This is a genomic window from Vibrio sp. 10N.222.47.A9, assembly GCF_963872585.1.
GTDB lineage: Bacteria > Pseudomonadota > Gammaproteobacteria > Enterobacterales > Vibrionaceae > Vibrio > Vibrio splendidus.
The window spans coordinates 1-115,343 of the sequence record NZ_CAWNBB010000046.1; the positions used below are offsets into that span (position 1 = coordinate 1).

At 43.7% G+C, this 115,343-nt stretch carries 105 protein-coding genes and 2 tRNA genes (1 of these 107 running past the window's edge); 55 read left to right on the top strand and 52 right to left on the bottom strand.

What is annotated here, in order from left to right; genetic code table 11:
• Window positions 1–583 precede the first annotated feature (583 nt).
• From AACT19_RS13850 to AACT19_RS13895, 10 genes are all read left to right on the top strand, one after another.
• On the top strand, window positions 584–1,108 hold the full coding sequence (locus AACT19_RS13850) for a hypothetical protein (RefSeq protein ID WP_181360074.1): 525 nt from the start codon (window positions 584–586) through the stop codon (window positions 1,106–1,108).
• Between the two features lie 77 nt (window positions 1,109–1,185).
• Window positions 1,186–1,683, top strand: a complete 498-nt coding sequence (locus tag AACT19_RS13855; protein WP_017080976.1) for a hypothetical protein — start codon at window positions 1,186–1,188, stop codon at window positions 1,681–1,683.
• Between the two features lie 89 nt (window positions 1,684–1,772).
• Window positions 1,773–2,498, top strand: a complete 726-nt coding sequence (locus AACT19_RS13860; RefSeq protein ID WP_029222589.1) for a molecular chaperone — start codon at window positions 1,773–1,775, stop codon at window positions 2,496–2,498.
• 2 nt (window positions 2,499–2,500) lie between these two features.
• Window positions 2,501–3,187 carry a hypothetical protein gene (locus tag AACT19_RS13865; protein ID WP_076646774.1) on the top strand — a complete coding sequence of 229 codons (687 nt, stop codon included), beginning with the start codon at window positions 2,501–2,503 and terminating at the stop codon, window positions 3,185–3,187.
• A 91-nt stretch (window positions 3,188–3,278) separates the two neighbouring features.
• Window positions 3,279–5,663 (top strand): fimbria/pilus outer membrane usher protein, encoded by a 2,385-nt coding sequence (locus AACT19_RS13870; protein ID WP_076646944.1) that lies wholly within the window; start codon window positions 3,279–3,281, stop codon window positions 5,661–5,663.
• The gene (locus AACT19_RS13875; protein WP_076646776.1) at window positions 5,653–6,534 is read left to right on the top strand and encodes a hypothetical protein; all 882 of its coding nucleotides are present in this window, start codon (window positions 5,653–5,655) and stop codon (window positions 6,532–6,534) included. Before AACT19_RS13870 ends, AACT19_RS13875 begins: the two co-directional genes overlap by 11 nt.
• 94 nt (window positions 6,535–6,628) lie before the next feature.
• A complete protein-coding gene (locus AACT19_RS13880; protein WP_004731200.1) occupies window positions 6,629–7,312 on the top strand; it encodes a response regulator transcription factor in 684 nt (227 codons plus the stop codon).
• Window positions 7,313–7,686: 374 nt separating this feature from the next.
• Entirely contained in the window at window positions 7,687–8,001 is a 315-nt protein-coding gene (locus tag AACT19_RS13885; protein WP_017086873.1) for a c-type cytochrome, read from the top strand.
• Between the two features lie 167 nt (window positions 8,002–8,168).
• Complete coding sequence (gene ylqF / locus AACT19_RS13890) at window positions 8,169–9,104, top strand: ribosome biogenesis GTPase YlqF (RefSeq protein WP_004731276.1); 936 nt, start codon at window positions 8,169–8,171, stop codon at window positions 9,102–9,104.
• A gap of 284 nt (window positions 9,105–9,388) precedes the next feature.
• Complete coding sequence (locus AACT19_RS13895) at window positions 9,389–10,414, top strand: GGDEF domain-containing protein (protein ID WP_076646778.1); 1,026 nt, start codon at window positions 9,389–9,391, stop codon at window positions 10,412–10,414.
• A 169-nt stretch (window positions 10,415–10,583) separates the two neighbouring features.
• Here AACT19_RS13895 and AACT19_RS13900 read toward each other — a convergent pair whose 3' ends face one another.
• Window positions 10,584–11,129 (bottom strand): GNAT family N-acetyltransferase, encoded by a 546-nt coding sequence (locus AACT19_RS13900; RefSeq protein WP_004731280.1) that lies wholly within the window; start codon window positions 11,127–11,129, stop codon window positions 10,584–10,586.
• Between the two features lie 166 nt (window positions 11,130–11,295).
• On the opposite strand from AACT19_RS13900, the gene AACT19_RS13905 reads away from it, so the two are divergent.
• Both AACT19_RS13905 and AACT19_RS13910 read left to right on the top strand, forming a co-directional pair.
• A complete protein-coding gene (locus AACT19_RS13905) occupies window positions 11,296–12,438 on the top strand; it encodes an acyl-CoA desaturase (RefSeq protein WP_076646780.1) in 1,143 nt (380 codons plus the stop codon).
• 237 nt (window positions 12,439–12,675) lie between these two features.
• Window positions 12,676–12,966 (top strand): putative quinol monooxygenase, encoded by a 291-nt coding sequence (locus AACT19_RS13910; protein WP_076646782.1) that lies wholly within the window; start codon window positions 12,676–12,678, stop codon window positions 12,964–12,966.
• 391 nt (window positions 12,967–13,357) lie between these two features.
• Here the strand turns inward: AACT19_RS13910 and manA are convergent, their stop codons facing one another.
• The 4 genes from manA to mngA all read right to left on the bottom strand — a co-directional run bounded on the left by manA (window position 13,358) and on the right by mngA (window position 20,600).
• A complete protein-coding gene (manA, locus tag AACT19_RS13915; RefSeq protein WP_076646784.1) occupies window positions 13,358–14,545 on the bottom strand; it encodes a mannose-6-phosphate isomerase, class I in 1,188 nt (395 codons plus the stop codon).
• A 2-nt stretch (window positions 14,546–14,547) separates the two neighbouring features.
• On the bottom strand, window positions 14,548–15,714 hold the full coding sequence (locus AACT19_RS13920) for a glycerate kinase (protein ID WP_076646786.1): 1,167 nt from the start codon (window positions 15,712–15,714) through the stop codon (window positions 14,548–14,550).
• Window positions 15,715–15,759: 45 nt separating this feature from the next.
• The gene (gene mngB, locus AACT19_RS13925; RefSeq protein WP_076646788.1) at window positions 15,760–18,429 is read right to left on the bottom strand and encodes a mannosylglycerate hydrolase; all 2,670 of its coding nucleotides are present in this window, start codon (window positions 18,427–18,429) and stop codon (window positions 15,760–15,762) included.
• Between the two features lie 236 nt (window positions 18,430–18,665).
• The gene (gene mngA / locus AACT19_RS13930; RefSeq protein ID WP_076646790.1) at window positions 18,666–20,600 is read right to left on the bottom strand and encodes a PTS 2-O-a-mannosyl-D-glycerate transporter subunit IIABC; all 1,935 of its coding nucleotides are present in this window, start codon (window positions 20,598–20,600) and stop codon (window positions 18,666–18,668) included.
• A 317-nt stretch (window positions 20,601–20,917) separates the two neighbouring features.
• Between mngA and AACT19_RS13935 the strand changes: the two genes are divergently transcribed.
• From AACT19_RS13935 to AACT19_RS13950, 4 genes are all read left to right on the top strand, one after another.
• Window positions 20,918–21,634 carry a GntR family transcriptional regulator gene (locus tag AACT19_RS13935; RefSeq protein WP_076646792.1) on the top strand — a complete coding sequence of 239 codons (717 nt, stop codon included), beginning with the start codon at window positions 20,918–20,920 and terminating at the stop codon, window positions 21,632–21,634.
• 232 nt (window positions 21,635–21,866) lie between these two features.
• Window positions 21,867–22,763, top strand: a complete 897-nt coding sequence (locus AACT19_RS13940; RefSeq protein ID WP_076646794.1) for a hypothetical protein — start codon at window positions 21,867–21,869, stop codon at window positions 22,761–22,763.
• A gap of 215 nt (window positions 22,764–22,978) precedes the next feature.
• The gene (locus AACT19_RS13945; RefSeq protein ID WP_076646796.1) at window positions 22,979–23,731 is read left to right on the top strand and encodes a DUF481 domain-containing protein; all 753 of its coding nucleotides are present in this window, start codon (window positions 22,979–22,981) and stop codon (window positions 23,729–23,731) included.
• Between the two features lie 235 nt (window positions 23,732–23,966).
• Window positions 23,967–24,878 (top strand): 2OG-Fe(II) oxygenase, encoded by a 912-nt coding sequence (locus AACT19_RS13950; protein WP_076646798.1) that lies wholly within the window; start codon window positions 23,967–23,969, stop codon window positions 24,876–24,878.
• Between the two features lie 162 nt (window positions 24,879–25,040).
• On the opposite strand, the gene AACT19_RS13955 is transcribed toward AACT19_RS13950, so the two are convergent.
• From AACT19_RS13955 to AACT19_RS13970, 4 genes are all read right to left on the bottom strand, one after another.
• A complete protein-coding gene (locus AACT19_RS13955) occupies window positions 25,041–28,118 on the bottom strand; it encodes an efflux RND transporter permease subunit (RefSeq protein WP_076646800.1) in 3,078 nt (1,025 codons plus the stop codon).
• Complete coding sequence (locus AACT19_RS13960) at window positions 28,105–29,457, bottom strand: efflux RND transporter periplasmic adaptor subunit (RefSeq protein WP_076646802.1); 1,353 nt, start codon at window positions 29,455–29,457, stop codon at window positions 28,105–28,107. Before AACT19_RS13960 ends, AACT19_RS13955 begins: the two co-directional genes overlap by 14 nt.
• 195 nt (window positions 29,458–29,652) lie before the next feature.
• On the bottom strand, window positions 29,653–30,846 hold the full coding sequence (locus AACT19_RS13965) for an outer membrane protein transport protein (RefSeq protein ID WP_076646804.1): 1,194 nt from the start codon (window positions 30,844–30,846) through the stop codon (window positions 29,653–29,655).
• Window positions 30,836–33,067 carry a lipase gene (locus tag AACT19_RS13970; RefSeq protein WP_076646806.1) on the bottom strand — a complete coding sequence of 744 codons (2,232 nt, stop codon included), beginning with the start codon at window positions 33,065–33,067 and terminating at the stop codon, window positions 30,836–30,838. Before AACT19_RS13970 ends, AACT19_RS13965 begins: the two co-directional genes overlap by 11 nt.
• A 357-nt stretch (window positions 33,068–33,424) precedes the next feature.
• Between AACT19_RS13970 and AACT19_RS13975 the strand changes: the two genes are divergently transcribed.
• The 3 genes from AACT19_RS13975 to dcuC all read left to right on the top strand — a co-directional run bounded on the left by AACT19_RS13975 (window position 33,425) and on the right by dcuC (window position 36,472).
• On the top strand, window positions 33,425–34,144 hold the full coding sequence (locus AACT19_RS13975) for a winged helix-turn-helix domain-containing protein (protein WP_065682454.1): 720 nt from the start codon (window positions 33,425–33,427) through the stop codon (window positions 34,142–34,144).
• Window positions 34,137–34,643, top strand: coding sequence for a hypothetical protein (locus AACT19_RS13980; protein WP_076646808.1), 507 nt, complete (start codon window positions 34,137–34,139; stop codon window positions 34,641–34,643). The genes AACT19_RS13975 and AACT19_RS13980 overlap by 8 nt, the downstream gene beginning before the upstream one ends.
• Window positions 34,644–35,104: 461 nt before the next feature.
• Window positions 35,105–36,472, top strand: a complete 1,368-nt coding sequence (gene dcuC, locus AACT19_RS13985) for an anaerobic C4-dicarboxylate transporter DcuC (protein ID WP_016785306.1) — start codon at window positions 35,105–35,107, stop codon at window positions 36,470–36,472.
• A 232-nt stretch (window positions 36,473–36,704) separates the two neighbouring features.
• On the opposite strand, the gene AACT19_RS13990 is transcribed toward dcuC, so the two are convergent.
• Together AACT19_RS13990 and narQ are read right to left on the bottom strand one after the other, a co-directional pair.
• Window positions 36,705–37,337, bottom strand: coding sequence for a response regulator (locus AACT19_RS13990; RefSeq protein WP_004731316.1), 633 nt, complete (start codon window positions 37,335–37,337; stop codon window positions 36,705–36,707).
• Window positions 37,324–39,054, bottom strand: coding sequence for a nitrate/nitrite two-component system sensor histidine kinase NarQ (gene narQ / locus AACT19_RS13995; RefSeq protein WP_017082100.1), 1,731 nt, complete (start codon window positions 39,052–39,054; stop codon window positions 37,324–37,326). Before narQ ends, AACT19_RS13990 begins: the two co-directional genes overlap by 14 nt.
• 253 nt (window positions 39,055–39,307) lie before the next feature.
• Between narQ and napF the strand changes: the two genes are divergently transcribed.
• The 6 genes from napF to AACT19_RS14025 all read left to right on the top strand — a co-directional run bounded on the left by napF (window position 39,308) and on the right by AACT19_RS14025 (window position 43,949).
• Complete coding sequence (napF, locus tag AACT19_RS14000; protein ID WP_017078318.1) at window positions 39,308–39,787, top strand: ferredoxin-type protein NapF; 480 nt, start codon at window positions 39,308–39,310, stop codon at window positions 39,785–39,787.
• 23 nt (window positions 39,788–39,810) lie between these two features.
• Window positions 39,811–40,116, top strand: coding sequence for a chaperone NapD (locus AACT19_RS14005; protein ID WP_004731320.1), 306 nt, complete (start codon window positions 39,811–39,813; stop codon window positions 40,114–40,116).
• Window positions 40,113–42,602 carry a periplasmic nitrate reductase subunit alpha gene (gene napA / locus AACT19_RS14010; protein ID WP_076646810.1) on the top strand — a complete coding sequence of 830 codons (2,490 nt, stop codon included), beginning with the start codon at window positions 40,113–40,115 and terminating at the stop codon, window positions 42,600–42,602. Before AACT19_RS14005 ends, napA begins: the two co-directional genes overlap by 4 nt.
• 125 nt (window positions 42,603–42,727) lie before the next feature.
• A complete protein-coding gene (locus AACT19_RS14015; protein WP_004731324.1) occupies window positions 42,728–43,189 on the top strand; it encodes a nitrate reductase cytochrome c-type subunit in 462 nt (153 codons plus the stop codon).
• Window positions 43,190–43,218: 29 nt separating this feature from the next.
• A complete protein-coding gene (locus tag AACT19_RS14020) occupies window positions 43,219–43,800 on the top strand; it encodes a NapC/NirT family cytochrome c (RefSeq protein WP_004731326.1) in 582 nt (193 codons plus the stop codon).
• Window positions 43,801–43,811: 11 nt separating this feature from the next.
• Window positions 43,812–43,949 (top strand): TIGR02808 family protein, encoded by a 138-nt coding sequence (locus tag AACT19_RS14025; protein ID WP_004731329.1) that lies wholly within the window; start codon window positions 43,812–43,814, stop codon window positions 43,947–43,949.
• A gap of 436 nt (window positions 43,950–44,385) precedes the next feature.
• Here the strand turns inward: AACT19_RS14025 and AACT19_RS14030 are convergent, their stop codons facing one another.
• On the bottom strand, window positions 44,386–45,063 hold the full coding sequence (locus AACT19_RS14030; RefSeq protein WP_065682765.1) for an SH3 domain-containing protein: 678 nt from the start codon (window positions 45,061–45,063) through the stop codon (window positions 44,386–44,388).
• Between the two features lie 96 nt (window positions 45,064–45,159).
• Between AACT19_RS14030 and AACT19_RS14035 the strand changes: the two genes are divergently transcribed.
• Entirely contained in the window at window positions 45,160–45,735 is a 576-nt protein-coding gene (locus AACT19_RS14035) for a hypothetical protein (protein ID WP_076646812.1), read from the top strand.
• Between the two features lie 269 nt (window positions 45,736–46,004).
• Complete coding sequence (locus tag AACT19_RS14040) at window positions 46,005–46,247, top strand: hypothetical protein (RefSeq protein WP_017062621.1); 243 nt, start codon at window positions 46,005–46,007, stop codon at window positions 46,245–46,247.
• Window positions 46,248–46,415: 168 nt separating this feature from the next.
• Here the strand turns inward: AACT19_RS14040 and AACT19_RS14045 are convergent, their stop codons facing one another.
• Window positions 46,416–46,874, bottom strand: a complete 459-nt coding sequence (locus tag AACT19_RS14045; RefSeq protein ID WP_017078313.1) for an Lrp/AsnC family transcriptional regulator — start codon at window positions 46,872–46,874, stop codon at window positions 46,416–46,418.
• A 149-nt stretch (window positions 46,875–47,023) separates the two neighbouring features.
• On the opposite strand from AACT19_RS14045, the gene AACT19_RS14050 reads away from it, so the two are divergent.
• Window positions 47,024–47,953 carry a DMT family transporter gene (locus tag AACT19_RS14050; RefSeq protein ID WP_076646814.1) on the top strand — a complete coding sequence of 310 codons (930 nt, stop codon included), beginning with the start codon at window positions 47,024–47,026 and terminating at the stop codon, window positions 47,951–47,953.
• A gap of 158 nt (window positions 47,954–48,111) precedes the next feature.
• Window positions 48,112–48,594 (top strand): exoribonuclease R, encoded by a 483-nt coding sequence (locus AACT19_RS14055; protein ID WP_076646816.1) that lies wholly within the window; start codon window positions 48,112–48,114, stop codon window positions 48,592–48,594.
• A 144-nt stretch (window positions 48,595–48,738) separates the two neighbouring features.
• On the opposite strand, the gene AACT19_RS14060 is transcribed toward AACT19_RS14055, so the two are convergent.
• The 5 genes from AACT19_RS14060 to AACT19_RS14080 form a co-directional block, all read right to left on the bottom strand.
• Window positions 48,739–50,112, bottom strand: coding sequence for a sensor histidine kinase (locus AACT19_RS14060; RefSeq protein WP_076646818.1), 1,374 nt, complete (start codon window positions 50,110–50,112; stop codon window positions 48,739–48,741).
• A gap of 66 nt (window positions 50,113–50,178) precedes the next feature.
• Window positions 50,179–50,910 (bottom strand): response regulator transcription factor, encoded by a 732-nt coding sequence (locus AACT19_RS14065; RefSeq protein ID WP_076646820.1) that lies wholly within the window; start codon window positions 50,908–50,910, stop codon window positions 50,179–50,181.
• Window positions 50,911–50,992: 82 nt separating this feature from the next.
• Complete coding sequence (locus AACT19_RS14070) at window positions 50,993–51,673, bottom strand: spondin domain-containing protein (RefSeq protein WP_076646822.1); 681 nt, start codon at window positions 51,671–51,673, stop codon at window positions 50,993–50,995.
• Window positions 51,674–51,682: 9 nt separating this feature from the next.
• On the bottom strand, window positions 51,683–52,366 hold the full coding sequence (locus tag AACT19_RS14075) for a spondin domain-containing protein (RefSeq protein WP_017078307.1): 684 nt from the start codon (window positions 52,364–52,366) through the stop codon (window positions 51,683–51,685).
• A gap of 387 nt (window positions 52,367–52,753) precedes the next feature.
• Entirely contained in the window at window positions 52,754–53,095 is a 342-nt protein-coding gene (locus AACT19_RS14080; RefSeq protein WP_004731398.1) for a YggL 50S ribosome-binding family protein, read from the bottom strand.
• 254 nt (window positions 53,096–53,349) lie between these two features.
• On the opposite strand from AACT19_RS14080, the gene AACT19_RS14085 reads away from it, so the two are divergent.
• Window positions 53,350–55,377 (top strand): PhoX family protein, encoded by a 2,028-nt coding sequence (locus AACT19_RS14085; RefSeq protein WP_076646826.1) that lies wholly within the window; start codon window positions 53,350–53,352, stop codon window positions 55,375–55,377.
• Window positions 55,378–55,639: 262 nt separating this feature from the next.
• On the opposite strand, the gene AACT19_RS14090 is transcribed toward AACT19_RS14085, so the two are convergent.
• From AACT19_RS14090 to AACT19_RS14100, 3 genes are all read right to left on the bottom strand, one after another.
• A complete protein-coding gene (locus tag AACT19_RS14090) occupies window positions 55,640–56,260 on the bottom strand; it encodes a LysE family translocator (RefSeq protein ID WP_004731394.1) in 621 nt (206 codons plus the stop codon).
• A 164-nt stretch (window positions 56,261–56,424) separates the two neighbouring features.
• Window positions 56,425–57,711, bottom strand: a complete 1,287-nt coding sequence (locus AACT19_RS14095) for a DEAD/DEAH box helicase (RefSeq protein WP_017078304.1) — start codon at window positions 57,709–57,711, stop codon at window positions 56,425–56,427.
• A 182-nt stretch (window positions 57,712–57,893) separates the two neighbouring features.
• On the bottom strand, window positions 57,894–58,877 hold the full coding sequence (locus AACT19_RS14100) for a CobW family GTP-binding protein (RefSeq protein ID WP_017082085.1): 984 nt from the start codon (window positions 58,875–58,877) through the stop codon (window positions 57,894–57,896).
• 540 nt (window positions 58,878–59,417) lie between these two features.
• On the opposite strand from AACT19_RS14100, the gene clcA reads away from it, so the two are divergent.
• Window positions 59,418–60,824, top strand: a complete 1,407-nt coding sequence (gene clcA / locus AACT19_RS14105) for a H(+)/Cl(-) exchange transporter ClcA (protein ID WP_076646828.1) — start codon at window positions 59,418–59,420, stop codon at window positions 60,822–60,824.
• Window positions 60,825–61,176: 352 nt separating this feature from the next.
• Window positions 61,177–62,157, top strand: coding sequence for a TDT family transporter (locus AACT19_RS14110; RefSeq protein WP_207551966.1), 981 nt, complete (start codon window positions 61,177–61,179; stop codon window positions 62,155–62,157).
• Between the two features lie 157 nt (window positions 62,158–62,314).
• On the opposite strand, the gene hmpA is transcribed toward AACT19_RS14110, so the two are convergent.
• The gene (gene hmpA / locus AACT19_RS14115) at window positions 62,315–63,511 is read right to left on the bottom strand and encodes an NO-inducible flavohemoprotein (RefSeq protein ID WP_076646832.1); all 1,197 of its coding nucleotides are present in this window, start codon (window positions 63,509–63,511) and stop codon (window positions 62,315–62,317) included.
• Between the two features lie 349 nt (window positions 63,512–63,860).
• On the opposite strand from hmpA, the gene norR reads away from it, so the two are divergent.
• Window positions 63,861–65,453 carry a nitric oxide reductase transcriptional regulator NorR gene (gene norR, locus AACT19_RS14120; protein ID WP_004731373.1) on the top strand — a complete coding sequence of 531 codons (1,593 nt, stop codon included), beginning with the start codon at window positions 63,861–63,863 and terminating at the stop codon, window positions 65,451–65,453.
• Window positions 65,454–65,542: 89 nt separating this feature from the next.
• A complete protein-coding gene (locus AACT19_RS14125) occupies window positions 65,543–65,902 on the top strand; it encodes a glutaredoxin family protein (protein ID WP_004731371.1) in 360 nt (119 codons plus the stop codon).
• 112 nt (window positions 65,903–66,014) lie between these two features.
• On the opposite strand, the gene AACT19_RS14130 is transcribed toward AACT19_RS14125, so the two are convergent.
• Complete coding sequence (locus AACT19_RS14130) at window positions 66,015–66,650, bottom strand: OmpA family protein (protein WP_029222001.1); 636 nt, start codon at window positions 66,648–66,650, stop codon at window positions 66,015–66,017.
• 271 nt (window positions 66,651–66,921) lie between these two features.
• On the opposite strand from AACT19_RS14130, the gene AACT19_RS14135 reads away from it, so the two are divergent.
• The 6 genes from AACT19_RS14135 (at window position 66,922) to AACT19_RS14160 (ending at window position 72,545) form a co-directional block, all read left to right on the top strand.
• Window positions 66,922–67,548: a thioredoxin domain-containing protein gene (locus AACT19_RS14135; protein WP_004731367.1), complete on the top strand. Its 627-nt coding sequence runs from the start codon at window positions 66,922–66,924 to the stop codon at window positions 67,546–67,548.
• Between the two features lie 114 nt (window positions 67,549–67,662).
• Window positions 67,663–68,136, top strand: a complete 474-nt coding sequence (locus AACT19_RS14140; protein ID WP_004731366.1) for an FKBP-type peptidyl-prolyl cis-trans isomerase — start codon at window positions 67,663–67,665, stop codon at window positions 68,134–68,136.
• 155 nt (window positions 68,137–68,291) lie between these two features.
• Window positions 68,292–68,882: a TetR/AcrR family transcriptional regulator gene (locus tag AACT19_RS14145; protein WP_065605159.1), complete on the top strand. Its 591-nt coding sequence runs from the start codon at window positions 68,292–68,294 to the stop codon at window positions 68,880–68,882.
• Window positions 68,883–69,020: 138 nt separating this feature from the next.
• Entirely contained in the window at window positions 69,021–70,052 is a 1,032-nt protein-coding gene (locus AACT19_RS14150) for an NADP-dependent oxidoreductase (protein ID WP_076646834.1), read from the top strand.
• 38 nt (window positions 70,053–70,090) lie between these two features.
• Entirely contained in the window at window positions 70,091–70,711 is a 621-nt protein-coding gene (locus AACT19_RS14155) for a glutathione S-transferase family protein (protein ID WP_076646836.1), read from the top strand.
• Window positions 70,712–70,862: 151 nt separating this feature from the next.
• Window positions 70,863–72,545 carry an RluA family pseudouridine synthase gene (locus tag AACT19_RS14160; protein ID WP_076646838.1) on the top strand — a complete coding sequence of 561 codons (1,683 nt, stop codon included), beginning with the start codon at window positions 70,863–70,865 and terminating at the stop codon, window positions 72,543–72,545.
• 267 nt (window positions 72,546–72,812) lie between these two features.
• On the opposite strand, the gene AACT19_RS14165 is transcribed toward AACT19_RS14160, so the two are convergent.
• The 3 genes from AACT19_RS14165 to AACT19_RS14175 all read right to left on the bottom strand — a co-directional run bounded on the left by AACT19_RS14165 (window position 72,813) and on the right by AACT19_RS14175 (window position 75,227).
• Window positions 72,813–73,106, bottom strand: coding sequence for a YkgJ family cysteine cluster protein (locus AACT19_RS14165; protein WP_017076090.1), 294 nt, complete (start codon window positions 73,104–73,106; stop codon window positions 72,813–72,815).
• 167 nt (window positions 73,107–73,273) lie between these two features.
• Entirely contained in the window at window positions 73,274–74,458 is a 1,185-nt protein-coding gene (locus AACT19_RS14170) for a D-alanyl-D-alanine carboxypeptidase family protein (RefSeq protein WP_076646839.1), read from the bottom strand.
• A 178-nt stretch (window positions 74,459–74,636) separates the two neighbouring features.
• Entirely contained in the window at window positions 74,637–75,227 is a 591-nt protein-coding gene (locus tag AACT19_RS14175) for a DUF4136 domain-containing protein (protein ID WP_076646841.1), read from the bottom strand.
• A 268-nt stretch (window positions 75,228–75,495) separates the two neighbouring features.
• Here AACT19_RS14175 and AACT19_RS14180 point away from each other — a divergent pair, with 268 nt between their 5' ends.
• Window positions 75,496–75,750 carry a YgjV family protein gene (locus AACT19_RS14180; RefSeq protein WP_010430226.1) on the top strand — a complete coding sequence of 85 codons (255 nt, stop codon included), beginning with the start codon at window positions 75,496–75,498 and terminating at the stop codon, window positions 75,748–75,750.
• Window positions 75,751–75,885: 135 nt separating this feature from the next.
• Here the strand turns inward: AACT19_RS14180 and AACT19_RS14185 are convergent, their stop codons facing one another.
• Together AACT19_RS14185 and AACT19_RS14190 are read right to left on the bottom strand one after the other, a co-directional pair.
• Window positions 75,886–77,349, bottom strand: coding sequence for a sensor domain-containing diguanylate cyclase (locus tag AACT19_RS14185; protein ID WP_076646843.1), 1,464 nt, complete (start codon window positions 77,347–77,349; stop codon window positions 75,886–75,888).
• Window positions 77,350–77,644: 295 nt separating this feature from the next.
• Window positions 77,645–80,812 (bottom strand): chitinase C-terminal domain-containing protein, encoded by a 3,168-nt coding sequence (locus tag AACT19_RS14190; protein WP_076646845.1) that lies wholly within the window; start codon window positions 80,810–80,812, stop codon window positions 77,645–77,647.
• Window positions 80,813–80,855: 43 nt separating this feature from the next.
• Between AACT19_RS14190 and AACT19_RS14195 the strand changes: the two genes are divergently transcribed.
• Together AACT19_RS14195 and AACT19_RS14200 are read left to right on the top strand one after the other, a co-directional pair.
• Window positions 80,856–81,263, top strand: coding sequence for a hypothetical protein (locus tag AACT19_RS14195; protein WP_076646847.1), 408 nt, complete (start codon window positions 80,856–80,858; stop codon window positions 81,261–81,263).
• Window positions 81,263–82,849 (top strand): BCCT family transporter, encoded by a 1,587-nt coding sequence (locus tag AACT19_RS14200; RefSeq protein ID WP_017091848.1) that lies wholly within the window; start codon window positions 81,263–81,265, stop codon window positions 82,847–82,849. Before AACT19_RS14195 ends, AACT19_RS14200 begins: the two co-directional genes overlap by 1 nt.
• A gap of 150 nt (window positions 82,850–82,999) precedes the next feature.
• Here the strand turns inward: AACT19_RS14200 and AACT19_RS14205 are convergent, their stop codons facing one another.
• A complete protein-coding gene (locus AACT19_RS14205; RefSeq protein WP_004731436.1) occupies window positions 83,000–83,362 on the bottom strand; it encodes a RidA family protein in 363 nt (120 codons plus the stop codon).
• 267 nt (window positions 83,363–83,629) lie between these two features.
• Here AACT19_RS14205 and AACT19_RS14210 point away from each other — a divergent pair, with 267 nt between their 5' ends.
• Window positions 83,630–84,076, top strand: coding sequence for a DUF417 family protein (locus AACT19_RS14210; protein WP_076646849.1), 447 nt, complete (start codon window positions 83,630–83,632; stop codon window positions 84,074–84,076).
• Window positions 84,077–84,252: 176 nt separating this feature from the next.
• Here the strand turns inward: AACT19_RS14210 and AACT19_RS14215 are convergent, their stop codons facing one another.
• The 11 genes from AACT19_RS14215 to AACT19_RS14270 form a co-directional block, all read right to left on the bottom strand.
• Window positions 84,253–84,537, bottom strand: coding sequence for a YciI family protein (locus tag AACT19_RS14215; protein WP_076646851.1), 285 nt, complete (start codon window positions 84,535–84,537; stop codon window positions 84,253–84,255).
• A gap of 39 nt (window positions 84,538–84,576) precedes the next feature.
• Complete coding sequence (locus tag AACT19_RS14220; RefSeq protein ID WP_076646853.1) at window positions 84,577–85,095, bottom strand: GNAT family N-acetyltransferase; 519 nt, start codon at window positions 85,093–85,095, stop codon at window positions 84,577–84,579.
• 69 nt (window positions 85,096–85,164) lie between these two features.
• On the bottom strand, window positions 85,165–85,629 hold the full coding sequence (locus AACT19_RS14225; protein ID WP_076646855.1) for an acyltransferase: 465 nt from the start codon (window positions 85,627–85,629) through the stop codon (window positions 85,165–85,167).
• A gap of 120 nt (window positions 85,630–85,749) precedes the next feature.
• On the bottom strand, window positions 85,750–85,899 hold the full coding sequence (locus AACT19_RS14230) for a hypothetical protein (RefSeq protein ID WP_004731446.1): 150 nt from the start codon (window positions 85,897–85,899) through the stop codon (window positions 85,750–85,752).
• 145 nt (window positions 85,900–86,044) lie between these two features.
• On the bottom strand, window positions 86,045–86,560 hold the full coding sequence (locus AACT19_RS14235; RefSeq protein WP_017081515.1) for a GNAT family N-acetyltransferase: 516 nt from the start codon (window positions 86,558–86,560) through the stop codon (window positions 86,045–86,047).
• A 31-nt stretch (window positions 86,561–86,591) separates the two neighbouring features.
• Window positions 86,592–86,948, bottom strand: a complete 357-nt coding sequence (locus tag AACT19_RS14240; RefSeq protein WP_076646857.1) for a hypothetical protein — start codon at window positions 86,946–86,948, stop codon at window positions 86,592–86,594.
• Window positions 86,949–87,004: 56 nt separating this feature from the next.
• Window positions 87,005–87,658, bottom strand: a complete 654-nt coding sequence (locus tag AACT19_RS14245) for a DJ-1/PfpI family protein (RefSeq protein ID WP_017093709.1) — start codon at window positions 87,656–87,658, stop codon at window positions 87,005–87,007.
• A 360-nt stretch (window positions 87,659–88,018) separates the two neighbouring features.
• Window positions 88,019–89,266 carry a RidA family protein gene (locus tag AACT19_RS14255; protein ID WP_076646859.1) on the bottom strand — a complete coding sequence of 416 codons (1,248 nt, stop codon included), beginning with the start codon at window positions 89,264–89,266 and terminating at the stop codon, window positions 88,019–88,021.
• Window positions 89,267–89,843: 577 nt separating this feature from the next.
• Window positions 89,844–90,305: a GNAT family N-acetyltransferase gene (locus AACT19_RS14260; protein WP_241904821.1), complete on the bottom strand. Its 462-nt coding sequence runs from the start codon at window positions 90,303–90,305 to the stop codon at window positions 89,844–89,846.
• Between the two features lie 78 nt (window positions 90,306–90,383).
• On the bottom strand, window positions 90,384–90,734 hold the full coding sequence (locus AACT19_RS14265) for a hypothetical protein (RefSeq protein ID WP_076646863.1): 351 nt from the start codon (window positions 90,732–90,734) through the stop codon (window positions 90,384–90,386).
• Between the two features lie 165 nt (window positions 90,735–90,899).
• Complete coding sequence (locus AACT19_RS14270; RefSeq protein WP_076646865.1) at window positions 90,900–91,784, bottom strand: AraC family transcriptional regulator; 885 nt, start codon at window positions 91,782–91,784, stop codon at window positions 90,900–90,902.
• Window positions 91,785–91,977: 193 nt separating this feature from the next.
• Here AACT19_RS14270 and AACT19_RS14275 point away from each other — a divergent pair, with 193 nt between their 5' ends.
• From AACT19_RS14275 to AACT19_RS14300, 6 genes are all read left to right on the top strand, one after another.
• Window positions 91,978–93,126, top strand: a complete 1,149-nt coding sequence (locus AACT19_RS14275) for an iron-containing alcohol dehydrogenase (RefSeq protein WP_004731461.1) — start codon at window positions 91,978–91,980, stop codon at window positions 93,124–93,126.
• Between the two features lie 225 nt (window positions 93,127–93,351).
• A complete protein-coding gene (locus tag AACT19_RS14280) occupies window positions 93,352–94,098 on the top strand; it encodes an amino acid ABC transporter ATP-binding protein (RefSeq protein WP_017078274.1) in 747 nt (248 codons plus the stop codon).
• Window positions 94,098–94,895 (top strand): amino acid ABC transporter permease, encoded by a 798-nt coding sequence (locus tag AACT19_RS14285; RefSeq protein ID WP_009845515.1) that lies wholly within the window; start codon window positions 94,098–94,100, stop codon window positions 94,893–94,895. The genes AACT19_RS14280 and AACT19_RS14285 overlap by 1 nt, the downstream gene beginning before the upstream one ends.
• Before the next feature lie 12 nt (window positions 94,896–94,907).
• Window positions 94,908–95,717: a transporter substrate-binding domain-containing protein gene (locus AACT19_RS14290; RefSeq protein WP_012600468.1), complete on the top strand. Its 810-nt coding sequence runs from the start codon at window positions 94,908–94,910 to the stop codon at window positions 95,715–95,717.
• Window positions 95,718–95,850: 133 nt separating this feature from the next.
• Complete coding sequence (locus tag AACT19_RS14295; RefSeq protein ID WP_076646868.1) at window positions 95,851–96,777, top strand: amino acid ABC transporter permease; 927 nt, start codon at window positions 95,851–95,853, stop codon at window positions 96,775–96,777.
• Between the two features lie 192 nt (window positions 96,778–96,969).
• Window positions 96,970–97,914, top strand: a complete 945-nt coding sequence (locus tag AACT19_RS14300) for an ADP-ribosylglycohydrolase family protein (protein WP_076646869.1) — start codon at window positions 96,970–96,972, stop codon at window positions 97,912–97,914.
• A gap of 237 nt (window positions 97,915–98,151) precedes the next feature.
• Here the strand turns inward: AACT19_RS14300 and AACT19_RS14305 are convergent, their stop codons facing one another.
• Window positions 98,152–100,158, bottom strand: a complete 2,007-nt coding sequence (locus AACT19_RS14305) for a TonB-dependent siderophore receptor (protein WP_076646871.1) — start codon at window positions 100,156–100,158, stop codon at window positions 98,152–98,154.
• A gap of 20 nt (window positions 100,159–100,178) precedes the next feature.
• On the opposite strand from AACT19_RS14305, the gene AACT19_RS14310 reads away from it, so the two are divergent.
• Window positions 100,179–101,402: an AraC family transcriptional regulator gene (locus tag AACT19_RS14310; RefSeq protein ID WP_076646873.1), complete on the top strand. Its 1,224-nt coding sequence runs from the start codon at window positions 100,179–100,181 to the stop codon at window positions 101,400–101,402.
• A gap of 46 nt (window positions 101,403–101,448) precedes the next feature.
• Here the strand turns inward: AACT19_RS14310 and AACT19_RS14315 are convergent, their stop codons facing one another.
• Window positions 101,449–102,333, bottom strand: a complete 885-nt coding sequence (locus AACT19_RS14315; RefSeq protein ID WP_076646875.1) for a LysR family transcriptional regulator — start codon at window positions 102,331–102,333, stop codon at window positions 101,449–101,451.
• A 102-nt stretch (window positions 102,334–102,435) separates the two neighbouring features.
• On the opposite strand from AACT19_RS14315, the gene AACT19_RS14320 reads away from it, so the two are divergent.
• On the top strand, window positions 102,436–103,047 hold the full coding sequence (locus AACT19_RS14320; protein ID WP_076646876.1) for a LysE family translocator: 612 nt from the start codon (window positions 102,436–102,438) through the stop codon (window positions 103,045–103,047).
• 69 nt (window positions 103,048–103,116) lie between these two features.
• Here AACT19_RS14320 and AACT19_RS14325 read toward each other — a convergent pair whose 3' ends face one another.
• From AACT19_RS14325 to AACT19_RS14345, 5 genes are all read right to left on the bottom strand, one after another.
• Window positions 103,117–103,548, bottom strand: coding sequence for a GNAT family N-acetyltransferase (locus tag AACT19_RS14325; RefSeq protein WP_076646878.1), 432 nt, complete (start codon window positions 103,546–103,548; stop codon window positions 103,117–103,119).
• 93 nt (window positions 103,549–103,641) lie between these two features.
• A complete protein-coding gene (locus tag AACT19_RS14330) occupies window positions 103,642–104,136 on the bottom strand; it encodes a GNAT family N-acetyltransferase (protein WP_076646880.1) in 495 nt (164 codons plus the stop codon).
• Between the two features lie 47 nt (window positions 104,137–104,183).
• A complete protein-coding gene (locus AACT19_RS14335) occupies window positions 104,184–104,606 on the bottom strand; it encodes an N-acetyltransferase (protein WP_076646882.1) in 423 nt (140 codons plus the stop codon).
• 100 nt (window positions 104,607–104,706) lie between these two features.
• Window positions 104,707–105,045: a zinc ribbon domain-containing protein YjdM gene (locus AACT19_RS14340; protein ID WP_076646884.1), complete on the bottom strand. Its 339-nt coding sequence runs from the start codon at window positions 105,043–105,045 to the stop codon at window positions 104,707–104,709.
• A gap of 175 nt (window positions 105,046–105,220) precedes the next feature.
• Window positions 105,221–106,384 carry a threonine/serine exporter family protein gene (locus tag AACT19_RS14345; RefSeq protein WP_017058966.1) on the bottom strand — a complete coding sequence of 388 codons (1,164 nt, stop codon included), beginning with the start codon at window positions 106,382–106,384 and terminating at the stop codon, window positions 105,221–105,223.
• Window positions 106,385–106,908: 524 nt separating this feature from the next.
• Here AACT19_RS14345 and AACT19_RS14350 point away from each other — a divergent pair.
• The 3 genes from AACT19_RS14350 (at window position 106,909) to AACT19_RS14360 (ending at window position 107,678) form a co-directional block, all read left to right on the top strand.
• Window positions 106,909–106,983: transfer RNA gene (locus AACT19_RS14350), tRNA-Gly, on the top strand.
• A 38-nt stretch (window positions 106,984–107,021) separates the two neighbouring features.
• A tRNA-Gly gene (locus tag AACT19_RS14355) sits at window positions 107,022–107,096 on the top strand.
• A gap of 324 nt (window positions 107,097–107,420) precedes the next feature.
• On the top strand, window positions 107,421–107,678 hold the full coding sequence (locus AACT19_RS14360) for a hypothetical protein (protein WP_017078262.1): 258 nt from the start codon (window positions 107,421–107,423) through the stop codon (window positions 107,676–107,678).
• Window positions 107,679–107,839: 161 nt separating this feature from the next.
• Here AACT19_RS14360 and AACT19_RS14365 read toward each other — a convergent pair whose 3' ends face one another.
• The 5 genes from AACT19_RS14365 to AACT19_RS14385 all read right to left on the bottom strand — a co-directional run.
• The gene (locus AACT19_RS14365; RefSeq protein ID WP_076646886.1) at window positions 107,840–108,325 is read right to left on the bottom strand and encodes a hypothetical protein; all 486 of its coding nucleotides are present in this window, start codon (window positions 108,323–108,325) and stop codon (window positions 107,840–107,842) included.
• A 112-nt stretch (window positions 108,326–108,437) separates the two neighbouring features.
• Complete coding sequence (gene copI / locus AACT19_RS14370) at window positions 108,438–109,022, bottom strand: copper-resistant cuproprotein CopI (protein WP_076646888.1); 585 nt, start codon at window positions 109,020–109,022, stop codon at window positions 108,438–108,440.
• A gap of 106 nt (window positions 109,023–109,128) precedes the next feature.
• The gene (locus tag AACT19_RS14375; RefSeq protein WP_076646889.1) at window positions 109,129–112,272 is read right to left on the bottom strand and encodes an efflux RND transporter permease subunit; all 3,144 of its coding nucleotides are present in this window, start codon (window positions 112,270–112,272) and stop codon (window positions 109,129–109,131) included.
• Window positions 112,269–114,011 carry an efflux RND transporter periplasmic adaptor subunit gene (locus tag AACT19_RS14380; RefSeq protein ID WP_076646891.1) on the bottom strand — a complete coding sequence of 581 codons (1,743 nt, stop codon included), beginning with the start codon at window positions 114,009–114,011 and terminating at the stop codon, window positions 112,269–112,271. Before AACT19_RS14380 ends, AACT19_RS14375 begins: the two co-directional genes overlap by 4 nt.
• An 11-nt stretch (window positions 114,012–114,022) precedes the next feature.
• Window positions 114,023–115,343 carry the 3' portion of a TolC family protein gene (locus tag AACT19_RS14385; protein WP_076646893.1) on the bottom strand. The gene runs 122 nt beyond the window's last position, so 1,321 of the gene's 1,443 nt are visible here — the last part of the coding sequence; its start codon lies off the right edge, out of view; it ends in the stop codon at window positions 114,023–114,025.

Below are 115,343 nucleotides of genomic sequence, written 5' to 3' on the forward strand. Positions count from 1 at the left end.
AATTACGCAACAAAGCCCATTTATACATTAAATTATTGTTTAAGCTGGAGTTACATTAATGGCTTATCAGCACTGTGTTGTCACTAAAGGAAAATGACTTAGTCATAATAGATTCAAGTTTTTAATCACCACACATACGATAATTAAAACTAGAACAAATGAATTCTAATAGATTCTTGTAAAGAACTAATTTCAATAAAGAAATAATAGATAGTCGCTCTCCATTATTAAAATTCAGAATCGATACAATCAACTTGTAAATTAAATAATCAAATTAGTATTTTCGTTAATAATGCTGTCACATTCATGATGACAGTAACCCATCAAAACCCCAAAACACACGTGTAGACCATAGTCCTATTTTAATCAATTAAATAAAAAATCTCCGCCAATATTAGTATTGAGAAAAACCAACCTATCTAATTGAATATTAAATTATTCTCTAATAATTTCGCTTCTACCTCTCAGCTTAAAATCATACTAAAACTCATACTTCTCCTAAATAATAAACTTTTTTTACTACTTCACCATTTTTTAAAGCACTTATAGTTTTGAAAGTTAAGCAACAAGTTACATTCAATCAGTGAGAGGTGGAATTATGGTTAGAGTATTTCGGATTCTTCATAACTTCATCGTCTCCGTGTTAATTTTTAGTATGTCACTTTCATTCTATGCTAGCGCTAACAACTTAACGTTAGGAATTAGTGGTCAGATCAAAGATCGATGCGAAATAAACTTTTTCTCTGGCAACATTATGAATTTTACGGAACACCGTGATGTGCAATCGCTGCCTTTTAATATGTATTGTAACCGTCCGTTGGGTATAACGATCAACTCAAAATATGGAGGCTTAAAATATCAACACCAAGGGGTTGATATTATTGAGAGTTACAATTTGTCATTACAAATAGACGAAATTCGTCTTTATGAAAGTAGGCACAGCAGCCAACTTACTTCGCCGGTAATGATAAACAGTTCTGGTGTTATTCCTTTCGCTCAACATGGGAGCCTTAGGGTAGCACTCGAAAATAGCTTGCGTTTCGCAGGTTATTATCAAGACGTTATTGAGATCGAAGTTTACCCTTCGATTCATAGCGTGACAAAGTGAAAACTCTGCAATGTATCTGCAGAACAACAAACGCTCAGCAGTATTCGAGCCAATCATTTAAGATAAAGGAATTTCTAATGAAAAAGCTAACACTCTACGCAGCAACAGTCACTGCTATTTTTGGTGCTCAAGTCCAAGCCGCTCCTGGTGATGTCCAGTTAGTTGGTTTTGTTTCACCTGTATGTGAAGTTACTGGTCTTTCAACGCAACTGATGGACTTTGGTAACGTCTCTCAAATTCAAAACCTTTCTGTTAGTGGTCTTAACATGAAGTGTAATGACGTCGATGGTGCAACTGTGACACTGACAAGTGCTGAAGGTGGTCTAGAGTCAGACGATAGCGAAGACTACGCTCTTACCTACGATGCAACATTTAATCCTTCAGGTTTAGCTCCTTTCACGCTTAATGCACCAGGGGGCCCAGGTCTAAATGACGTTTCAGTCAGTAATTCTTATGGCGGTTCTGGAGCATTAGCGACAGGTGTTGCCGCATCTATTGATATTGTGACGACAGAAACCTCCCCATGGGCAGGTGGCTACTCAGATACATTAACCGTAAATATCACCTCAAATTAGAGGTTAATAAGTCGGGGGCTATTATTTGGCCTCCAACTTAATCTCGATATCAATATCAACGACATAAGTTTAATTTGGAGCTCTTCGCTATGTATAAATGGATCATGCATAAATGGATCGTTCTTTTCCTATTGTCATTCACTTGTCTGTCCGCTCATGCGTTCAAAGTCGAACCGATGTCTATGGAAATGACACCGCTTGGCAAAAGAGCTCAAATGACCATGAGGGTTGAAAATTCTTCAACCGAACCACTCACGGTTGAATTGTCTCCAGTATTTATGACCATGAACGAATATGGAAAAGAGACCACGACGCCTGCAGATGACGAGCTATTAGTGATACCGGTGACCGCAATAATAGAACCTGGACGATCGCAATCCATTATGGTGCGGTATTTGGGCGATCCTTCCATCACAGAATCTAAAGCGTATCGCATTGCTGTTAAGCAAGTAAAAGTTCAAAGAGCGAGCAGTAATCAAGGGCAAGTAAGTCTTTTACTTCAGTTTAATACGCTTATCAACGTACGACCTCAGAACACAGCTTCCCAGCTAGAAATTAAAAGCATCGAGCAAAATGACAAAAAGAACAAATGGGTTCTGGAAGTACTTAACAGTGGTAATAGTTATGGTCGATTAACCAATACAACATGGAAGATATCTGATGGTAAAAATTCAACCTATTTAAAAGGCGTAGAAATCGCTAAACGTATTCCGGGTACTTTGGTCCTTCCCTACTCCACTCGCTTTTTCGAAATGCAGCCTCTTAAAAATTATGACGTGAACACCCTGTCGATTGAAATAGAGCAGGATCAATAGCAATGAGACGTTATATCTTGGGTGGGCTCATTTATTGCTTTCTGTGTGCACAAACGTTTGGCATAACATTGTTTCCAACCGTCATCGAGCTCAACACAGATCACCGGGCAACATCGCAACTGGTCGTAACTAACAATTCAACACAAGCTCTCCCACTCGAAGCTAACGTTCGTCGTTTGAACTTCTTATCTGATGGCACGTTCCAAACATCAGATCTATCGAGTGAAGAGATGTTTGTGTTTCCACCAGCCGCAATCTTGGCACCCGGTACACGCCAAGTATTCCGCATACAGTGGTTGGGAGACCGATCACTCGAAACCTCCCAGAGTTACTTCGTTCGCTTCAGTACCGTGAATATTGGCCAGAACAACGCGAGAATAGACAAACCCATCGGCTTAACAACCGGTATCAATTTACAAGTTCACTACAATGCGTTGTTACACATTCACTCATCCTCTTTAGAGCCTGACGTGAAATTACACATAGATGAACAAGGTAAACTGACACTCACTAATTCTGGGTCGCGATTTACCTATACATCGTTACTTCATTTTACGGGGCTCGAATCTCAGAGCCAAAAAGTACATGCGGCTTTAGGTGAGCAGTTTATTCCACCACGCTCCACTATTACTTTCCCTTCTTCTTTAAATTACTTACCAATGGGCACTTACCATGGGCATGAAAACTGAAACCCATCACAAGATGTGGCAAGTTTTGTATGTCTTGGGATTAGTACTTTTTTATTGTGCCGCCTTAAGCCCTGCAGCTTGGGGTCAAGAAATGGTCTTGAACCCGACAGGACGAGATATTCAACTTACCTCTTTGTTAAGGATAAGTGACACCATACTTGGGGAAGCGGACATTATCATTACTGCAAACAATGAAATCTTGTTACCGAAGGAAAGTACGCTTTCTCTCCTTTCGTCCGTCGTAACTCAAGAAGGTATTGGGAAACTCACTGACACAACAGACGATAAGATGCTGTCCCAGCACCATTTTGAGAGCGTAGGACTGGGCCTTAGTTTCGATTTCTCTTCATTAGAATGCATCGTGACGGTACCGCCTGAATTTAGCTTAACCCAGCAATTGTCTATGAACGGTGCAGATGATTTTTATAACTATGCCGAGCCAAGTTTGCTTAGTGGATACGTTAACTTTGCCCTTTCGGCTAATGAGAGCCAATATGTCGATCAGAATTCGTCAAGGCAGGACCTCTATCGCAGTCAGTTTGACTCAGCACTTAACATTGGTTTTCTAAACTTTGAATATGAATCCTATTTAGAAAACAGTTCATCACAAGATTCGCGATACGTAAGAGAAGGATCTCGTCTTAATGTTGACTTTGCAGAACAAGGCACACGACTTGTACTCGGCGATATGTACAACAGTGGTCAATCTTTTCAGGACAGCACCGACATACTTGGTATTGGCTTAACTCGAGATTTCACACTCATTCCAACCAGAAATGCACGACCACGGGCCAATCAATCATTCACACTTCAAAGAGCTTCAAATGTCGATGTCTATATAGATGGGATTGCAGTTCAGCGATTAACGCTAGGCGCCGGTAGCTATAACCTTAGTGACATACCTCTAGCGCAAGGTAGCAATGATATTGTACTCGTCATCACCGACCGCTCCGGGAATGAAGAACGCATCGAGTTCTCTGTTGCGACCGGGAACGACTTGCTCAATAGCGGTGAGTTTGAATATAGCGTCATGTATGGAGCGCCTTCTGAATTACAAAATGGACAACTAGAATACCTAACCAACGAGCGTATTTTCCATGGTTATGTCGATGTGGGTATTAATCCTTGGTTAACGTTAGGTACCAACTTCCAAACCCGTGAAGATCTTTACCAATATGGTGCTACCGCGTTATTCGCTTCTACATGGGGCGTCACTGAACTCAATGCTTCGCGTAGCGAACACCCTACATTTGGAACTGGCGACGCTTACAAACTTGCGTTCGATGCGGAATTTTCCAATACGAATACGCTGTCCCCACAGCTGAGTGTGAGCTATGAATATCTGACCAACAATTTTGCTGGGGTCTCAGGGTTTGATGCTTCCGATATCGATATCAACTTAACCACCCATTATGTATCTGCATTCAGCTCTATTTACCTTGGTCAGTCTTTACGTGCAGCCATGACCCTCAATTATCGCTCGGGAGTAGACAAAGAAAGCGATTATTGGCTGATTAGCCCGAGTTTATCGGACGGACTGTTTGATACCCCCGCCACCTGGAGTGCACGCGTTAACTATCGGCATAACGCAACCGAAGACGATGATATCAGCACTACTGTCACCATAAGCTGGCCTCTTAGTCGACAAACTCGTGTTGTCGGTCGTTACACCACAGAGCTTAATGAAGCCGCCTTAGATTACAGCTATCAGAATAATATTGGTAACACAGGGGGGATGTCGGCGTTTGCGAGTGTCATTACTAACGAAGAAACGGATGCCGATATGGATGCTGGGATTAACTACACGGCTAACCGTTATGAATTAAACGCGACCCACGCTTCGCGGCTTGAAGACATTAGTGGTGAAACACGAAATCACAGTACTGATGTGACGATAAGTAGTGCCCTTGCTTTTGCAGGTTCATCTGTGACGCTCGGCAGACCAGTGCGCGAAGCATTTGCTATTGTTAGCAAGCACGAAAGCCTCGCAAAAAATGACGTGGCTGTCGACCCAACAAAAGATGGTGAGTACGCACGCGTTTACCTTAAAGGAGATGCAAGTGCCATGGTTCCTGACCTTGTTGCTTATAATGGCCAAGTAGTCGGTTACGAGGTCGATAACTTGCCACCAGGGTATGACTTAGGCGATGGTGCTTTTTGGATTAAGCCTGGTTATAAACGGGGATTCCAGCTACAGATCGGATCTGATGCTGTATTAACTGTTATTGGCAAGCTATTCGATCGTCAAAGTAACAACCCTATTTCACTTGTCGCTGGTGTAGCACATTACCTTGGTGAGGCAAAACAGTTGCCGATTGACTTCTTTACCAATCGTAACGGCATATTCGCAATCTCTGGATTAAAGCCGGGAAAATATCAATTGGTACTCGACACTAAAGAACAAGAATCAGTCATCATTACCCTCAGTGAACGCAGTGACAACTTGATAAGACTAGGAGATGTTTATGTGGAATAAACAAGTTCTTTGGGGAGCCTTGATCCTCATCGCCATAAGCCATGTACCTTCGGCATTGGCGTGTGAAGCCAGTGCCTTGGCGATTCAACCCGTCTCATCGAAATCACAATATGATGTTTTCAGCGCAGGAACGTTCGCAACAATAAACACTTACCGTATAGATGCGATCATAATAGGTGAACCCTGCAAATTATACTTAATTTTACAACTTAACGATACCAGTCGATCGTTAAAAGGGGTAAACCAAGCAAAACTCGACTTTGAATGGAGTGGGCAGATTGGTATATCAGTGGCTAATCAATGGCACTTATCATTAACCGAAAACCAACCTTCGGCAACGATACAAATGCGTTTCCCAAGTAAACAATGGTTAGCGTCAGGAACCTATCGAGGCTTATTGGAAGTCTCGCCTTCTTATACCTCAGATAGTAAACAAATAGAAATTAGCCCTAGTTCACTCCCGGTATCTGTTAACGTTCCGCCTGCTGCAAAAATTCATTTTTATGGATTGACCCAACAACATTATGACCTTGATCTAGGGACTTTATATTCCAACAAGGTTATTCGTTCCGCACCTAACCTATGGGTTCAAAGCAACACAGCTTATACCATCGTATTGGAATCATCCCATCAAGGAATGCTACGTCATGAATCTAATGAGGCAAAATGGGACATTCCATACCAACTTTCCCTCGAAAACGACAGAGTAAACCTTGAACAACTTGACGCAAGAATTCAACGTCTTTCCGCTACGATTGGTCAGCCTATTCCTTTGAGTTTTGTCATCGGTGAAACAGAGAACAAACCAGGAGGACAATATGACGATACATTACAAATTTCTATCGAACCCCAACTTTCACAACAACCATAATTATGTAATTATATAAAAAGTGAGATATGCAACTCAATTATATAAAATCCATCATCATACAATCAAACGTGATTTTTCAGTTTCGGAGTAAATTATGTATGAAAATAAAAATAATTTAAAGCACATACTCCTGGTAGGTGACAACGGTATTAACAACCAGTTTATTCAACGAGAAATAGGGAAATACAGTGATTTTTCTTTTAGCAGAGAATGTATTTTAAGCATTGAGCGCTCTCGTAATCATAAAACGTTCGATGTCGTTCTCATTAGCTACTTACTCTTGGAAAATATCGAAGATATCAACATCATCTTATCAAAAATAGAGTCCAGTAAATGGGTAGTCTATGACGTTCCCTCAGATATTACCGGACAGAGTATTACCGTAATGCAGCTATTCAACCTGTTTAATATAAAGGGGATGATTTATCAAGATGCTCCTATTGAACACCTTACACGTTGTTTAAAAACAGTATGTGATGACGATCTATGGTTACCTAGAAAGTTAATGTCACATATTTTATCCAATGCGTGCTCTTATACTTTCAAGTCTCAGGTAATACTGTCTAATCTGACGAAAAGAGAGGCTCAGATATTTAAACGAGTTGTCAGAGGAGATTCAAATCTAGAGATATCAAGCGAACTATTTATTTCAGAAAGTACGGTAAAAACGCACGTATACAACATATACAAAAAAATAAATGTCACTAATAGAAAAGAAGCGATAAGAAAAGCACATTTTATCAATAGTTTAGAGACTATTATACAACCAGACATATAGTTGAAATTATGAACATAAATATAAAAATTCCGATTGCAGTTCTTTTTCAAACAGACGTATTAGAATTTAAGCCCTTGAAAGGTGACCTGATATTATTCAGTTCCTCATAGAATCACTGTCAGGGCAATAAACGAAGTTTAAATCGAATCGTCTGTAGTTTAATCACACTTTAAAAAGTAGAAAAACATCCCGCCCTCTAAAATACGAGTCGAACTTGTCAACTCTCGGAAACACCACTTCTGCAGCCCCTCTACTTACCTATCAGAGCAAAAAGTACGCTTTAACTGTTAACACCATTAGCATCTATAGCAATTCAGACTTGAGCTTCCCCTTAGGGTAAGCCTTATTGTTATGTTTTTAACTGGAGTAAAAACATGACTTATCAATCCTTCGCTTTACTATTACTCACTCTTTCCCCTAGCCTTCATGCCTCTGATTTTGGCGATCCTGAACTGGGTAAAATGAAATCACCAAGTTGCGTTTTCTGTCATAGCCCCACGGGTGAAACAAGTAACACTGATTACCCCAAACTTTCGGGTCAAGATTCAACTTACCTCTATAACACGATGAAAGCTTACCAAAGCGGAGATAGACAAGGCGCTTACGCAGAAATGATGCGAGCTCAGCTCAGTAAGCTCGATGATCAAGACTTGAGAGATATAGCGGCTTTTTATGCTTCGCAACATTAGCGGCTCCCACTTTTATTAGAGCAATCATCAACTGAATAAACATCACCACTTCGCCTATACTTCAAGCAAACTCAATGAACTCATTGAAGGTCGGGATAGATATACCTTTACACGTATCATCCAACCCTTACAATGTGCAGCAAATATATTTATCAAGGTTTATCTCTATGTCTATTCAATGGTTTCCGGGTCACATGCATAAAGCCCGCAAAGAAATCGAAGAAGTTATCCCACAGGTTGATGTGATCATCGAAGTACTGGACGCTCGTATCCCGTTCAGTAGTGAAAACCCAATGATCTCTTCACTGCGCGGCGATAAGCCTTGTGTAAAAGTGTTGAACAAGCGCGACCTTGCTGATCCTGAGCTTACTGAACGTTGGATTGAGCACTTCGAGAAAGAGCAAGGCGTTAAAGCGATTGCCATTACCACCAGCGTAAAAGAAGAAGTTAACCACGTGATGGAGCTAGTACGTAAACTGGCACCGCACCGTGAGCAAATGGGCAAGAATATTCGAACAATGATTATGGGTATCCCTAACGTGGGTAAATCGACCATTATCAACTGTTTGGCTGGACGTACGATTGCGGTAACGGGCAACCAACCTGCGGTAACTCGTCGCCAACAACGTATCAACCTGCAAAACGGCGTGATCCTTTCAGATACTCCTGGGATCCTTTGGCCTAAAGTAGAAAACCCACACAGCGGCTTCCGTTTAGCTGCGACTGGTGCGGTAAAAGATACAGCAATGGAATACGACGAAGTGGCATTCTACACAGTAGAATACCTAGCAAAGCAGTACCCTCACCTACTGCAGGAACGCTACCAAATTGAAGAGCTGCCAGAGTCTGACATCGAATTGATGGAAGCGATTGGTCGTAAGCGTGGTGCACTTCGTGCAGGTGGTCATATAGACATTCACAAATGTTCGGAAATCCTTCTTCATGAACTTCGCAGTGGTACTTTAGGTAAAGTAACGCTAGAACTACCAGAGATGATCACCAAAGAGTTGGTTGAAGTAGAAGAAGCGGCTGCACTGAAAGCTGAACAACAGATTAAGAAGAAAGAAGAACGTCGTAAGCGTTACTTAAAGAACAAGCGCTAATCGCTATGAGTTTTTGTTAATCTCCATTAGTTTCTGTTAACCACTCTTACACCAGTCTCTAAGATATTCACGTTCTACCGATAATAGAGCGTGAATATTGCCTTGTACCGTTTGTTGATCTAGCCAACATACTGACAAATCTATAGAAATGGTCATTTACAATCCCAAAGGCTGTGACATACTACGCAAATTATTGTGTATTCATTTCGGCTAGTTTCTCAATGCGCTCTTATTCTGGGTTCAAGAATCAAAGATTTAAAACCTATTTCGATAATGAAATTTATTTGCCGTACATAAATTTTATCTACATCCCGATCTCAATATTCTGTGCTTTCATTGTTACCGACTACATTCACTTTGGTACAGAGTGTGTAACACCTATCATTTTCCGAGTCTTACTTTTTCTATTGATGATGGCTGTCGCCAGATACTGCATTACAAATAAACCCAACGCTTTAGAACTCATAGAAAGTACCTTCCTTGTAATTAGCGCGCTTTTCTTGGTCTATGTCGGCCGACTCGCTATCGATCTGAGTAATTTCGATTACCAAGGCGGCATCATTCTCGTCATGATCTACATCGGAACCTTTTCAAGACTGTCTGTTAAATACAGCATCTCTACGCTGTCATTTATCTTTTTGGCTTATCTCATTGGCCTTGCCCCTCAGCTTTATGAAGCAGAGCCTAGTCACGAAATAGAAACCATTTCCGTATACGCTTCAGCTTATATTCTTATTGCAGCTTCTTGTTTAAGACGAGATTTCGAAGTGCATAAACGCTTCACTCAATCCGAACAGCTTCGTAAACAAGCAATACAACTCCGCAAGCAATCTAATATGTTTGAAGCCCTTTCTTATCAAGATGCGCTAACGGGTTGCTACAACCGCCTTTATCTTCATCAGGTGATCGAACCAAGCATAGACCGTCAGTTATCCATTACATCGATCATGATAGATATTGATCATTTCAAATCGATTAACGACACCTACGGCCACCAAATGGGTGATATGGTGATCAAAGAACTGGCCGATGAGATTCAAAAAAGACTACCAACCAGTAGTAACTGCTTTCGATACGGCGGTGAAGAGTTTTTGGTGATGGTCCAAGGAGAAACTGAGGCTTCAATTGAATCGCTAGTTAACTCCCTATTAGAATCTCCTTCTCTCCTTCGGTTAGAAGTAACGATTTCAATCGGTGTGAAACATGCGTCACAGGCTCTCGGCTCTGTCGAACAACTTATCGACGATGCCGATCAAGCACTCTATATTTCGAAGAAGAGCGGTAGAAATAAGATCACATGGAGTGATTAATCGCCCAGTATTTTACGCGCCTTAGCGATTCATTATAACGACCATTAATCCAATCAAAAAAGCCCCGAACAATTGAATGCTCGGGGCTTTTGTCTTTGTTCTTGTGCTTTAAAATAGCTTCGTTAAGAACCTGCTACTCAGCAAACAACCAGTACTCAACAAGAATCTACTAAGAATACACAACGCTCGCTGTTTTCTGTTCAAGTTCAACGGGAGAGCTCCAAGAAATCACTTTTTCATTCACTTGGCTGCCACATGGTGCGTTCCAAACTTGCTCTAGTTCTTCTTTGCCACCAATCGCCTGATAAAAAGCAATCGCTTGGTGGTTCTCAGACATCACCTCTAGGTAAAGCCCCGAATCAGAATAGTATTGCTGCAACCACTTTGACAATTCAGACAATAGACGCTTGCCAACACCACGACCGTGGTAATTATTGTCTACGTGTAACGCATCAATGAACGTACCACGTTCAAAGTTGTGATTACCAAACGCGCAGACGAAACCAACCAGTAAACCGCCTTCTTCAAGCAATAAAACATGTTGGTTGAAAGGAGGATTAATCAAACGAGTCTGCCAAATAACAGATCTGTCCTCCAAAACATCATTTTCTAGGTAATCATCAGCAAGAATGCCACGGTAATATAGCTTCCAGCTATCCGCGTGTAATTGGGCAATCCGCTCATAATCTTTATATTCAGCTACCTTAATTTCCATTTATTAGCCCTTAGTACTTCCATTTATGACTTGCTACTACATTTCACACTACCTTTATACAATATTTAAGCAAAACATACTAATACACGTTTACACTTTCAATATTGACTTACACGTGTACGCTGATATTCTAGCGAACAGATGTAAGCTCAATGGAAATTTACTAATGAATAGTGCCGAAAAACCATCAACAAAAAAGCCACCACTAATCTGGCTCAATATTTTTGTATTCTCTTTTAGCATGCTGTTAGCTGTTGTCGCGGCTCCCGTTTATGGCTACTTTTTTGGCTATGGTATGGAGCACTGGATATGGCTAGCGATCTGTTTTACGTTCTGTAACCTTTCTATCACGACGGGTTATCACCGCTTATGGTCACACAAAGCATTTGAAGCGCATTCAAGCCTAAGATTTCTATTTGCATTAGGTGGCGCATTTGCTCTACAAAACAGCGCGCTACACTGGTCTTCTGATCACCGTGTGCACCACAAGCATGTCGATAACAACGACAAAGACCCATACTCAGCAAAGCGTGGCTTTTGGTATTCGCACATCGGCTGGATGATTCGTAATTACAACACTGCAATGTACACAGATTACGAAAATTGTCGCGACCTGAAAAAAGATAAGATTGTTATGTGGCAGCACAAGCATTACGTTTTATTGGCACTACTTATGAACTTCGGTGTTCCAATCGCATTAGGTGTAATTTACGGTGACGTGCTTGGCATGTTGTTAATTGTGGGTGCAGTTCGTTTGGTCCTCAACCACCACACCACATTCTTCATTAACTCTCTTGCTCACATCTGGGGTAGCCAACCTTTTACCGATAAAAATACAGCGCGTGACAACGGTGTGCTAGCGGTACTAACTTTTGGCGAAGGCTACCACAACTTCCACCACATCTTTGAGAACGACTACCGTAACGGCATCTACTGGTGGCAATACGATCCAACAAAATGGTTGATTAAGAGTGCTTCTTTAATGGGCTTAGCAAGCAAGCTTAAGAAAACACCACAAGCTCGTATTGAAAAGGCCGAAGCATCAATGTTATTAAAGCGCACGCAGCAAAAAATCATGCACCGTGCCGATAAGCAACAAATCGCGGAAAAACTTCAACAAGAGTTCGATGCGCTTGTATCAAACATGAACGAATACTACGAAGTCAAAAAGCAGCTAATTGAAAGTAAACGCGAAGACGTTGTGAAAAAGTACGAACACTCAGTACTTAAGGTTCGTTACCAACAAATCAAAATGAATTTTGAACAGCAGAAGAAAAATTGGGCGATGACAGTGGAACGATATGCTTAAAGTAAAGCAATACGCTTAACACCCCAATAACAACACTGTTTGATTTTTAGACGAAAGCCTTCATTTTGCTATGGGGGGCTTTTTTATGAGCGTAACTTACTCGCCACCAGCTTTAGGCTTTCAACTTGAATTGTGGATACCAAGAACCATAGTTATTGGATCCCATAACTCTTTTTTCTATCTGAATTTATACTTATATTACTTGCACTTATTGAGTGGAACTCCGAGGAATAAAGAATGAGCAAGCTAACTATTATTGCAACAATCGTCTCTAAAGAAGATAAGATTGAGTTAGTTAAATCAGAGATGATTAAATTGATCGATAAAACCCGTGTTGAAGATGGTTGTATAAATTACGATCTGCACCAAGATAACAGTAACCCTGCTCACTTCGTTTTTCATGAGAACTGGGAGTCTGAAGCTCATCTAGAGAAACACTTAGCGAGCCAACACATCGCCGAGTACATGGCTGCGACTGAAAACTGTATTGAAACCTTTGTGCTTAATAAAATGACGCACATTGCCTAACCAGTCACTCAGTACTGATTCAATAAAAAAAACTGCTCTCAACGCAGGGTTTGTCTTTTCTACAGGCTTATATTTGCTCATTCTAATAATGAAAAAACCCGCCAGAGTGCGGGTATGGTCAATAATCATGACTGTCAAAGACAGATAGATAATACCAATCGTAGTAAATAACTGTCAGCCTAGCTGGTTCAAAAACTCGATAACTGCGTTAGAATTTTTGATTGTAGAATAACTACTTATCGAAAAATTCTGCCTTGTTCTCAAGTCTTTTTCCTGCGCTATTTCTGATCACTTACTTACTGTGATTGGTATAACAACCATCAATCCAATATTGAGTGCCTCTTTACAGTGGCACTCTGACATTTCTTTTGCTTTAACTAGCACGGGGGCACTAGTTAAAAGCACGAGCCAAAATGCCATTCCCTTGATATTGGTAAACACTTGAATTACTGCTTACAAAGACCGATTCGCCGGGTTTAAGAGAAACTGACCGTCCTTCTGAAGTCACGCTAGCCTCACCTTCCACGCAGAACAAGATCTCTGCGCTACGTAAATACTGTGACTTGCTCTCATCAGTCGCAGACAAGATATCAAAGCCAAAGTCATCCACTGGAATCGGATAGCTCATCTTGCCCTCTTTCAATACAGGCTTAAGGCGAATATCTTCTGGCTTAATCGGCTCAAAGATCGTGTTATCGATAAGCTCAGGAACGTCTATGTACTTGGGGGTGAGACCGGCACGAAGCACATTGTCAGAGTTTGCCATAATCTCTAAACCCGTCCCTTGAACATAAGCATGTGGGGTTTCTGCGAATAGGAACATCGCTTCACCCGGTGCCAGTTCAACCGTGTTAAGCATCAATGGGGCAAACAAACCAATATCACCCGGATAGTGCTGTTTGAATTCAATGCTGTATTGCAGAGCTTCACGCCCCATAACCGTTTTGGCTGGTCGCGCATGTGCAGCATAAAGCTCATCAAGTGCGGCTTCTTTACGTTCACCTTCAAGAGACATAATTGCGCTAAAAAAAGACTTCAGAGAATCACTGTCGGCATTGGCTTTAAGTACATTAAGCTCAATCGCTAACGAAGGAATATCCGCTTCTTCGAACAAGGCAATAATATCGTCGATTGGACGAAAGCCATTCATCGCTTTGTAAAAGGTCAACGCATAAACCAACTCAGGCTTATGGTTTGGATCTTTGTAGTTTCGATTGGACGCATTCAAAGGGATGCCAAGTGCATTCTCTCGCTCAAAACCTAATTCTGATTTGCGCTTGTTGGGATGAACCTGAATCGATAACGGTGTTTCAGCGGCTAACACCTTAAACAGGAAAGGTAATTCACCGAAACGTGCCGCCGTGTACCCGCCTAAGACATCGATTCTATTTTCATCAATCATGTGAGAAAGCGGCTCACCGGTATCGCCTACTTTGGAGCAACCATTAGGATGAGCACCCATCCAAATTTCTGCTTGAGGTTCTTGGTTTGGGTTCACAATACCAAAAAGTTGGTTAATGGAGTCTTTGCTTCCCCATGCGTAGTTTTGAATAACGTTGTCGAGTTTAAATAGAGACATAATTACTTCTCATTAAAAATCTGGCTGCCAAGCTTGAGCGTGGCGGCGATATTACGGGCAGTACGAGTCAGGTTTTGATTCGCTTCTGATAAAACTTGGTCTAAAGACTGAGGTGAACGTACGGTTCCAAATAAGCTAGACATTGAACCGTAAAGCTTTTCAACGTCTTGCCCCAAAGAGCCCGCTATTCCAATGGTTGGAATACTCAGCTTTTGAGCTCTCTGAGCGATACCGAAAGGTGTTTTACCTTGCAGGGTTTGGTTGTCCATCTGCCCCTCTCCGGTCACGACCAGTGAAGCACCTTCAAGAACCTTATCTGCATCCAAAGCATCTAATACCATCTCAATACCCGCTTTAATTTGGATATTGAATGCAAGACTTAACCCCAGAGGTGTACCACCAGCCGCACCAAAACCAGCTGTGTCACGATGATTAGTACCCGTATGTGCTTGAGCGATATCGGCAAAGTGACCGATCGCAATATCAAGTTGTTCAACTTGAACTTTTGATGCTCCCTTCTGTGGACCAAACACGGCACTGGCTCCGCTTTCACCACACAGTGGATTATTCACATCACATGCGACCACGAACGTCACTTCTTTACATCTCGGATGTAACCCATCAAGATCGATGTTTGCTAGTTGACTTAATTCGGCGCCGCCACCAGATAACTCGTTGCCTTGCTTGTCTAATAGCTTGCCTCCCAACGCTTGTAAAATGCCAGCACCTGCATCGTTGGTTGCGCTGCCGCCCAGACCAATGATGATTTGTTCCACGCCTTTATCTAGCGCATCTCGAATCAGCAACCCTGTGCCGTAAGACGATGCTTTGAGAGGTGATCTTTCTTCTACGGTTAATCGGTCTAAACCCGACGCTTGGGCAAACTCTACCAAGGCAGCGTTTACGCTTTTTCCATCAACCTGTTGTACAAGTGAAGCCCAGTAAGCCGTGCATTCACGTCCGATTGGATCCGTCGTTTGCAGCCCTTGCTTCTTACCATTGAGCGCGTCTAACAACACGTCTACCGTGCCTTCTCCGCCATCGGCGAGTGGCATTTTCACAAACTCTGCATGAGGGAAAACGTCAGCAAATCCACGCTCAATACAAGACGCAACTTGATGAGCGTCGAGTGATTCTTTAAATGAATCGGGGGCAATTACAATTTTCATTGTCGTTCACCATTCCCGCCCATCAAGGTGAGCGGGTGATTGAAATTAGAATTTGATTTGGAATGTTTTCGCTTGGCAAGATGCCAATTCACCAAAAGATAAGTCGCCAAAAGACAACTCACCAAAGGTTTCAGTTGCTACATCACCTTCACGAACGCGCTCGTCCATGCTCGTCTCTTTCCAGCTTGAAACCGCTTGAGTGAAAGAGATTGAATCCGATACTGAACCCGTTTCTGCTGGGTTGTAGACCCGCATGACCAACGCATCTTCATCTTCCGCTTTCTTCAGCACACTCAGCACAGCGCCTGATTGTTGCTTAGACAAAAGGCTAAAACTCATCGGTAGGTTTTGCTCACCTACGTTTAGCTTCATCGCGTTGTAAGGGATCTTGTTGTAGCATTCGATTTGAGTGACATTGTCACGTGCTTGCGCCATGACGTTCGCGTCAATATGGTTGCCAGAGAAGCCACACAGCGTGAATTCACACACTAGCTTGCCGCGCACTTGTGAATCAGGGGTCGGGATCTTGATACCTGAAGGACGACCCGGACGAAGCAATAGTTCTTCTTTACCTAACACGCCGATACCGCGGAATAGTGTCAGTGCGAAGGTATCTCGGTTTTCGTCACCTTGAGATGCAATCACTTCAAATTCACGCAGACCATTCGACATAATCGCCATACCCGCTTTGCCGTTTTCTAGCGCTGCGAAGTTCATTAACTGATACACAGGAACTGGCGCTTCTTTCCACTTTTCTTCTTCCCAAACCGCCATTGCTGGGTCATTGGTTGGTCGAGTAATACAACCGAACTGGTTATCCGCAACCACAGTTTCAGAAACGAATGGCGTTGGTACTAAGACACGTACACGGTGGTCGTCGGCTTGGTTGTCTAGTTCCATACGTACTTCAATGCGGCGAGAACCTTGCTTCAGTACCACTTGGCATTGCGCTTCAACGAATCCGTTTTGACCCGTACGTTCTTCACGCTCTGTAAGGTTGGCAGGCACGTTCATGCGGAAAGCGATGTTCGCTACCGATTGGAAGCCTTGGTGATCAATCGATGTTTCGACTGGGAATTCATCTGAGTACAGTAACCACTCTTGACGAGATGGAGAGTAATCGTACTCATCGCCGTCATCAGAACCGTCTTCTAAACGAAGGACTTGGTCGAATACTTGCTCTGTCTCTTTATCGAAAATAGTCAGAGTACCGTTGTCGTTTACATTGATTCGGTAGTACTCGTTCTCTAGTAAGTAGTCTTTTTGTTCTGCAACTTTTACTGCACCCTTCTCGTTACCTTGGATGTGTAACGTGGTGAAGCCCATTGCTGGAACACTACGTTTGATTTGAATATCAAACTCCATGAACGGGTCGTAGTTACCGTAGTGAACGATTTGGCGGTCTACTTTACCCGGGTCAATTTGGCGCTTGTCTTGGATGAAGTACTCAACTGGGTTTTCGTTTTCATCAAAGATTGAGAATTCTTGAGCACGGATAGTAATGGTTGTGTTCACCACTTCTTCACGCTCGTATGGAGAAAGGTTAAACATCGCCAGTTTGTCGCAACCTTCGCGATCCGGCATGTGGTCAACAATCTTACGCTTGTAGAAATGAATCAGGTTGGTCGCCATGTCGTCCGCAAGGATGTAACGGTTAAGGATCTCAGCGTGAACCTTGTCAGAACAGCAGCAGCCAATCGAGTCATGAGCGTGGTTCTTCATGCTCTCTTTCCACATTTTCTCAATCAAACCGTGGTGGTATTCAAAGCCTAATGTCCAAGCGATAGATGCTAGCGGTTCTAAGATATTTACAATCTTGTTTTCGATTTCAGCGTGGATCAGTTTGATGTCCATACGCGTAGACGAAATAGTACGGTGAACACGCATGTATTTACCGTCGTTGAATTCGCCTTTAATTGTGTCGAGTTGGTCGCGTGCTGCTTCTACTTTTTCGAATACTTCTTCAAAGCGACTCATTGAGAATTCGCGATCTGGGTAGATTTCGCGAAGTTTGTCCATTACTTCAAAGATGTCTTTTTGAATCGGCATTTGGTCATGGCCATTCGGCAGCAAAATGTCTTTCGTTACCGATGGTTTTTCTAGCACTGGGAAGTACTTATCTAAACGAGCACGCAAGCCTTCTTCGTCTTGTGGAAGGTATTTGCCAATTGCGTAACCTAGCGGAAGCACTTGTGCCGTAACTTCACTGCCGTCGTTTGATTGCCATAAGAATTCTGTTTTATTCGTGCCATGACGTTCTGAACAACCACGCCAGAACATTGCACGCGTGATGTCGAAACCGTTGTAGATCATCGGCAGCTGTGAGCTCATGCTGAATGAATCTGGTAGGTAACCGATCTTCATTGCATCGCCAAATTTCATACAGTCGCGAATGCCATACATCATGTTACGTACAATTGACTCACCAGAAACTTGCATTGTGTCGGTTTGAGAATACCAAGGGCCAATAATAAGCTTGCCCGCTTCAACCAATGCTTTTACGCGTTCTGTGTTCTCTGGTTTGATCGCAAAGTAGTCTTCTAGAACGGCTGTTTGACCATCTAGAACGTAGTATTTGTATTCTGGATCACTCTCCAGACGGTTCATGATTTCTTCCATGTTGTTCACAAGAAGAATGCGAGATTCTTCTGTTGTGAAATACCATTCACGATCCCAGTGCATGTGTGGAGTAATATGTACGCGTGATGTAGTCATAATCATTTACCTAAATGTGTCGCTTCGAGTAAAACTAAAGTTCGAACCCAAATACGACTAAATTAAAGTTTTTCAAGGGGTTAAAATTGGCTGCCACTAAATTTAGGGTGCAGAAAACCACGCCCAGAATCTGTGTGAATAAAACCGTTAGGAGCACAGGTATTTAGGACAGCCAGTTGTTTGTTATTTTTTATATATTGATTTCGCAGTGAGTTAGGAGCTAACTCAAAATTCAGTTAGTTCTGTGTTGCAGTACTTGCTTCAAACTTACCCTTTTTTACAGCGTGACCACGCCACATCAGAAGAGTAATGGTTGAAATTACTGTGCCGACAATCGCAGCACCGAACCAGATTGCCGCAGCAGAGAATGCGCCCAAACCAGAATCGTGTAACAAGAAGATAGAGAAGATACCTGCGCCCGGAGTCGATAGACCAATACCTGCCGCGCCAACCATCGCACCTGTAACCACTGATCCTAGTAAGAATGAGCCGATTACACGGATTGGATCTTCAATCGCCATTGGGATTGCACCTTCGGTAATACCCGCTAGGCCAAGTAGCCATGTAGATTTACCGGTTTCAATCTCAAAGTCTTTGAATAGGCGTGGAGCAATCATGGTTGAAGCCGTTACGGTGAACGCTGATACCATTTTTACTGAACCAAAGATTGCGTATGGGCCATAAACACCGTTCGCCATTGCACCTAAACAGAATGCGTAAGCGGCTTTGTTTACCGGACCACCTAAGTCGAATGATACAAACAGACCAAGAATCGCACCCAATAACAGCGCATTGGTGCCTGACATACCGTTCAACCAGTCCGTTAGACCTTGGTTTAGGAACGCTACAGGTTTACCGATAACAAATAGCATCAAGCTACCTGCCACTAAAGTACCGATCACCGGATAAAGGTAGAAAGTAAGGAAGCCGTTAAACGCAGGGCCTAAGCGAACATGCTCTTTTACCCAACGCATCACGTAACCAGCAATCAAACCCCCAACGACACCACCAAGGAAACCTGAACCAATGATGTTTGCTGCAATACCCGCGGCAAAACCAGGACCCAGTGCCGGTTTATCTGCTAATGAGTAAGCTGTGTAAGCCGCCAGTACTGGCACCATCAACGTACCCAGTAGGCCGCCACCTAGTTTGCGATACATCCATAGCCAAGAATCTTTTGTTGCGTAGAGCTCTTGCAGGTCAAAAATTTGCGCGATAAGAACAGCAACCGCAAGAACAGTACCACCAGCAACGATAAGAGGAACCACGTAAGAAATACCAGAAAGCAGTGCTTGTTTAAGCTCAGTTTTCAACGGCAGTTTCTTCGGTTTGTCATCGGTAGCAACTTTACGTTCTGCACCATTACCTTTTTTCGACTCTTCAATCGCTTCATTAAGAATGCGTTCACCGTGCTTAATCGGTTCTGCAACGGGGGTTTCAACACGAGGAATGCCATTAAAGCGCTCAGATTCTTTAATCGCAACTTCAGCAGCAAACACACACGCTACAGCATTATTAAGTTGTTCCGCAGTTAAGCGATCTTCAATACCGTTTGCGCCTTGTTTTTCAACATGCACATTATAGCCAAGCTTTTTGCCCGCCTTTTCAAGATATTCTGCCGCCATATAGGTATGAGCAATGCCTGCAGGGCAAGCAGTAACACATACAATTGTCGGTGCATTTGTATCTAAGTTGTCTTGTTTTTCTTCTTGTTGATTGTCGCCATCAAGAAGCGCAAAGATTTCTTCAGCCGTTGTCGCTTTTAATACCGCTTCGCGAACATCGTCGTCAACCAATGTAGTTGTCAGTGCGGTAAGCAGATGCATGTGGGTAGAACCCGCTTCTGCATTTGGAATCGCAATTAGGAAGATAAGATTCACATCTTCGTCTTCATCCAAGCCTTTCCATTTCATGTCTTCTTTAAGCGTTGCTACAGCGAAGCCAGCTTCTTTAACCGCGTCAGTCTTGCCATGCGGTACTGCTAGGCCTTCGCCAAGCGCTGTCGGGCCTTGCTCTTCACGAGCAAATACTGCATCAAGATACTCTTGCTTGTTATGCAGTTTGCCTTGCTGATCCAGTTGGTCAGCAAGTGCGTAAATCGCTTCTTCTCGACTGCTAAACGTAGTTTGCAGATTTACGAGCGACTTATTCGTTAGAGTAGTAAGTTTCATAACCTTTGTCCCATAGTCACGGATTAGTACGACAGTCGTCCCTGTCGACGAGAAGAATAATACAACTTCAAGACATTTAATCCGTGATCACGATCTCATCAATACATATTTGTATTTAATTTGTATTTAAATCGTATTGGTAAATCCTTTAAGAAAGCTTGTTATGTATCGTTTAATTTGTATTATATGTACTACAAAACGCAGATACGACGCTCACACTAACCTTTAAAGCAAGGCTTATATAGAGCAAATTTACGTATTTAAGGTACAGGTTGTTAATCAAAGTCTAGTTGTCCTAGCGCACAAATGAGGCAAAAATGGCAAGACTCCCTATGTATCGCCAAATCGCCGATGCAATAAGAGAAAAGATCAGTTCTGGAGAATACAAGGTTGGAGAAGCACTCCCAACAGAAGCGCAATTGCGTGAAGTATTCTCAGTAAGCCGTGTAACGGTTAGACAAGCACTGAAACTACTGATCGAAAACGATGAGCTTGAAAGCGTTCAAGGCAGCGGCACTTACGTTAAAGAGAACAAAATCAATTACGACATTTACAAACAATCGAGCTTTCAAGAAAAGTGGGCGCATTTGGATGTGGTTACACACAGTGACGTTCTGGCCTTTGAAATGAAGCCGTGTTCTTTGGCGATGTCTGAGCATTTAGATATCAAAGAAGGCGAATTGGTTTTCTACGTAAAGCGTGTTCGTTTCATAGACAACAATCCAATCACGGTTGAAGAAACTTGGTTACCTGTTGCCCTATTCCCAGATCTCACCTATCAAGTGATGCAGACATCAAAGTACGACTTTATTGAGAACACCAAAGGCATGGTGATTGATAGAAGTGAGCAGGAATTGGTACCGATTCTTCCGCCTGAAGACGTTGCTAAACAGTTAGGTATTGACCCAGCTCAGCCTATCATTGAAAAACGTACTCGCGGTTACCTCGCCAATAACACGGTATTTGAATACAGCCGAAACTACTTCACGTCTAACGATTACCGATTTACTTTGGTCGCAAAACGCCAAAGATAATACCCATCAGCGAGTTTCTATAATAGCAAATTAACCAGCACAGAGAGCGCCTTGTTCTCTGTGTTTCTGTGCTGTTATTTCAATCATAAACCTAGCTTTCTCCCCAAAATATTCCTAAACCAATATCAAGCAACCTCACGAAAGATCATTCACGTTCATTTAAATACTGTTCGCGCACTTTGAACATAAACTAAGCGCAAAATGACAAGAACAACAGTCGACAGGAATGTAGATGAATACCAAACAACTTGAGGACGCGGTAAGCGAAGTGAGCTTATTCAATCAGCACCTCCACTTAATCCAATCCGTGCATACCATTCCGACCCCAAAAATGAATTGGGAGTCGATTGCGATGGAACCTGCGCCGGCAATGCCAACGGTCCGATTCGATCATAAAGTCAAAGCCATGGAAGCACTCGATGAGTACAAGCCTAACTGGCTAGATATGTTGCTGGGCAGCAAGTCGAAGTTGTACACCCTCACCAACAATATTGAGCGTGCGGCCGAAAAAGACATCGAACAATACAAAACTGAGTTTGTAAGTTGGGTTCAACACTACAGCTATTGGGCCAAAGGTAATCAGTTGTCGAAAGGCATTTTAAACAACGATAGTGGCGCCAAGCTTTCTGCCCTTTCAGAAGCGCAGCAGAACCCTATAAACGCCGCTGTAGTCGACACCAAGCTGATAAACCATAACTTTAATACCTATAAGAATGGGCACCTATTAGAAGTCAATATTCAGGTTAATAAGCACAACGTCATCCCTAAAGAGAAAAAGGTATTGTGCCAAGGCGAAGTGAAGCTTGAAACGATGCCTCTTTCTGAAAGCAACACCTTATATCGTGAGTATGTGTGCAGCTGTATTCTTAAATGCGCGCAAGATGCTTTCAACGTCTTGCCTGAGACCAGCGTCTTAATCAATGTTGAACAGGTTCTAGCTGACTATTCGAGTGAGGCCATTGTTTCATGCCATGTCGAACAGGGATTACTCGAGTTCCTATTAATCGAAGATGATAAACCCTCTGAGATACTTGAATTCTTTGTGCATATTGAAGATTTCAACCCTCATCGAGGCAACGGGTTTTCTGCGATTAAAACCATCTTCTCGCCTTTGCCTATCGCGTCTTAAATCAATCCAATTTTCGATTCAATCATTGACTACTATTCACGGCTAACCTTACGTTCGTCGTGTTAAATCACTTTATAAACCAAACCATTATGTCGACACACACTATCTCACAAACAACGCGCCCATTACCGTTACCATTACCATTACCATTAACCAATACAGTTTCATACACACGCTCCCGAGCAAAACTGCCTTTATTTCTCATCGCGTTCTCTATGCCCGTATTTGGAGAAGAGGTTGAAGAAGTGGTACTCGAGGACGACGTCGTATTAAGCGAAGCTTCTGAGTTAAAAGAAGAAGCTGAAGAATCTCCTTTTACAACCCTGATTAAGCTTGGGTTTATCTACTCGCAAAACACCAGCTCATCTTTGTCGATCAACTCTGGAATCTCTGTTGGATACAAAAAAGAGAACTGGGGACAGCGAATTCAGTTCGATACCTACTATACCGATGCTGAAAATGACGAAGATGGTACTAATCGCTATACCACAAACTATGGCATTAGCTATGACCTGAACGAAGTCACCTATTTGGTCGCGACAACACGTTTTGAACACGACCACTTTGGTACTTATCGTAAGCAATTCATAACAGCTACAGGACTGGGTCGCCACTTTTATGATACTGAAAGAATCAAACTCCAAGGGTCTGCCGGTCCGGGTTACCGAATCAGTAAGCGACAGTCATCTGATGAAGAGTTTCCAAACAAAGAGAACTATGAACTGATCGTCAATGCCAATATTGATGGCTCTCTGACGCTCACAGAGACGTTTTCTATGGGGGCAACGGCTAACATGGCTTACGGTGAAGAGAACACCAATTACAACCTCAAAGGCTATCTAAAGAACATCTTGATGGGCAATTTGGCGCTAACTTTTGATACAGAATACATCTACAACACCACCGTTGCGTCAGACCAAAGTAACGCCGAAATCTACAGCTCAATGAATCTAAACTACGATTTCTAAATAACACTTCCCCCATCGAACATGCAAAAGGATTTGCATGATCGTCTAAGCTTCTCCATCACTCCGTAATTTGTTCATCACTAACTATTCCTGCCGCTTATTGACTTAAGCAGAACCGCTAAGCCGCTATCTGATTATATAGAAAAAGTTAATTCTGTTTTGTCCAGCGCCCCGTTTATCTACAAACCTTGATGTAATAGATTGGTCGCAAGCAAACAAAAGGAGCGAACATATTATGTTATCTAATCAACTAGAGCGCGCACGCGCCATCGATTTACCGACACGAGAAGCGATGCTTCAACGAGCTCCTTCTGTACAACAATTTTGGGACAACAATAAGGGCTTGTTCAGCGAGGCTTGGAAAGAATGGGAAGCAAGTGCGGAAGGCAGCCAATTGGATTTCGATGATTCGCTGTTAGATGCCCGCCTGCGTGAAGCTGTCAGAGAAGCTTGGCAAAATCCAACGAAAGAAATCGCGGTAAAAGACTTGCTCGAAGAGATCTCTCCTGGAGTATTTAAGTTTCAGTTCTTTGATGCTGAACGTCTCGCTGAGTTGCGTGATTACTTGGAAGCGGTCTCTAACGCACAAATTCCGCTGCGCCCACCATATGGCATAGTACTTAACCGTGGTGGAGCGATGTTAGACAGCCGTTCTGAAGGTTATTTAGCCGCGCCAAGTTTCCAAGCGTTTTACAGAGATTTACTCGACAGTTACATGCGCCCTATCGCCCGTTTATTGTTCCCAGAAATCATGGGATACGATACACAAACTTTTGGGTTCTCGATTCAGTATCAAGCGAACAAAGATACCTCTTTACGTCTCCATACTGATGCGTCTTCTGTCACGCTCAACATTAACGTAAATATGCCAGATGAAGAGTTTTCAGGGTCAGAACTTAACTTTTATGACCCTGCTACGGGTAAGATGAACCAAACAACATTCACGCCCGGTGTCGCTATGATTCATCGAGGAAACGTTGCCCATGCGGCGCTGCCGATAACAAGTGGTGAACGTTCAAACTTGGTATTGTGGTTGTATGGCGACCGTGGACAAATACCACACCACAATTCGGCACTAGAGCCTATAGATGCACATCATCGTTGGACGGTACCAACCGTGGTACATGACGATTTTGCGCCGTTCTAGACTGTTTTGTACCGTTCTAGACAGTTTCGTACCATGTTAAATGATACAAACTCTCTTAGCCTTTCATGGCAATTGAGAGAATAAATACAAACGCGCCCACCATGGTCATGGTAGGCGCTTTTTAGTTTTCACTTCAATTGACTCGTCAATCTATATAGCGAGTTATGCAGGTTTCGTTCTCAATCGAGTCAGTATGTCCATCTGTTTTAGATTCGCCATACCAACGTAAGCCACTGGCACTAAGAACAGTGAGAAGAAGGTTCCGGCAGTCAAACCTCCGACCAACACTAAACCAATATTGATTCGACCTAATGAACCCGGACCATCTGCTAATGCCAATGGCAATGAACCGAGGATCATCGTCAGTGAGGTCATCAAGATAGGACGCAGCCTTGAACGTGCACTGCTGATCGCCGCTTCTTTTGCACTCACGCCAGATTTACGTTTCTCGTTGGCAAACTCCACCAGCAAAATACCGTGTTTGGTCACTAGGCCAACCAATGTCAGTAGCCCGATCTTCGAATAAATATTGAGACTTTGACCAAATACCGACAGTGTCAAAATCGCACCCACGATACACAATGGCACCGTCAGCAAGATGATCATTGGGTCGACAAAGCTTTCAAACTGCGCGGCCAATATCAAGAAGATGAAAATCAACGCTAATACGAACAGCACTTGTGCGCCCGCTGTTGAATCAACTAAGTCTTTTACAATTCCATTGAATTCGTAGCTCTGCGCCGGTTTCAATAAGCTTGGAACCGTATCATCAATGTAGGCTTTCACATCACTCGCCGTGTATCCGGGCATCAAATCTGCGGTAATTTCAGCGCTGTCTTTACCCATGAACGTCTTAAAGTTAGATTCCGATGTCACTTGTTTGATTGATACAAACTGAGACAAAGGAAGCCTTTGCCCCGACTGTGAATCCACATACAGCTTATCGAGAACCTTAAAGTCGCCGAGATCCTTTCGGTTAACTTGAACTTGAATGGGGTATGTATAACCGTCATCGGCTTGCAAATCTGCCGCTTTCACAGAACCAAGGAAGGTCGATAACGCGTTGGTTACGTTACTGTAATCAACACCAGACAACACAATCGCATTACGGTCAATCGACAAGTCATAACGTAATTGGTCGCGTAACATCGAATTATTAATGTTGGTCACGCCCTCATAACCCTCAAGCGCCTCAACGACCTCACTTGCGGTTTCAGACAGCACCGAGGTGTCGCGGTTAACCGTCGTCAGCTCAAGGATCATATTGGTCGCTATGCTTAAGTTATCTGCCGAGCGAACCTTGAAAGACATGCCATAAGCAGAGACCGAACTTTTCGCTTTGGCGATAAACTCGTTAACCAGTTCATCAGCTGACTGGTCACGTTCGCCCCATGATTTCAATAAAACGTGATTAGTCGGGGTCCCTTCGATGTAAGACAAGTTTGCCTCTACCGAACGATCACCTTTGAACACACTGTTAAGTTGTTCGTTGTTGTCTAGGTGATACTGACGACCTACCCCTGTTGGTGGCGTTGAAGTCACCTCGACAAAACCAGTGTCTTCGGTTGGAAGTAGCACTTGAGGCATTTTCCAAACCGCCAAAACAGACAGAGCAATCAACACCAAAGCAATACTACTCATCAGTGTTTTACGCTCAAACCATTTGCCCAGTTCTTTGGTGTACAAGTCAGACAGAACATTCAGCTTCGCATCAACTTTTTTGTACCACCTTGCTGGCTTTGTAACTGGCTTCATTAAGTAAGCACACATCATGGGTGAGAGCGTTAAAGCGACAAACCCTGAGATGATCACTGCAGCAGCTAACGTGAAAGCAAATTGTCTAAATAGATCAGCGGTTAAGCCTGACATCAGGCCAATCGGTAGATACACGACCGCTAAAGTAAGCGTCATCGCTATCACAGGAAAAACGATCTCTCGACACCCTTTGATTGCAGCATTAAAAGGGGTTTCGCCCTCTTCGATATGTCGGTAACAGTTTTCAGCCACAACAATGGCATCATCGACAACTAAACCAATTGCAAGAATGATGGCCAAGATAGTCAGCACGTTGATACTAAACCCAAGTAGATGCATGACTGCAAATACACCTATCACACACACTGGGATGGTAATGATCGGAATCGAAGCCACACGAACAGAACCAAGGAACAAAACCACGACCGCTGAAACCAGAACAATCGCTTCAACTAAAGTCATGAAGCCTTCGTCAATTGCGGTTTTAATGAAATCAGCTTGGTTGTAGACCATCTTCATCTCAATGCCTTCAGGCAACTGAGGTTGAATCACGTCTATTTGCTTCTTAACCTTATTGGCAACCGTCACTGGGTTTTCACTTTTCAGTGGCAGTACCTGAATCGACATCGCTAAATTGTCATCTACACGAAGAATACTCGGCGTAAGGCTCTCTTCGCCCATTTTGACCTCAGCAATATCTCCGACACGAATGATCTTGCCGTTATCGACACGAACCACCAAATCTCGCACATCATCAACACTAGTCACTTGGTTGACTGGGTTAATGGAGAAATCTCGCACCTGACCTTTGATAGTACCCGCGGTAAACGTCGCGTTGTATGAGCTTAATGTACCGACTACGTCTGACGCACTCATGTTAAGCGCCATCATTCGATCAGGTTGTAACCACACACGAACTGCTTTTTCACTGCCACCATACGGCCCCCAAATCCCCCCCACACCTTGTATGTGCTTAAACTGGGGCACGACTTGCTGGCTAATGTAGTCATACATGTCTTGCTTAGACATCTTGCCGGTATTCACAAACGTGATGATGTTACTCGGCATGCTGGTATCAGAAGAGTCATCCGTTACCGTTGGCTTATCCGTCATACTAGGAGGGAAATCACCAATCGCTTCAACACTGCTACGCAGGTTGTTCATCAAGCTCGTGTATTCGACGTCATTAATGTCATCTTCAAACATGATTTTTAGATTACACGTTCCTTCCTGGCAGTCGGTCGTCATGGTTTTCACGCTGTCTAAGCCCGTTGCCGCCGTGATCAGTTTATCTGCCACATTGCGCGACATGAACTCAGCACTGGCACCATTGATCGCAGCAGTGACCGTTGCTGAAGGTGTCTTATGTTCAGGAAAGTATTGGATTGAGAGCTTTTGAAACGACAAAAGTCCAAGCAAAACAATGGTGATACTCAGAACAGACGCAAACACAGGGTGCTTGATACAAATCTCAGGAAGCTTCATTCAGATTCTCCTTTGTTACGGCTTCCTTGCTTTGGGTTTGCTTGCTTAAAGTTTCCTTGCTATGAGTTTCCTTGCTTTGGATTTCGCTCGATGATTGCTCAGCAGCCGCATTAGTTTCCCCACCCTCGCTATTTTCGTTGACGGCTTCGTCTACACCTTTTGTTGCTTCCGTCCAATCAACCGAAGGCTCAACCGGATGTGCTTCATCAATCTGTGTTTCGGTCTCTTCTACCTCGGGCTGAACGGTCTGCTTAGTGACCACTTTATCTACCGGCTCCGTTATTAACTCAACCGTTTTCTGCTCCGCATTTGGGTTCATGACCTTAACCAACGACGCTTTCTTTAGGTTCTGTTGTCCCGTCACTACGACCTGATCACCCAGTTTCAATCCGTTTTCTACAACGACGTACCCATCGTTAGTGTTCACACCCAATTCAACAATGCGTTGCTCGATTTTTTCACCATTCACAATCCATACAAAGCGTTGTGCATTTTTTGCTTGAACGGAATTTTGAGAAACCACCATTTGAGTCGTGTCTTCGCTCGTCATTTGGCTTACTTTGGCAAACATACCCGGAACTAAGCGATGATCTGGATTGGTCACGTGCGCGTGTACTTCTACGCGACCTGAACTCTCATCAACCGCGGGGGCAATGTAATCCACCACGCCAGAAAACGCTTCATCGACAAAAGCATCAACTTGGATTGAGACATTCTGCCCAAGTTTTGCGTTGCCTAAATCCGACTGGCCAATGGAATACTGAACTTCGACAGGATCGAGTTTAATCAAACTCACCAACGCGGTTGCGCCATCAATTTTACTGCCCACTGAGTGGGTAAAGTTGGTTAATTGCCCATCAAATGGCGCTACCAATAAATAGTCATTCATCAGCGCTTCTTTCTGTCGGTAATCCGCTGCTGCTAGATTCGCCTGCTCTCCCAGTTCTTCCACATCTTGTTGAGACATAGAGTCGGGCTGTTTCTTTAGTAATTCTTGTACTCGCTTTAATTTCGACTTTGCTAGCGCTAGAGAGCTTCTTGCTTTGTCTAGATCGGCTTTCGCTTTGGTATTGTCCAATTGAGCGATCAACTCGCCTTTTTTAACTGAATCTCCATCTTTGAAATGGATATTGAGAATTTTGTCGGAGGCACTGAATGTCAATGCAGCAGAATCCGTTGCCCTGATTTTGCCAACCTCGTTGATTGAAGATGTGAATGCTTGTTTGTGCGCTTTTTCGATAGTCACAGGAATCAAGCTTGAGTCTTGGGCAAACGATGGAGAGATATGTAAGGCAAACAGTGCCAAACAGATTGTTTTACTAAGCTTTGTAAATTTCATTTTTAATAACCATAACCGTTTGAATTCGTCTGAATTAAAACGTTTTTCTAAGCAGCTATTTCTTACTTAATGAGCTTCCAGCTATTTAAATAATGCTAAAACAGCTAATAATGAGAAAAGGGCTCAACTCACTGTCGAGCCCTGCAATTTTTATATGATTCCTAAATTTTTACGTTCTGAACTCCAAAGTAAAAGTTAAAAACGATGTTGATATTGAACACCAAGCAAGAGAGCATCGGCAGTCACATCAGCAGTTATATTGGAACTCGTTCCTGGAATCGTCGTCAGGTTTTCGTCAATATCTTGTGATTCTCCGATGATAAATCCGACTCCAACGTCCACAGAACTGGCATCGGTGAAGTTATACGTCCCTCCGACTGTTAACCAGTGACGGTTAACATCAGGAATAGAGAGCGATGTGAGTTCGTCAGTCGGGGAAATGTCGTACATGTAGCCCGCTCGTAGAACGATGTCTTTTGACATGGTGTATGTACCACCGACAGAAACATGTCCTGCATCTTTCCATTGATAATCTTTAATAGAGTCGTCATAAGAGTCAGATGTTAGCGAGTCAAATTCAGACCAGTTCACCCACTGCAAGCTGTAATGGAAAGCCCACTGTTCGTTGAGCTGGTGCCAACCGGAAAACTCTAGAGTGTCTGGTAGAGGTACGTTCATCTTATCGGCAGGGACGCCGCCTTTGGTAATGTCACCTTCCACTTCGATATCTGGGCTGTAACGGTAACTAATACCAAACTTGTTATGTTCGTTGACTTGGTAAGTCGCACCAACATTTGCACCTAGACCGAAACCGTCTGCATCTACATTTAACAAGTTTTGACGGTATATCTCACCCTCACCGTAGATAACATCTAGCCCTACGCCCAAATTGATTTTTTCAGACAACTCGTAAGCCACAGCGAAACCAACATTGATACTGGAAAGCGCTGTTTTCCCTCCGAACTCATCCGCTTCGAACGACTCATCAAACTCAACGTCAGTACCGAAATTGGAATGGACTGTTGCGCCCAAGGTAAATTTCGAATCTTGAATTGGGTGAACATAATGAATGCTTGGGACTAGTGTCCCTGCGTCTAATGATTGATCATCTAACATTTCAGTATCACCAATCATTGGTGTGTAGCTAACACTCGACACATCAATACCACTATCGATATAGATAGCGCCGACAGAGAGTGTTGGTTGCTCGATGTAAGCCATCGCAGCACTGTTTTTAGCAACAATCGCAGCGCTATCTGCCATCACTGCATCACCGGCGAATGCACGACCTAACCCTGTTGCAGACTGCGCGTTAAGTTGGAATCCTGCGGCGTTTGTTAAACAAGGAATGAGAGCAGCTGCGGTGCCCAATAAAAGTTTATTCTTCATCTTGAGACACCTCTGTTTCGATATGGTCTTCGTTATTAATGACAACAAGCGAACCGTCAGTCATCACCATCGAAGCAACAGCTAATTGTTGGGTTGTCACCGCTTCACGTACATCTGACATATTTTCGCCAGGCATACCCGGTAGGCCACTTTCATCAACGGGGCCTTCATAAGGAAACAAATACGTACCGTGTCCACCGGTTGTCGTTCTTATGACTCCACCGAGTTCGATCTGATCACGCTTTGTACCCGTTATAGGGTCTAAACCAAGGGCCGTAATTAAGGGCTCAGTGCCAGTTCGAATATTATCTGGCGCGGTATTAGGAATTACGCTATCAGGAACGTAATCAACGCCAACGTCACAGGTTTCGCCGCAATCTCCAACTGCAGCTAACAAAAGAGTCGGTTGCTCAGCCTTAACTTGACGAGAGATGAAGCTAGCAGGGTCTGCACTATCAATTGTTGCTTGAACCCCTTGTTTAAGGTCTGTCACAACCAAATCGAAGATGTCGTTCTCTAACTGACTGACAAGCAGCGCGTTATCGGACGAAAGTTCAACAAACTCTCTAAGTGCCTCAATACATTGTTGATTCGTTGCTTCTATTGTGCATGTATTTGGTATGACAGTTTCAGCAATGCCACGCTGAACATCAGGAGACTTCTTAACACCTTCAGACATTTCAGGGCCTAAGGTTTGAGAAGACAGAACCAAGTTAGTTAACCCCTGCCCCGGAACAACAAAGTTCACCGTGTTAAACTCAAAATTGGTATTGGTATCTGAGTGAAAATCAGGGCTTGCTTGACTAAACTCACTCACCATTACCGACATAATTCCACCCAGCGATTGTCCAATTAAATGAACGTTTTCGTTGTCGACCCAACCTTCCTGACTCAACGCATAACGAAGACCCAAAAAGTCAGAAACAGACTGCTGGAGATTAGAACGAAGCGCTAAAGGGGAATCAATATTTATGAAGAACGCTTTGTTTGCTCGAGCACTAATTTCCACGTGCTCAGGACTTGAATCATAACGTATCCGCTCACCGTGATAAGGCATATCGATCGCAACCACGGCATAGCCTTTTTCCGTATATTCCGCAGCCATTAAAGAAGCAGTGCCTCGCTCTGCTGTAACACCGTGAATAAAAATAGCGACAGGTAACTCTATAAAAGTATTCCAGTTGAACTCTTTTGGTACATATATATCTGCCGTAAGCTCAAGATCTTCCGTTTTTTGAGGCATAGCATTCTCTGCAGTTGGAAAACTGCCAGAAGTGTTGGTAATCCATTCATAAAGTGGTGGACAATTTTCTTTCGGTTCAAACTCATCGACGATACATTCTGCCTCCCTCTCTTTTGTAAAAGGTAAGTAAGACGGAATTTTGAGCACTCTTGTATACAGGTTATATCCCCGCTTTTCCTCTACAATTACAGGTTCTGCTTGGGTGAATGAACTACCATATTGCAGATGGTTTCTTTTCATCGCATCCAAGGGAGCATAAGAACTCTGAGTTTTAAATTGCGCGGCATATACAGGAATACCCTTATCTGGATATAACGCATAATATGAATCAATAGCGCTCAATACTTGCTCTTGAAGAACTTCTTCTTTTTCACTATTTAATGGAGCGTCTGAATCAATCAACTCATCAAAGCTGGCATCTGATTTTAAAGGTTCATTAAATTCAGTTTTTACCCCATCCGTTACTACAACCGAATAAGTACGATTTTCGACTAAGCCTGATTCACATTGGATTTTAATATTGGAACCATCGGCTGATATTTGAGTGCCAACTTCCTCACCTGTTACTCCATCAATTAATACAACATTCCCGGCTAAGGTTTCATTATTGAGTGGATAACGTTTGTCAGAATTTACGCTTTGTAGCGGAATTAAAATCGGTTCCGCACAAAGTCCCCAGCCGTCTAGGGCTGCGTATGAATTGTTGTAGTCCTGATAATAAGCATCATTGGTCGATGACATTGCGGCAACGTCTTCACCGACTCCCGATATTGTTCCATCGTCGTCATACCCATAACCATCATTCGGTTTTGGTAATTCATTAATGTTGTAGGGAACCAATACCGAAACGGCTTCTTGAGTCGAGTCTTCAGACTGACAGCCGAGTAAGGCAAGCGTAATTAGTCCACATATATATGGCTTATTGAAATCTTTCAAAACAGCTCCTTCGTAGCTTTCGCATTTAACTGGTGTGGCCATGCGATTTATCGTTATTTGAGTTGCCAATTGAGTCGGAGGTAAGCTCGACTTTTATTCGTAGAGAGCAAGGCAACACAGAGTTGGAATGACACGTTGATAAAACTACGTAAGAAATTTGAGCAGTTAACCCACACCCACTAAATCAGCGTCACCCGTTAATGATCCAATAGCTACTAACGGCAAGCACCTGAAACCGCATTAAACAACCTCAAAAAGGTATATAAGGAAATCTAATTAGGTTAATAATTAACATAAATTCAGTTACTTAAATATCAAAGACGATGAAATCAGTAAGTTTATGTTTGTTGTAAGATTTGTTACATTTAGGTTAGAACGCTTATAACAATGAGAACCCAGATGTCTGCTGAATTTATTATCAATGATGATATACAGGTCAATTTAGAAGAGAGTGAAATCCATCACTTTAAGACGGGCCGTACCTACCCAATAGGTTCTAATGAGTCAGAGCTGCTTAAGTTTTTTATCTCGAGACCCAATGAGGTGATCACTCGCCAAGTTCTGATTGAACAAGTGTGGGTGTCTAAAGGTATCTACGTTGAAGATGGCAGCCTAATGCAGACCATCTCGATTTGCCGAAAAGCGTTAGAAGATAAGAGCGGGATGATCATCGTCACTGAGCGCGGTAAAGGCTACCGATTTGCAGGACAAGTGACACAAGACAAAGAACGCGCGCTGCGTAAAATTCAATCGCAACCCAAACAAGAAACGAATCAACCTGAAGACAACACAGCGACAGATAGCATAGCGACAGAAAATTCAACAACCGAGACAACAGCCGCGACGAAAAAAACAAACAGTGTAGTAGCGCTGGTTGCATTATTTGTAGTGGCTGCAGGGTTATCCCATTATTTGTTTTCTTATTTAGATAGAAATAGCCTAGGCGAAGACCTCGTGGGTCAGCATTTTATCTCTTGTAAAATCGAATCCGACGAATTCACTTTTAACGAGTTATTCAACGTCACGCTTTATGAATATAAGGGACGAAAAATCATCATCGATAATTCAGGAAAATCTCTGAGCTTTCCAGCAGGATTTAAAGGAGTGACTTGTGAATAACAAAACGAATACAGCAATTTTTGTGGTACTGCTTGGCGTATTAGTCGGCTGGATTTCTACTTTTATTCCTAAATCACACCTTGAAGGGCATTATTTAGCAAGTACAGCATCAATTATTAACCCGTCCAATAATATGATTCATAACCAGTCTTCTATTAACATCGAATTTAAGAAGAATGACAGTTATGACCTATTATACCTGTCGACCAAGCAAGTCGGTTTTACGTCATCAGGATCTTACTCTGTCACTCAACACGACATCTCACTGGATGAGAACCAACACCAGCAAATCATCCCGAATCGCGAGTTGTCGTTTTACGAAAAAGTCATGATAAGTGAAGGTTCTACACTATCGTCTGACGCCATGCCTTACATTCCATTGAATAGAGAAGAGTTTTTACTGGTGACGCGTTATGGGATGATTCATTTTTGTAAGAAGGTAGCCTGCTCTGAGCTGTCAACGTATTCAAATGACATTCCTGACGTTGATATGAACTAAGCTCACTCTCTATTTTTAACGCTAATTATATTTTAGTGCCAGCTTGTGTTTTAACGCTTACTTAGGGAAATAAGTAGGCGTTAAACGTAAGTAAGCATCAAAGCTAAGTAATCGTCAAAGCTAAGATTCTCACCTCTTTACTCCGATAAATACCCACTTCGTTACACATTCCCTTCCAAAGTACAAAAAACACTCACGATTTATAAAACAACGCCTACATATGCAACTAGAACAACCAAAGGTGATCCAAGTTATATTCTAACGAGCTACAAAATTTGTTTATTAACATCTAAACAACAGTAGTTAATCACGATTTACAACCACAATTAACATCGAAAAAAATGTTTGTCTTAGATCATATCAACCTCAACTATGCCTCGTGCCACAGTGCAGTTTTCTGTACATTCATTGTCATATTCTGAAACACTTTCTTATATTTTTTAAACTTTGTGGAGATTTCTATGTTAGAGCTCTTGATCGGATTAGTGATTACTATCGCTGTTGGTTACTTTATTGTGAAAGGCTATAAAGCGGCAGGCGTATTACTAACTGCTGGCCTTGCCCTACTTCTTATTACTGGCCTTATTGGTCACACAGTCTTACCAGCTAAGGTCGCTTCAACAGGTAACATGGTTACCGACTCACTAGAATTTGTTAAGTACATGCTTCAATACCGTGGAGGCGGCCTAGGCATGCAAATCATGCTTCTTTGTGGCTTTGCTTCTTACATGACGCACATCGGCGCAAACAACGTGGTAGTGAAACAATTCTCTAAACCGCTTGCTGCTATCAAATCTCCATACGTTCTTCTTGTTGCGGCTTACATCGTAGCGTGTCTAATGTCTCTAGCAGTAAGTTCTGCAACAGGCCTTGGTGTGCTATTGATGGCTACCCTATTCCCAATGATGACGGCAATGGGTATTTCACGCCCGGCAGCGGTTGCAGTTTGTGCGTCCCCTGCAGCAATCATTCTTTCACCAACCTCTGGTGATGTGGTTATTGCAGCTGAAAAATCAGGCATGTCTCTTGATGTGTTTGCCGTTCAAACGGTACTACCTGTTTCTATCTGTGCAATCATCGTGATGGCTGCTGCCGCTTTCTTCTGGAACAAGTATCTGGATAAGAAAGAAAACACACCAATGGAAAAAGTAGACGTTTCAGACATTGAAACAACGGCACCCGCTTTCTACGCTGCACTGCCATTCCTGCCTATCATCGGTGTATTCCTATTTAATGGTCGTACGATTCCAGGCCTTTCACTTGATATCTACACCATCGTCGTAGGCTCTATCTTCGTGGGCGCAATCATCGATTACGTTGTGAAGAAGTTCGACGGCGAAAAGACGCTAGAAGATCTAGACTCTTGCTACCAAGGCATGGCAGAAGCATTCAAAGGCGTGGTAATGCTGTTGGTTGCGGCGGGCGTATTTGCTCAAGGCCTAATGTCTATTGGTGCGATTGATAACCTGATTGGTCTTGCTGAATCGGCAGGCGCAGGCGGCATCGCGTTAATGCTTATCCTAACGGGTCTAACGGTTGCAGCAGCTATCGCTACAGGTTCTGGTAACGCACCGTTCTATGCATTCGTAGAACTCGCTCCGTCACTTGCGGCGAAAATGGGCTTGAACCCAGCGTTCCTAATCATCCCAATGCTTCAAGCATCGAACCTAGGTCGTACCATCTCGCCAGTCTCTGGTGTAATTGTCGCGACATCTGGTATGGGTAAGATCAGCCCATTTGAAGTAGTAAAACGTACTTCTGTCCCTGTAATCTGTGGTCTTATCACGGTTATCTTCGGTACGCTTGTTCTAGTACCAATGGCAGCTTAATTGTCAGTAAAACAGACATGATTATTTGGATATAAAATGCCCTAACAAAAAGGCGCTGAACTTAATAAGTTCAGCGCCTTTTTTCATGTCACGTGTTCAAAATCATTAGAGGCTATTGATGCTAAATTAAAAGTTATCACGAGAAACTGTCGTTAAAAGCTCACGTTATTTGCCCCTAACATTTACAACCAACAGTACGGCTTGAAATAGTTTTATTTCAAAGGAACAAGCCCTACTTCATGTCACCATAGCGTTCTAGGTACAGAACCGTTGCTGCAGTACGTGAAGGAACTTGTAGCTTTTTCAGCAAACTCTTCATATGTACCTTAACTGTCGATTCAGAAATGAACAGATGGTCTGCGATCTGCTTGTTGCGGTAGCCTTTTGCAACTTCTTGAAGGATCTGCATTTCACGTTCAGTCAGTTGGTCGAAGATGTCGTTGCGGCTCTCTGCATCATTTAAGTAACGAGATACAACACTGCTGTAGGCTTTGTCGCCATGGTGCGCTTGTTTCAGTAATTCGATGAGTTCATCGGGTTCAGTGTCTTTAAGCAAGTAACCATCAGCGCCCGCTTTTACAATTGCTTCAATATCTGCAGGGCTGTCAGAAACCGTTAGAATAACGATGTTAGCGCTTGAGCCATCAGTACGAAGTGCCTTTAACGTATCAAGGCCAGACATGCCTTTCATATTAAGATCCAAAAGGATCAAATCAGGTTCTTCTTCATGGGCAAGAGCGACCGCTTCAGTACCGTTACTTGCTTCTGCAATCACTTCGAATTCATCTTCAAAGCTCAGTAATTGGCTTATACCTCTGCGCATCAATGGATGATCATCAACCAGCATTACTTTACAAATCGTCAACTTTAACTTCCTTCAAACTTTTATATTTCAATATGACTGTACAGCCTTCACCTTGAGCCGCTTCAATCGTTAAGTCGCCATTCAGTCTTGCCGCACGCTCCTGCATAATGCTCATCCCGTAGTGGTTCATCTTCGAACTACTTGGGTCAAAGCCATCTCCATTATCCTTAATCACGACGAATACTTCACCTTCCTCATCGATACAGCATACATCTATCAAGTCGGCATTGGCGTGTTTTATTGCGTTTATTGTTGCTTCACGAATCAATTGAAGCAAGTGAACCTGACTGTGCGCATCAAGCTCAATCGATGAAAGATTATTGGTTAGGTTAATCTTCGCTTCTGTTCTTTCGCTGAGTTCTTCAAGCATGGTGCTCAAAGCCTCTCCGAAGTTACCCTCTTTTATCGTCAACCTAAAGGTTGTGAGCAACTCTCGTAACTGAGTATAGGCATCAGCCAAACCGTTACCGATTTCCGACGCTATTTGTTCCGACTGCTCTCGGTGTTGTTGCTCTGGCAGTTTGCCAATCACACGCTTCAGCAATGTCACTTGGATTTTTAAATACGACAGTGATTGAGCCAGTGAATCATGCAGTTCACGTGCAATTGTTGCACGCTCTTCCATAATAATAAGCTGCTCAGCTTTTTTTTGCGCACGATTATAATAGATAGCTCGCGATAAGAGTTGGATAAAACTATCAATCAGCGTCCTGGTTGAATGGCCATGATGATATGAACAATATAAATAGCCCAAGATAAGCTCATTATCATCCAGCTTCATTTCAAATTTTTCATAGTCTAAGTTCGAGTCGTACCCTTCATCCATAATCAGTGAACGACCTGAGTTGTCTACAATCTCTAGCCTTAACGATTCGATGCCTTCTAAGCTCACGAGGTGCTGCAGGATGGCTCGGAAGTTCTCTGGGGCGATACGTGTTACGGTCAGCTCTTGTGAAGAGTGATACAACGCCTGTAGGGATTGGTTAGCGTTTTGTAGCTCTATTGTCTTAGCATCCACAACGTCTTCAAGATTTCGATAGAGCGCACCCAAGTCTTTCGCCATTGAGTTAAATGTCTTGGTCAAAATACCCAGTTCGTTGTTATTGGTGACCTTCAACTCGACTTCAAAATCACTATTTTTGATTCGCTGACTGGCGCCAACGAGTGCATGTAACGGCTTAACAACTTGTTTACGGACAAAGTGAACAACAAAAAGAGATATGACGAGAATTCCACCTAAGCCAATACCACCAGCCCACGCCAACTTTATCAACTTATCTTCAGAGAACTCTTGCAGCTTAAAAACGAAGCCATCAATTTCAGTAACGAAGTTTTCAACTAATACGAGATAGTGCTTTCGATCTTCGCTGCTTAATACCTGTTTAAGCTCGTGCCAACGACCAATAATTAAATAGTAATCTTCGGTGATGTCTGTAGGAACTTCCCAACTGACCAAGTTGGCCATTGAAGGGGAATAAAGAGAACTTTCGAATTCACGAATATGAGAATCATAATCAACTGATTCTATTTGAATATCATGCGCTAAACGATAGCTTTGCATACGCATTGAGCCGGCCACGTTAACCGCCTCTGCGTCGTTGAGACTTGACGCCAATGTAAAGATAGCAAAACCAGTAGTGGCAACCGAAAGGAGCAGTATGGACAGCAATGATTTAGCTATTGTACTCGTTACAGATGAAACTGGTTTAATAAGCAAAATCAAAATCCTGAAGGTATATAAGTGGCTGTCCGAAACCTATTGTCACACATCAAAAAACAGAGCTCCATTCAATATGTGACCAAACGCTTCGTAATTTATTGATCTAAGACAATATAGGATCCTATTTAGCCCTTAAGGGGTATTTATACAAATATTTCTAAAACTACACTACTTGTGAGGATAAATGACAAGATATTAACAAAACAATGATCTACAATTACAACATCTTAGCAACATTAGTAGGCATTTAGTGGTAGACCTATCGAGACGACGCCTATTTTCTAGGCGAAAAGTAGATTCAAGCCAAATTCGATTGCCTTGGATTAACAGCCTAGAAAGCTTTACAGATGACTGCACTCGTTGCGGTAAATGTATCGAAAATTGTGAGACTAAGATAATCATTGTAGGCGATGGTGGTTTTCCTACTGTCGACTATTCAAAAGACGAATGCACTTTTTGTTATCAATGTGCTGACGTTTGTCCTGAACCAATTTTTAAACCCAAGGAAGAAACACCTTGGCAAGCAAAAGCAAGTATCTCTGATAAATGCTTAGCGCAACAAAATGTTGAATGCCGAAGCTGTGGTGACATGTGTGAACCTATGGCCATTCAATTTCAACTTAGAGCAGGCAGTGTTGCTCTACCAAAAATCGAGTTAGATGAGTGTAACGGTTGTGGAGCCTGCGTAGCAGTTTGCCCTACTTCAGCTATTCTTGTGAGTAATGCATAAAACAAAAATAACGAGAGCAATTTATGGCACTAAATGAAGTGCATATATCAAGTTTAGTCGTGCATGTGAGCCCAGAGCATCTAGACGAGATCAAAGCACAAATCGAGAAATTCGATAACGCAGAGATTTACGGCAGCAGCCCTGAAGGCAAAATCATAGTAGTCCTAGAAACCGAAAACCAAGGTTTTGTAACGGACACCATCGAAGAAATTAATAATATTACGAACGTTTTAGGCACAGCTTTGGTTTATCACCAAATCGAAACTGAGCTCGACGAAACGGATTTAGAAACTGGAAGCAACAATTCTCAACTTGAGGGTGAAGTATGAAAATGACAAGACGCGCGTTTGTGAAAGCAAACGCAGCTGCATCAGCGGCAGCCGTTGCAGGTGTAACTCTGCCAGCAACAGCAACCAACCTGATTGCTAGCTCTGATCAAACAAAAATCACGTGGGATAAAGCGCCTTGTCGTTTTTGTGGTACGGGCTGTTCGGTACTAGTTGGTACTCAAAATGGTAAAGTGGTTGCGACTCAAGGCGACCCAGAAGCACCTGTAAACAAAGGCCTTAACTGTATTAAAGGCTACTTCCTTTCAAAAATCATGTACGGTAAAGACCGTCTTGAACAGCCTCTTCTTCGTATGAAAGACGGCGAGTTCCACAAAGATGGTGATTTTACACCAGTATCTTGGGACCAAGCTTTCGACGTAATGGCTGAGAAATGGAAAGCGGCACTGAAGAAGAACGGTCCAACAGGCGTTGGTATGTTCGGTTCAGGCCAGTGGACTGTAATGGAAGGCTACGCGGCAGTTAAGCTGATGAAAGCCGGCTTCCGTTCAAACAACATCGATCCAAACGCTCGTCACTGTATGGCTTCTGCGGTAGGTGCATTCATGCGTACCTTCGGTATCGATGAGCCAATGGGTTGTTACGATGACTTTGAACACGCAGACGCATTCGTTCTGTGGGGTTCAAACATGGCAGAAATGCACCCAGTACTATGGACTCGTATTACAGACCGTCGTCTAAGCCACCCACACGTTAAAGTAAACGTACTGTCTACTTACTACCACCGTTCTTTTGAGCTTGCAGACACGGGTTACATCTTTGAACCTCAATCAGATCTTGCGATTGCTAACTTCATTGCAAACTACATCATCCAAAACGATGCTGTAAACTGGGACTTCGTGAATAAGCACACGAACTTCAAGCAAGCAACGACAGACATCGGTTACGGTCTTCGTGATGACGATCCTCTACAGAAAGCAGCAGCAAACCCTAACTCAGGTGCAATGACTGCAATCACTTTTGAAGAGTACAAAGCTTCTGTCGCTGAATACACCGTTGAGAAAGCATCTGAAATGTCAGGTGTCTCTCAAGATGATCTGATCAAACTTGCGAAGCAATATGCAGATCCAAACATCAAAGTAATGTCACTTTGGACTATGGGTATGAACCAACATACTCGTGGCGTTTGGATGAACAGCCTTGTGTACAACATCCACCTTCTAACAGGTAAGATTTCTACTCCAGGTAACAGCCCATTCTCACTTACTGGCCAACCATCTGCGTGTGGTACAGCTCGTGAAGTTGGTACGTTCTCTCACCGTCTACCGGCAGATATGGTGGTTGCTAACCCTAAACACCGTAAGATCGCAGAAGACATCTGGAAACTTCCAGAAGGCACTATCCCTGCAAAACCAGGTGCTCACGCTGTTGTTCAAGACCGTATGCTTAAAGACGGTAAGATCAACGCTTACTGGGTAATGTGTAACAACAACATGCAAGCTGGTCCAAACATCAACACTGAACGTCTGCCAGGTTACCGTAACCCAGACAACTTCATTGTATGTTCTGACCCATACCCAACGGCAACAGCTCAAGCGGCTGACCTTATCCTTCCAACAGCAATGTGGATCGAAAAAGAAGGTGCTTACGGTAACGCAGAACGTCGTACACAAGCATGGTACCAACAAGTTAAAACAGTTGGTGACGCGAAGTCTGACCTATGGCAAATCATGGAGTTCTCTAAGCGCTTCACTATTGAAGAAGTTTGGGGCGAAGAACTGGTTGCGAAAATGCCTGAGTACCGTGGCAAAACCATGTACGACGTGCTTTACAAAAACGGCAACGTTGATGCATTCCCACTGTCTGAAGCTCAAGAGCTTAACGACGATGCACAAGCTCAAGGTTTCTACGTTCAAAAAGGTCTATTCGAAGAATACGCAGCCTTTGGTCGCGGTCACGGTCACGATTTAGCACCATACGATCGCTACCACCAAGTTCGTGGTCTACGTTGGCCTGTTGTTGACGGTAAAGAAACACTATGGCGCTTTAAAGAAGGTTCGGATCCATACGCTAAGAAAGGTTCTGATTGGGACTTCTACGGCAAGCCAGATGGTAAAGCACTGATCATCAACGCGCCATACGAAGCGCCACCAGAAGTACCAAACGATGAATACGATATGTGGCTATGTACTGGTCGTGTTCTTGAGCACTGGCACACAGGTACTATGACTCGTCGTGTACCAGAACTTTACAAAGCAGTACCGGATGCACTTTGTTACATCCACCCTGCTGACGCTAAAGCTCGTGGCCTTCGCCGTGGTGATGAAGTTCTTATCGAAAACAAACGTGGTGAAGTACGCGTTCGTGTTGAAACTCGTGGTCGTAACCGTCCACCACAAGGCTTGGTATTCGTACCATTCTTTGATGCAAGAATTCTGATCAACAAGTTGATCTTGGATGCAACGGATCCTCTGTCTAAGCAGACGGATTATAAGAAGTGTCCAGTTAAGATCACTAAGGTTTCTTAAGCGCCAATTGCTTTTAGAACCTAGATACAAGATCTAACGTATTTAATATTGCGACTACTTTTTTCATCACTTTTTGAAAAAAGTAGTCCACTCAAAGAATTAGCCTTTAGGCGGAGAAATTAACCATGAAAAAACTGATTACTGCCCTACTATCAGCTGGTCTTTTGCTAGCTGGTGCAGTTCAAGCTCAAGCTGAGCTGGATAACCCAGGCGGCATTGGTGGCGTAGAATCTCTACGTGGTGCAAGTGAACTTGAAGCTACTCGCGCAGCAGATGACTTCAAAAAGTTCCCTCGTGACCAAGTACTTGAGAGTGACTACGTATACCAACCACCTCTAGTGCCTCATACTATTCGTAGCTATGAAGTTTCTCTTAACGCTAACAAGTGTCTTTCTTGCCACAGCTGGAAAAACGCAAAAGAAATGGGTGCGACTAAAGTGAGTGTAACTCACTACATGAACCGTGAAGATGCGGTACTTGCAGACGTATCACCTCGTCGTTATTTCTGTCTACAGTGTCACGTACCTCAAGCTAATGCTAAGCCACTAGTTGAGAACGAGTTCAAACCTGTAGATTCACTGCGTTAATCGTAGCCAGACGGTAAGAGAGGCTATATATGATAAAATTACTTAAAGCGTTTTGGAAAAGACTCGCGACACCAAGTAAAGCAGCGGTAGGCGTTGTACTTTTCTTGGGATTCGCTGGCGGTCTTTTATTCTGGGGTGCATTTAACACAGGTATGCAAGCAACCAACACGGAAGAGTTCTGTTCTGGTTGTCATGCGCCTATTGTTGCTGAAATCCAAGAAACAATTCACTACTCTAACCGCTCAGGCGTTCGTGCTATCTGTTCAGATTGTCACGTACCTCACGAGTGGACAGATAAAATTGTTCGTAAGGTTCAGGCATCTAAAGAGTTGTACGCGCACTTTATTGCAAAAACCATCAACACTGAAGAGAAATTCAAAGCACGTCGTGCCCACCTTGCTGAACGTGAGTGGAAACGTATGAAAGGCAATGACTCACTTGAGTGTCGTAACTGTCACCAGTTCGATTACATGGACTTCTCAGAGCAGAGCCCTCGTAGTGCGAAACAACACTCAACTGCGCTAGCTTCTGGTGAAAAAACGTGTGTAGATTGCCACAAAGGTATCGCACATAAACTACCAGACATGCACGGCGTTGAAGGCTGGCAATAAGGAGCGATTGAATGAGTACTTTAGAAAGCGTAATTTGGCACATCCTAGGTTACAGTGCTATGCCAGTTATCATTCTTGGTGGCTTTGCCGGTGTTGCAGCCGTATCTCTTTGGCTTTTATCTATGACTAAAGACAAAGAAATCGATTAGAAATTAAAATTTCGTCAACTTTTACCAGTTATCTTTGGGATGAGTTGATACTAGAAAGCCACTGAATTCAGTGGCTTTTTTATTGTCTGGCATTTCTTACTTCTACTGTTAAGGTATTTCTACTGTTAAGTACGAGGCAAAACGTTAAGCTTGGTTTTCCGAAGCTTCTGGATCGACGTTCTCTTTATCGACATCTTCCTTATCAAGAATCGGCAGCACCTGCTTTACGGAATCCCGACAACAATACTCTCATACCATAAAAACTGTAGATCCATTGTTTAAACGGAATAGCCAGATACTGCTTATATCGGATTAAATATAATGAGGCGCCCATAAAGAAGCTCACTCAGCGATAGAGTAAGATTTCAAAAGTTTCATTTATGAACGGTAACCCTAAGGAATATTAATACGTCCAACACTTAAAATGGGGCGATTTTTACTTCGTAAATATTTCATTTGTATTTACATCTAAATAAATTTTATTTTCAAGCGATAGTCCGCCGCAATAAATAAAATAGACATCTCGGTCACTGTACTTCACCGATTTCACCCAACCACCTAACTCCTCGAAATCACTTGGGTCACATTCGCCATCCGAGATCAGCTCTGCAACCGTATTGCGGAACGTCTCTTTATGGAGCTTAAGATCGTCGGATTTAACCAAATATGAATCCAATATCTCTATGCTTTCTTTCTCGGAAATAATCACTTCATCATTAGATAGGCCAGACATCGAAACCCATTCGGCTGTCTGTGGCCCGCCTTCTTTTAGAACGATGTAATCTGAGATACGAGCCCATTCGCCTTGTTTCTCTAACACTTCGACCTTTTCACCTTTATAGAGGTAATCTGTTATCAACCCATCAATTTCAGGCTGCTCTACCACTTCGAGCTTTCTATCTAAAACGTAAAATTCGGTCTGTTCTGGTTCAGGCTGAAGATCCATGATGGGTGCGAGGTCAGAATCTGACTGCTGAGCAACTTCTGCAGCTGGCTCTTCCATTTTCTCTGGTGGAATTGGGTCTTTATTCATGACCAAGAAGTAATACGCCGCTCCTCCGCCCAATATTAACAACACAAGTAAAGCGATCAGCGCTTTTTTCATCAAATCCACCAGCTCTTCCGTTTTAGGTATCTTTCAAGTGTACATCAACTCATGCTGCTGCTCATCTATACTCTCTATAGAGAACGCAGTAAGTAGAGGAAAGTCATGAGTTTTTGGGTGAAGGTTATCATTGTGAGTGTACCTTTGAGTGCCAGTGTCGCGCTAGCAAACCATTGTGACCGTGAAAACTGGCAAGTACTGTTGGACCGCCAACTCTCATTTGAAGGGCGGTACAACCAATACACTAAAGAATTCAACCAAGTTCTCTCAACCTATGAATCACAAACGCTGTTATCCAAACATTTCACCAAAAAGCAGATCATTGAACTTTGGGCAAAATACGAACAAAGGTTTAATGTACAGCTCAATAGTCATATGAATACTGCTTACGATGTCTCTGAGGTTCTATTAAAACAGGCATACGTTGTGTCTACCGAGCTAGATGGGGCGGAGTCTCTAACGCATTCTTGGCAAGCCGTCGCTAAACATTGCACCAACGCAAAACTACCGCGACAGACAGAAAGTGCGCAGGTGCATGTACAAAGCTCACAATCACTCTCGCAAGATCTCCATACACTCAGTGAAAAGTTCCGTCAGCTGTCTTCAAAATACCGCAAAGAAGCCACGATGATTGACGAAGCACGCCACACAAACCAACCGACAAACGATAGCCCAAACTGAAAACATTACTAGGTTTCATCGCTTTATCGACTGGATTTTTCCGATAAATATGCTTACCTCAAGCCAAAATAGTCAGATAACTCGTTAATTAAAGCTTTATCAATAAGCTGTAAAACTAATGTGCGAACTATCAACAATAAAGTTCAATTTCCGACCAATGCAAGCGAGTATGTGAGATATTCATCACAAAATAGATTTACAAACGCCAAGAAATTGTTATCATGATTATTCATATAACTTAATAACAAGAAACATTTTGGCTAGGTAATATGCAAAAAACTATGGCTTTCAACTGCTTGAGTAACACGGAATGGACTGCGGAGATAAGAGGTAAACTTTTATCTGTAGCTAAACACATGGAAGAGTTCGGTTCAGTAAGTGAGCTAGAGCTATGTAAGATATTTGGAGAGACAATTTGGAATGACGGTGTGGATTATCATTCACATGCTTTTTCATTCAGAATTAACGCTCAAACTGGGGATTGTTCAATCTCTAACTTTAAGTATCACTAAGTTTTGCACCTATCATATACGGAGTGCCTTTCACGAGGCGCTCCGTTTTTTATTGCTGCGCATCTGGTATTTGACGACAGTCTTTAAGAGCAGCGGCCCCCTTGTTTAACAACAAAAGTCATTTCGTTTTCAGCTCATTTCACCCAAAGACGTATCCCCTACTAGTGTTCAGTCAGTATAAACCGGAAGTGGCGCATTGCCTTTCACTTGCCTAATCGCAAGGTGAGTATGTATATCTTTTACGTTAGAGAGACGCTGTAGCTTTCTTGTAAATGCTTCATAAGCCATAAGATTTGGACTGACAACTTCTAAAAGATAGTCATAAGCTCCGGATACAACGTGGCAGCTGATGACCTCTTCCATTTCGACAATTGCACTTTCAAATTTATCGATCGACACTTCTTGGTGGTTGTTTAAGCTCACCTCAACAAACACACTCATTGCGATACCGACCTGTTCTCGTGACAGGCTCACACGATAGCCATCAATAATCCCTTTTTCTTCCAATCTTTTGATGCGCCTCGCGCACGGTGAAGCCGATAAGCCAACCTCATCAGCTAACTCAGCCGTGGTTAGCCTGCCGTCTTTCTGAAGCAACTCAAGAAGATGTCTATCAATCCTATCCATAGCAAATACCGATCATTGGTTAAATTCGTTAACAATTTGGGAAATATTAGCAGAAATCATCAACCATAACTTAAGTTAGAACAAAACTTGCCAACTTGTGGCACACCAAGTGCCCCATAATGAGTCATCATCCACTTTCCTTTTTTATTATGAAGCTTGGCTACCTATCTATTATTGTCACTCTGCTCATCTGGGCGAGCTTTTTCCTTTCTCTTAAAGGCGGCGCAAATTCAGACTTAACACCTGTAGACATCGCACTGACTCGATTTCTCATACCTGCATTGGTGCTATTGCCTTTGATGTGGAAAGCACGCAGCACGATCGCTGCTGTCCCGAATCGATACTTGGCCGGTATGTTCGTGGGGTGCGGGTTGCCTTATTTACTCGTTGCAGGGACAGCCATGCAGTTTGTTCCGGTATCACACGGGAGTGCTTTGGTTCCGGGAACGCTTCCTTTGTTCGTAACAGGGATCGCGGTACTCTTTTTTAAACAACCGCTTAGCCGACACCGTGTCGTTGGTTTAGGTCTTGTTTTACTCGGGATATTGTTGTTTCTAGGAAATAGCTTAAGCAGCTTCAACTTTGAATACACCAAAGGTCACTTGTTGTTTTTGTGTGGCAGCTTAATGTGGGCGACTTTTACCATCTCAGCACGTGTTGCCAATCTTAATGCGCTTGTGAGTGCGGGTTTCATTTCATTTTGTTCCACTTTGCTGTTGCTGGTCCTTATCCTTACAGGAACCCTCCCTAGCCATTTAATGAGTACACCAATTACTCAATGGCCAGTCACAGAGCTTGCCATACATTCAGCGGTGCAAGGCGTCGGCGCAGGCCTAATAGCGGCATTCACTTATCTCTATGCTGTCAATACATTAGGAGCAGAGCGTTCAGCCGCCTTTGGCAGTGCAACACCCGCCGTTGCAACGTTGTTGGCGATCCCACTGTTTAACGAGATTCCGGATACGATGACTTGGTTAGCGCTTGGTTCAATTTGTATCGGCAGCTTGGTCGCGAGCAACATTTTCATGAGAAACGACCAGTCTATGCAGTATCAACCGCCAAGCCATAGCAAAGCCTGATACTGCGTTCAAACCTAAATACAGTTCCCCTAAACATCAATTTTAGGGCTTGTAGTAAATAGATAAGCCTACAAACGTAGGCTTATCTAAAATCTTCTTTTTCTGAACTCGCTTCTCCATTAAACTGTGTGACCTTTTTGCAGATCCAAGAGAACACCATGCAACGCGATTACACTTTAACTTGCTTAAACAACATGCCTCGTGAAGAACTAGAAGAATTTAGTTTAAGAATGATTCATCGCCTTGTCCCTGAAGATGCAATGACGGAACTGTTTACGTTCGAACAAGAAGAAGTGACCAATGAAGAGCGTATGCAATCAGCGAAGTTTGATGCGATGTTGCGAATGACAGCAATCGCGCTGAGTGAAGTGAATCTTGCGTTTAGTGAGTCGGATAACTCACAACAAAACATCGAGCGCATGACTCGACTATTGCTTTGGCACTTCTATGCAATGTCGTTCAACCTTGAGCAAGCGATCAGCCTTGAAACTCACTGTGACAAAGTCGAGAAGATTTTGTCGAAAGCACCGACAGAAGCATTTGGTTGGGTAAAAGAGCTAACAGAGTTGCTGCACTTCTATGCTGAACTAAATGAAGGCAATGAAGACAATGAAGGCAACGAAGACAAAAAAGACGCATAAAGTCCCCTCAACTTAAAAACTTCTCAACTTAAAAGCTGCTCAACGAGTTGTTCGTTACTCAAAGAACAACTCGCCTATCCCCTAGAACGGCGGCAAGTAGAACGACATCGAAAGAAATTGGAACTAAATCGAAGGCAGTCAGGGCTATACCGAAGGCAAATAGAAACTTTGTTGAAATGAGTTTTCTGCTTTTGTTGTTTCTAAAACACTATGATGCAACATCAGTATCGACTGAGCGATTTTGGTGCCAATACCTAACGAACCATTAGGGGCCTCTCGTTCAACTTCATTATGGATAACGACCTTCACCCGTTTTGAATCCGATTCTAAACCTACATCTAACGACACCATTGTTCCGCTCGGGCTATGCCTCAACGCATTATCTAGCAGATTCAAGATCAGCCTCTCAAGTAAATCACCGTCACCCACAGCCTTGATTCCAATAGGTATATTGACGTTCAACTCAACATTCTTATGGCGATACTGGCTTTGTATCGTTTCTAAGCATTCGTTCATCAACACATTAAAATCGATTGAAGCGTATTGATACTTAGGCACAGGATTATCATTTTTGGCGCTATCGAGTAGTGAATGGAGCTGTTCAGACAACTTGTTGCCATTGCGGTAAGCGACGTCAATCAACGGGTCTGACTTCGGATTTTGAATCTTCCACGTTTCTAGGTAGCCAAGAACACTCGATAATGGCGTTTTCAAATCATGACTGAGCTGTAATAAGCTTTGTCTGCGGTGTGATGACTGATACTCAAGCTGCAAAAACTGTTGTTGGATGTGTTTCGCCATCAATTGATAAGAACGTGCAATGGGCACCAATTCTGGCACTTGATGGACAAAGTTAGGTTCCAATCTAAAATCTTGCTCAGCTTGTTGCTGCAATTTATTGGTTACCGCCTCTATCGGGTTCAACAGACTGCGTTTCACTAGCAGATAAGCGCCAATCGCAAAGCCAAAAATAGAAACCAGCACAAGCCCTGCAAGTGCGATGTATGGTGTATCAACCTGAGAGTTGGTGATCACAGTATGGCGATTACTTCCTATCACCACATACAAATAACCCACCGTCGACCCTAGCTCTTCAATCGCCGCCACAGAAAATACTTTAGGAGAGCCTGGGTTGATCGGGTCTTCGCCCAAAATCGGATAAGGCTCGTCATTTAAGAACTGTTGAATGGGCGCTAGATCTATCTGATTGGCTAACACAGTGCCTTCTGGCGCAGCATTGGTGGTGATATTGCCCTGACTATCCAGAAAATAAATATCAAAATCAGGCCCTATCAACATCAAGGTGTGGAATATAGATTTGAGTGCCTTGGGATTGTAGTCGGTACCAATCATGAGAGGATTATCATCGCGCATATGAACCGCGAGCTCTTTATGTAAGCTCTGCTTAGTTCTTTGTTCTGTGGTCTCTTTTTGCCAATGATAAGTGTAAGCAATTACCACACTTACCAACAAAAACCACAAACTTGTGAACAGCACTAAACGCGATTTGAAACTCATGTTCTCTCCTCGATGGCTCGTAGGTCTTACTGACTTTTTAGTAAACTTAGGGCGCAACACATAGACCTAAGCTTTTGACTCAAACTTATAGCCAACACCCCAAACGGTTTTAATGAAATCATCATCACTATTGGGCATCGCAAGCTTGGTTCTTAGACGGTTGACCGTGCTACACACAGTATGGTGATAGCCAGAGTGATGAGTATTCCAAACGTGATCGAGCAGCTCGTCTTTGCTATACACACGCCCCGGGCGGGTTGCTAAGAAGTGAAGTAAGGTAAACTCGGTAGCAGTAAGCGGTACATCTCGGTTATTGAGTGACACCTGATGGCGTTCAGGTTGGATAATGAGTCCACCAAAATTCATAATCGATTCTGTTGTCATAGCCTCTTGAGTGACTGATTCAACATGGCTTAAACGGCGAAGTACGTTCCTCACTCTTGCTTGAAACTCGAGAACGCTGAAAGGTTTCGTTATGTAGTCATCAACACCGGCTTCTAAACCTGACACCTTATCTAGCTCAGCATCCCTTGCGGTTAGCATGAGTACCGGCGTCCAATCTTCTTGCTGACGTAACATTCGACAAAAATCGAGTCCATCTCCGTCAGGCAAGCCACGATCCAGTACGATCAAATCGAAATGACCATCTTTATAGAGCGCCTGAGCCTTTTCAATCACATTAGTTCTTATTACGTCATGGCCTTGGAACTTAAGATGCATCTGCACCAGTTCAGCTAGGTCATCATCATCTTCAACCAACAATATGTTTGCCATCAAATTTACCGCAGCACTATTCATGATCCCTGCTCTATTCGGAGTCTACCCACCTTTAAATTGACCGGAACAGAGCAGGAATTCTTTCATCGTGCTTTCAACCCTATTATTCAGTTCGAGTAATGGTGATTCTTGCTCCTGGGTTAAGGAAACGATGATTAGCACTTAAAGCAGACGTCGTAAGGCCGTCATCTTGGCTGATTACACCAGAGTGGAAACTCACTACATCGGTGTCGTTTCGTGTGGTATTAAAACCCTCACCACCGCCCGCAGGTCCCGGAATCGTTGCAGCAAGCTCGTCGTTCAATTCCGTTCCTGAGTCCCAAACATTCATGTTCATCACAAAGGTATCACCCACGGCTAATGACTTAAGCGACAAACCGGATTCACCAACAAACGCATCATTGGTGTTCACCAACATGGAAGCAACTGAGATATACCCTTCTTGATTTGGGTCAACACGAATAGACACCGTGTCTTGCTCACCTGAAAGAATCAGCCCATTGCCTGAGATGCCTTGATAAACATTGGCGTCACTGTCACTGAGCGCAAGCAATTGTGCATTACTGCCTCCTTCCGCTAAGTATTCCAGATCGACAGAGGCACTTTGCCCAACTTCAAACAGGTCAAAATTCGTATTGTGAGTCAATACCACGAGGGGCGACATAGGTTGATTGGGGGTGAGGTTAGTCACACTCACATCATAGCGATAGTAATCGTCGTCATCGTCCGGACAACCTGCTAACACAGCTACTGATGCAGCGATAAATAGAATTCTAGCTTTCATACATCCCCCTTACTTCACAACAATGGTGATAGTAGCCACAGGGTTTAACCAACGATGACTGCTACTATCGAGGTCGCTGATTCCGCCAGCCGCGTTACTATCACCAATGTTGCCCGGATGAATGTGAACCTTAGCGTTTGACACTGCAGTTTCAACTCCGGTACCACCAGCACCAAAGGTAATAAATGGCGGGTTTGGCATGCTGCCCGCTAGCTCATCATTGGCTTCTGTGCCTGCGTCATAGCCATTGAGGGTCGCTTTATAGGTGCCCGCTTGAGTTGGGATTTTCCAACTGTCTAAGCCAACAAAGCCGTCGTTGGTTGGCAGCAGCATGGCACCCAATGACAAGTAAGCTAAATCACCGGTGTCGATATCAAACGTAGTTGCGACGCCCGGATTAAGAATACCGGTAGCTGGGTTTTCAACCACCACACCACCCGCGTTTGCAATCAAACTCGATAGACCTGAAATATCGCCACCTTCGGCCATCGATTCCAATTCCGCAGAAGCACTCTCACCCGTTCTAAACATGAACAAGCTGGAGTCATGAGCGGCAGCCAAGATAGGCGTAAAGTAGATCCCTTTCGTTGCATTAGTGACAGTGACTTCAAGCTCTGCAGCCTGAACCTGAGCTGCTCCGAGGGTCAACATAGCCGAGCTGATCACTAAGCTGATTTGAGTACGTTTGTTCATTTTGATTCCATCCTTTATCGAGTCCTATCGTTGCCAACAAAACGAATAACAGCGATATACCGTTACATTTGCCAGAACGAACTGTGGTGTTGTTAACTCTAAGAATGGCGATCAAATCTATCAGCAACTTCATTGAATTCTCATAAAACTCTCACAAGTTTATTCAAACTTCTTACTATCCAGAAAGACAGACTTAAGAGACTGACATGTAAATAGAAACTCCCGTTCTAGAAATGAGAGTTACACAAGGAATCATGGTTCAAAAATAGCGCAGACCAAACGCAAAAAGGCCCAATCGATATACCGACTGGGCCTTTCACTTATGTATAAAACTTCTCTTAGGAAAGCTCTATTCGCTTCCAACTGAGCTAGCCGAACAACACCAATTTAGAATGCGTAGTTTGCGTCAACAAGTTCGCTTACTTCTACTTTGCTTACTTCTGCGCGAGCTTCAAGCCACTGCGCTACTTGCAGTTGCTCTGCTTCTGTCACTGAACGGTAGCGCTCAATAGAACATAAGAAACCTTCGAACAGCTCTAAACCACCGCCACCAAAGCACAGGCCGATGCTGTCGATAAAATCGATAAATTCATCGATGAACACATCGTATTGGTCAAAATCAGCAATCGAAGTCGTGCAGCTTACTTCAAAACCTAGAATAGCGAATTCACCTAGGTATAACTTCTTGCGTAGGCGGCGATTTTTGTTTTCGATTTTATCTAATTTCATAACTGTCTCTCTTTTCGTTTGATAAAGCATTTATACACAGTTCTTCGTTAATTCCCAAGAGTTTTGTATTGCACGAGAGGCTTAGCAGCAAAAATCGTGCTACAGAAACAAAACCTTAATCAAAACTATAAAAATCTGTCACTTAACTGCTTCACGATTGCTCACACATCAACCCAAGTTATTAACCAATTCATTAGTAAGTGGGTAAGTCATAAATAACGAATAATAAAGTCAGCCAATAGGAAGCAGTCCCGATGAGCAAGGAAACATTTGATAGCACTCGTTTTAACAAGAGTAACAACAAGCCTTTCGAAGAAGTTCTAGATGCGAACCTTTCAAGAAGAAATGTTCTCAAAGGCGGTTTAGGCATCAGTGCAATGACCGCCTTTGGCGCGTTTGGTTTAGCGGGTCACAGCACGGCTAACGCTACGACAATGCAAGCAACGGGCGCACAAAAAAGCCCTGCAACACTTGCATTCGAATCGGTTAAAGGATCATTGACAGACAGTGTCGTTGTGCCGAAAGGCTACACAGCACAGGTATTAGTTCCTTGGGGTACTCCACTCAACAAACAAGGCAACGCTTGGTTAAAAGACGGCACCAACAACGCACAAGATCAAGCCAACGCATTAGGCATGCATCACGATGGCATGCACTTCTTCCCGCTTAATGGCAACAGCAATGATGGCTTATTGGTGATCAACCACGAATACATCGACCAAAAAGCGCTGCACGCCAACGGCCCAACATACAACGAAGGCGCTCGCCCTAGCCTTGATGAAGTACGTAAAGAGATCAACGCGCACGGCGTGAGTGTTGTTCGAGTGAAACTTGAAGGCAACCAATGGGTGATGGTCGATAACGATCCACTGAACCGCCGCTACACAGGCGCAACAGTAATGGACCTGTCTGGCCCTGTTGCTCACAGTGAATTTACCAAAACCAAGTTCTCACAAGACGGCAGCCAAGCTCGTGGCACGTTGAACAACTGTGGTAATGGCTACACGCCATGGGGCACTTACCTAACGTGTGAAGAAAACTGGCCGGGTTATTTCGTTAACAAAGGCGAGACAACGCCAGCGCAAGAACGTATTGGTATCGCTACCGACAAAACACGTTACGGTTGGGACACGCTTTCAGGTAACAAACAAGAACGCTTAGACGAGTTTGCACGCTTTGACGTAACACCAACAGGTGAGTCAGCAATGGACGATTACCGTAACGAAGCACATGGTCACGGCTATATTGTTGAAATCGACCCATACACAGCAAACTCTCGCGCTAAGAAACGTTCTGCACTGGGTTGCTTCCGTCACGAAGGCTGTACGTTCGGTAAGTTGACCGAAGGTGAGCCAATCGTATTCTACTCTGGTCACGATTCTCGCTTTGAATACCTGTACAAATTCGTGTCTGAAGAGAAATGGGACCCGCGTGACGCGGAGCCGATCAATCGCCTAAGTGCGGGTGACAAGTACATGGACAAAGGCACGCTGTATGTGGCTAAGTTCAGTGATGATGGTTCAGGTACTTGGCTACCACTGACTCTGAGCAGTAAGACCACAAACGGCGGCAAGCTAGGTGATTCATTTGATTCTCAAGCAGCACTTATCATTAATACCGCAGGCGCAGCTGACCTTGTAGGCGCAACGCCAATGGATCGCCCAGAATGGTGCTCTGTTGACCCAATGACAGGTACGGCTTACCTAACGCTAACTAATAACAACAAGCGTAAAGAAGCGAACTCTGCGAACCCTCGCGTAGACAACAAGTTCGGTCATGTTATTCGTTGGGATGAAGGCAAAACAGCAGGTGAGTTCGATTGGGATATCTTCGTATTTGGCTCTCCAGCAGTGGATGACAAGTCTATTAACCGCTCAGGTCTAACAGACATGAACCAATTCGCGAGCCCTGACGGCTTAGCGTTCGATGCTCGTGGCATTCTCTGGATTCAGACGGATAACGGCGCAGACGAAGTTACTGGCTACACCAATGACCAAATGCTGGCAGTGGTTCCATCTCAGCTAACGGATGACAACGGCAACAGCGCGGTAATTGATGCAAACAACCAAGCACAACTTAAACGCTTCTTTGTTGGTCCAAACGGTTGTGAAGTAACTGGCTTTACCATCAGCCCGGATTTCAAATCACTGTTTGTGAACATTCAACACCCAGCAAACTGGCCATCGTCTCAAGATGCAACCGCACAAACTCAAGGCAACGTTCGTCCAAGAGCATCTACCGTTGTGATTCGCCGTGAAGACGGCGGTGAAATCGCAGTTTAATACGCAAATCTAGCTAAGATCAGCAATCTTACTGTTATCTAGCTTCTGTTCGCTAGCTAAGTGAAATCAAAAAGAGCGATAAGGCCAAACGCCCTATCGCTCTTTTTATATTCTATACGCTCTTTGACTCAACTAATGATCTGCGGCTTTGTAAACTGCTCTTCACCCCAAACCAAATCACGTACCGTCATCCTCGAGAAGGAGGAACGACTGAGTCGGGGATCTCAACCGTTATCGTTGATCGCAATACCGTTAATCACACTTAACTCACGAACAACCACACGCCAACGCCCATCATTAACGTACCTGCAATGCGGTTCATCAACTTAACGTTATCGGCTTTACCCAGCATATGTTTTAGGCTCTTACCACCTGTCGCATACAAGGTCATGCAGACAAATTCAGAAACCAGAATAATAGACACTAAAATCAACAACTGCGGTGCTAAGTCTTTATTACTATTAATGAAAGGAGGCAATAACGAAATCATGAATGCCCAGCCTTTCGGGTTCGCAATCGCTGTCACGAAGCCTTGAACCACCAAGTCCCAATCATTGCTGACTTTTGTTGTTTGGTTGTCAGTGCTGATCGCCAGTTTGCCTCTTGAACGCCACATCTGAACGCCCAAATAGAACAAGTAAGCTGCGCCAACAAACTTGAAGCCCGTAAATAGCCACGGGTAGTTCAACATAATAGATGCAATACCTAATACCGCGGCAATGGAAACCACCGCAACACCAGCCAGTTCACCGATCATCATCCATAATGTACGCTTGTATCCAACACTCATTCCTAGCGTCAAAGCCAAGGTCATACACATACCGGGCGTAATTGACACAAAGAAAAACGTGGGAATAAAAGCCCAAAGTAGTGCGCTATCCATATTATTACCTTATCGACTTATTTCTATTTAATAGTTCTTGTTTCTTGATCGGGCTTGAAATCAAGCGAGGTTGAAACGAAGTAGTGATGACAATAAACAATATTGCGATAAATACAAACAAAAAGAGCCACATAACAGTGGCTCTTTTCAATCACCAACCGTAATTACTTACGACGGTTTTTAATTCGCTTCATCATAGTCAAACGACGTTCAGCGCTTGCTTGATCTTGTGGCTCTTCGTTCGCGTTGTTCTTACGACCCTGACGGTTTTTGTAAGCCGATTTAGTGTTCAGCTTCTCGATGTAAGCATCACGTTTCTTCGGTTCATAACCCGGTTGTTCAACACGACGAATACGTTGTTGAATCAGTGTTTCAACTTGAACAACAGTCAACTCTTCTTCGCGGTTAACGAAAGAAATCGCATGACCTTGTTTACCAGCACGACCTGTACGGCCAATACGGTGAACGTAATCTTCCGCTAGGAAAGGCATGTCGTAGTTAATTACGTGTGGTAAGTCTTCGATATCAAGACCACGTGCCGCAACGTCGGTTGCAACCATCACACGAGCTCTGCCTTCTTTGAAGTCATCCAAAGCACGACGACGAGCGCTTTGTGCTTTATCACCGTGACAAAGTACCGCTTTAATGCCGTCTAATTTAAGCTCTTTAACAACGTCATTCGCTGTTTCTTTGTAGTTCACGAACACAAGCACTTGGCGCCAGTTTTTACGTCCAATCAGCTCAGAAAGCAGTTCTGTTTTACGCTCTTGATCCACAGGGTAAACCACGTGACCAACAGTAGCAGCCGTTGAGTTTTCGCGCTCAACACTAATACGTTTTGGTTTACGTAGAATATCGACAGACAGTTGGTTTAACTGAGTAGAAGTCGTTGCCGAGAACATCATGATTTGCGGCGATGTTTCTACATCCAACATTATCTTACGAACGGCATTGATAAAGCCCATATCAAGGATACGGTCAGCTTCATCGAATACTAGAAACTCTAGGTTTGCGATAGACACGTTCCCCGCTTCTAAGTGCTCTTCCAAACGGCCAGGTGTTGCAACCAAAATATCCACACCCAGTTCTAATTGACGAACTTGTGAAGACATTTTGTTACCACCGTAAACCGCTGAAACGCTTAGTTCAGTGTATTTAACGTAGTCTTTAATGTTTTGAGCGATCTGCGCAGCGAGCTCTCGAGTTGGAGCAAGAATAAGGCCGCGAGCCGTTCCTCTAGACGCCTTTTTACCGCTGTTCAAAAGGTGCTGAATAACAGGCAATGAAAATGCCGCTGTTTTACCCGTACCGGTTTGAGCAGTAGCAAAAATATCATGGCCTTTACGAGCCATTGGAATCGCCTTTTGTTGAATTGGAGTGAGTTTTTCATAACCACACTCAGTCAACGCTTTGACTAATTCAGGAGCAAAACCTTGAGAGGAAAATGACATTGTTACGGGTTCCTTAAGCAGACAGCCTACATTCTTATTTCAGCCGAGCACTATAAAGTAATTAGAGTGATTTATCTCACATTTATCGTGATATAACGCAAACTTTCTCATTTAATCTGGTGTTTACCCCACCTTCAACGAAGTAAACACCGAGATCATCAGTTCAAACAGTAAAAATGGCGCTATTTGATGCCACACAGCTTGAGTAGAATCTGCTCGAGATCGTCCCAAGGCATTAACTGCGAGTCGATCACTTCAAGACGAGACTCAAAGCCATCAAGGGAAATTTCATTCACTGACACCACTTGATTCGCCACGTTAAACGCATAGCAACCTTGGTCAGTATTCACCACGGCTTTTACACGCTCAGCCGTAAGATCCGACAGCATTGAAAACAGCGCATCAAAGTCGAACTTATGCTCTGCGCCAAACAACCAACCGCAACTAAAATAGCCCTGACCTTTATTCTCTTTACGGATGAACGCTTCACCGGGAGGAAGTTGGAATTGAGGCTCTTGTTCAGCGTGATCGTGATGATGCGCTTCAATATGAGAGGAAGCACTGCCGTATACTCTTTCAATGTCCAACACTTCCAATGGCACTTCACCATCGTGAATTAGCTTATGGAAGACTTTTGCTGGCGTTTGATCCGTCACCCAATCATTGAACACATCGATGTCTTCAGAATGAACAAGGTCAACCTTAGTACCAAGAATCACATCTGCACTGTCCAGTTGATCATTGAAATTCTGATTCGACGTGTACTTTTCATTGGATAGGTTTCGTGGGTCAACCAAGCCAAGCGTCGCTTTTAAATCAACATAAGGTGTGTATTGCTCTGAAGTGAGTGTCGCAATAACCTGTTTAGGGTGACCAAGCCCAGTTGGCTCAATCAATAAACGGTCCGGCTTTTGGCGCAGTAAGGCATTAATACCTACCGACATAGGAACACCTGCAGTACAACACATGCAGCCACCCGGTACTTCTTTAATTAAAGCACCTTGGTCTGTCATTAATGCGCCATCAATGCCGATTTCGCCAAACTCATTAACCAGGACAGCCCAGTTTTCATTCTCAGGTTTATTTTTGAGCAGGTTCAAAATAGCTGTCGTTTTGCCAACACCCAAGAAACCCGTAATTATGTTTGTAGGAACTTTTTTGGTCATATCAGTTCTCCTTTTTTAAGGAGTATATACACAATCACGGAGAAATTGACCCCAATCGCTTGTTTATACGGAGAATGATTTAAGCCAGAAGTTGTATGAGTGTCACTAGAAAGGGGGTAACGATGAAAAATGAATGCTCCAGACGAACTAAAGGCGTACTTATCAGTACGCCTCACTCTCGTTACTCAATCGTGAGTTCGCGAATCAGGAAGCCTTAAATATCGACCTGAACAATTAACGAGAAACTAAAACTTTGTATCTGAATCCATCCAAATTGTGTGTAAAACCTCACGTCTCCTTGCGGTTTGTTATGTTGCTTTACGATTTAACTATGGTTCATTTTTGGGGATATTCAAGGTGCCATCTGAGAATCGATCAAAATTGTGACGGGGATTCCACTATTGCCCATAGATTCCATTTATGTAACACGTACATTCCATAAATGAAATTCAACTTTTCATCTTTGCTGCTATAGGATATGCAGAGGACGCGTATAATTTATGACAACCCCGCCTTAACCCATTCAGGAGCCTTATCTCAATGACCAGAAGAGAGAAAATTAAGCAATCCTTATTAGCCAAAATGCCAAGGGATGCTATTAATCAATTTCTCTCAAGAGATAAGACACCCGCTTCCGTTCTCTTTCTTTCTTGTATTGTCGGTGTACTTGCTGGCGTAGTGGGTACCTATTTCGAAGTCGCGGTTCATTTCATCACAGAAACTCGTACCGATTGGCTTAAAGATGAAATCGGTAGCTATTTACCCCTTTGGCTAGCCGCTTTCCTTATTAGTGCTGCATTTGCCTTTATTGGTTACTTCCTCGTTCACCGCTTTGCTCCAGAGGCTGCAGGCTCAGGCATCCCCGAAATTGAAGGTGCAATGGACGGCATGCGTCCTGTTCGATGGTGGAGAGTATTACCCGTAAAATTCTTTGGCGGCATGGGCGCATTAGGTTCTGGTATGGTTTTAGGCCGCGAAGGGCCAACCGTTCAAATGGGCGGCAGTATCGGTCGTATGGTCACTGATATCTTTCGAGTCAAAGATGATGACACTCGCCACTCACTGTTGGCTTCAGGTGCCGCTGGTGGCTTAGCCGCCGCATTTAACGCACCGCTAGCTGGCATCATGTTTGTGGTTGAGGAGATGAGACCACAGTTTCGATACTCACTCATATCAATTAAAGCCGTCATCATCTCCGCGGTTTCAGCCAACATCGTTTTTCGATCAATCAACGGACAGTCTGCCGTTATCACAATGCCTCAGTACCAGCCACCTGAACTCGACGCACTTTGGTTGTTCTTGTTGTTAGGCGTGTTGTTTGGCCTGTTTGGTGTAATTTTCAATAAGCTGATTACACTTTCGCAAGACCTATTTGTGGCAATACACAAGAATGACCGTAAACGCTACTTAATGACAGGTTCCCTGCTGGGCGGTTGCTTTGGCTTATTGCTGCTCTATATACCGGAGTTGACTGGCGGTGGTATTGGTATCATCCCGAACATCACTAATGGCAACTACAGCGCAAACGTGCTGCTGTTAATCTTCTTAGGGCGCGTGCTCACCACGCTACTTTGTTTCGGCTCTGGTGCACCGGGTGGTATCTTTGCACCAATGCTTGCTCTAGGAACGCTCTTTGGTTACGCGTTTGGGCTTATCGCGGCGGCATTCTTTCCTGAACTGAATATTGAACCGGGTATGTTTGCGATTGCTGGCATGGGCGCCTTATTTGCCGCCACCGTACGAGCGCCTATCACTGGCATACTATTGGTTATTGAAATGACCAATAACTACTACCTGATCCTGCCGTTGATCATCACCTGCTTAGGTGCGGTAATCATTGCTCAAATGTTAGGTGGGCAGCCAATTTACAGTCAGCTGCTTAACCGTACGCTGAAAAACGATAAGCTAAGACAACAAGACCTCCCTCAGCAAGAGGAAGTACGTTAACGACATTGAGAACGGTAGTTCAAATGTGGGACTTAAACGTAACTCGTTAAGTTCCACTAATACAGTCAAGTTCCACTGATACATGAGCAAACCAAGCTCGGTATTTATAAATCACTCAAAAAATAAAGCACACTTTCCTCGTGCTTAATGTCCCGATTTCGTATCAAAGTCAAAAAAGCAAACGTTAAACTTGCTATCATCCACTCAAAATTATTTGAGTGTCCTTAACATCTATTGAGGACACAGCTGAGCGCTCACTCTAGAGCAAAAATTCTATAATTGACTCCTATTATATAAACAGCTCACATTCTATATAACTCATATTCTATAAATAACTAGTTGGAGAAAGGCGTTGAACTGGAGAAGGTTAACCCAAGTAAAAAATGTGCCGCTATCTCAGGCGTCTTTGGCACTTGGTGTTATTGGACTAGGACAAGCTTGGGCATTATATCTGCCTGGGGTTGGTGAGATCATTCGCCCTTACCTTGCTGCATTTGGCGCACTGTTATTGCTACCCGTTTTACTTCGTTATCTCACCAGCTTTAATACTTTCATCAATGACATTCGTCATCCGCTTAGTGGAAGCTTGATGGCACCAATGAGCATGGCGTTATTGATTCTATGCGACTATTTAGCCGAAATCTCACCAGTCATTGCTTACCCAGTCTGGTTCTGCGCGTTGTTATTGCATTTTACCATGATGGTGTTGTTCTTTAGTTTCCAGATCATCAACTTTAAAATGTCGAACATTGTACCGAGTTGGTTTCTGTATCCGGTGGGGTTAATCAGCAGTTCCTTAGCAGGTTCACAATTTGGGCACACCGTTTTTTCAGAAACACTTGCGGCCACTTGTATCGGTATCTATTTCCTAATGCTGCCAGTGGTGTTGTACCGCTTGGTATTCGAAGGAAACCTGCCACGCCGAGCAAGACCAACCTTAGCCATCATGGCAGCACCTGTGAACCTGTCTTTAGCGGCTTACTTGGTTAACTTCGACAACCCAGACCCGATTCTAACAGGCGCGTTGGCTGGCATTGCTATCACCATGACGCTACTGATCTACTTGTGTTACATACGATTGATGCGTCTGAAATTCCAACCTTCGATTGCTGCCGTCACTTTCCCTTCCGTGATCAGCGCTATTGCCATGCATCGTCTAACTACGTTTTTCGGCGCGGAATACCCGCAATGGTATTGGCTGCACAAGTTTGGTTTCTTCGAGTTAACCATCGCAACCATCCTAGTGATTTGGGTTGCAGGTGGATACGTGAAAATGTACTGGCCTGAGTTTTTTGATACTGACTACATGTCTAAAAAGGTCAAACGTTCTTAGACCGAAGCTAGAAGAGCTTAGTTTGCTCGACCGAATTCTCCAATATTCGATACGTCAGACAGGAGAACCAAACAAAAAAAGGCCTCACAATGTGAGACCTTTGAATAGGCAAGGTGTTAATAGTTCAGGCGAGTGTTAATAGAACTGGCGAGAGCTATTAGAAGTTAGCGTGAGGGCCAAATACTTCGTAGTGTACGCGTGAGCGATCGACTTTAAGTGCGTCTAACTGCTCTACGATGTTCTTCATGAAACCAACAGGGCCACAGATATAGAAATCACTCTCTTCAAAGCCTTTAGTATCAGAGATAGACGCTAGATCCATTTTACCTTGATGTGTGTTCTCACATGCAGACTCGTCTTTGTTCATGTACCACGTTTTCGCTTCCCAACCTTTGTCGGCAACAATGTCTTTAACACGAGTCGTGAAAGAGTGTTGGCCTACGTTTTCACAAGCGTGAAGGTAAAGAACCGGTTCGTTTTTCTGCTCGTTGTTCAAGAACTCAAGCATCGACTGCATTGGCGTTACACCCACACCTGCAGAGATAAGCGTTACTGGCTTGCTGCGCTCTTGATACATAAAGTCACCTGCTGGTGCGTATAGGCTAACTTCATCGCCGATAGCAACGGTATCGTGCATGTGGTTAGAAACAACACCTTGCGTTTCTTGACCTTGGCCTTCACGCTTCACAGAGATACGGTAGTATTTTCCGTTCGGCTTGTCTGACAGTGAATACTGACGAATTTCGCTGTATTGTGCGCCTTCAGGTTTCACTTCAATGCCGATGTATTGTCCTGGTGTGTAATCCAAAACCTCACCGCCATCTTTTGGCTGTAAGATGAAGCTTGTTACGAGTGCTGACTCTTCGATCTTGTCTGCAATTACGAATGCACGTGCTGCTTCCCAACCACCAACAGCCTGCTTGCGCTGTAGATAAAGTTCAGCTTCACGGTCGATGAATACTTGCGCTAAGAATAGGTAAGCGGCAGTCCATGCTTCTTCTACTTCTGGAGTAAATGCCTCAGTAGCTAATTCACGTAGTGTTTCAATCAGGTGCAAACCAACAATTTGGTAGTGCTCTGGTTGAATGTTAAAGCTTGTGTGTTTCTGTGCAATACGTTCAACCGCGGTGGTTAACGCTGCAAGGTTTTCAATGTTTTTAGCATAAGCCGCGATAGCTTCAAACAGTGCCACACCTTGGCGACCTGTTCTTTGGTGAGTCATATTGAAGATATCTTTCAATTCAGGGTTATGCGTGAACATACGTTGATAGAAGTGTTGAGTTAAAGCAGGGCCTGCGCTTTCTAAAAGAGGAATCGTCGATTTGATGATGTTGATATGTAGATTGTTTAGCATTGATTTACTCCGAACACTTAGTCTTTTGACCACTTGAGTCAAATTGACTAGTTTTATTTAAAGATGACTTTATACCAATTCATTCTCAATGAGCTCTCTGGCTGCATTTTTTATGAGAATCACGTGGACTGATAAATGGGCATTAATTGATTCAAATCAACTATAGGTCAGTTATTCAGTCATATAGACAACACGTAATGGACACACTGCACAAACGGTGCCAGCATGCGAAAGCTTGCTGTGTCTGGCATCCTTTCAAAAACTCACTTCAAACTTTAGTCAAAAAGACCTTTTTTTTGTGTCATAAAGACTCTACCATGTATAAAAATACAAACAGTATGAGCCCTTTATGCAAGATATCTCAGCATCCACTCTCATGGAAATGACCATTGGTTTAGCCAGCGGTGTGAACGATCAAGACCGTTTTAATCGCCTAATCGATGCCATTCGTAAAACCATAACGTGTGATTGCGTCGCGCTTTTAAGCCTTCAAGGCGACACGCTAGTACCCATCGCAATGCAAGGGCTCAGTCGAGATACATTCGGTCGCCGCTTTATCATTTCGGAACACCCTCGCTTTGATGAGATTTGCGCATCACGTTCTCCTGTTCGTTTTGATGCTGATAGCTCATTGCCAGATCCTTTCGATGGCTTACTGATAGACCACGACGGCGATTTACCAATGCATGCCTGCATGGGTTTGCCTCTGCTGTTTGGTGACAAATTGTTAGGAGTGCTAACCCTAGACAGCCTAAAACCTGATGTCTTCGCGAATATTCCTGCTCGTAACCTAGAAGTTCTCGCTGCTATTGCGGCTTCAACCATGCAGATGGCGATGACTTTCTCGCAACTTGAGCATCAAGCAAAACAGTCAAAACAATTACTGGAAGAGTTGAACGTAGAAGCGTGGGAACGTGACGGCGGCGAGTTAATTGGTAACAGTGACACCATGGTCGCGCTTAAGAACGACATCGCGGTTGTAGCGCCGTCTGAGTTTAATATTCTGATTCATGGTGATACTGGTGTTGGTAAAGAGCTCGTTGCTCGTACCCTGCACCACCAATCGCAACGTAAGCGTAATCCGCTGGTCTACGTGAACTGTGCTGCTATTCCTGAGAACTTGGTAGAGAGTGAACTATTTGGTCACGTTCGTGGCGCATTTACTGGCGCAGACAAAAACCGCTTAGGTAAGTTTGCTCTAGCCGATGGCGGCACACTGTTCTTAGATGAAATTGGTGAATTGCCTTTGGCAGCACAAAGTAAGTTACTGCGTGCGCTGCAAAACAACGAAATCCAACCGGTAGGCCAAGACAACATCCAAACCATTGATGTTCGTGTTCTGGCTGCAACCAACCGAGACTTAAAGCAAGAAGTTGAAGACGGTCGATTCAGAGCCGACTTGTATCACCGACTTAGTGTGTACCCTATCGCGGTACCTGCATTGAAAGAGCGCGGTGACGACATCAGCCTATTAGCTGGTTTCTTCCTAGAACAAGCACGCCGTAAGCTTGGTATCAACCAAGTTAAGTTCCGTTCTGATGTTCTGGTATTCCTAAACCGTTACGGTTGGCCAGGTAACGTTCGTGAGCTTGAACACGTTATCAGCCGTTCAGCACTGAAAGCATTGGCTCGCAGCACTAACAAAAACCTCGTAACAATCACTAAAGAAGATTGTGGTCCACTCGACCAAGATCAACCGATTGCGACGACACAGGTAAAAAACACACCATTATCGACACCAACGATCGACCTATCCGCTGGTTTACGTGGCGCGACGGACGATTTTCAACGCAGCATCATTACTGAAGTGTTGGAAGATGCCAACTTTAACTGGGCGCAAGCAGGACGAGTTCTGAAAACAGACCGAGCAAATCTGACTCGACTGTCTAAGCGTTTAGGACTAAATGTGGCTAAGTCTCACACGATCGAACGGACAAAATAGATATTAGCGGTTTGTTGCGAGCATCTAGCAAAACTTGTGTATATAATGCTGCAAATTGTAACGCTAATTTTAAATATGTAGAGAGAGTTATGAAGTTTATCCGTTGGTTCTTAGGTCGTGTCATCTTGTTATTGAATTTTGTATTCAGCCCACGTGGTGTGAAACGTTCTCAAGAAGAGCAAAGCAAAGTGAATGAGCAGGCAAAGACGCACACGTTATACCAATTCGAAGCGTGCCCATTTTGTGTAAAAGTGCGCCGCGCGATGAAACGTCAATCGGTTCAATTTGAACTTCGTGATGCAAAGAACAATGATCAACACCGTGCAGAGCTTGAAGCTGGTGGCGGTCGCGTTAAAGTGCCTTGCCTACGCATCGAAAAAGACGGCAAAACTGAGTGGATGTACGAATCTTCAGATATCGTGACTTACTTAGAAAAGCAATTCGCATAAGCTAACCTGCGAAACGAAAGTCAGATACAAAAAATCCCTCAAATATGAGGGATTTTTTATGTCTATTATTTAGAACTCGTCGCTTTCAATTTAGGGAAGAAAGCTCAAATGACTACTTCGACACAATCAGCATCAATTCTACACGGCGATTACACGCCTTGCCTTGCGGCGACGCGTTAGTACAAGCCGGAACGTATTCGCCAAAGCCGCGAGTGTAAATAGCACGACTCGAAACATAGTTACTTTCCAAGCGCGCTTTCACTTCTTTTGCACGTAGCTCAGAGAGCGGATCATTAACGCGATCACTGCCCGTATTATCCGTATGGCCCTCAATCACCACATCAATATCTTGGCGTTGAGAAAGGTAACTGCCTAACGTGTCCAGCCATTGATTGTAGGCTGGCTCAGGGAATGCCGAACCCGTTTTAAAGTTCACGTGCTGTTCCAGCTTTACCATCACATGATTGCCCGGCAGTACTTCAAAGTCGATACGGTTTTGTCGTAAAAAAACTTCCAGTGGGTCATTAGTCGAGACACCACGTCCATAGTTGGTTGTGATGGTTTTTTGTTGATGAGTGCTGTTCTGGACTGAGTAACTGCGATTGCTCGCTACAGATGTCGTTTGAACCACACCCCATTCAGGATGCATAAGGTCGTAATCGGTTTGCGGCGCAGTTTCTAGCAGATCGTCACCTAACATACCCGTTGGTAACGTCGTTTCACACCCTGCCAAAGCTATGCTTAACATTATCGCTAAATATCTCATTACTTCACCAACCACTCATGCAGATAAACCATTCACTAATGTCTATATCGGCACCGAGGGAAAAACTTTAGATAAAAACTTTATACGAAAAGAAAGCACATCCAAAAAAAGTGCTTTTGATCACAGTTAACCGTCAACTAGCCTGTCATCACCCGCTAGTTCGAACTGTTTGCATTTATTTACCTTATAATTGTTTTCCAATTCGTACTAAATAGTTAGAATCTCACGACTTCTCAACGCTAGAGCAAACATTATGTTTAAACCATTTACTAAATTCATCACAGCACTCGCTGCCGTACTTATTATTGCGGGTTGTAGTGAAACAGACGAGCCACAGAAAGGCGTTCAATACGAAGCACTTCCTACTGCTCTAACTGAATTTAACCTGTCTCCGATCACTGAAATCTTCTCTCTAAACTGTGGTCACTGTCGTCAAATGGAAAGTGCAATTCCAGAGATTGAGTCGCTAACAGACCAAACTATTGGCAAGATGCACGTAACGTTCAATGAAAGTGCTCAAATCAGCGCAATGATCTACTACACAGCAGTGATGCAGCTTGACGCGACACCTGACCACGCGTTCATGGACGACCTATTTGGTGCCGTTCAAATGGGTGCAGATGCAACGCCAGAACAGCGTCAACAAGCACTAGAGACAGCGTTCACTTCTCGTGGTTTGGTTAGCCCATACCAACTGAACAAAGAACAGCAAGTTGCTCTATTTGACTACGTTAAGAAAGCAGAAGAGATCTCAGTAAAAGGTCAAATCAACTCAGTACCAACATTTATCATCAACGGTAAATACCAAGTACTCACAGCAGGTCACCAAGACGTTGCTGGCATCGCAAAAACGATCAACTACCTTTTGACTCAACCCTAATCACGGCTTTAGCCAATTGATTAACACACTCTGTATTAACTGCGAAATTCTGCATTAACTATCAATTACTGCATTAACTATGAAATACAGCATTAACTATAAATAGGTTTTACTATGTCTAAATTTATCATCCCGGTCATTGTCTTTATTTTGGCTGGCTTCATGATCTACCGCACTTGGATGAATCATAAATCTGGCGAAGAAAATATCGAGCAAGGCCAACAGTTCCTTGTCGAAAACGGCGCTAAAGAAGGGGTTGTTACGACTGAAAGTGGTCTTCAATACCTAGTGCTTGAAGAAGGTACTGGTACAGAACACCCAACTAAGAACAGCAAAGTAACGGTTCATTACCACGGTACACTTATCGACGGCACTGTTTTCGACAGCTCTGTTGAGCGCGGCGAGCCAATCTCATTTGCTCTTAAGCAAGTAATCAAAGGCTGGCAAGAAGGTTTGACTTACATGGTTGAAGGCCAAAAAGTTCGCCTGTTTATCCCGAGCCAATTGGCTTACGGTAAAGGCGGTTCAGGCCCTATCCCACCGTCATCAACTCTGATTTTTGATGTTGAGTTAATCTCTATCAAATAGTCGAAGAGACTGATATAAGCCCCAACATACGAGCTATGTTGGGGCTTTTTTATATGTGAACGTTCGAATAGTTGAAGCCACTTTTGCAACGACGGTATATACCTTCAAAAACCGCCCACTAGACGACTGGTCTAATTTAATTTATAGTACTGCCCATGAACGAAAAAACGAATGACACACGCCTGCATGTTTTAGATGTTGGCTACCAATTAATAGTGAACAACGGCTTTACGGGCGTTGGCTTATCGCAATTGCTTAAAGAAGCGGACGTACCAAAAGGGTCGTTTTACCACTACTTTAAATCGAAAGAGCAATTTGGCGAGGCTCTGATCCAGCACTATTTTGAAACCTACATCAGCAGAGTTGAAACTATTTTGGTTCATGGTGAAGGCAACCATTACCAGAGAATTATCAGTTATTTCACTCGATGGTCACAGATTGAAAACGGTACCTGTAACGCTCATAAATGCTTAGTCGTTAAGCTCAGCGCTGAAGTTTCTGATCTTTCTGATCCTATGCGTCAAGCCTTACTAAAAGGGGCTGAAAAAGTGACCTCTACGATACAACACTGTGTTGCTGGTGGTATTGAAGATGGCTCCATTAAAGTTGAAGACAGCCAAGAAACCGCTCAAAATCTATATTCTATGTGGTTGGGCGCAAGTTTGTTGAGCAAACTAAGCCAGAGCTCAAGCAGCTTAGAATCAGCTTTAAACCTAACCCAACAGATTTTAAAAGGTAAAAACTAACCACGTACTGTGTTTAGTCTTTATTAACGACAGATAACCCGCCCTCTTATCAATTTGATGACGGCGGGATTTTTAGACAACAAGACTAGACGACTGGTCTAATTCTAAATAAACATAATATAAAATTAAGGATATCCAATGACTCAACAAGACAATCGCCGCATCGTATTGGCTTCTCGCCCAGTTGGCGCACCGACTCAAGATAACTTCCGTTTAGAGTCAGTAGCCGCACCAACAATTAAAGACGGCGAGATGTTACTTCGCTCAGTTTATCTTTCTCTAGACCCATACATGCGTGGTCGTATGAGCGCTGCTAAATCTTACGCAGACCCAGTTGCGATTGATGAAGTGATGCTTGGTGCAACCGTATGTCAGGTTGAAGAATCAAACCACGCTGATTACGAAGTTGGCGAATGGGTACTGGCTTACACAGGTTGGCAAGATCTTGGTGTGTCTAACGGTGAAGGCCTAATCAAACTAGGTAAAGAGCCAACACACCCTTCTTACGCACTGGGCATCATGGGTATGCCTGGCTTTACAGCTTACATGGGTTTGCTTGATATCGGCCAACCTAAACAAGGCGACACTCTAGTCGTTGCGGCGGCAACAGGTGCAGTAGGCGCAACCGTTGGACAAATCGGCAAACTAAAAGGCTGTCGTGTTATCGGCGTTGCTGGTGGTCAAGAGAAGTGTCAGTACGCAAAAGACGTGCTTGGCTTTGACGAATGTATCGACCACAAAGCTGATGACTTCGCGGAGCAACTAGCTAAAGCATGTGACAACGGCATCGACGTTTATTTTGAAAACGTTGGCGGCAAGGTTTTCGATGCCGTAATGCCATTGCTTAACACCGGTGCTCGTATTCCTGTATGTGGCCTTATCTCTCAATACAATGCGACATCACTGCCTGAAGGCCCGGATCGCATGTCTAGCCTTATGGGTACGCTGCTGGTCAAGCGTATTAAGATGCAAGGCTTCATTATCTTTGATGACTACGCGCACCGTTATAACGAGTTTGCTGTTCAAATGACGGAATGGTTGTCTCAAGGCAAGATGCACTATCGTGAGCACCTAATTGAAGGTCTAGACGAGGCCCCACAAGCATTCATGGGTCTATTAGAAGGCCAAAACTTCGGTAAGCTTGTTATCAAAACAAACGAAGCTAAATAAATTCAAAAACTGAACCCGTTAGTTAACTAGGTAGAATCATGATTACTTTGCATCACCTGAATAAATCACGCTCAAAGCGCATCATCTGGCTGTTGGAAGAGCTTGGTGTAGATTACCAAATCAAACCATACCAACGAGACAGTGTCACTTTTCTTGCGCCACCAGAGCTTAAGTCCGTTCACCCATTGGGTAAATCTCCTGTCATTGAAGACGATGGCATCGTGATCACTGAATCTGGCGCTATCACGGAATACCTAATCGACAAATACGGTCAGGGCAAGTTCGCACCAACACGCGGCACAGCTGACTACGTAGAATATTCACAGTGGCTACATTTTGCTGAGAGTTCAGGTATTTTACCGATGCTGCTTAAAATCTTTGTGATGAAAGACGGTTGCGAGACTAATTTCCTTGGCGGCTACGCTGACGATGAAAACCAAAAGATCTTAACTTACGTGAATAATGCACTTGAAGGTAAAACCTACTTGGTTGCAGACACACTAACAGGTGCAGACTTTATGATGTCGTTCATCGTAGAAATCGTTGGTAACTTTGGTGCAACTGCGCTTTACCCTAACATTGCTAAATACGGTAAGCTTTTGGCTGACCACCCTGCTTACCAAAAAGCAGAGCAAGTAGAGCTAAAACACTCGAACTGATCGAGTTTCAATCAAGCTCGGACGCACTTAGGCTAAGCACAAGCAACTAAATGAAGCCAAAGCCGATTTATCTTTCGCTTTGGCTTCTCATTTGCCTTCATTTCGACAACAATACCGAACTCTAACTGAACAGCCATAGAGTTTGATTTTCATGTCAGCAAACCTTGCTCAATACACTCCACTGCTTCCCTTAAACCAAACCGCGACTCAAGACTTGTCGATACCGACTCGGTTTACGTTTCCGTATTACTATACCCCGCACCCTACGTGTGAATTAGCTATGCTGCAGCTTCAACAGTCACTCACCGACTGTGGTGTAAACGAAACCTCGCAAGGTAATCTCTACGCTGTTCTTCTTGTTCAGGATCCAACAACTCAAGAGCTAGGGTACCTTTCTGCATTTTCAGGTTTGCAGTTAGATCCGTCTTTGGCCTCTCAGTTAAACAACATTAACTTTGTTCTACCAGCCTTCGATTCAGAACAGTTTCAATCTCACAATAGTGCAAACCTCGCTAGCCAATCACAACTAGCAGATGACATTAAGAAGCTACAACAATCGCACAACCTAGACATATTAGTGGCTGAGCTTGAAGAGTTGACAGTCGAATCAGCACAAGCTATCGAAGCCTTTCAGTTGGCGATGACCGTGAAAAAAGCTCAACGTAGCGAACTCAGAGAGCAAGCCAATCAAGAGAAAGCGTTGGGGAATCTAGAGTCAGCGGCGAATTTGCTCAAACAACTGGGCAATCAAAGTAGCCAAGAGAAACGCGACCTAAAAGCGCTTCGTATCGAATGGAAACAAAAGATCGCAGAACGCCAATCACAAGTTGATTTGATCGAAAGCGAATTGAAAAACCGTAAGCAAGACCACCAAGCCATTTCGGAACAGTTGGAAACTCAACGTCTCTCTCACTATCGCTTTATCAATCAAGCTCTCGAATCAAAGAGCCTACTTGAATTGTTAGATGGCAAAGACGCTCTTGAAGGCTCTGGCGACTGTTGCCTGCCCAAGCTGTTTAACTTTGCTTTTGAACACGGGTTTAAGCCATTAGCTTTGTCTGAGTTTTGGTGGGGATTACCTCCAACAGCTGTCATTCGCCAACACGGAAACCTCTACCCGGTTTGTCAGAGTAAAAGCTTTGAGATCCTCGACCACCAGCTAAGTGATATTGAATTAGACGATAATCCGCTTATCGTGAACCCTGCGGTTGGTAAGTCTTTTGATATTGTTTATGAAGACAACGAGATCGTGGTGGTGAATAAACCCGAGGAGTTCTTGTCGGTTCCTGGTAAGTTTATCGAAGACTCGGTTTATACACGCATTAAAGCGCATTACCCGAATGCGACAGGGCCTTTGATCATCCATAGATTAGACATGTCGACGTCAGGCTTGTTGATCTTGGCGCTGACGGCGGAGTCAAACAAGCACATTCAGAAGCAATTCATTGATAGAACCGTCGAGAAACGATACACAGCTCTGTTAGATGGTGAAATCGACGGTAAATCTGGCGATATCAGCTTGCCTTTGCGCGGTGACATCACAGACAGACCAAGACAACTGGTTTGCCATGAACATGGACGTAACGCTGAAACTCATTGGGAAGCGATTGGTACCAGCAATGGTAAAACCAAGGTTCATCTGTATCCGAAAACAGGCCGTACCCATCAGCTGCGTGTGCATTGTGCTCATCCATTAGGGCTTGGTGTACCGATTCGTGGTGACGACTTATACGGATACAAACGCGAACGCTTGCACCTACACGCGGGTTACCTAAAGTTGATTCACCCAACAACCGGTGAATGGATGGAATTTGAAGTGCCTTCTGAGTTTTAAGCTGTTCTTATCGTGCTAAAACTATTAGCGCGATAAAACGATTACCACGATGAAACTATTACCGCGATAAAGTTTTTGTCCCATTAAAACTTTTTCTCGTTAAAGCTCTTATTTCACTTAAATTATTGTTTCGTAAAATTTTCATCTCATTAAACGCATCAGGGTTCTAAATCTGCTTGAGATATAGAACCCTGAAGTTTAATTTTTTTATGTGCTTATCACAGGCCGGTAGCGTACTTTCGTTACTAACTTCAATGTTGCAGACGCCTAACCCATAACATCAGTGCGTTGTTCCACACACTCGTAAGAGCCCATTTCGAACTCACGGCAGATCCAAGGTCGGTTTTCGTAAATAGTACACATCAGTGTTTCTCTATCTACCGCAGAGCACCAACCGTCATCTAATCTCAGCATGGTTTCGCCGCCCCACTCGTCATAAGCAATATGCTCTTCAGGAACGCCGGTATCTGTGATGATCATAACCTCTAAACGACAACAGCATGCCTGACAATTGGCACAAGTTACTTCAGGTTCGGTTACGTTCTTTATCTCTATGGTCATAAGTGACTACACTGCTAAATTTTGCGTATAGTAATCGAAACCGTCCGCTACGGCTAATAAAGAAAGTAGATGACGGTGTTTTCATGGATGTAGAAATAACAATGGGCGTTGTGATTTGCTCACAACGCCCATTAAGTTTTCTCGTTTTAGCTGAATAACGACCCTATTTAGAATAGGCTCGCGAAAAACAACTTAACGTAATCCATCAGACGTTTGAATATTCCACCTTGTTCAACAGCCTCTAGCGCAATCAATGGCTGAGTTTGCACATCTTCACCATCGACTGTGTAATGAACCACACCTAGTGTTTGACCTTCTGCAATCGGTGCCTTCAACTCAGAATCAAGTTCAATCGATGCCGTTAGCTTTTTACTGTCTGACTTAGGCAGTGTGATAAACGTGTCTTCTGCAACACCCAGCTTCAAAGTATCTTTGGCACCAAACCATACCTTCTCTTCAGCGACTTCATCTCCACCTTGATGTGGGTTTAGAGTATCGAAGAAGCGGAAGCCATAGCTCAACAACTGTTTGCTGTCTGACTCACGGCTCTTAACGCTTGATGCGCCCATAACAACCGCGATAAGTCTCATCTCACCTTGTGTCGCCGAACTCGCTAAACTGTAGCCAGCGCCAGAGGTATAGCCCGTTTTCATGCCATCAACCGTCAAGCTTCTATCACGCAGTAAGCCATTACGGTTGTGTTGTGTGATGCCGTTGTAACTGAACGAACGTTCGCTGTATAAGCCATAAACATCCGGTAAATCACGAATAATCGCACGACCTAGTAATGCAATATCGTAAGGAGTCGAATAAAGATCGTCAGCGTCTAAACCATGCGCGTTCGCAAAATGGGTGTTTTCTAGTTTCAGAGACGAAGCCCAAGAGTTCATAAGATCCACAAATGCATCTTGTGAGCCCGCAACATGTTCCGCAATCGCAACACTCGCATCGTTACCTGATTGAATAATCAAGCCGCGGTAAAGGTCCATCATTGCTACATCGGTGTTCACTTCGATGAACATTTTTGAAGAGTCAGGGAAGTTCTTCGCCCACGCGTTCTCGCTGATTCGTACCTGATCGTCAGCAGAGATGTTGCCTCGCTGCATCTCTTGCCCAGCCACATAGCTAGTCATCAGTTTGGTCAAACTCGCTGGGTTTAACTTAGTGTGTGCGTTTTTTTCTACCAGCACATCACCAGAATTAAAATCAATTAACACATACCCTTTTGCGCCTAGGCTAGGTGGGCTTGGTACTATAGAAGGTGCTGCGATAGCTGCATTACTTACCATCGCTGCGTTACTTACAATGAATATACTTAATAGAGGGAGAGAGTATTTGGAAAACAGTTTCATTGAATCAAACCTAAGTTAACGTTTTGAGCAGTATAGACAAATGCTAGCAAAAGAAGCGCGAACTTTACGTTGCTTTACGTATTTGTACCATTCGTTACAAATAAAAAAGTATAATCTGCGATCTGACCATATTTTCAACAACTAATATTGACTCAACGCATGCATCCAACGCCTAATTCTATCGCTCAGGCATGCGTCTAAATAACATTTCAACAAAGCCAGTAATACGCTGTTTGCTCTCGCTTGGCTCTAAATCGGGTTGAATGCCAGACTGTGCTAATGCTTGCCATTGTACGACCTGAGAGTTAGGTACGAAAAAAGCAATGTACAGCGATCCTTTCTCGGCGACCTTTCCGTCACCATCATAAAATGGCACACCCGTTGAAAGCTTAATCGCATCGAAAATCGAGTCATCATTTAACTCTGATTCTTCGGCCAATCCAAAACCGACAACAACATCACCAACTGCACCATTTTGATTCAGTTGATAACCTTTCGTAGCGAGTTGATCTTCAATCGCATCACGCACTAGATCGGTTACTACGGTCTCATCGTATTTTTGAGAAAGGTAAACCTGCTCTGATTCAGGGTGCCAAGAGTAAGTCGTCACTCCGTGTTCCATGAACTCAAAATCACCACTGGTGACCACACCATAATTGTGCGTTGGCGGCATTTCTTGTGTGGTACATGCTGTCATTCCAATCGCTATCAAAGCCAATAACACTGCTTTTTTTATGCTTTTTGTTGCACAAATGGATCGTTTTATCATTCGCGGCTTCCTTACCTATATAAGAATAAATATCAATTAACCTCCCAACATAAATAGTAATTATGTTAATAGAAAGGTCATTAAACGTTTGCGTAATCGCTAACCTTCACTTCTGCCCGTTTTGGGGGTTTAATCACAAAAACAGAGTTGGTATAGTCTACCTCGTTAAACATAACCAGACCATTCGAGGCACGGAGCTTCCTCAATCATCTCATGAAGAGAAGAATTGGTACCGACAAAGTATCGGCAAATTTAAGAGGGTCAAACAATGGAATTCAATATGGTTGAAATTTTAGGTTACGCGGCATCTATTATGGTCGCAATTTCATTAACAATGAAAGATATCGTTCGTCTGCGTGTCCTTAACTTTATTGGCTGTACTCTCTTTACAGCATACGGCGTTATGATTGACGCATGGCCAGTGGTCGCGACCAACGGTTTCATCGCTTGTGTAAACATCTACTTCCTTGCAAAAATGCAAAAGGAAAAAAAAACGGAAGCGATGAAAGCAGCGAAAGCTTAAATTAGCGATTAGCATTTCAAATATTTCTGAAAAAGCCCAAATAGAGCGATCTATTTGGGCTTTTTTGTGTCTGTCGTTCTCAAGAGCATGATTTCCAATTTTCTAGCCTTTGAAGACATCGATTCTTTCAACTGATCACATATAAGCAACGCGATATTCGTTCTTTTGATACGTCTGAGTGTTGTTACGTCCCCTCTCTTTTGCTTGATAAAGCGCTTTGTCAGCTTTATCGATCGCTGTTTCAATATCAGTGAGCGCTCGATCGTGACAACAGCCAGCACTGATTGTGACAGGTGACACCAAACCTTGCAGTTGCTCTACACTTCGTCTGAGTTCCTCAGACAATTCGAATAACTCACGCTCGTCACAATCAAACGTCACCAAAATAAACTCTTCACCGCCATAGCGTGCAATCAAGCGACGACGATTAACAAATCTCTTTAGCGATTTTGCGACCTCACAGATAACCCTATCGCCTTGAGCATGACCATATTGATCGTTCACCCGTTTGAAATGGTCAATATCAAGCAAAATGACACCGACATTTGTTAGCGGATCAGGCGACCTTTGAGCAATTTTCAGCTTTAACTGCTCGATAAAACTCCGTCGGCTAGGAAGACCAGTGAGGTAATCGAGGCTCGCAACATCCAAGATTTTGAGATGACGATGCCGCAGGTAAAGCACCAACACGATGATAATGCTCAATAGGCTCACGACCAAAGCCATCAAACTAATGAACAGCAAACTATGATTTCTATTGAGCTCCTGCTCTAAAATACCGGCGGAGATGACCCAATTCAGATAGGGGTAAAACTTATAGAAGACGTTTTTGTTGGTCGTACCATTGTCACTGGAAATTGAATAGCTAAAGTGACCTTCTGGCTGGGTTGCGATTCGATCAATGAGCAGTTCGGACGAGTAGCCTATCAAGGCTTTCAATGACTTGTGTTCATAATCAGGATGAAGCACTAAGTTACCCTGAAGATCAATAATGTACACATATCCGCTATCACCGAACGCGTACTTTCTCAGCTTATCTTTTAAGCCTTCAAGATCGACCAAATACATCAATTCTTCTTTATAGGTCGTCGCGACCAAAGTATTGCCACTCGGTAGCCTCATCGAATAGGCAACTTTTGCACGCCGACTTATCTCATGCGGATTAGCGTGAAAGTATTCGATCATACCAGAGTCGATACTGAGCTGTTTTTGGATATGAGTAAGATGCCCGCGCTTCTTTCCTTGCAAGAAAGGGGGGTAGAGGTGAACGCCTTGCGGTGACATCAAATAGATATAACCTGATTGTCCAATGTGCAATTCACTGGCGATCTGGCTTACTTGTTCAATTTCCTGTTCCGGTGTGGCATGCCATACATGGGACGCAACGGTATCGGTAATTCCTTTGAGATATGTCTTTATCGCCTCATTAACTGTTGTGTCGACAATATCGTAACTCGCATTCACAATCGTTCGAAAAAATAGCTGGTTGGATTCCAACAGTGACCTTTCAGTTCGGTTAAATTGAAAGGCCGAAAGAATCATCGACACAATGGCGAGCGCAATGGAAAAACTAAGAATGTATTTACGTCTGACTTTCAAGATTACCCCATAGATTTATAATTTTAGGTAACGCTGTGACTTCTCTTATATACAGACTGTTTTATATCATGGTTTTATTTTTTACTGAACGAGTGTCGATATTTTTAAGGGTTTCTATACGCAATCTGTGACTTAAAGCAAAAACGCCGAACTGGATTCAGTTCGGCGTTTTAATTTTACGTTGAAGTTGATGACTTAAATCACACTAAAACCCTGATAAATAGACGTAAAAGCATTCGTATTTACTGGCTATTACTGCGATCTATTGTCTATAAATGGATTAGTTAGCATTAAATTAAGAACAAACCTGAGTCCAGCTACCATCACTACCCGGTTCAGAACTTGTCCACCAGTTCGCTTGGTAAATACTACCGTTATGAACCACTTGGTCGCCAGTGTTTGCATGGCTTGGGTTACCCGCCCAATCTTTCTGAGGTAAGTCTGGGTAAACCGCTAAACCGGCTGTATCGCATGTACCTGGGTTTGTGCCGCCATCGCCAGGGTTACCGCCACCTGAACTGATATCACCTAATGGTAGGTCTGGTTGCTCAAAGCTAAAGGCATAATCGATACCGTTCACGCTTACTGCATAGTTAGCAGGGCCTGAGATTGGCAAGTAATACACCATATCTAGCTCATACACGCCACCAGCTGGAAGCTCTTCCCATGTAGGCAAAGTAAACGCCACTCGGTGCATGGTTCCATCTAATCCACCAATGTTATCCGCACGAGTATGACCCGAAGCAATCACAGTTAAACCACCACCCGATTGATCTTTCGCGTTATCAGGTGCTGACACTGGGATATCGAATTGGAATTCGGTACCGCCCGGAAGTGCTTGACCTGTGTTGTTTGTAAACGTGATCTTAGGGTTAATTGGGTAGTTTTGGTCACCGACTTTGAAGCCACCAACTGATACCATAATTTCTAGTGCTTCTGTCGGGATAGCGCCCGTCGCTACCTTGTTTCCGTATGGGGTCGCAGACTTAAACTTATCGTAGATAGCTTTCGTCATGGTGTTACCCATGTGGAACTCACCGTTACCGCTGTTACACGCTTGTTCTGTCGTATCGATAGACGTTCGGTTGCCACTTGCATCGAGTACATAACAGTTGTAATCCCCTGCCAGTTCCCAGAACATGATACCGCCGATCTCTTTGTCGATAACGTAGTCTGCTTTCACGTTGATAGAATCTTTATCTTCCGTTGAAAGGAATACGCCCTTCTCTGCGTTCCACAACCAAGGAGCAACCGCCACGCTGTCGTAGTTACGCGTGTAAGTTCCCGTTAGAGCATCAGATGGATCATTCACAGGATCAAGCTTGTAAGCCTCTGCATAAGAACCCCAAATGCCTTTCTCTAGGTTCTTCGCGTGCCACATAGGGTTAGAACCCGCGCCCATTTCGTTACCTTTTGGATCGGTATCGTGCCACATATTGTCGATACCAACTGCGCCATGGCCACAGTTGTTTTTCTCGCCTTCACCGGTACCTGCTGAACATTCAGCTTGGTTTGGAAGAGCAGCTCGGCCCCAAAGACCATTTTCGCCTCCGGTTACACCTTGCCAACCACGAGTGTAGTAAGGCACACCGATATTAATACGACCTGCTGGCATAGAACCACGGAAGTAATGGTAAGCCCAATCCGTGTTCAGATAACCGATACCACCGTAAGCCGCAGTGCCGTAAACGTTCCACTGTGCTAACTCTGAATCTTTACCCGTATCAAACAAGGCTGCGTTATGACCAACGTGATCGTTCCACGCACCGTGAAGGTCATAAGACATGATGTTCACGTAATCGAGATACTTAGTCACATCGAATGTTTCCATACCGCGCAACAGGTAACCAGAAGAAGGCGCCGCGATCGTTAACATGTAATGATTGCCATCTTGCGCAGACGCCGCATCAAGCTTCTCACGTAGCACTTTCATCAAGACTTGGTACGAAGCCCACAGGTATTGACGACGCGGCTCCATGAAGTCTTTGTCATACGGATTACCGGCACCCGCCATAGAGGTTGGGTATTCGTAATCGATATCTAGACCATCGAACTGGTACTTACGAAGCATTTCAACCGCGGAAGTGGCGAATGTTTCGATACCTTGATGGTTAATAGAACCGTCGGCGTTGGTCGTCATTGTGTAGAAACCACCATCAGCCACTCGGCTACCGTCAGTGGCGAAGTGACCACCGGTTTCAGCCCAACCACCGATTGAGATTAAAGTCTTAACATCGTGTTTTTTCTTAGCGGTCGCTAATGCACCGAAGTGACCTTTGAAGCCTAAGGTAGGATCAACTTCAACGCCCGGCCACTCTTTACCAACCGCTGCGTTGTTCGGATCGTTCACATCACCCACGTTTACTTTGCCATCTGAGCCAATGCTCACGAAAGCGTAGTTAATGTGTGTGAGTTGTTCCCAAGGGATGTCATTTACTAGGTAAGCAGCTTGTGGGTCGTCCCCTGCACGCCAGCTGGTGAAGTAACCAATGACACGACGTGGGTGATCCGCGCCCATTTTCTCACGGCCTTCATCATCGTAAATAGTACAGTAAGGTACATCGACACCTTGAGTTTGATACAAGCCATCAGGACGGCATGTGCTTACTGTTGGTACGCCATTCACCGTTAAAGAAGCCAGCGCTGAATCTGTCGTTGCGCCTTGATTGTCAGTCGCTTTTGCGTAAACCGCTAAAGAACCCGCTTGAGTGGTTGTGTAATCAAGCGTGTAAGGGCTAGTTGCAGCTGTGCCAATAAGAGCGCCTGCCACATAGAAATCTACCTTATCAACCGTGCCATCGCTGTCTGCTGCTGTTGCGGTAAGCGTTACTACACCACCAACATCGACCGAAGCTGCTGAAAGCGCAACCGAAACTGTCGGTGCTTCATTTCCTGGCAGAGCTGAATCAACAACCACTGAAACTTCACTAACAAGGCTTGCCGCACCTTCGTTGTCTGTCGCGACAACAGAAACCTGATGGTTACCCGACGTTGCAGCCCACGTTGCTTCAAATGGTGCCGCTGTCACAACCGCGACCGAAGAACCATCAACAAAGAATTCTACTGAAGCAACACTGCCATCAGCGTCCAGTGCTGTTGCGCTTAATACGACATTGTCGCCTTCAACAATCACATCTGATGCTGTTGGCGTTGTTAATGAAGCCGTTGGTGCTTCGTTTGGTGTACCACCACCGCCATTACCACTACACACATCGACTTTCTTCCATTGTGCGTAATCACCTTCAAATTGGCTTGGGTTGTTATTTTGATTCCAGTAGTTTGCTGAGTACGCGCTGCCGTCATGTGAAACCTGATCACCACCGGTATATACAGTGGCAGAGTCCCACGTTTCTAACGTTGAGCAATCCACAGCCGCATAGCTATTGAACGCCATGAAGCATGACGCGGTGAGAGTACTGAGTGTAAAAACCTTCTTGGCCACTCTTCCTTGGTTTAGGTGCATGTTAGCTATCCCTTAAGTTGTTGTTTCAAGATGTTTAATTTAAATGGAACTTTACTCACCACTTAAATCTCTTCGCAAAACAACTGTAGGTAACAACGCAAATTTAACACCTAAAATATTCTCTATTTATAAAATGACTCGCATTAATTTGTTTATAGCATGCAATGAGTCGACACTTATTTTGCACCAACAACTAATATTAATTTATTTCGGAAAGCTAAAAAATAATGTCTCAAAAATCAGAAATGTGACTCAGCGTTGGGAAAAAATTCGTATCAAAACTAACCAAAAAGTAGAGATTTACAGTCGATTTGGCTTTCTTTTTGGAATTCGCCCACCTTTTGATAACAAATGTGTTAGTATCTGCGGCTTTTTTGACGAACCTCACACTTCTATGCAAGTGTGGGAGAAATACATAGGCTTGAAAGAGCCAAATATAGCGAAGAAATAATGTCCAACTTGACGCAAGTCGCCAACGAAAACATCAACGCAGAAGCTACTTCTATCGATTTCAATAAAGCTCAATCTTTGGGTGAAAAACTGGAACTCGGAAACCCAGTATTTTGGCTTAGTGGGAGTTTTTTAACCCTCTTTGTCGTCCTTGCTTTCACCAACACCTCCGTGTTGTCCGAACTTGTAAACATCGGCTTTAGTTACTCAACTAAGTGGTTCGGTGCTTTCTGGCAAGTCCTACTACTACTCAATTTCATTATCGGCTTAGTGCTTGCACTAGGACGCACAGGCCACGTTCGTTTAGGAACGCTTGCTCTCCCTGAAATGACCACCTTTAAATGGATGTCTATCGTCCTATGTACGCTGCTAGCTGGCGGTGGTGTGTTCTGGGCAGCCGCAGAGCCTATTGCTCACTTTGTTTCAGCTCCGCCACTTTATGGCAACGCTGATCCTCAAGCGATGGCGTTCAACGCCCTATCACAATCTTTCATGCACTGGGGCTTCCTTGCATGGGCAATCTTAGGTGGTTTGTCTTCCATCGTGTTAATGCACCTGCATTACGACAAAGGTCTTCCTCTTAAGCCACGCACGCTGCTTTACCCAGTACTTGGCGACAAAGCAATCAATAGCTGGATTGGTAACGTAGTCGACGCGTGCAGCATCGTCGCTGTAGCCGCAGGTACTATCGGCCCTATCGGTTTCCTTGGACTGCAAATCAGCTACGCGTTGAGCGAACTGTTTGGTATTTCCGACAGCTTTGCAACTCAAAGTGTGGTTATCGTTTTCGCTATCGCAATGTACACACTGTCTGCATTGAGTGGCGTGAACAAAGGTATCCAACTGGTTAGCCGTTACAACATCATCTTATCAGTGTGCCTAATCGGCTACATTCTGCTAGTAGGCCCAACGAGCTTCATCATTGATGGCTACCTACAAGGTATGGGCGAAATGGTGGATAACTTCATCCCAATGGCACTGTACCGCCAAGATACAGCGTGGCTAGGTGGCTGGACGGTATTCTTCTGGGGTTGGTTCTTAGGCTATGGTCCGATGATGGCGATCTTTATTGCTCGTATCTCACGTGGCCGTACGATTCGCCAAATGATCGTTTCTATCAGCATCGTTGCACCGCTAGTAACATGTTTTTGGTTCAGCATCGTTGGTGGTAGTGGTCTAGCGTTTGAATTAGAGAACCCAGGCGTAATTTCTAGCGCGTTCGAAGGCTTTAACCTTCCTGCTGTGCTACTGGCAATTACCGCTCAACTGCCGTTCCCTACTTTGATTGCGATTCTGTTCCTTATCCTGACGACCACGTTCATCGTGACAACAGGTGACTCGATGACTTACACCATCAGTGTGGTAATGACAGGCACTACAGAGCCAAACGCAGCCGTACGTACCTTCTGGGGTATCATCATGGGTGCAGTAGCTATCGCGCTTATCTCAATGGGTTCTGGCGGGATCTCCGCTCTACAGTCATTCATTGTAATCACTGCGGTTCCTGTATCGTTCATCTTGTTGCCGTGTCTATGGCACGCACCGAAAATCGCGAAGCAGATGGCCAGAGATCAAGGTCTCGTTTAATGCCTGACCCGATTTAGTTTCGGATAACGTAGAATACTAAAAAGCCACTCAAGTGATTCACCTGAGTGGCTTTGTTTTATCTGCTCGTTGTCTAATTAATTAGCTGATTAGCGTTTATACGACCAATGCTACTTCTACCGATATTTCGGCTTATTGAAACTTTTCACCCGCAGCAACCATAAACGACATCTCAACCAATAGCTCAGGGTTTGCCAGTTCTGCTTTCACACATGCACGGCTTGGCGCACAGCCTTCAGGGAACCACGATTCCCACACTTCATTTAACGCGTCAAAATTGGCAAAATCTGTTAGGTAAATCGTTACCGACAATACGCGAGATTTGTCACTGTCGACCAAGCTCATCATTTCTTCAGCTTGATCAAAAATTTGCTGAACCTGACTCTTAATTCCTGCCGTTGTATCCGTCTCTGGTACTTCCACAAAGCTTGCGATGCCATTAAATACAGTTACATCTGACCAACGTTTGGTCGGGTTAATTCTATGGATTTTCACGGTCAATTCTCTTCTTATAATTAGGGATTTACGTCAACGTAATCTAATCCAAATCGTGAATATTGAAAACAAAAATTGGAAGGCTCGCTGTACCTTTTGAACAGCACTATCGCCTACACATTGCTTCGGTTCTCAACATCACCAGTATTTAAGTTCATATCGAGACAATAAGTCTCTAGATAAATATATTAATTATTGTTCTCAATGCGAAATTTAATCTGAGCTCCTGCGGTCATATTCAGGGATTTTATTAAATGGAGTACTTTTATGCATGTTCAAACCTATGATTTAAAACAGAGTAATGTCGGATACAACCTAGGCGTGGTTGGCGTAGCATTAGTGCTCGCTTGGATTGGTATTTATAAGTTTACGCCAACCGAAGCGATGCTCATTGAACCGCTAATCGCAAATCATCCTGCAATGAACTGGCTTTACAATCTGTTCTCAGTACAAGCTGTGTCTAACATGGTGGGTGGCGCGGAGATCATTGTCGCGATTGGACTGATCGTTGGATTTAAGAAACCAACAATTGCTTTCTATTCAGGCATTGCTGCAGCGGCCATCTTTGTTGTGACACTCAGCTTCCTAATTACAACGCCAAATGCTTGGAAAGTATCGGATGGCATCTTAGTCACTAACTTCTTCCTAGTGAAAGATATTCTATTTTTGGCGATCGCGATTAGCGTAATCGAACGTAACAAACCTCAGAAGTAACCGTAAATCTATAAGTGGCCGAAACTAGAAGTAACCTTAAACCTGAAAATAAAAAGGCTCGAAGCTGGCTAGAAGGACGCTGCCAGCTTCTAATGTATAAGGCGATAATCTAGATGATAAAGTTTAATTAAAATAACAAGTTAAGATACTAATTAACTTCTTAGAGTAAATGTAACCTATAACAAAAACTCGAATTCTTGAGACGCCTTGGTTGGCAACATCTCGATGACTTCATACTTAGCGATATTCTCTCGATGAAAAGGATCCTCGGTCAAAATCATGTCTAACTGTTCCCTGTTACTAAGCGTGGAAAAAATAACACCACCAGTTCTAGGGTTCTTACGACCCGACAACTGAAAGTGTCCGAGTTCATACTGCTTGTTTAAAAACTCAACATGCTCTGGAATGAAGCGATCTACTTCCTTCAAAGGCACTTGGTATTCGAGAGAAACAATAAACATGATATTTCCTTACTGTAGGTTAATATTAAGAGTGTTCAATTACATAGATAACGCCCTACGATAATAATGAGCATCTTGATCCTTCCCTTTGAACACGGAGTAACTTTCAACGCGTTCAACTAAGTCAAAACCGGCCTTGGATAAGATTTTATTTGATCCAACATTACCCACTAACGCATAGGCATCAACATATTTAAGGGATAAGTGCTCGGCCAAGTAGATAAGTAACTTCCTCACCGCGTTAGACGCAATACCCTTAAAACCATATGCGTGACCTACTCGATAACCTAGTTCTCCACTTCCAGCGTTCTGGTCGATATCACGAACATTGATTCGCCCACAAATAGTGCCATTAGCGTCTTTGATCAACATAGGAATCATCTCACCATTCTCGTATTCAGTTAGAAAGCTGGTGATTTGCTCGGCCACACCCTCATTGGAATAGAAACTGTCTTCCCTCGCTGGAACAAATTGCTCAAACCACTCTCGATTTTCGACCTCAAAATCCAAGAGCGCACTCGCGTCATTCGGTTGAAGTAAGTGTAAAAATACATCCATGACAAATACTCTAATGTTTCCCTAAAAAGCCGCACCTTATGATTCATGAACCACGGCTTATTAATACGGTTACGGTAAATCTCTCAATTTCTTGGCTGAGTTACCTGCGTAGATACCTTTCTCAGTAATGTCTTTCGATACCACACTGCCCGCACCGATTACCACCCCTTCGCAAACACTGACAGACAACACTGTCGCATTAGAACCGATGGTAACGTTATTTGCGATAACAGTTCGCCCCCAACTGTCTGGGTTTGGATCTGGCTTGCCATCTTTAAACAAGTCATTCGCGAACATCACACCATGCCCTACAAAGCAGTCACTTCCGATCGTCACATACTCACAAATAAAGGTATGAGACTGAATCTTACTTCTGTCACCGATAACCGAGTTCTTTTGAATCTCAACAAAAGGGCCAACGAACACATCATCTTTAAGCTCACAGCCATAAACGTTGCTTGGTTCGATGATCGTGACATTCTCGCCACAGGTAATGTCAGTAATCTGTACCTTTAACACTCTTGGACTGGCCATACTTCCTCTCGACATTAGCGTCACAATTCAACCTAAGCGATTGTGCCGTAGCCATTTAAGCACAAGCAAGTTGGAGTAGAGAGAGTTGGCGGTGGATCAAACATTCCACGAGTCTGTTTACTAAAACAACCCAACCAGCAAAACTGACAATAACACTCCACTGATAAAACTTGGGGCATGAAATGGGCGAGCTTTAGATTTTACGTACTCTTTCTGAAGATCTTCTTGATAAGTTTTAACAGCGAGTTCTTTTACGTAGTTATTTTGCATAATAAGCTCCTTCTTAATCAGTAAGAGAAGCTTAAGACTTGAAGTTAGGTTGAGGTAAAGTGAAAATTCAAATTAATTGAACACTTTATTTCGCAAGACCTTCTAATGTTCATTAGTCTAGAAGTTTAAGTGACAGATAAGAAGACTAGAGCTGAGATCGGTACACACACAACTCACGATCTTCGCCATGAATTTTGCGTATCTGTTTCTCGACGAATTCGACGCCGAGCTTGCAGATAACTGACTCTGAGCGTTTATTTTCAGACAAGTGCATCACTTCCAGCCCTGTTAATCCCAAATGAGCTTTACTATGTTCCACTAGCGCAGAAGAAGCTTCATACGCGATACCCTGTCCCCAAAACGGAACACCAAGCCAATAGCCAAGAATACCAACGCCATCGACTAAACTAGGAAAGCTAACCGCACCAATGATCTCATCGTTACCTTTAAGAGTTATCGCATAAATCACACCCTTTCCTTCATTAAAGAAAGACTCGTGCGTGTTAATCCATTCGATCGCCATATTGGTTTTGTATGGATGAGGGATCGCTGCCGTCATATCCGCAATCACTTTCTCACCCGCTAGTTCAGCGACGCGCTTGCTATCACTCAACCTAAATGGCCTTAAGATTAATCGTTCTGTGATAATGTTCTGCTGCATAACCTTTCCCTCACCTATCGCCTTATAACGACTATTCAATAATGACTCTGAAGACATCGTTATTCACACCGCCAACATCCACTAACTCTCCGGGCTTCATAATAAGCGAAGTATTTAATTGTCGAGTTGAGCGTGGTTCTTTCTTTTCTCGAATCACTAACATATCGACTAAGTAACCAGAGTCTTGCTTTCGTATTGAACCCGAAAAAGTCACGCTTTCAACCCTATCAGCGAGCACGGAACTAAATGTTTTATCCTCTAAAACACCTGCCGAGATCGACGTATCGCCATAAAACAACGTGATACTTGTTGGGTTGGGTGCTAGCTCTTGATTAGATGAACAACCCATCAAAGCTAGGCTCAACAGTAAAATAATTCGAAATTGCATAAACTGGTTTTCTTTCTCTCGTTAAACGCTTTTTGTAAAAATACCATGACGATGATCTAACTCACCGCGTCTGTAAACTCAGCTTTGAATGACTTGTTGTGTAAGTTATCAGCCTCTGCAGACTGGATGGTTCTAGAGATAAGCTCTTCGAAGAGCTCCAGCTGCCCTGCAGGGATGAGCTGATTTTGTATCGCCCTACGTTTGTTAGAATCAAATAACCGCTCGGCCACCCAACCGATTAAGTAGACCAGAGAAAGGCACCCACCAGCTGTAGCAATGTTGCCTTCGATGACTAGAGGTAGATCTTGAACATCTCCACCCATCGCTTCTAATGTTGGTTTTGCATGCGGATTTGTCGTTAGCCTCTTGCCTTTAAGTAAACCGAGTTCGTGCAACACAAAAGATCCAGCGCAAATCGACCCGATTAACTGCTCGCTCGGATCCAACTGTAATGAGTTCATGAACTCTGGTTCTCTCAATGCAGCCGGAATACCACGATAACCACTTGTGATCAGCACAACGTCTTGCTGCGCAACTTCACTCAAATGACCATCGGTTTTCACGGTCATACCCAAATGTGAGCGATGCTCGAGCTTGGTTCCGAGAACCTTAACCTCCCAAGAGTCTGTCGTTCTTCCTAGTAAGTCATACATCAAGAAGAAGTCTACATCGGTGAAGTCATCAAATAATACGATTCCGACTTTGTACATAATACATACCCTTGTTGATTACTCTCGAAAGTTGAGAGGAATTAATAGTGATGCGATTGATAGAAAGGTGATATTAACCACCACGCACTTTAGGTCAATCAAAAATATGTGCAAAATTGCACAATATGAAGTGCTGCATGTTTAAGAACCTAAACTGCTGATAGGAAGCACTAAACCGCTCGTGGTGGTGTATTGAAGTGCCGTTTCGTTTACATTCACGGCTGAATTGCGGCGGACTGGAATTGCTAACTCGGCACGCAGCGTCGATTATTCGCTGGCCTTCTAACTGAATCAGCTCTAATTCCGGGTTAGGAACTAGAGCTGAAATATCAACGCTGTTATCGATGTGTGGAACTAAGTTTAAGCAACCACGTCTTGTGGTGGCGTACCTTCGCAGTTAGAAACGACGGCATCAATTTGAATTAGAGCATTCATAGGGATCTCTGAAACCCCAACCACCGTTCTTGCCGGTAAATCAGCATTAAAGAACGTTGTGTAAATCTCGTTCACCGCATCAATATCTGAAATATCCTTAAGTTGAATATTAATTTTCACCGTATCGTCCATGCTATGGTCAACACTTTCAATTATCGCCTTAATATTTTTTAAACATTGTTCCGCTTGCTCTTTTACACCACCAGCAACAATTTCATTTGTTTTCGGGTCTAAAGGCAATTGTCCTGAAATATGATTGTAGTGAGAGAAAGCAACAGTATGCGAATAAGGCATGAATGGTGCTGCAACAGTATTATTGGTTTCAATAACCAGTAAGCGAGTGTCTTCTGGTAATTGCGGCGGTGTACCGTCACCATGTGAAACGGATGTATCAATTTGAATTAAAGCGCCCATTGGTAATTCAGCTGCGTTAACAACGGTACGAGCAGGAACGTAGCTTGGGAAGAATTTAGCACATATTTCATTTACCACTTCCGCATCTGCGATATTTTTTACGTAGATAGTCGTTTTAACCACATCATTCATGACATGTCCAATGCTTTCTAAAATAGCTTTAATGTTTGATAGACATTGGGCCGTTTGCGCTTCGATACCACCATCAACCAACTCACCTGTGGTTACATCTATCGGTAACTGAGCTGAAAGATTGTTGTAGTGAGAAAAAGCCGCAGTCTGCGTGGACACAGCACTTTGAGGCGCATTATCCGTATTCCTTGATACCTTAACTAGTGCGCAAGGTGCTTGTGGTTTAGTGCCTTCGCCGTTTGAAATAAGAGCATCCATTTGAACTAAAGCGTCACTGTTCGGCAGCGCAGCGACACCCACGACTGTGCGTGTCGGAAGGCTGTTGTGGAAGAAGCTTTTGTAAACTTCATCAATAGCATCGATATCAGAAATATTCTTAACGAAAACATTAATCTTCACGACATCATCCATAACATGGTCGATGCTTTCAACAATCGCTTTAATATTATTTAAGCATTGCGTTGCTTGGTCTTTAATATCACCAGCTACTATTTGACCTGTTTTAGGGTCAACAGGTAATTGAGCAGAAAAGTTATTATAATGAGAAAAAGCGACCGTTTGTGTAGATACAGAATTAATTGGTGCGTTTTCAGTATTTCTTGAAATTTTAATGATATCGCTACTCATCGGAATTATCCTTTTAATAATATAGGAATGCGTATTTATATTGAACAATCGTATTGGAAAGAATGATTAAAGTAGCGCCATGTTAAGTGAATTATTTTAGGGTAAACGTGATACCCGTCAGGCTATCACTTAACCATAAATCAGGGAGTTACAGAATAATTAGTCACAACACGACTAATTATCCGCAATAATAGGGCGAAACGAGTAATAAATTCTCTTTATCTTTTGATATATTCAACAATCATGAATACTCACTCAGATAAAGAGATGGATAACTTTCTAAGTTTAGAAAAGATTTGATAGGTTGTTCACATTAAAAGTCCTCAAATCCTCTTACTAGACTAATTATTGAGCTAACTATCTTATATACGTGCATAAACTCTTAGTCTGGTTAACTAATTATTTTAGAGGGCTGATATTATATAAACACATTAATAATATATTCGAAAATCGAATACCAGCAGACTAATATTACCTACCATTAGATACATTTGCTTATCTTGCTTAACAAGGGAATGTGCTCGTTCGTGGTATCCGGAGAGTCAATCCACTAAACGCCACCCCAAATTTCAAAATTTCAGCGTTGAATACCTAAGAAGTTAGACCACTTATCTTTTACTTCAGGTGTTAAATCTAACGTAAATTCGTAGCCTAAATGATTTTCACGAGTGACCTCAAACCCCAGGTGCTTGTGAAACTGCACCGATAACTCATTGAGGCGTAGGACATTGCTCACTAAAACAGTTGAGTGGTTGTTTTTAAGTTGATCGGCAATGGAACGAAACAAAAAAAGGAATGCCGCCTTACTTCGATAGTTTGGATGCACCACAAACATAGGCACAAACCACTGACCACCTCCCAAATCACGTAGCGTTACATAACCAATTAATTTGTCTTGTCGACGATACTCAAACAACAACCCCTGCTCAATTGATTCAGCACGTGATGCCAAATAAACATCTCTTTCAATCGGAAACCCAGCTGCTTTAGAAATTGACTCCAACGTGAGCATATCTAGTTCCAAATACTCTTCCATCATTACCTTCTCAGCCAATATCTTACTGGCGAAACTTTCCAAGTATTAAGTATCATTGCAACTCATTTGTTCTACTGGAACTCAAAGAAGTTGAAGAACAAAGCAAGCAATAAAAGCGGGTAAACCAGCGATGAACAACACTAGCCCTGTGTGGTAGTTCATTCGGTAGTGTTCTTGTTGGTCTTTATCAAAATCATGGCCTTCGACCATTTTGTAGACTTTATCTGTTATAGGGTCATCAAGACGTGTGGTCTTACTATGAACACCACCTTCCCACATTAACTTGGCTAGAACCCAAATGACGATAACCACAAAAAACAAGAAATCGACGATTCTTGTCGTGGCAAAGAAAGGAAAAACCTGAGATAGCGCTAAAACAACCAATGCTGCTGTTAGATTAATTAATGCTACTTTCTTCAATAAATCGAGCAAGAGAACTCCTAGAAAATGTCTATAAATTAAGCTTTCCTGACGAGAGAAAAGCAACGACTAAACAGATATTTATAAAACAAATACTTCTCGATCAACCAAAAGATATACGTGATATCGCACAACATGAAATACCGCACGTTTCGGAGCATAAATATTGAGTAAAGGCTAAGCAGCTCTTGGAGTAGTATTGAAGTGGCGCTTAAATTCGCGGCTGAATTGGGATGGGCTCGAGTAGCCGACTCGGCGAGCAGCATCGCTGATGCGAAGGCCTTCTAGTTGAATCAATTCTTTAGCTTTGTTGAGTCTTACCTTCTTCAAATATTGAAGAGGTGATTCAAAGGTGACATTACGGAATGCATTGTGGAAGGCAGACACGCTCATGTTGGCTTCGTCGGCAAGCGATTGAACAGTGATGGTTTGGTCATACTCTTCATGCACTTTAGACAGCGCTTTAGCGACACGTGCATAGTGTCCGTCATGATGAGCTAAATCAAACAGCACACGCCCTTCTGAACCTGTTAATGCGCGGTAGACAATCTCGCTGACCATGGCATCGCCCAATATGTTGGCTTCAATGTCACAATGTAGAGTTTTGACCAATCGAGTAAAGCTCTCCAGCATTTGCTCTTCCATTGGCGCCGATTCTAAGCCGCTCGAATTCTGCTTGTGCTTGTTGCAGTAGCTCTCTAGAAAGCCTTGGTCTTCCAGCTTTTTGACTAAGCTATGCAAGCGCTGAGAATCGATGCTTATCGACAAACCAAGCAATGGTTCGCCATTTACAGGCAAGGCTTCACACTCCAATGGCATTGGCACGCCTACCACAAGATAATCACCAGCAGCGTAAGTAACGGGTCTGTCGCCAATGTAGATGTTCTTTTTGCCCTGCCCGAGCATGATAATACCCGACTGGTAAGTGAATGGCTGACGCTGATTCCCGCCACTGCTTCTATACAACCACACACCACCAATTTCAGTTTCTCTGATCCCTTCAAGATCATCCCAACCTTTGTGTTCTACATAAGACTGTAACAACTGCGCGAGTGTTTTCATAAGTGGCGACTTTCCATTCCAAGTGCTAAGAGTAAGTAAGCTAAAGCAGAGAAAGAATATCAATTTTGTAGAAATAGGCAATTTATTTGGAGGATCAGTTCTTCATCACCCTAGATTACTGTACTAATATGCAAATATAGAAATTGATCAATCAAATAAAATAACAAATTGAGCTTTACACAAGGAATCTCTAATGCAATTCACTTATGTTAACCCTACAGTTATCCACTTCGGCCAAGGCCAAATCAACGCTATCAGCCAAGCGGTTGATACTTCGAAGAAAGTACTAGTCATCTACGGTGGCGGTTCAATCAAAAGCAACGGTGTTTACGACCAAGTTGTCGCTTCTCTCAAGGATCACGCTTGGATTGAGTTCGCTGGTGTTGAAGCTAACCCAACGAAAGAGACGCTAGATAAAGCCGTCGCTCTTGTTAAAGAAGAAAACGTAGAGTTCATTATCGCTGTTGGCGGTGGTTCAGTAATCGACGGTTCTAAGTACGTTGCTGCAGCGGCTAAATACGACGGCGACGGTTGGGATATCCTAGCGGGTAAACACCAAGTAACTGAAGCAACTCCTATTGGTGCGGTACTGACACTTCCTGCGACAGGTTCTGAATCTAACATGGGTGCGGTAATCACTCGTAAAGAGACTCAAGAGAAACTGGCATTCATGAACCCTGCGGTACAGCCTAAGTTTGCGGTTATGGACCCAGATGTAATGAAGTCTCTGCCAGAGCGCCAACTGATCAACGGTCTAGTTGATGCGTGGGTTCACGTATGTGAGCAATACATCACAATGCCAACAGACGCGATGGTTCAAGACGGTTACGCAGAAACACTGCTTAAGAACTTACTTGTACTGGGTAAGCAATACGACGAGCGTGACAACGACGCATGGCGTGCAAACCTAATGTGGACTGCAAACCAAGCGCTTAACGGCCTGATTGGTACTGGCGTTCCTCAAGATTGGGCAACACACATGATTGGCCATGAATTCACTGCGCTTTGGCACGTAGACCACGCGCGTTCTCTTGCGATTGTTCAACCTTCACTACTTCGTAACCAAATCGAAGCGAAGCGCGGCAAGCTAGAGCAAATGGGTCGTAACGTATTTGGCCTAGAAGCGGGTGCTGATTTAGCCGAGCGTACAATCGCGGCAATCGAAGCCTTCTACCACAGCCTAGACGTTCCAACCATGTTCGACGGTTACGAAGCAACGAAAGCGGCAGCAATCGACAACGTTGTTGCTCAACTTGAATCACACGGTTACCTGCAACTTGGCGAAAACCAAGCAATCACGCCAGAGAAAACGCGTGAGATTTTAGAGTCTGCGATTCACTAAGAATTGCTAAAGTAGAGAGAAAGCAAAGACAATGACCACAAAAAAATGATTTTTTACATCTGACTGAACCCATTACTTATTTCTTTCGTACAAACAAAGCAGCGTTCATTTTGGGCGCTGCTTTTTAATTTGCCCTACAAGATGCTATTAAATTCTCATAAGTCCTTAATTTTATGTGCATTCAGATTTCTATATTGGTAAGGTAAACCTGTCTCTTTACTAGGTATGAACAACGATTTGAACAATCTCAAGGAAATGGTTAAGTTTAAGTCACTTAACAAGTGGTATGGTGATTTTCATGCCCTAAAGGATATCGATTTAAATATTGAACAAGGAGAGATAGTGGTGATTTGCGGGCCATCAGGTTCGGGTAAATCAACCTTAATCCGTTGTATCAATCAGCTAGAACCTTTCGAAAGTGGCGAGCTTTGCGTGTTAGAACAAGTGCTTCCGAGTAAATTCAACACACCTGGCCAAGTCGGAATGGTGTTTCAGCATTTTCATTTATTCCCCCATCTTACCGTGCTCGAAAACCTGACTCTGTCGCCGATTCGTACGCTGAAAAAAAGCAAACGAGAAGCTGAGAAGATTGCAATGCACTATCTCGAGCGCGTACACATCGCTGAACAAGCCAACAAATACCCAGTGCAACTTTCTGGCGGTCAGCAACAACGTGTAGCTATCGCCCGTTCGCTGTGCATGAAGCCTGAATTACTGCTTTTTGATGAACCGACTTCAGCGCTTGATCCTGAGATGATCAACGAAGTGCTCGACGTGATGGTTGAACTGGCGAGCGAAGGTATCACCATGGTGTGTGTGACACACGAAATGGGCTTTGCGAAACAAGTGGCCGACCGCGTTATCTTCATGGATGAAGGACAAATTGTGGAATCGAATACGCCACAAGCGCTCTTTGAAAACCCTCAACATGAACGTACTCAAGCGTTCCTAAATCAGATCCTGACTTATTGATGTTGATTCGAATTATTAAACCCGCCCTATCTGCTTTGGTACAGATTGTTGTACTGGTGGCTGCTGTTGTTTGGATTCTCGACTCTGGTGCACAAACCATGGGATACAGCTGGCAATGGGAGCGTGTGCCGGACTATATTGCTTTCTATGAAGATGGTGAATGGTGGCCTGCAGAATTAGTTGAAGGGCTACTGGTTACCATCAATATCTCTTTGATTTCTTTGGTTGCTACGCTGATCATTGGTTTAACGACAGCACTATTGAGAAACTCAAATTCGGTGGTTGGACGCACCTTAGCCACCAGCTATGTTGAGTTGATTCGTAACACGCCGTTATTAGTACAAATTTATTTGCTCTATTTTGTATTTGGCCCCGTATTAGGGCTCGATCGCTTTAGTACTGCCGTTTTAGCCTTGGCACTTTTCCAAGGCGCTTACACCGCCGAGATATTTCGTGCTGGTTTAAATGGTATTGCGAGAGGACAATTTGAAGCAGCTCAATCCTTGGGCTTATCAAAGACCTATACTTACTGGGATGTGATTCTTCCTCAGGTGGTGCAACGTACCTTGCCACCTTTGACTAATGAAGTGATCTCTCTTATTAAAAACTCTTCAATTGTAAGTGTCATGGCTATTTTTGACCTGACGACTGAAGCCAGAAACATCGTTTCTGAAACCGCGATGCCATTCGAGATTTGGTTCTCTGTGGCGATCATTTATCTTGCTCTTACACTTTCACTTTCTGCCGTTGCTGCTTGGCTTGAGCATAAGCTCGGGGCTAACTGGCGAACACAATAAGGATTTATCAGCATGAAGCTATTTAAAACCGCGATTACAGCCCTACTTGCGCTTGCCGTAAGTTTGCCTGCACTTGCTTCTGAAACGCCTAACCTCGATAAAATCAACGAACGTGGCTCACTGCGCGTTGGTATGTCGACATTTGTTCCTTGGGCGATGCGTAACAAACAAGGCGATCTCGTTGGCTTTGAAATCGACGTGGCGAAACGCCTTGCCGAAGACTCTGGTTGGAAAGTCGAATTTGTACCTACGGCATGGGACGGTATTATCCCTTCTCTATTATCGAAAAAATTTGATGTAATCATCGGCGGTATGTCTATCACTGAAGCTCGTGCTAAAAGCGTATTGTTCACTGAACCTTACTCGCACTCTGGCGTTCAACTGGCGGCTAATAAAGAGCTAGCGGAAGGTTTTACTCAGATCTCTGATTTTGATTCTCGCCGTGTAAAAATTGCAGCACGTCGTGGAGCATTCACGGTTCAAGTCGCTCGTGAAACCTTCCCTAAGGCGAAAGTTCTACAGTTCGATGACGATGCTCAAGCATTCCAAGAAGTGTTGAACGGCAACGCACACGCGGTTATTGCGTCTAGCCCGAAACCAGAACACGAAACGATCAAAAACGCAGACACGCTATTTATTCCATTTGAAGAGCGTCTATCAAAAGGTAACGAAGCATTTGCAGTTCGCCTAGGTGAAACTGACAAGGCAGAATTCTTCAACGAATGGATCAAAGCACGTACTGAAGACGGTTGGTTGAAAGAGCGTTACGAGTACTGGTTCTCTACTCTAGATTGGCAAGACCAGATTGCTCAAGGTCAGTAATCAGAACTTTTGCTGGTGAATCGAGGCAGTGCGTTGTCTGCACTGCCTCGATTCGGCAACTTGATTCGCTTTATTGATGATCTAAAACTCAACAAAACAGCCTACTAATTATTATTGTTTAAACAGGAATGACGTGAGTAGTACTAGCGCATTGACAACACCTAAGCCCAACGTTCATATGAAGCCTTGGTATCAACGCCTTAACCTTTTGGATGGCGTGTTACTCGCTGTCATGTGTGTGTTTGCAGGCTGGCTTTATTATCGTTCTGCTGTTGGTATTAACTACCAATGGCGCTGGGAAGATGCGTTTACCCTGATTTTCATTCCACCTTCTCAAGGCAGTATTCCCTATTTTTTCCAAGGCTTGATCGCAACGCTGCGCTTAAGTTTATGGAGTATGGTGTTAGCACTCTCTTTTGGCACATTGTTAGGTGTGGCAAGACACTCAAAGATCGCTTTTTTCAAAACACCGGCACTGATTTTCATTCAGTTGGTTCGAAATATTCCGCCACTGGTGTTTGTCTTCATATTCTATTTCTTCGTTTCTAACCAACTGATTCCATTACTTGGTTTAGAAAGAATCTTGCGTGAACACAATGGCGAGATCAACGCTGTTCAAGATTTCCTGCTCGGCCCAGCTAACCTTTGGGAAAACTTGGCGTCTGGTGTTATCTGTATTGGCTTGCTCTCTTCTGCTTATATTGCTGAAGTGATTAGAGCTGGCTTAGAAGGTATTCCTAAAGGCCAATGGGAAGCGGCCGATTCGCTCGGCTTGTCTGCGTTGTCTAAGTATCGATTTGTTGTCGGTCCACAGGTATTAACGGCTATCACACCACCTTTGGCTGGCCAAGCAATCTCCTTGGTTAAAGACACGTCGATTGTGTCTCTGATTTCTATCCAAGAGATGACGTTTGTTGGTACTGAGATGGCAAACTCTTCAGGTTTGATCTTTGAGATCTGGCTCATTGTTGGCTTCGTATATTTTGCTTTGTGCTTTGCGCTTTCACGTCTTTTCAAAGTGATTGAGCAGCGCTCTAGTGCCTATCTCAACCATCAATAACACCACCAATCAAAAATACGAATTCACCAGACTATTCATCGCCCTTATCAATTTCACCTGATTGGTTTAAGCTATTGACCAATCAGGATTTATCCCTTCATATTTCTTATTAGAAACACAGCAAAATGCTCGCCTAATCACTATACTTAAAGTATCGAACTACGTTGATTCTTCTCAAGGACATCACTCAACATGGACAATCATAAAGAAAGAGCTTTTTACGCCGTTGTTGGCGCATTGGTTGGAGACGCCGCTTCAATGGGGCTGCACTGGCTGTATGACCAAGAGAGGATCTTACACGTGGCTGGTTTTGAGCCTGAATTTCGCTCACCGAATCGGTTCGATTATCAAGACAAAGGCTACTTTGCGCACCAAGGTAAAACCGCAGGCGAGCAATCGCAATATGGTGCTCAGTTATTGGCGATGGTCGACAGCTTAGTCGAAAACCAAAAATACGATGAAGCGAACTATATTCAACATTTCCGCTTCTGGTTTGATTTTGGCGGCAGTTGGCAAGGCTACATTGATAAAGCAACGCGCATGAGCTTGTTGAACATCCATCAATTAGAACTAGAGGACGCCCCGATTACTGCCTGTGGCGCAGACGATACGCAACTTCCCGCAGTCTCAAAGATCATCCCATTGGTGGCGTGTACTTACACCTCTCACACTTTGCCAGCCATGGTAGAAAGTGCGGTGCGAGTCACTAACAATAACGACAAAGCAGTGGAGTGGGCGCAAGCCATCACCCTATTGGTTCAAGCGGCAATTCAAGGCAACTCTCCATTGCAGTCGGTAGAAATGGTACGACAAACCTGCAGCAAGTTTATACACGATCAAATCGATGAAGCACTGGCTGAACCTGAGCTTTCAATAACAGATGCCGCGAAGAAGTTCGGACTGCATTGTGAACTGAGTGCCGCATTTCCCTTGCTGATTCGCATCATTGCGGGGGCCCAGAGCTTTAAACAAGGTATTCGAGACAACATATTATGTGGTGGTGACAGCTGCGGGCGTGCGATTGTAATTGGCGCGGTATTAGCGGCGTGTTTCTACGAAGAAGATGGCGAAATTCCAACCGAATGGCTAAAGCAAGTCGAACTCAATGGCGGTGTGCTGTCTTTGCCTATTGAATGACTCCCACAATAACGAACAAGGCAAAAGCGCCTTTCTTGCTTAAGAGCTCGAAAGGCGTTTTTCTTTTCACTAGCCACCTAAAGTAATCACTAAAAGTAATCAGTTAAAAGAATGACTTAAATGAATGCTTTAAACGATCGACTTAAAGGACTAGCTTCAGTTTTGGTCAATAACCTTTGCGGATCCCTACGACCGCCAGTTTATTGCGCTAACCAACCCTGAGAACTAGAACCTTCTCTAGAACTGATACGCAGCGGAAAGCTTGTAGTTACGACCTGGTTCATAGTCATCCAAGGTAAAGCCTCTTGCTGTACCCGAACGAGACGCGTGTGAGGTGTATTGCTCATCAAACACGTTATCAATACCAAAGGTGACAGACAATCCATCCACATTTGATGGCACCCACTGAGCATACAGGTTATGAACGTCATAGCTTTCTTTGATCGGCTGACCATCGAATACATTGTCTTCGTCTTTAACAAACATTGAATTCCAACCAAAAATCGTTTCCAAAGCTTCAGATTGATAGTCCAGTGTTAACGTGATGCTGTCGCCCATATCAATACTGCGTCCATTGCCACCCGCGACAGCGCCGCCTGTGTCTTTGTTTTTAGTATCTGAACGAGCATAAGAAAGCTTGCTGTTAAACATCTCGTAACCATAAGACAAGCTCGCCTCAAAACCCTTTATCTCGACATCACCTAAGTTGTAAATCAAGTAACTCTGGTTTGCGGGCTGATACTCTTCGGCAATGTAATCATCGATATTGGTTTGGAATACAGTTAGGTTTGCGCCAATAAAGTGATTATCTAAACGTTTATCGAAGCGCACACCACCTTGGGTGTTCTGCCCTGTTTCAGCCTTAATGTCGTCAGCTAAGAACGCTGCGTCTTGGTAAGCAATAAAGGTCTCCATCAACTCGGGTCCTTTGAACAGCGAACGGGTGCTCGCGAACAGCGTCCAATCTTGGGTCACATCCCATTGCGTTGCCAACGACCATGTTACGTCGTCAAAGTCATCGTTTCCTGTTTCGGCTTTACGCTGGTAATCATCAAAACGAACACCTGCAGTGATCGAAAAGGCTTGAGTAAAGTAGAACTGGTCTTCAACAAAAAGTGCGGTAGAAATTGCTGACTCATCCATAAACTTACTGCTGCCGTAATAGCTGCTCGATGACTTGTCCATGTAGTCAAAGCCATAAGTCGCGATATTATCAAACGACATCAAGCGATAGTCCGATTGGAACTTAGCATTCAGGCCAAAGTTTTGGTTTTTCGCCGTATTGTTAGATAAGCGGTTCGATGGCCAACGCGGTGCCATAACACTTTCATCACGCTGAATCTCGGTCTCTGTGTTGTACAGAGTGACGTTACCTTGATGACTTTCGCCACGTAGCTCATAACTTGCCGTAATAGTGTCACGGTCATAATCTGTTGGAATCAGGATGTCGCTAGACAAGCCTTCATTCGCACCACCTGACATATCTGGACGCGGGCTGTAATCACCACTATCGCGATACAGATCATAAGAGAGTTCAAAACGGTGTAACTCACTTGGCTCAAAACCAATCTTACCGAGAATGTTGTAAACATCGCCTTCTGACCCAAAGGTTTCATTACCGGCGCCGTCTTCGAAGTTATCACGACTCATGTAATGACTGTAAAGCATGGCATCGACGTTATCTGACAACAAACCATACACAGTGAGTGAACCTTGCTGGCTTGCGTTGGTTGCGTAACCGCCATAAACACGAGCACCAAAACTCTCGTCGTAACGAAGCAGGTCTTTGGCATCTTTGGTTTCAAACAGTACTGAGCCACCTAACCCACTTTGCGTCACCGAGTTATTACCCACTTGAATATCCGCCGACTTCAAGATGTCTGGGTTTAGGGTTAAGTTACCGATATGGTGGAACATATTTGCGTGTTGAGAAGCACCATCCAATCGAATATCTAAGTCAGTTTCACTCAAGCCACGAATAGTAATTCGTTGGTTGACCGAGTGCGTTCCCCCAACATCAACACCAGGGATTTCACGCAGCAGATCTGACATATGGTCAGCTTGCTTGAGTGACATGTCATCGGCAATGATCGATTCAGTGTTGCTTGATACTCTCGTTCCCCACACCACGACTTCATCAAAGTGCGATGTGTCCTCTTCTGCAGTTACAGGGCTGCTAAATGCGCTGGCAATAGCAATACAGAGGGCTGAAAGCTTGATTGTTGAGCTGACGGGGCTTTCCATAAATTCAATCCTAGATGTAAATGATAATAATTCTCAAATATGATAGAGTTGTAATTTATAAATGCACAGATGATTTGCTTATGCAAAAACGCACAGATGTTATGAGGAACGGTCAAATGGGTGAAGTAACATCAAAGCAGACTAAACTTGCCGAAACTGCTGTGGCAAAAGCAAATGTAATCGCCAAAAAATCGACATTAACTAAGAAAATAGCCCTGACCAAAAAACTAGAACAGACGGAAAAGCAGATCATCGTGACGCAAGGCCAAACCAAGCAAACGTCACTTGCTGAGGGGAAATTCCTTTCTTACCAATACAATGACCAGATTTTTGTACATGGCGGTCGTTGTGTTGAATTAGTCGACAGCAACATCGTATCGACCGCCCACTCCGCCATCCTGATTACGATTCTTCTTGAGGGAAAGCTCACCTTTGGTTACGACGATCTCGAGTTCGATCTCGATGCCAGTACAGGGCCACAAGGTGTGGTGGTGAACCTTGCCAAGCCTGCCAACTTTAGGCGCTCTTTAATCCAAGGTAATAAGATAAATAAGATCAACATCTTGGTTAAGCCGCAATGGGTCGAGCCTCGTTTAAGTGACCACTGTTCTAGCAAATCATTCCTCGATTCACATAAGGCGTTTTACAACGTAAAGATTAACGCTGACATCATTCAACTCACGAACGCACTTACCAGCCAAGCCACACCAACCAACTTCCAAGACAAGTTAGTAGTCGAAACGCTCACCCAACAATTGCTCGCTAAAACCCTGTCGCAAATGCCGATTCAATGTTGTCAGCTATGTACTTCCGATGACGACCTCACAAATACAGAGAGCACAGATCCAGTCATCACCTCACACAATACAAACTCGAGTGTAAACCTTTATATGGCCAGTACATCAAAGAGTTTCGATGCCAAGATTGAAGACATCATCAGCTACATTGAAATCAACCTAGATCAACAACTCAGCCTTGAAAGCATCGCGAGTAAGTTCTCGATGAGCATTTCCAATCTTCAGCGTCGATTTAAGCAATCTTACAACCTGACTATTAACGGCTATATCCGGTACCGACGTCTGGATATCGCGCGCCAACACTTAGAGCGTGGCTTGGTTTCAATAACCGAAGCGGCCTATGAGGCGGGTTATCAGCACCCTTCTAACTTCACCAGCGCCTTTAAGAAAACTTTTGGTGTTCCGCCCCATGAACTTGCCAAAAACTTTGTATCCAAAACGAACTAGAGTCTGACATAAGACAAGCCAACTTCTAGGTCGGAGACTATCGTTCCTATAAGGTTGGAACACACTGCGATAACTCATTCTTCAGCCAAACCACAAACGGACTTTCTGGCTCATCGCAGTTGTCATCTTGTGTGAGCAATATGTACTGATGACCGGAAGGTACAAAGCCAAACGGTGCGATTAAGTTGCCTCTGTTCAAATCATCAACCACTAATGGATAAGAACCAAGAGCTGCTCCTAGCCCATCAACGGCCGCTTGAAAGCAAAAATAGAAGTGTGCAAATGTCTGGCTTGAAATAGCTTGCGACACCATTCGGCTATCAAATTCACTATCTTTGGTGATGGATGCCCAGTGGCTCCAAGCGTTTAGTCGCGTGCTGCTGTGCAATAATTTCACATCGGCTAGCTTGTCTTTGACCTGTTGCCAATAATCAGGCGAGAACACAGGGCCAACCCATTCTTCGACTAACGGAATCTGTTTGTAGTGCTCGGTTACGTTGAAGTCGTCTCGGCGAATTGCCATATCTAATCCAGTTGCGCCTAATGTCACAGGCCCACCTGCGGTAGACAAGCGAACATCAATTCCGGATTCGTTATAGAAATCACCGAGTCGAGGCATTAACCAACGCATGGTCAATGTGGGTTCGCATGAGACTTCCAACGCTTGATGATTCAGCTGATTAAGCTTATGGACTCCAGTCTCCAAGGCTTGGAACGCTTGCTCTGTGTAATCTTTGAGTAATTCCCCCTCTTTGGTGAGACACACATTCCTGCCCTGTTTGTAGAACAAAACTTGGGATAAGTGATTTTCCAATACCTTGATCTGCTTACTCACTGCGCCATGTGTGATATTGAGTTTATCCGCCGCATCACTGTAACTGCTCGAATGCGCTGCTACGTGGAAAATATGAAATGCTTTCAAATGTCTCATGTGTGATTTTTTCTCACAGATAGGTGGAATTCATTTCGATTATAGGCAGCAATAAAAAACCATACAATGCTGGCTCATCAAATATAAAGAGTTGGAGTCATTATGGAGTGGTTAAGCCTAGCAGTATTGGGATTATTGATTGTTATTAGTCCAGGAGCTGATTTCGTTTTAGTTTTGAAAAACAGTGTCAATCAAGGAAGACAAGCCGGGATTTGGACTGCAATAGGTGTGAGTTTAGCCATTTGTGTTCACATCAGTTATTCAATGCTTGGGATCAGTTACTTAATCTCACAGAATGAACAGCTGTTTGACATGATAAGATACGCAGGTGCAGCCTACCTTATTTATCTAGGACTAAAAGGTATCTTGAGTGCGGACAACAAGCTTGCACCTATGGAAGGTGCAAAGCAAATCACCAGTGTTTGGCGCTATTTAGCCCAAGGTTTTTTATGTAACGTGCTCAACCCAAAAACCATGTTGTTCTTCTTGAGCATCTTCAGCCAAGTCATCTCACCTGATGCAGAGAACCAACATGTCGCACTCGGCTATGGGCTTTACATGATCGTTCTTCACGGCTTGTGGTTTGGCGTTGTCGCTATGCTGTTTACTTCGAGTACATTGCAAAAGCATCTATTGAGAGCAAAGAAAAGACTCAATCAAGCGTGTGGATTTGGCTTAGTGACTTTCGGAGCACTGTTGGCGATTAAATCTTAAATTGAAAACCAAAACAAAAAAACCTCAATGGCGAACTGTGCTGTTGAGGTTAATAACTAATGCTTGGAATTACTGACGCCACATATAGACAAACTGATCGTTTTGCGAGGTGATGTCGAAGCCAAACCTCAAGTACAACTCCCCAACTCGATTACCTTGTAGATAACAAAGTTCGACGGGTTTATTGAGGCTGTCAGCCTTAGTTAAACAATCTTTCAATACTTGGCTACCAATGCCCTTCCCATGATACTCAGGTAGTAAGAAGAATCGGCAAAAATAGAAGTGATCGCCCTTGTCTTGCAACAACACACTACCAATCGCTTTATCTTGATATTCAATGATTTCAGGGCGTTCTTCTGCCCACTCTTCGGCGTGTATATCTCGTTGAATTTGTTCATCCCAACCAAATACGGCTTTGATCGGTTCAAACTCAGCGGCCTTCTTAAGCTCGAACAGAAATTCATAATCTGATGACTCAGCAGGTCTTGTTGAATACTTCAAAATATCTCCAACAATAATTGGCTATGGCTTCATTTTCGTTTAAACCGGGACATAGTAACCCCGATAAAACCCAAAAATGCCACGCTTAAATGTTCATTTTGGTTCTAGTTGGTAACGTAAGACTTCGTGTTTATCTTGCTCCGAGTAAAAGGTATTCAGGAATTGTCCACCGCACTTCTCAATCACCTTTTGCGAAGCTATATTGCCCCTCTCACACGTAATAATAGCGCTTTCGGACAATACGTGCCGTTGAACCCAAGACAACATATGACTTGCGATACCCCGCCCTCTCGCTTGTGGCAAAGTCTCGTAGCCGATATGTCCTATGACACCGTGAATGTACGGACTGGTGCCATGACGAACTCTTATCACTCCAAGAATACGTCCAGACTCGAAACAAAAATAAGTAGAAGCAGGCGTCCACCCTTCTGGCAAACCCCCACCTTTTGAATAAGCAATTCGTCTTTCTAAATAGGCATCACTGCCATCAGAAATGCCCGTGTAAATATCTAACCCATCTTCAACACAGGCGTTCACATAGTGATGAAAGGCAGTTGAATGCGAAAGAGCAGCTTTAACCATGTCCATATAATGTTGATTCCTAGTTACTTTTCTTCCGGGGTTAGCTATCAAGCCTAAGCTAAGTGCATGGTGTATTCTTGGTGTCCGGTATGCTCATCAGATTGTTCTCTCACAATAGAAAAACCTTGGGACAAATAGAACTGAATCGTCGCTTGGTTTTCTTTATATACATTTAAAGACAAGTTCGGACATTCAAGCTTCGCGTGTTGGATTAGTTGCTTACCAATACCACTGCCTTGATGTTCTGTACTGACAAAGATCGCCGCTAGTATCTCTTCGTAAAGTGAATAGAAGCCACGAACCTCACCATTAACTTGGTACACATAGGTCTGTGATGCAGGAATATATAGGTCGCGCATATTACCAACTTGCGACTCCCAGAACTCAGGAGCCACAAAATCATGCGCCTTGATCGAGGCGGTTAGCCAAATGTCTAAAACGGATTCAATATCGGCTGGGCGGTATTCTCTGATCATCTTAATTCTCTGAAATTATTGCGGTTTAATATGCGAATCAGTATGGCCGAGAAGCCACTTAAACTTATTGAAGATTTACGACAATTATTTGAAGCAATGGTTATTGCTTCTTAACGTACTTCGCTGTAACGAGCATTTCACCGCCACCATCCAGTTTGCAATCTAACTGGTGATCTTTGCCTTCATTAATTCGTCTGATTACCGCTTTAGTACCAATTTTCAGTACGCTAGAACTGCCTTTAATTTTTAGATCTTTAATGAAGGTAACTTTATCGCCACTTTCCAATACAACGCCATTAACGTCCTTAACACGCGCGGCTTCTCTTTCTAAACGCTCTTCTTCTGGGCTCCATTCGTAGGCACACTCAGGGCAGATTAGGTTGTTTTGATCTGGGTAGACATATTCAGATTGGCATTGCGGGCAAGGAGGTAGAGACATACGTTAATACTTCATTTAAATAGAATTTGTTCCATTTTAATGGCTCTTGTTAGGCTTAGCGAGCATAAATCTAACAAGTTTTACGAAGAGTTAATTGTCTTAAAAAAGATCCGTACCTAAAACGAACAAACACAGCCGCTAAGCTGTGTTTGTTTAAAAATTTGAGAAGCGGAATTTAACGTTCGACTTTTGGTGAGTAAATCGAGTAAGCGGTGATTTGCCCTGCCACGATTGCAGAGAACATGAATAACGCCGACAAACCAATACTAGGAATAGGCAGAATCGACTGTTCAAACACCGACTGGCTGGCACTTACTAATACTCGGCTACCCGGAACCAAGATGATGATCCCTTGCACGATATAAATAGAGCCCGTGAGCTCCATCTTCTTGGCAATCCAAGTCCCGTACAAAGTAATAAGAACCGTCGTAACCCAAGTACCGACAACCCAACCACTATCAAAACCTAGATAGAACGGGCCCCACATACCGAGAACCGCTACTGGTAAACCAAGTAAGATGTCTTTAGGTCGCGCATTGAACATCACACCGATAGACACAGAGATCAGCACCAAGCCAGATATGTGCATCCACATCGGTACCGCATTTGTATAGTCGATGGAGACCGCTTGTCCCCATATCGCTTCACCGATGTTGAGCCCCATGATAATCCCGACAAACAGCTTAATCAGGGTTAAGGCGCTCTGCCCTAGCAAGCTGGTACCAGAAACCAAGTCATTAAACGCCAAACATTCTAGTGCGTTGGCTATGGATAACCCGGGGACAAACAGGACAATCGAGGCGATACACAATGCCCACACTGGTATCGGCAATCCTGTACTCGCCAAAAACGCCACGAAGATACCCGTTAACAATGCAGAGATGAATTCAACTGCGATAGCGCGACGTGAATGAAGAACTTGCTGACATACCCAAACCATCAAACCCAATAACGCAGAAAAACCCACTGCTTCCAACGTACTGCCCACCAGCATCAAATACGCAGGCGGAATACCCATATTGGCCAGTGCCGTCACAAATTTAGAGTAACCGACAGGCTCTGGTACAGGCTCACTGCTCGGTTGGTTAATACGAATGATGGTATTAGCCAACAAACTCAGGTTAATTGAAGCAGGCTTTAGACGCTTAAGAATCACAGCGTTGTTATCGTCTGGAAACTGATAATTGATCGCGGTTGGCGTTGCTTGGATCATCACATCCACACCATGCTTTTTAGCATAATATTGTGTATATTTTTCAAGCTTATACGGAGCGCAACCACTGCGGTGAAGAGTATCACCAATTTCAACAATTTTGTTAATTCGGAACTGAGAAGGCATGGGTATTTTAGGGGAGACAAAATGTGCGGCAAATGTACCAAACGATAGACGGAATGACGAGGCTTTTGCGTGAATTATCAACTGAACTCGTTACTTTTTTCTGCAAAGGCTTAGAAGTCTCTATAACTCTACTCATTTGGGATTAGTTTACTGAATGTTTTGACCGGCGAATAAGTTAAATTTATGCATTCAGATTGTTATTAATGAACGCCGAAACACGAATAAAAATCAGTTTATGTTAACACTCCAAATACCTTAATTTTTATTAGATTTATGACAACTGAGCACCACCAAAGCAGGTTTATAAATTAAGGTGGATTTATCGAAAAAAACGGCATGACATTTACTATTATTTCTCGCCCTCCTTTTTAGAGATTTTAGTCACATTTTATTCACTCTGAAAACGCCGAACATGATTGAAAAACTAGCGGTGTGGTGGTTATGCGAGCACTTAGAATAAAAATGAAAGAAAAAGGTTTCGTTTTCAGTTAGATGTGGCATTATCACTCTCGTTAAGACGATGTGCGTACATCGTATAATGGCTATTACCTCAGCCTTCCAAGCTGATGATGCGGGTTCGATTCCCGCTGTACGCTCCAGTCTTCTTGATGCCTCAGTCTTGCTATTAAGACAGTGTGCGTGCATCGTATAATGGCTATTACCTCAGCCTTCCAAGCTGATGATGCGGGTTCGATTCCCGCTGCACGCTCCAACTTCTCCTTAAGTGTCATTACATGTTTTCTTCCAGCGACACCCTATTCAAAAAACTTCTCCGTTAGTTAAATCCATAGTCATTAAATCTATACTGATTAAACTTATTTTGTTTAAGCTTGGATTGACGAATCAACGCTAATTGACTAACCAGAGCTATTAACTCCTTAAATCGCTTCGTATTTCTGACACCTTGCCCATTACACATTACAGATCAACTTTCAATGATTTTCAAAATTGTTCCAATTTAATAATCTTGGTCAATATCCGAAAAAACAGTTGTGTTAATGTGCGCGCATTAGCAATAACCCATAAATAATAAAAAATGTTTAAAAGCAATGAGTTAACAATTAATATCGATGCAATTAATGTCGCACTGTCAAAAGTCGAAAATGCGAACAAAATTCAGCTAGATACATTGAAAGGTTATGTGAACAGCGAGCCTGAACAGGCTGTACTGGCTTTTCGATCGCTTAATGAAGCAGAGTCAATCGATGACAAGTTTAAAAAGATCATGGCAGAGCTACCGCACCTGAGCGGCGAAGCACACCACTTGCTTGAAACTTCTATCTTGCTACAGTGATTCTAGCTACAGATAAGCCTCAGCCAATACAAGTTAGTTCATGCATTCCTGAACAGGTTGAGACTTATCTTTAACTGGTCACAATGTTTAACCAATGACTTAGCGGTCACACAAAGCTGTGCTGATAGGTTGAAATGAATTGGTGATGTAAGACCCTCGCATTACTCCCAGAAGTTCCACCACTTTTTGCTGTTTTCTTCACGCTGCTGTTGGCCTTTCTCTGACCCTTTTCCTTCTTCTTTACGCTCTTGCTCCGCTTTCTTGTCTTTCTGCTTTTCTAATCCCGACTTTTCTTCGTCATTATCCATATCATCTTCAAGCTTTTCTTTCTTATCTTTGAGCTTCTCTTTACTCTCTTCGAGGGCTTCTTTCTCGTCTTCCAAATCGTCGAGTTCTTTATCTAATTTCTGCTTATCTTTTTTGTTCTTACTTTTTTTCGCTTTCTTATTTTTCTCTTCGATCATTGAATCAAGCTGCTTCTCACGATCATCAATTTCGCCTTCAACTTTTTTAGCCTCAACGAGCGTTTTTACTTCTTCTAAATCGGGCTTACCTTTACCAGCCCACTCAGGTTTAGCAGCAATGCTGTGGGTCGACCACGTTATTAAAGCACCCGTTACTGCAAGTACTAGAACTGTCTTATTCATCCTTAAACCCCTATTCCTATAGTCTTTTAAAGCTAATACCTAAATAGCACTAAAACAAGGTAGCCATACCTAGCACTCATCCCTTTGAACTAGATATGGCTTGTGTCTCACCTTATAGCGTTAGTGCTTTGACCATACCCGCTTCAGCGTGACCAGGAATATTGCACGCGAACTCTACGTTATTATCACCATGGAAATGCCAAAGTATCTGTTTCGCTTTGCCCGGCTTAACTGTAACTGTGCTGCCCGAGTCATGAGCGTGATTACCCATGTTTTTCATCATTTCACGATGCTCTAACTGCTCTGAAGCAGAACCAATCGAGAATTCATGATCAATCTTGCCTGTGTTCATTACAACGAACTGCACCACGTCGTTCGGCTCAATATCAACCTTGTTCTTAAATGTGATTTTCATATCGTCACTTAACAGAACATGAACCACTTTATCCGGCTTTGCGTCTGTCGCAGGCATACCCACTTCAGACATGCCTTCCATATTCATCATCGAATGGTCCATCTTTCCATCCTTCATCATGCTGTGATCCATTTTTGAATGATCCATCTCTCCACTTTTCATCATTGAGTGTTCCATGCCTGAATGATCTTTACTTGAATGGTCAACAGCTGAATGGTCCATTTCAGCAAAAGCCGTTGCAGTAGTTAACATCAGTGCAATCGCAATAAGTGTCTTTTTCATGATCGTTCCTTAGATTAATTCAGTTATTTATTTGTTAGTTTCACATGTTCATGTGGTACGCCCTTACCCACTCTGTATTGGTAAGTAAGGGCTAATAATCAATACGTTATTTGTTTGTCTCGTTTTGGCTATGCGTAATCTCACGCTGTTTCCAGAGCTTAAAGATTGCAGGCAAAACCAGTAGGGTAAGCAACAGTGCCGACGCCATTCCGCCTATCATCGGCGCGGCAATTCGCTGCATCACTTCAGAGCCCGTTCCCTCGCCATACATAATTGGAATGAGGCCAATGATCACCGTAAGTACTGTCATCATCACTGGGCGAACACGCAGTCCTGCACCCTCACGAATCGCATCCGTTAAGTCTTCACTCTGAAGTGCTTGCTGGTTCTGCTCCGCATCCAATTTTTTGTAGTGCCATGCTTGATTTAGGTAGACCAACATAATGACGCCTATCTCAACAGCTACCCCGGCAAGGGCGATAAAGCCCACACCCACCGCAATCGAGAAGTTGTAATTGAGGACATGCATCAGCCATAGGCCACCAACCATCGCGAGTGGCAATGTCAGCATAATCATCATCACCTCACCGACACGGCGGAAGCTGAGGTAGAGCAATAACATGATGATGGCGATGGTAATTGGCACAACGACACTTAAACGTTCTTTGGCGCGCTCCATGTATTCGTATTGACCAGACCATGCCAATGAATATCCAGCAGGTAAGACGATTTGATCTGTAACGACTTTTTGCGCCTCTGCCACATAAGAACCAAGGTCGCGACCTTCGATGTCAACGAACACCCAGCCATTAGGACGCGCGTTCTCCGTCTTAATCATTGGTGGTCCATCTTCATAGCGAATATCTGCAACATCAGACAAAGCAATTCGCGCTCCATTTGGTGTCACTAACGGCAGGTTCTGCAACTTAACGACAGAATCACGATAGCTTTGTGGGTAACGGACATTGATTGGGTAACGCTCTAGCCCCTCAACGGTTTCACCCACGTTCATGCCACCAACCGCAGTCGAAATAACCTGTTGCACTTCTTTAATGCTCAAGCCATATCGTGCAGCAGAAAGACGTTTGATATCTATCGTGACATAGCGACCACCAGCCACACGTTCGGCATACACAGAAGCCGTACCGCTAACACCATTTAAGATAGGTTCGAGCTGAGAGCCAATGTCCTCTATAACACTCAGATCTGGCCCTGCTATTTTGATTCCGATTGGCGTTTTAATACCGGTCGCTAACATGTCGATCCGAGTCTTGATTGGCATAACCCATGCGTTAGTCAAACCGGGGAATTGAATCAGAGCATCAAACTCTTTTCGTAGCGACTCAGTAGTGACACCGTCACGCCATTCATCTCTTGGTTTAAGCTGAATAACCGTTTCAATCATAGTCAGTGGCGCAGGATCGGTTGCTGTCTCTGCTCGACCAATTTTGCCCCACGTGGTTTCGACTTCTGGAATGGTTTTGATGAGCTTGTTGGTTTGTTGCAACAACTCACGAGCCTTACCTATTGAGATACCCGGATACGTGGTTGGCATGTACATCAAATCCCCTTCGTCCAAAGGAGGGATGAATTCACTACCAAGCTTACTGGTTGGGTAATAAGCAGACGCCATTAAGCCAAGTGCGATAACAATCATCACCTTTGGATATTTTAGGCTGAGATTTAGAAGCGGCTTGTACATCGCCACTAGGCTGCGGTTTACTGGGTTTTTGTGTTCAGGTAGCACGTTGCCACGAATGAAGTAACCCATTAGCACAGGCACAAGCGTGATAGCCAAACCGGCTGCAGCGGCCATTGCATACGTCTTGGTAAACGCAAGTGGCGAGAACATCTTGCCCTCTTGCCCTTCTAGCGCGAACACAGGCACAAAACTCAAGGTAATGATAATCAGAGAGAAGAACAGCGGCGCGCCAACTTCTTCTGCTGCCTTACCAATCACTTGCCAACGGTTTTTGTCAGTGAGCGGAGTCCGTTCAATGTGTTTATGAACGTTCTCGATCATCACTATGGCACCATCCACCATGGCGCCAATCGCAATCGCGATCCCGCCAAGAGACATGATATTGGCGTTAATACCCTGCCAATGCATCACAATGAATGCACCTAAGATACCAACAGGCAGACTTAGAGCGATAACCAGCGATGAACGGATATGGAACAAGAACAGCGCACATACGACGGCGACCACGATGAACTCTTCAGCCAGCTTCTTCCAAAGGTTTTCAACGGCTGAATCAATCAAAGTAGAACGGTCATAAGTTGCGACAATCTCGACACCATCAGGTAAGCCAGCTTGCAGTTCAGCGAGCTTGGATTTCACCGAGTCGATCACTTCACTGGCATTTTCACCAAAGCGCATCACAATAACGCCGCCAACCGCTTCACCCTCACCATTGAGTTCCGAGATACCACGACGCATTTGTGGGCCAAGGTTAATGTCAGCAATGTCACCTAATAGCAGCGGAGTACCTTTGTCGGTCACTTTTAGCGGCAGAGATTGAATATCTTCGATGCTTGTCAGGTAACCGGTCGTGCGAACCATGTGTTCGGATTCCGCAATCTCAACAACAGACGCTCCTGTTTCTTGATTACCATCTTGGATTGCCTTGTTGACTTGCTGAAGCGTCAGGTCATATGCACGTAACTTGGCCGGATCAATCTGTACTTGATACTGCTTCACCATGCCACCAACGGTCGCCACTTCAGACACGCCTTCTACAGTTTGCAATTCATACTTCAAGAACCAATCTTGCAAACTACGAAGTTCCGCTAAGTCGTGCTGACCTGTTTTATCTTGCAACACGTAGCTGTAAACCCAGCCCACACCGGTTGCATCTGGCCCTAATGTTGGCTTAGCACTCGATGGCAAGTTAGGTGCAACTTGGCTTAAGTACTCCAACACTCGTGAACGCGCCCAGTACATATCGGTATCGTCATTGAAGATGATATAGACATAGGAATCACCAAAGAACGAGTAGCCACGAACTGTTTCAGCACCCGGTACAGCTAACATGGCGGTGCTCAATGGATAGGTCACCTGATCCTCGACCACTTGCGGCGCTTGCCCCGGATAACTGGTTTTGATAATTACCTGAACATCTGATAAATCTGGAATGGCATCGACCAGTGTATTTTTAACGCTGTATAAGCCGCCAAATACGATGGCTGCAGTAGCAACTAGCACTAAGAAGCGGTTGCTAATAGACCAGCGAATGATTGCATTGATCATAGTTCGCCCTCACCCGTGCTATTCGTCGGTTCGAGAGATTTGAGCACATAATCAGAACCTTGCTTCGCAACTAGAAACCGAATGGTTTGACCCTCGGCAAACTCAGATAAATCAAGGTCATCACTGGCTTGGAAATTCATTTCACCCGCTTTCCAATTCCACTCAGGGACTGGCTGATGTTTTACGGTGATCATGCCAAAATCTGCCATCAACATAGTGATGTCACCTGTTACCCAAACTTCGCCAGCGATCTTGTGTTTGTTGACCTTGTAATCAACAACCTCGTACTGCCCTGACTCTGTCTTTCTCATCTCAAAATCAATCGCCTTACCACGTTGCACGTCACTCATGTCCAAGCCTTCCGCAAAGGTAAAATTCATCACCATGCCCGGCCAATCCCATTCAGGAACAGGCTGATGGTTAATCGTCACCATGCGACTGCCTTGCATAACATCGGAAATTTCACCGTTTGCCCACACGGTTTCAGCTTCTTCCTCAACACCATTGATGCGTGACAGATCAGCAGATTGGCTCGATTCAGAATCCAACATGAAGTGCGCAGAAGTGACAATGTTTTCGCCTTGCTCTAGCCCTTGAAGCACCTCTGTTTTTTCGCCAGCTTCACGACCAACCTCAATACGAGCAGAGCGATACTTGCCAGAACCTTCTGACATCACCACTCGAGTCATACCACCGGAGTGAATCACCGAAGATCTTGGGATAGTAAGAACGGCTTCATCACTGATGGGTTTCAGCGCAATATTGGCAAACATATTTGGCTTAAGCTCGCCATGGGGATTGGAGAACTTCAAACGAACGCGCAAAGTTCGAGTTTTTGGGTCAAGGATTGGGTACACGTAATCGACATTACCCAACCACTCTTTGCCGGGAATGGCATCTAGCGTCATCACCGCATTGCTGCCTGACGAGATCCAATGCGCTTGGCGCTCAAACACCTCTGCATCAACCCATACTTCGCCTAATGGGCCAGCACTGATCACCGCTTGTGCAGGTGAAAGATAACCACCTTCTCGGATATTCAGGCTTGCGATGACACCATCGGCTGGCGCTTTGACTTCAATGGTTTGCGAGGCTTTGCCTTTGCGCGTAATAGCGCGGATTTGAGTCTTATCAACACCCAAGGTAATTAGGCGTTCAGTCGAGCCCTTGATCAAACCTTTACGACCCGTTTTATAAGCACTGATCAACTCTTCTTGTGCTTTAACAAGCTCTGGAGAATAGAGTGTGAAAAGCACATCACCTTTGTTTACCTTCTCACCCACTGAGTTGATGTAGAGCTTCTCAACCCAACCAGCTGCTCTTACGTTGGTTTGCCACAATGTACTTTCATCGAACGCCACATAACCCACGGTTTCAATCCGAGGAGACAGCGCTTCGAACTTAACTTTCGCTGTTTTGACACCCAGATTATTTTCTACCGACGAATCAATGAACACGGTACCGGGCTCATCTTTTGCTCCGCCGTTCACATCGTCAGCATACACAGGGATAAGATCCATCCCCATTGGTGACTGGCCCGGCTTATCACGCTGATAATTTGGGTCCATCGGAGCCACCCAATACAAAGGTTCATCCTTGGTTTGTTTACTTACTTCGGCATCTGTACTCGTTGCCATTGCTGACATGTCGTGTGCTGGATTAATTAGAAAATGGTTCACACCAAAACCCAATGCGCCACCGACCAATAAAGCGATTGTTGCTACTTTTACTGAACTCATTGTCTATTCCCTTATTGATTGGCTGTGTGTTTAGTTGCGCTTGAATTGAGTTGTGGTTGGTTTACTTGGTATTCAAAGCCACTGACTAACGCTGCCAGTTTGCTGTTAACGATGTTGAGATCGGTGATCAAACGTTGTTGCTCTAACTTAAGCGCCAGCTCATCGGTCGTTGCTAAAATGACATCGTTAAACTGAGCGGTATTGTTTTGATAGCCCCTCTCAACCGCGCTGATTCGCGCTGCGGTTTGAGGAAGCAAAGACGTTTGATAGCGATCTAATCGCTGGATCAGATTTGATCTGTCCACCAGCAATGCGTTCACTTGCGCGTTCATTTGAGAAAGTAAGGTGTCTTTTTGAGATTTAGCCGCACCAACTTGATACTGAGCAGCCGATAAGTTTTTATCTTGTCGGTTCCCTGTAAACAACGGGATGTCCACTGTCAGATAAGCACTCACCAGATCAGAAGCTGGTTCACCCGCCATGTTATTGGCTTGACGGTGTGCATACATCACTTCCACCCCAAACTGCGGGGTATAAGCTTGCTCGGCTAACTCAACCTGAGTTTGATTGGAGGAAATACTGACATCGGAGATCTTAACCAAAGGATGGTCAGTCAGTAGCTGGTAGTGCTTAGTTGAATCGATATTCGTCGCTAATTTGCTTTCCAACAACGACCAATCGATTTGGTTAGTTGCATTCAGTGTGCCCTGAGAATCAAGAACCTGAGAGCCTAGCCAATCAGAACCCAACCATTCAGAAAGCTGAGAGATTAGACGACGCTGAACCTGCTGGTTTGCCTGAAGTTTCTCATCAAGCTTGCTCACTTGGAGCTGAGCATTAAGCAGATCTTGCGCTTCACTTTTACCAATCGAGTAATTGGTTTGTACATAGTTTTCAAGCTCAACCAACAAACGACGATTTTGACGAATCACCGACTCAGCCTTTTGCTGATAACCTAACTCAAGCCAAAGCTGCGTCATGCTATTCGCAACCGTCAATTCTCTTGCTTGCACCTGCAAAGCTAAAGCATCAGCCTGCTGGCCTGCCTTTTTCTGTTGGAGGTTAAGCGTATCGCCACGCTCAAACTGCTGCATCAGCCCTACCGATATATTGGTCATCGGGTCTTCATCGAATTGAAAGCTATCGACAGGCAAACCGCCAAATCCAACTTTCAATTTCGGGTCCATTAAGGTCGAGCTGGCAATGCCCGTTTCTCGCATCGCTTGAGACTGAGCAAAGTACTGTTTGCGATTTCCATCTTCGCTTAACGCTATCTCAATCAGTGTATTGAGTTGCTGCGTCGAGCTTGCTTGGTCATGTGCTGAAATGTGT

What these genes read in the sequence shown, in the direction of transcription:
- AACT19_RS13855 (WP_017080976.1), top strand. Translation starts at nt 1,186, where the DNA reads ATGAAAAAGCTAACACTCTACGCAGCAACAGTCACTGCTATTTTTGGT.
- AACT19_RS13860 (WP_029222589.1), top strand. Translation starts at nt 1,773, where the DNA reads ATGTATAAATGGATCATGCATAAATGGATCGTTCTTTTCCTATTGTCA.
- AACT19_RS13865 (WP_076646774.1), top strand. Translation starts at nt 2,501, where the DNA reads ATGAGACGTTATATCTTGGGTGGGCTCATTTATTGCTTTCTGTGTGCA.
- AACT19_RS13870 (WP_076646944.1), top strand. Translation starts at nt 3,279, where the DNA reads ATGGTCTTGAACCCGACAGGACGAGATATTCAACTTACCTCTTTGTTA.
- AACT19_RS13875 (WP_076646776.1), top strand. Translation starts at nt 5,653, where the DNA reads ATGTGGAATAAACAAGTTCTTTGGGGAGCCTTGATCCTCATCGCCATA.
- AACT19_RS13880 (WP_004731200.1), top strand. Translation starts at nt 6,629, where the DNA reads ATGTATGAAAATAAAAATAATTTAAAGCACATACTCCTGGTAGGTGAC.
- AACT19_RS13885 (WP_017086873.1), top strand. Translation starts at nt 7,687, where the DNA reads ATGACTTATCAATCCTTCGCTTTACTATTACTCACTCTTTCCCCTAGC.
- ylqF (WP_004731276.1), top strand. Translation starts at nt 8,169, where the DNA reads ATGTCTATTCAATGGTTTCCGGGTCACATGCATAAAGCCCGCAAAGAA.
- AACT19_RS13900 (WP_004731280.1), bottom strand. Translation starts at nt 11,129, where the DNA reads ATGGAAATTAAGGTAGCTGAATATAAAGATTATGAGCGGATTGCCCAA.
- AACT19_RS13905 (WP_076646780.1), top strand. Translation starts at nt 11,296, where the DNA reads ATGAATAGTGCCGAAAAACCATCAACAAAAAAGCCACCACTAATCTGG.
- AACT19_RS13910 (WP_076646782.1), top strand. Translation starts at nt 12,676, where the DNA reads ATGAGCAAGCTAACTATTATTGCAACAATCGTCTCTAAAGAAGATAAG.
- manA (WP_076646784.1), bottom strand. Translation starts at nt 14,545, where the DNA reads ATGTCTCTATTTAAACTCGACAACGTTATTCAAAACTACGCATGGGGA.
- AACT19_RS13920 (WP_076646786.1), bottom strand. Translation starts at nt 15,714, where the DNA reads ATGAAAATTGTAATTGCCCCCGATTCATTTAAAGAATCACTCGACGCT.
- mngB (WP_076646788.1), bottom strand. Translation starts at nt 18,429, where the DNA reads ATGACTACATCACGCGTACATATTACTCCACACATGCACTGGGATCGT.
- mngA (WP_076646790.1), bottom strand. Translation starts at nt 20,600, where the DNA reads ATGAAACTTACTACTCTAACGAATAAGTCGCTCGTAAATCTGCAAACT.
- AACT19_RS13935 (WP_076646792.1), top strand. Translation starts at nt 20,918, where the DNA reads ATGGCAAGACTCCCTATGTATCGCCAAATCGCCGATGCAATAAGAGAA.
- AACT19_RS13940 (WP_076646794.1), top strand. Translation starts at nt 21,867, where the DNA reads ATGAATACCAAACAACTTGAGGACGCGGTAAGCGAAGTGAGCTTATTC.
- AACT19_RS13945 (WP_076646796.1), top strand. Translation starts at nt 22,979, where the DNA reads ATGCCCGTATTTGGAGAAGAGGTTGAAGAAGTGGTACTCGAGGACGAC.
- AACT19_RS13950 (WP_076646798.1), top strand. Translation starts at nt 23,967, where the DNA reads ATGTTATCTAATCAACTAGAGCGCGCACGCGCCATCGATTTACCGACA.
- AACT19_RS13955 (WP_076646800.1), bottom strand. Translation starts at nt 28,118, where the DNA reads ATGAAGCTTCCTGAGATTTGTATCAAGCACCCTGTGTTTGCGTCTGTT.
- AACT19_RS13960 (WP_076646802.1), bottom strand. Translation starts at nt 29,457, where the DNA reads ATGAAATTTACAAAGCTTAGTAAAACAATCTGTTTGGCACTGTTTGCC.
- AACT19_RS13965 (WP_076646804.1), bottom strand. Translation starts at nt 30,846, where the DNA reads ATGAAGAATAAACTTTTATTGGGCACCGCAGCTGCTCTCATTCCTTGT.
- AACT19_RS13970 (WP_076646806.1), bottom strand. Translation starts at nt 33,067, where the DNA reads ATGGCCACACCAGTTAAATGCGAAAGCTACGAAGGAGCTGTTTTGAAA.
- AACT19_RS13975 (WP_065682454.1), top strand. Translation starts at nt 33,425, where the DNA reads ATGTCTGCTGAATTTATTATCAATGATGATATACAGGTCAATTTAGAA.
- dcuC (WP_016785306.1), top strand. Translation starts at nt 35,105, where the DNA reads ATGTTAGAGCTCTTGATCGGATTAGTGATTACTATCGCTGTTGGTTAC.
- AACT19_RS14005 (WP_004731320.1), top strand. Translation starts at nt 39,811, where the DNA reads ATGGCACTAAATGAAGTGCATATATCAAGTTTAGTCGTGCATGTGAGC.
- napA (WP_076646810.1), top strand. Translation starts at nt 40,113, where the DNA reads ATGAAAATGACAAGACGCGCGTTTGTGAAAGCAAACGCAGCTGCATCA.
- AACT19_RS14015 (WP_004731324.1), top strand. Translation starts at nt 42,728, where the DNA reads ATGAAAAAACTGATTACTGCCCTACTATCAGCTGGTCTTTTGCTAGCT.
- AACT19_RS14020 (WP_004731326.1), top strand. Translation starts at nt 43,219, where the DNA reads ATGATAAAATTACTTAAAGCGTTTTGGAAAAGACTCGCGACACCAAGT.
- AACT19_RS14025 (WP_004731329.1), top strand. Translation starts at nt 43,812, where the DNA reads ATGAGTACTTTAGAAAGCGTAATTTGGCACATCCTAGGTTACAGTGCT.
- AACT19_RS14035 (WP_076646812.1), top strand. Translation starts at nt 45,160, where the DNA reads ATGAGTTTTTGGGTGAAGGTTATCATTGTGAGTGTACCTTTGAGTGCC.
- AACT19_RS14040 (WP_017062621.1), top strand. Translation starts at nt 46,005, where the DNA reads ATGCAAAAAACTATGGCTTTCAACTGCTTGAGTAACACGGAATGGACT.
- AACT19_RS14045 (WP_017078313.1), bottom strand. Translation starts at nt 46,874, where the DNA reads ATGGATAGGATTGATAGACATCTTCTTGAGTTGCTTCAGAAAGACGGC.
- AACT19_RS14050 (WP_076646814.1), top strand. Translation starts at nt 47,024, where the DNA reads ATGAAGCTTGGCTACCTATCTATTATTGTCACTCTGCTCATCTGGGCG.
- AACT19_RS14055 (WP_076646816.1), top strand. Translation starts at nt 48,112, where the DNA reads ATGCAACGCGATTACACTTTAACTTGCTTAAACAACATGCCTCGTGAA.
- AACT19_RS14060 (WP_076646818.1), bottom strand. Translation starts at nt 50,112, where the DNA reads ATGAGTTTCAAATCGCGTTTAGTGCTGTTCACAAGTTTGTGGTTTTTG.
- AACT19_RS14065 (WP_076646820.1), bottom strand. Translation starts at nt 50,910, where the DNA reads ATGAATAGTGCTGCGGTAAATTTGATGGCAAACATATTGTTGGTTGAA.
- AACT19_RS14070 (WP_076646822.1), bottom strand. Translation starts at nt 51,673, where the DNA reads ATGAAAGCTAGAATTCTATTTATCGCTGCATCAGTAGCTGTGTTAGCA.
- AACT19_RS14075 (WP_017078307.1), bottom strand. Translation starts at nt 52,366, where the DNA reads ATGAACAAACGTACTCAAATCAGCTTAGTGATCAGCTCGGCTATGTTG.
- AACT19_RS14080 (WP_004731398.1), bottom strand. Translation starts at nt 53,095, where the DNA reads ATGAAATTAGATAAAATCGAAAACAAAAATCGCCGCCTACGCAAGAAG.
- AACT19_RS14085 (WP_076646826.1), top strand. Translation starts at nt 53,350, where the DNA reads ATGAGCAAGGAAACATTTGATAGCACTCGTTTTAACAAGAGTAACAAC.
- AACT19_RS14090 (WP_004731394.1), bottom strand. Translation starts at nt 56,260, where the DNA reads ATGGATAGCGCACTACTTTGGGCTTTTATTCCCACGTTTTTCTTTGTG.
- AACT19_RS14095 (WP_017078304.1), bottom strand. Translation starts at nt 57,711, where the DNA reads ATGTCATTTTCCTCTCAAGGTTTTGCTCCTGAATTAGTCAAAGCGTTG.
- AACT19_RS14100 (WP_017082085.1), bottom strand. Translation starts at nt 58,877, where the DNA reads ATGACCAAAAAAGTTCCTACAAACATAATTACGGGTTTCTTGGGTGTT.
- clcA (WP_076646828.1), top strand. Translation starts at nt 59,418, where the DNA reads ATGACCAGAAGAGAGAAAATTAAGCAATCCTTATTAGCCAAAATGCCA.
- hmpA (WP_076646832.1), bottom strand. Translation starts at nt 63,511, where the DNA reads ATGCTAAACAATCTACATATCAACATCATCAAATCGACGATTCCTCTT.
- norR (WP_004731373.1), top strand. Translation starts at nt 63,861, where the DNA reads ATGCAAGATATCTCAGCATCCACTCTCATGGAAATGACCATTGGTTTA.
- AACT19_RS14125 (WP_004731371.1), top strand. Translation starts at nt 65,543, where the DNA reads ATGAAGTTTATCCGTTGGTTCTTAGGTCGTGTCATCTTGTTATTGAAT.
- AACT19_RS14130 (WP_029222001.1), bottom strand. Translation starts at nt 66,650, where the DNA reads ATGTTAAGCATAGCTTTGGCAGGGTGTGAAACGACGTTACCAACGGGT.
- AACT19_RS14135 (WP_004731367.1), top strand. Translation starts at nt 66,922, where the DNA reads ATGTTTAAACCATTTACTAAATTCATCACAGCACTCGCTGCCGTACTT.
- AACT19_RS14140 (WP_004731366.1), top strand. Translation starts at nt 67,663, where the DNA reads ATGTCTAAATTTATCATCCCGGTCATTGTCTTTATTTTGGCTGGCTTC.
- AACT19_RS14145 (WP_065605159.1), top strand. Translation starts at nt 68,292, where the DNA reads ATGAACGAAAAAACGAATGACACACGCCTGCATGTTTTAGATGTTGGC.
- AACT19_RS14150 (WP_076646834.1), top strand. Translation starts at nt 69,021, where the DNA reads ATGACTCAACAAGACAATCGCCGCATCGTATTGGCTTCTCGCCCAGTT.
- AACT19_RS14155 (WP_076646836.1), top strand. Translation starts at nt 70,091, where the DNA reads ATGATTACTTTGCATCACCTGAATAAATCACGCTCAAAGCGCATCATC.
- AACT19_RS14160 (WP_076646838.1), top strand. Translation starts at nt 70,863, where the DNA reads ATGTCAGCAAACCTTGCTCAATACACTCCACTGCTTCCCTTAAACCAA.
- AACT19_RS14165 (WP_017076090.1), bottom strand. Translation starts at nt 73,106, where the DNA reads ATGACCATAGAGATAAAGAACGTAACCGAACCTGAAGTAACTTGTGCC.
- AACT19_RS14170 (WP_076646839.1), bottom strand. Translation starts at nt 74,458, where the DNA reads ATGAAACTGTTTTCCAAATACTCTCTCCCTCTATTAAGTATATTCATT.
- AACT19_RS14175 (WP_076646841.1), bottom strand. Translation starts at nt 75,227, where the DNA reads ATGATAAAACGATCCATTTGTGCAACAAAAAGCATAAAAAAAGCAGTG.
- AACT19_RS14180 (WP_010430226.1), top strand. Translation starts at nt 75,496, where the DNA reads ATGGAATTCAATATGGTTGAAATTTTAGGTTACGCGGCATCTATTATG.
- AACT19_RS14190 (WP_076646845.1), bottom strand. Translation starts at nt 80,812, where the DNA reads ATGCACCTAAACCAAGGAAGAGTGGCCAAGAAGGTTTTTACACTCAGT.
- AACT19_RS14195 (WP_076646847.1), top strand. Translation starts at nt 80,856, where the DNA reads ATGGAACTTTACTCACCACTTAAATCTCTTCGCAAAACAACTGTAGGT.
- AACT19_RS14200 (WP_017091848.1), top strand. Translation starts at nt 81,263, where the DNA reads ATGTCCAACTTGACGCAAGTCGCCAACGAAAACATCAACGCAGAAGCT.
- AACT19_RS14210 (WP_076646849.1), top strand. Translation starts at nt 83,630, where the DNA reads ATGCATGTTCAAACCTATGATTTAAAACAGAGTAATGTCGGATACAAC.
- AACT19_RS14215 (WP_076646851.1), bottom strand. Translation starts at nt 84,537, where the DNA reads ATGTTTATTGTTTCTCTCGAATACCAAGTGCCTTTGAAGGAAGTAGAT.
- AACT19_RS14220 (WP_076646853.1), bottom strand. Translation starts at nt 85,095, where the DNA reads ATGGATGTATTTTTACACTTACTTCAACCGAATGACGCGAGTGCGCTC.
- AACT19_RS14225 (WP_076646855.1), bottom strand. Translation starts at nt 85,629, where the DNA reads ATGGCCAGTCCAAGAGTGTTAAAGGTACAGATTACTGACATTACCTGT.
- AACT19_RS14230 (WP_004731446.1), bottom strand. Translation starts at nt 85,899, where the DNA reads ATGCAAAATAACTACGTAAAAGAACTCGCTGTTAAAACTTATCAAGAA.
- AACT19_RS14235 (WP_017081515.1), bottom strand. Translation starts at nt 86,560, where the DNA reads ATGCAGCAGAACATTATCACAGAACGATTAATCTTAAGGCCATTTAGG.
- AACT19_RS14240 (WP_076646857.1), bottom strand. Translation starts at nt 86,948, where the DNA reads ATGCAATTTCGAATTATTTTACTGTTGAGCCTAGCTTTGATGGGTTGT.
- AACT19_RS14245 (WP_017093709.1), bottom strand. Translation starts at nt 87,658, where the DNA reads ATGTACAAAGTCGGAATCGTATTATTTGATGACTTCACCGATGTAGAC.
- AACT19_RS14255 (WP_076646859.1), bottom strand. Translation starts at nt 89,266, where the DNA reads ATGAGTAGCGATATCATTAAAATTTCAAGAAATACTGAAAACGCACCA.
- AACT19_RS14260 (WP_241904821.1), bottom strand. Translation starts at nt 90,305, where the DNA reads ATGATGGAAGAGTATTTGGAACTAGATATGCTCACGTTGGAGTCAATT.
- AACT19_RS14270 (WP_076646865.1), bottom strand. Translation starts at nt 91,784, where the DNA reads ATGAAAACACTCGCGCAGTTGTTACAGTCTTATGTAGAACACAAAGGT.
- AACT19_RS14275 (WP_004731461.1), top strand. Translation starts at nt 91,978, where the DNA reads ATGCAATTCACTTATGTTAACCCTACAGTTATCCACTTCGGCCAAGGC.
- AACT19_RS14280 (WP_017078274.1), top strand. Translation starts at nt 93,352, where the DNA reads ATGAACAACGATTTGAACAATCTCAAGGAAATGGTTAAGTTTAAGTCA.
- AACT19_RS14285 (WP_009845515.1), top strand. Translation starts at nt 94,098, where the DNA reads ATGTTGATTCGAATTATTAAACCCGCCCTATCTGCTTTGGTACAGATT.
- AACT19_RS14290 (WP_012600468.1), top strand. Translation starts at nt 94,908, where the DNA reads ATGAAGCTATTTAAAACCGCGATTACAGCCCTACTTGCGCTTGCCGTA.
- AACT19_RS14300 (WP_076646869.1), top strand. Translation starts at nt 96,970, where the DNA reads ATGGACAATCATAAAGAAAGAGCTTTTTACGCCGTTGTTGGCGCATTG.
- AACT19_RS14305 (WP_076646871.1), bottom strand. Translation starts at nt 100,158, where the DNA reads ATGGAAAGCCCCGTCAGCTCAACAATCAAGCTTTCAGCCCTCTGTATT.
- AACT19_RS14310 (WP_076646873.1), top strand. Translation starts at nt 100,179, where the DNA reads ATGATAATAATTCTCAAATATGATAGAGTTGTAATTTATAAATGCACA.
- AACT19_RS14315 (WP_076646875.1), bottom strand. Translation starts at nt 102,333, where the DNA reads ATGAGACATTTGAAAGCATTTCATATTTTCCACGTAGCAGCGCATTCG.
- AACT19_RS14320 (WP_076646876.1), top strand. Translation starts at nt 102,436, where the DNA reads ATGGAGTGGTTAAGCCTAGCAGTATTGGGATTATTGATTGTTATTAGT.
- AACT19_RS14330 (WP_076646880.1), bottom strand. Translation starts at nt 104,136, where the DNA reads ATGGACATGGTTAAAGCTGCTCTTTCGCATTCAACTGCCTTTCATCAC.
- AACT19_RS14335 (WP_076646882.1), bottom strand. Translation starts at nt 104,606, where the DNA reads ATGATCAGAGAATACCGCCCAGCCGATATTGAATCCGTTTTAGACATT.
- AACT19_RS14340 (WP_076646884.1), bottom strand. Translation starts at nt 105,045, where the DNA reads ATGTCTCTACCTCCTTGCCCGCAATGCCAATCTGAATATGTCTACCCA.
- AACT19_RS14345 (WP_017058966.1), bottom strand. Translation starts at nt 106,384, where the DNA reads ATGCCTTCTCAGTTCCGAATTAACAAAATTGTTGAAATTGGTGATACT.
- AACT19_RS14360 (WP_017078262.1), top strand. Translation starts at nt 107,421, where the DNA reads ATGTTTAAAAGCAATGAGTTAACAATTAATATCGATGCAATTAATGTC.
- AACT19_RS14365 (WP_076646886.1), bottom strand. Translation starts at nt 108,325, where the DNA reads ATGAATAAGACAGTTCTAGTACTTGCAGTAACGGGTGCTTTAATAACG.
- copI (WP_076646888.1), bottom strand. Translation starts at nt 109,022, where the DNA reads ATGAAAAAGACACTTATTGCGATTGCACTGATGTTAACTACTGCAACG.
- AACT19_RS14375 (WP_076646889.1), bottom strand. Translation starts at nt 112,272, where the DNA reads ATGATCAATGCAATCATTCGCTGGTCTATTAGCAACCGCTTCTTAGTG.
- AACT19_RS14380 (WP_076646891.1), bottom strand. Translation starts at nt 114,011, where the DNA reads ATGAGTTCAGTAAAAGTAGCAACAATCGCTTTATTGGTCGGTGGCGCA.